The sequence below is a fragment of the Paractinoplanes maris genome (genome assembly GCF_023544465.1).
Lineage (GTDB): Bacteria > Actinomycetota > Actinomycetes > Mycobacteriales > Micromonosporaceae > Actinoplanes > Actinoplanes maris.
The window spans coordinates 1-113,302 of the sequence record NZ_JALPVL010000020.1 but is presented as its reverse complement, the minus strand read 5'-3'; the positions used below and the strand labels follow the sequence as shown (position 1 = coordinate 113,302).

Below are 113,302 nucleotides of genomic sequence, written 5' to 3'. Positions count from 1 at the left end.
ACATCCGTATGACAAGGCCGATATGGACCTCATTCACCTCCGGCTTCCTATGCTGATCCCCATGTATCGACGTGTAGCGATCTCCGCTGTCGCGCTCCTCGCCCTCACGATCACCCTCGTGCGGGCTCCCTCCAGCTCGGCCGCGGCCACGCTGACGGTCGCCCAGGCGATCAGCGGCCAGAGCGGCACGGGCACGGTCCGCGGCTACGTCGTGGGCGAGCCGACCGCCACCTCCACGGTCCGGACCAGCACCTTCACCGGCGACACGGCGATCGCCCTGGCCGACAGCAGCGGCGAGACGGCCACCGGCCGGATGCTCTACGTGCAGGTGACCAGCTCGTACCGGTCGTCGTTCGGGCTGCGCACCAACCCCGGCCTGCTCGGCGACCCGATCACCGTCACCGGCACGCTGACCGCCTACTTCACCCATCCGGGCCTCAAGTCGCCGACCGCGATGACGGCCGGGGGCACGACGCCGCCGACCACCGTGCCCACCACGCCACCGCCGTCGTCCGACTACTACGCGGCCGCGGCCGGCAAGAGCGGTGAGCAGCTCAAGACCGCGCTGCACACGATCATCTCGCGGGGCGTGACCACCCTGTCGTACGACGCGGTGTGGAACGCGCTGAAGGCCACCGACCAGGATCCGTCGAACTCGGCCAACGTCATCCTGCTGTACTCGGGCACGAGCCGGTCCAAGACGCTCAACGGCGGCAACAGCGGCAACTGGAACCGCGAGCACGTCTGGGCCAAGTCGCACGGCGACTTCGGCACCAGCGCTGGCCCCGGCACCGACCTGCACCACCTGCGTCCCGAGGACGTGGGGGTCAACTCACTGCGCGACAACAAGGACTTCGACAACGGCGGCTCGGCGGTGGCGAGCGCGCCCGGCAACTTCACCGACGGTGACTCGTGGGAGCCGCGCAACGCCGTCAAGGGCGACGTGGCCCGCATGATCTTCTACATGGCGGTCCGGTACGAGGGCGGCGACTCCTGGCCCGACCTCGAGGTCGACAACGCCACCGGCAGCGGCACGGCTCCGCGCATCGGCCGGGTCTCGGCGCTGCTGCAGTGGAGTGCCCAGGACCCGCCGGACGCCTTCGAGCGCAACCGCAACCAGGTCATCTACGCGAGCTACCAGCACAACCGCAACCCGTTCATCGACCACCCCGAATGGGCGTCATCGGTCTTCGGCTGAGGTCCCGTCCCGGGCGGGTTTGTCGTCATCCCGCCCGGGTGAGGCGCGGGCGCCGCGGTGCGCGGACCATCACCGGCGTCCGCCCATCCGATTCGCCCCGTTGGGGGAAACATGTCCGATGACAATTACCTCCGCCCGTTCCGGCTCGACATCCCGGACGAGAAGATCGACGATCTGCACCGCCGGGTCGCGGCGACCCGCTGGCCCGGCCGCGAGCTGGTGCCCGACCGCTCCCAGGGCGTGCAGCTGGAGACGGTTCAGGAGCTGGCCCGCTTCTGGACCGACGACCACGACTGGCGCGCGTTCGAGACCCGGCTCAACGCCCTGCCACAGTTCACGATCGAGATCGACGGCGTCGACATCCACTACCTCCACGTGCGGTCGCGGCACGAGGGCGCCCTCCCGCTGATCATGACGCACGGCTGGCCGGGCTCGGTCGTCGAGCTGCTCGGCGCGGTCGGCCCGCTCACCGACCCGGCCCGGGCCGAGGATGCGTTCCACCTGGTCATCCCGTCGCTGCCCGGCTACGGTCTCTCGGCCACGCCGACCGAGCTGGGCTGGGAGAACGGCCGCATCGCCCGCGCGTGGGGCGAGCTGATGAGCCGCCTGGGGTATTCGCGCTACGTCGCCCAGGGTGGCGATGTCGGAGCCGCGGTCACCGACGCGATGGGCCGGCTGGCTCCCGACGGCTTGCTGGGCATCCACGTCAACCTGCTGGCCGGGGCGATCGGCATCAAGGACAAGCTGCCCGCGCAGTCCGGGCCGGAGCGGGTGGCGCACGACAAGCTGGCCGCGTTCACCACCGACGGCTTCGGCTACTTCCTGGAGCAGTCGACCCGGCCGCAGACGATCGGCTACTCGCTGCTGGACTCCCCGGTCGGATTGGCCGCGTGGATGCTCGACCACGACACCGACAGCTACTACAAGATGGCCGGGGCCTTCGTCGACAAGCAGCCGAGTGGCGGGCTCACCCGCGAGAGCATCGTCGACAACATCACGCTGTACTGGCTGACCGGCACCGGGGCCTCGGCCGCCCGCTGGTATTGGGAGTTCGGCCGCTTCCTGGCCGCGGCCGGCGCCTCCGGCCACGCTCCCCCACCGGTGCGGGTGCCGGTGGCCTTCACGACCTTCCCCGACGAGATCTGGGCCGCGCCCCGCAGCTGGGTCGAGTCGGTCTATCCCGGCCTGGCCTACTTCAACGAGGCCGACCGGGGCGGGCACTTCGCGGCCTGGGAGGAGCCGGAGCTGTTCGCCCAGGAGGTGCGGGCCGCCTTCCGCCCGCTGAGGGCGTGAGCCGGCAACTCACTCCCCGGCTGGGCCGCTCGTGCCGTTGATGAGTTGCCCCTGGCGGTGCAGGTGGCGTTCCAGCGCGGCGTGGTAGTCCGCGGCGAATCGGGTCAGCTCGTCGATGTCGCGCACGGCGTCCGCCTGCCCGGCGGCCAGGTCGGCGGCGGACTCGTCCTGGTGGCGGTGCGACTTCTGGTCGATGGCGTCGACCGTGCGCCGGGCGTCGTCGAGCGTGCGGCCGGCCCGCTCGTGGGCCTCGTCGAGCAGCTGCCGGGACTTCTCCTGGGCCTCGCGCACATAGGTGTCGGCGGTTCGCTGCACCGTCGCCAGGACCGGCCCCATCGGCACCTCGTCGCGAACCGGTTTCGGGGTGGCGGCGCTCCGGTGGGCCTCGTCGAGCTGACGGCGGGTGAGACCGGCGTTGCGCCGGGCCCGGTCGCAGGCCTGCTGGGCGCGGTGGAGCTCGGCGGTCGCCGCGGACAGCTCGGCTGCGGTCGGGCCGAGCGGGATGATCGCCGTTTCCATCGGCTGCGCGGCGCCGATGTTGCTGCGCAGCGCCTCGTTCTCCTCCAGCAGCCGGATCATCTCGTGGGTGACGTCGTCCAGGAGCATGTCGACGTCGTCCTCGTCGTAGCCACGCCGGCCGAGAGAGGCCTTCCCGAACTCTGTGTTGTGGATGTCGGCTGGTGTCAGGCGCATCGTGCTCCTCGGGTCGCCCTGGTGGGCGCGATCGGACGGTCTGCGGTCGGGGCCCGGCTGCCGCCCGTCGTCGCTGGGCGAAGTGCTGGAGCAAGCCCACTGTACGCGCCGTGCGCAGCACCCGCCGCCGACCGACGGGCCGTGCTGGACCCGTTACTGGTGGTGTATCAGCTCGTCCAGTCGATCTGCGGGGAGGGGTAGAAGCCGACACCGCGGGCGGTCCAGCGGGGGCCGTAGGCGCCGAGCCTGGTCCGGAACGACTCCCAGTCGCGGGACGGGGACCAGCCGAGCTCGGCGATCGCGGCCAGGCGCGGGAACGCCATGAACTCGATGTCCTCGATGCTGCGCAACGTCTCGGACCACAGCGGGGCCTCGACGCCCAGGACGGCGCTCTCCGGCACACCGGTCACGTGGGTGCCGGGGTCCCAGTCGTACGCGGTCCGGACCTCGATGTAGCCCGCCCAGCTCAACCCCAGCCGGGTCGACGGGTCGTACTTCATGTCGAGATAGGTGAGGTTGGCCGGTGACATGATCACCTTGGTGCCGGCCGCGACGGCGGCGGCCAGGGTCGGGTTGGTCGTGCTGCTGCTCCAGTTCTGGGCCACCGCCGTGTGACTGGCCGGCGCCTTGGTGATCTCGTTCCACCCGTACGCCTGCTTGCCGTACTTGGCGACCAGCGGGATGACCCGCTGCTGGAAAGCGATGTAGTCGGCCTCGCTGGTGGCGTGGGCCTCGTCGCCGCCGATGTGGAGGAACGGCCCCGGGGTCAGCGCGGCCAGCTCCCGGATGACGTCCTCGACGAAGCGGTAGGTGGTCTCCTGACCGATGCACAGCGAGCTGTAGCCCACCGCCGTGTCGGTGCGGGGCGGCGGCGCGACCCCGTCACAGGTCAGCTCGGGATAGGCCACCTGCGCGGCGTTGACGTGACCGGGCATGTCGATCTCGGGCACGATCGTCACGTACCGCGCGGCCGCGTAGCGCACCAGCTCGCGGTAGTCGGCCTTGGTCAGGAAGCCGCCGCCCACGCCGTCGACCCCGGTGCCGGACGCGCCGCCGACACTGGTCAGCCGGGGCCACGAGTCGATCTGGATCCGCCAGCCCTGGTCGTCCGAGAGATGCAGGTGCAGATAGTTGACCTTGAACTGGCTGATCTCGTCGATGTAGCGCTTGACCTCGGCCGGCGTGTGGAAGTGGCGGGCCAGGTCGAGGAAGGCGCCGCGATAGGCGAACCGCGGCTGGTCGGCGATCTCGCCGCCGGCGACCGTGAAGGGCGCGCGCAGCGGCAACAGCTGGCGCAGCGTCTGCACGCCGTTGAAGAGCCCGGCGTTGCCACCCGATCGGATCGTGATGCCCGACCGCGAGACGCTCAGCCGGTAGCCCTCCGGAGCGGTGCGCCCGGCCGCGAGCGTGATCGCCGGGGCGTGGGCCGGAGCGTGCCGGACGATGGCCGGACGATGGCCGGTGGCGGTGTGCACCGCCTCGGCCAGCCGGTCGGCCACGGCGCGCGCGGACTGCGGGGCCTCGATGACCGTACGGGCGGTGAGCCGGAAGGCCGACCCGTGCGCCCGGACCTCGACCGGCGCCGGGATCACACTTCCCAGCGCGACGGCCGGCGGCGCCGCAGCGGCCTGGGCCGACGCCGCGGAGACGAGACTGAGCGTCAACGCACAGGCGAGAATGGCAGCAAGTCGAGTCCGCATCACCCGACCGTACATACGCGGTCATCGATTTGTGAAGAAGGTTTCGGGAACCCGCCCGAGGCTCGGCGGTGTCGAGGAGACATGAGAACCGTCGTGGCCGGGGCTGTGGCTCTGGCGCTGCTGGCCGGCTGCACCGCATCGAATGAGACGCCGCCCGCCCCCTGCGGGTCACCGGTGCGCACCGACGCCCTTCCCGAGTGGGCCCGGGCCGGCTTCAGCGGTGACGGCGCCGGCGTCCCGCACGTTCTCGGGGCCAACGGCGACCTCCTCGCCGTGGTTTTCGGCTCGCCCCTGAGCAGCCCGCCCTCACCGGGCCGCAACAACAAGATCCTGTGGGTCTCCCGCCAACCGGTCGACGGCGACCCGCTCGTCATCACCGCGAAGCTCGACGGCACCGGGGACCAGGCCGAACAGCAGATTGCCGGTGGCCCCGGTCCCTCCATCGTCGATCTCCCCCGACCCGGGTGCTGGCGTCTCGATCTGACCTGGTCCGGGTTCACCGACAGCATGGATCTCGTCTACCAGGCCGGCTGAGGCCCCCGTTTATCCGGCCCCCGATCGGGAATGCACCACGGTCGTGACGGACGACCGAGAACATCAGCGGAATCTGGTCGTCATCGGCGGTTCCGCCGGTGCGATCGAGGTGCTGCAGGGCATCGTGGGCGACCTGCCCGCCGATCTGCCCGCGGCCGTTCTCATCGTCATCCACACCGCGGCCCACGACTCCAGCGGCCTCGTCCGCGTACTCGACCGCTGCGGTCCGCTGCCGGTGACCGTCGCCGAGCATGAGGCGCCGCTGATGCCCGGCAACATCTACGTCGCCGTGCCCGGCCGTCATCTGCTCGTCCGGGCCGGGAAGATGCTGGTCAGCGGCGCGCCGAAGCAGAACCGCGCCCGGCCCTCGGTCGACGCGTTGTTCCGTAGCGCCGCGCGCTGGCGCGGGCCGCGCACCGTCGCCGTTCAGCTCTCCGGCAGCATGGACGACGGCGCGGTCGGCCTGGCCGCTGTGGAAGCGGCCGGCGGCGCCTGCATCGTGCAGGATCCCGCCGACGCCCTGCACCCGAGCATGCCGCGGGCCGCCCTGGCCGTCGTCCCGCACGCCGAAATGCTGCCGGCCAAAAGCATCGCGTTCGGCATCCAGGCGCTCGTGTCCGAGAGAGTCGAGTCGATCTCGTTCACGCCGGACGCCGATCTCGTCAAGGAGACCGACATGGCCGAGAACTACCCCCAGCACATCGATCCCGAGAGCCAGCCCGGCAAACCGGCCGGCCTGAGCTGCCCCGACTGCACGGGTGGCATGAACGTCGTCGAGACGGGCGGAGTGGTGCACTACACGTGCCACATCGGGCACATCTGGTCGCTGCAGAGCCTGCTGGCGGCCCAGCAGGACAAGGTCGAGGAAGCACTGTGGACGGCGCTGAGCATCCTGGACGAGCAGGCGGCGGTCTACGAGACCTTGGCCCAGCGGCAGAGCGGCGACTTCCCCGGCATCGCGGAGCACCATCAACGGGCCGCGGCCACCGAGATCCGCAAGGCCGCCGAAGTGATCCGCAAGCACTTCCCCGACATCGTGCTCGACCGTTGAGCCTTAGCCAGCGTTCAGTGTGGAAAGTGGCGATGGCCCTGAAACCACGCGAAACGCCAGCGGCAAAACACCATTAACCCTCCCTTAAAGGCTTATCAGCGATGCGCAGATAGCACCAAGCCGACGGCCTGGACAGGAATGAAGGTTGCTGACAGCCGGGTCACGACAGACGATGTCCCCTAGGGGAGGTCGCTATGTCAGTGAGCTCGGACACCGCGAAGCACGACCAGGTGGTCTACTACCCCGGTCCTGCCATCGTCGTCACCAACGTCAACATCCTGACCCCCGAGGGCCGCTATCGGGTCCGTGACCTGACGCTCGTGGACGTGCGGTATTTCCGCAATCCACGACGGATGGAACTGACCGCGTGGCATGAGGGCCGCCGCACGATCCTGTACACCTCGCACAGCCGGCGTGTCTTCGAACAGGTCCGGCGAGCCGTGGTGCGCGCCGTCGAGGTCAACCGCCGGCCGGCGCCCTGAGCTCAGCCGGTGCGCATCCCGTCGCGGATCGACCGGATCAGCTGCAGGGCCCGGTCGCCCGTCCGCCCGTAGTCGAGCAGGTCCTGGAAGAGAGCGGAGTGCCGCTCGGTCGAGGCGCGGTCGTCCAGAAGGGAGTCGGCGCCGGCCGCGCCCTCGACGAACAGGACCTCGGCGTGACTGTTGCCGGCGAATCGCAGAAGCTCGAACGAGCCGCCGATCCCCGAGTGCCGCTCCAGGTCGCTCGGAGTCACGCCGAACGTGAACTTGTTGCCGTCCTCGGCCAGTGTCAGCAGGTGGTCGAGCTGGCGGGCCATGACGTCGCGCCCGCCGATCGGGCGCCGGAGCACCGACTCGTCGATCACCGCGATCACCCGTGGACCGTCCGGGCCGTCCAGCCGCTCGAAAAGCGCCTGCTGCCGGTCCATCCGCAGATCGACGCGAGCCTGCACCGGCTCGTCGTTCGGATCGGCCCGCAGCGTGAGCGCGGTGACCGCACGCGCATAGTCCTTGATCTGCAATAGGCCGGGAATGAAGAGCACTTGCCAGGTCTGAATGACCGAGGCCTCGTTCTCGAATGCCACGAAGCTGGCATAGGCGCCGGTCAGGCGATATTGGCTGTACCACTGGCGCGACCGCGACGTGCGCGCCAAGCGTGACAATTCCAATACGACGTGCTCGTCATTCACGCCGTAATGGCCCAGCAACGCGCGAACCTCCAAGGGCTGGATCGTCACATCGCCCTTTTCAATTCTGGTCAGCTTGGAGACGGACCAGTCCATCGTCCGGGCCACCTCGGCCACGGACTTGCGCGCATCATCACGTAAGGCACGGAGGCGTTGCGCGACGCTTGCGCGCGCCACCTTCGGCCCGAGCGCCGTGGCGGGCACGCCCGACTGATCCGATGCCTCCGGCACGCTCCACACCACCCTCCGAGGGCTTCAATCTGCATTTTGCAGGTGGCCGAACCCAAGCCGCCAAACCCTACCGCATCACGGGAATGACGTGCCATCCTCACTGCCGCCGACGGCCATTCAGGGCATCCGAATGCCTCAATCTCAGGTACTGTCAGTGATTGGTCAGCTCCGATGTGGTGGTTTGGCCACCGACGCAGCCGGGCCGCGCCGCTGCGCCGAATCGCTGCCCATGTGACGTGACCTTTCGGCTCCATGGGCCATTGTTCCGTTTGCAGGAGGCACCGTGAACGACCCGACCGAGCCTGGATGGCACACGAGCAGAAGAAGCGCCGGTGGCAACTGCGTGGAGATCAAGAAGGAGGGTGACCAGGTCCTGATGCGCGATTCCAAGGACCGCTCCGGCCCCGTTCTCGCCTTCGATCTCGAGGCGTTCCGCGGGCTCGTCGCCGACCTGAAAGAAGATCAGCTCTCCCCGGACGGGGAGCCGGCCCCCGTCAAACGTTGATGAGCTTGGCCATCAGCGTGCGCGCGTCCTCACCCGTGGCGGCGACACTCATCAGCCGCCCGACCATCTCCCGGTAGAGGGCGACCCGGTCGGGGTCGCCCTCCAGGACGCTGTCACCCTCGGCCCCCTCGAAGAAGACCAGGCTGTCGTCCGCCAGGTCGTGCACCTCGAACGGCCCGGCGAGACCCTCGTGCTGGCCGTGCTCCAGCGGGATCACGCCGATGTGGACCGTCGGCTTGCGGGAGAGCTCGATGAGGTGCTCGATCTGCCGGCGCTTGACCGGCCCGGCGACCCCGCGCCGCAACACCGACTCGTCGAGCACGACGTGCACCTGCGGCGCGGCGTCGCTCTCGAGCCGCTCCAGGAACGCGGCGTGGCGCGCCCTGCGGACCTCCACGCGCCCCACGACCTCGGCATCCGTGGCCGGCAGGCCGGAGAAGCCGCAGATCACTTCCTGGGCATAGTCCGGCTCCTGCAGCGGGCCCGGGACAAAAAGGGGCGAATTGGCGAAGATCTCTCGCGCGTCGTTCTCCACTTCACGAAGCCGCCGGAAAGCGACCGAGTTCGGGACGTCGAAGATCTTGGCCATGCCTGCCTCTCCCATCTGGGGATGCTAACGCCTGGGTGCGAACCGCAATCTGCAAAACGCTACTTTATCAATGCAGATGGAGATAACCCGGTTCACGCGTCAACTGTACAGGAGACAAGGCCCGATCCGGTACGGGCCCGGACTGTCCGGCGGACCCGTACCGGAAGAAGACCTAGGCCTTGGGCGGCGTGACCTTGACCGTCATCACCGGGACCACGCCGGCGATCTGGGTCTTCACCTCGAGCTTGACGCCGGCCCCGGCCACCTTGACCGAGTTCTGCGGGTTGGCCGCGTTCCAGTAGGCCAGCGGGTCGGAGTCGTCGAAGACCGGCTTGGCCGGCTGCCGCGGCAGCGAGACGGCGGTGCCGTTGCGGTGGAACGTCACCGGGTCGGTCTTCTGCAGGCCGAACGTGGCGTCGAAGGGCTGGCGCCGGTTACCGAGCAGGACACCGTCCGGGAAGACGATCGGCGCCGGGCGGGCGTCGACCGGCAGGGTCAGACCGGTGCCGGGGTGGCGGCTGGTGTTGTTGTTACCGGCGGCCGGGTTGACATACCAGACGAGCAGACCGTCCTGGTACGGGAATCGCTCCGCCCAGTCCGGCCGGGTGTCCTGCCAGCCCCAGTTGTACGGCCCGGTCTTGAGCACCTCGTCGTAACCGGTGTAGCTACGGTATTCGGCGGCGTAGTAGGAGCCGTCGGCCAGCGGCACCACGACAGCCTCGGGCAGCAGATCACTCTGTCCGTTGGCGGCCGATCCCAGTGTCACGTACTTGCTCTTGCCGGGATCGACGGTCACGAAGTTCGACCAGCCGAGGAAGATCTTCTCCCACGCGCCCATGTAGCCGGGCGTCGAGCCGATCGTGGGGGCGCCGCGGTTCAGCCAGGAACCGCCGGACATCAGGGTCCAGAAGCCGGTGCCGTTGTCGCCGCCGGCCGTGTCGTACAGGTCGGGCAGGCCCAGGTCGTGCCCGTACTCGTGGGCGAAGACGCCGAGGCCGCCGTTCTCCGGCTCGGTCGTGTAGTCGCCGATCCAGAAGCCGGTGTCGCCGATCGGCACTCCCCCGGCCAGGTTGCCGTCGGGTCCGGTGCTGCCCTCGTCGTCGGCGAACGCGTACCAGCGGTGCGACCAGATCGCGTCCTCACCCTGCGCGCCGCCGCCGGCCTCCTCGCCCTCACCGGCGTGGATGGCCTGGAAGTGGTCGATGTAGCCGTCCGGCTCGTTGAAGTCGCCGTCCTTGTCGTGGTCGTCGCGGTCCCAGACGTCGAACGTCTTGAGGTACGCCTTGATCTGCTCCGGCGTCTTGCCCGCCGCGACCTGCGACTGGTACCAGGAGGCGGCGCTGTCCTTGATGTAGTTCCAGTAGCCGTCCTCCTCGGCGATCTCGTTGCTGCCGTACCGCGCCTCGTTGAACGGCAGCTGCACCCAGTCGGCGACGTCGCCGCCGACCGTGTAGCGGCCGCCCGACTGCTTGTAGTAGAAGTTCGCCATCGACTCCTTGTTCTTGGCGAACAGCAGCTCCTTGTAGTAAGCGGGACTGAAGTCCGACCGCCAGATCGTCGTGTTGTCGTTCGTCCGCTCGGGGGCGGCGATCTTGTTGTGCTGCGGGCCCGGTGTGCCGCCGGCCGCCGGGTAGGTGGCGTCGCCGAACTCGACCAGGAAGGTGAGCACCGGGTCGGTCTTGGTCTCCTTCTTGCGGTACTCGACGAACTTGCCCTGGCCGAGCTTGATCACCTCGGAACCCGTACGCTTCTCGCTCTTCACCGTGCCGGCGATGAGCTTGGCCAGCGCCTCGGTGCGCTCGGCTTCCCGCTGCTCACCGAGCGGGTGGGGCAGGTTGTCCTCGCCGAGCGACGCGGTTGGTTCCGTGTCGGCCGAGCGGGTCGCGACGTCGCCGGGTGCGGCGCTCGCGGGCATGGCCGCGAGACCGGTCACCAGCGCGAACGCGGAGACGGCGGCCAGCACGACGGTGCTCTGTTTCCTCAAGGGGTGTGCTCCTCTGCAGAGATGTCTCGCTGATCTCATACCTTTCTATGTATCGATGCAAGACCTCACGCTGTGGCACCCGGTACCTACTGTGGGTCGTCCACTCAGTACTGAGAGGGGTGTCGATGCGGTTCCGGCAGTTGCTGCGTTCGCTCCTGAGCGGGGACGTCCTGCTCCGGCTGGCCGCGGTCGCCCTGGCCACGGCGATTCTGGGCCGCGCCCTGCTGTCCGGATCACCCGGCTGGCAGGCGGTCGCGCTCGTGCTGAGCGGGACGGCCGTGCTGTGGGGGGTGCTCTGGACCGTCGAGCGGATGCGCACGCTGATGTCCGATCCGGTGGCCGAACCCGAGCCCGAACCGGAGCCGGAAACGGAACCGGAGCTCTCGGCGCCGCGATCCCGCCTGGCCGAGTTCCTGACCGTGAGCTCCCGGCCCGGGCAGGTGGCCGCGCTCGCCCTGCTGGTGCTGATCGTGCACGCCGCGATCACCGGCTACGTCGGGGTCGGCACCATCGTGGTCGCGATCGGGCTGGCCGTGGTGACCGTGCTGCTCACCGCCGACCTCAAGCTGGTCGGCTTACTGGGCGGCATCGCCGTGGTCTTCGCGCTGGCCACCGTCGTGATCGCCGACATCTTCGCGGGCAGTTCCGAGGCGCGGGCACTGGGCATCTCGGTCGCCGCCATCGTGCTGCCCATCGTGATCTCCGACAAGCTGGTCGGCGTGGTCAAGGGGCCGGATCTGAAACCCGCGCACCACGCCGTGCTGGCCGTGCTGACCCTGTTCCTCAGCTTCCTCGGTTGGACCCGCGACGAGTGGCTGCCCGGCGTGGTCAACAACTGCTACACGCTGCCCACCTCGACCGGGATCACGACGCTGCGGGCCACCGCGGACGGCCGCTGCTACGGCCTGATCGACAGCGCCGACGCGGGTGTGTTCGCCGCGTCGGCCTTCGGCAAGGACCCGATCACCACCGAGCTGCAGCGCCGCATCCTCGACACCAACGAGCCGCTGAAGCCGGGCGACCTGACCGTCGTGTGGCTGGGCGCGCTCTCCTGCGAGCCGCTGAAGGGCGACCCGGCGAAGTGCGCCGACGGCCGCGACTATCCCTCCGAGCGCGATCAGCTGCGCGCCTTCCTGTACGCCCAGTCGCACATCGGCGCGACCACGAAGCACCGGGTGCACGTGGTGGTCGCCGACGCCGGGCAGGACGTGGCGCACGCCGACGACGTCGCCTCGATGATCGTCAAGCGCCGGCCCGCGCTGGGCGACCGGGTGGTCGTGATCGGCGGTGGCGACAGCCGCGACGTCACCCAGCGCGCGATCAACCGCCTGCTCGGGGCCGGCATCCCGGTCATCGCCCCCAACCTGCTGGCCGACCTGGGCGCACCGGGCGAGAAGTTCGTCGACAAGCCCGGCTATCTGCAGCTCGCGCCGTGGAACATGGACTACGCGGCGGACGCGGCGAAACGGCTGGCCCACGCCTATCCGGACGGCTACCGGCTGGACATCTACCAGCAGCCCAACCCGACCGACCAGTACACGACGTCACTGGTCAACGACCTGCTGGCGGCGGTCAAGGCCAAGCCTGGCTCGACCGCCCGGCACGTGCCCGCGCTGGACCGGATCGACGACTCCATCTGTGAGTCCGACCGGGGCAAGCCGCCGGCGGTGGTGTATTTCGCCGACCGGTGGACCCGCTTCTCGGAGTTCGTGCAGCGGATCAACGACGTCTGCGGACACTCCCGGCCCCGGCTGGTGATCGCCGACGTGTCGGTGAGCCGCTTCATGGCGAACTACCAGCTGAGGGCGGTCAGCAACGCGGACTGGGCGGTCAACTACAACGTCGGCGGCCCCGGCTGCGCCGATCTCACCGAGCAGGCGTACGGGACTCTGACCCGGCAGATCGAGAAGTTCGGCGACCTCGTCGAGCTCAAGGGACCGTTCGCCTGCGCCGACCGCGCGGACAACATCTCCGACGGGCAGCTGCCCAACGCGTGCCCGCTCGACGCCGCGGCCAAGCTGACCAGCCAGCCCTGCGACGCGAACGACCTCGGCACCTATCTGATCCCGGCCTGGGACGCGGTGCTGCTGGCCGACGCCCTGCTGCCCGCCCGGCCCGGCCCGGGCGACTACCTGAGGAACCTGAGCCTGCCGGAGTTCACCCTCTCGACCGGCAAGGTGGCCCGAGTGGTACGCGGCGACCTGCACCGGCCGACCATCGACGTCCGCATGTGGCACGGCAAACCGCTCAACGACCCGCGCACCATCTGGGAGCTGCCGACCACCGAGCTCCGGCTCCCCGACGACCCGAAGCCCGGCAGCCGGCCCAGCACGCCGACCGACTGAGCTCCGACGGCTGACCTTGCGGGGCTGTTCAGCGGGGAGGGTTGCTCCCTGGACTCCCGGAATGAGCGGCTTCGTGCCTCATCCGGCGCGCCGCTACGACTACATCCTCGCCCCCGACGTGGCCGCCGCCATCACCTCGGGCCGGCACGGATGGGCCGTCCGCGCTCACGGTCCGAGGTCGCCGCCTTTTTCGACCGCCTCGAACCGGTCACGCCGGGCGTCGTCCCGCTCCCCGAGTGGCGCGACGAGACCGAGGCCTCGCCACGCCCTCCGGCCGACGAGGTGTCGATGTACGCCGGCGTCGCCCGTAAGCGCTAATCCACCACCTCCAGGGCCGGGCGGTCCCAGTCGGCCAGGTCGGCGGCGGCCCGGTAGGTCGAGCGCAGGAACTCGGTGAGGACCGCATCGGGGTCAGCGGCGTCGGCGACTGTCTCGTAAGGCAGCACACACTCCTGCAGCGCTTTGTCGTAGAACGCGGACGTGCGCTCGGCATAACCGGGCGGCTCCGGGTAGGCGTACGCGTAGAAGGCGCCCTCCGCCCCGCCCCCGGGCCAGAATCCGAAGCTGGCGAGCTCGTGCGAATAGCCCTCCCGCATCACCCAGGGCGGGCAGTTGGGCGCGCCGCCCGGGTGCGGCGGGGCGATCCGGCCGGAGAACCGGGTGTAGGCCAGATCCATCGCGCCCCAGAAGAAGTGGACCGGGCTGGCCTTGCCGACGAACTCGGAGCGGAACCGGCCCAGCACCCGCTCAGCCTGCAACAGCTGACGCCAGAACTGTTGTGCCGCCTGGCCGTCGTACGTCTTGTGCTCGTGGTCGTCGGCGAACGGGATCGCGGACTCGACCTCGTTGGGCACCGGGTGGATCGCCGGCTCGAGACCGAGTGCGGCCAGCGCCTCCAACGTCTCGGCGTAGAAGGTGGCCACGGATTTGGGTTCGAGGGTGATGTCGCGGGAGCCGCCGTCGCTGGTGCGCAGGTGCAGCTGGTGCTCGAGGAAGTCGAACTCGATGTCGAACACACCGCCGCCGTGCGGCACAGCGGAAGTGCTCAGACCGCGCGCGGTGGGATAGAGCGTGACGTGCCACCAGTGGTTGACCGCCGGCGCATACGCCATGCGCACCTTGCCGACGATCTGCGTCCACATGTGCAAGGTGTCGCGCGTGTCGGCCCAGTCGGCCACACGCAGCCGGGGCCACGGATGGGTGATCGCGTTGTCCATCGCTCAAGACTGCCAGGCCCGGGCGCCGAGCGGGCAGACCTGTGGACAGCGAAAAGGTGACGTGCGGGGCCTGTGGACAACGCCCACCCCGCTCCTGGAACAAGTCATAAGGTTCGCCTGCCCCGGGAGGGAGGGGGTTAGGGATGGCCGGGAGGGAGGGGGTCAGGGATGGCCGGGAGGGAGGGGGTCAGGGATGGCCGGGAGGGAAGGGATTAGGGATGGCGGGTCAGCGGGACGTGGCGGCTGGATCGGCCGGCGGTGCGGGTGCGGGTGGGTGGTTGCGTTCCAGGGCGGCGCCCTCGACATCGACGTCGGGCAGGATGCGGTCGAGCCAGCCGGGGATCCACCAGGCCGAGCGGCCGAGCAGGTGCATCACCGCGGGGATCAGCAGCATGCGGACGAGGAAGGCGTCGGCCAGCACGCCGAACGCCAGGCCGAAGCCGAGCGATCGGATGATCGCGGAATTGGAGAAGATGAAGCCGCCGAACACCGAGATCATGATGATGGCCGCGGCGATGACCACCGTGCGGCCCGCGCGGACGCCCTGGCGGACGGCTACCCGGGGCGAGGCGCCGTGGGCGTACGCCTCGCGCATGCCCGACACCAGGAAGAGCTGGTAGTCCATGGCCAGCCCGAACAGGATGCCGATCAGGATGGTCGGCAGGAAGCTGAGCACCGGGCCGGGGTCGTGCACGCCGAAGACCGCGCCCAGCCAGCCCCACTGGAAGATCGCGGTCAGCCCGCCGAACGTGGCGAACAGCGACAGGATGAAGCCGAGCGTCGCGGTGACCGGCACCAGGATCGACCGGAAGACGAAGATCATGATGATCAGCGAGAGCCCGACGACCAGCCCGAGATAACCGGGCAACGCGTCCGACAACTGCTCCGAGATGTCGATGTTGCCGCTGGCGCTGCCGGCCACGCCCAGCGTCACGTCGCCGTCGCCGCCGAGCGGGGACAGCGCCCGCAGATCCCGGACGAGTTGTTCCGTCGACGAACTGGACGGGCCCTGGGCCGGGACGACCTGGAAGGCCAGCAGCGTCCCGTCCGACGACTGCCCGATCGGCGCGACGGCGGTGACGTCGTTCTGCTTCAGCAGCGCGCCGCCGATCCGGACCTGCTCGGCGATCAGCCGGTCCTCGGTGATCGGGGCGGGCAGGCCGGCCACGACGAGCAGCGGCCCGTTGACGCCCGCACCGAACTTCTCCTCGATCAGCGTGTACGCCTGGTACTGGGTCGAGTCCTCGGCCTCGGACGAGCCGTCGGGCAGCCCCAGCCGCATCGACAGGGCCGGGATGGCGATGATCACCAGCGCGGCCAGTCCGGCGATCACGGTGATGATCGCGCGCCCCGTGCCCATGGGCTGGGCCGAGGACTGGGCGTGCCGCGTGTGCCCGAGGGCTGCCCGCGCCCGGCGGCTGAGGATCCGCGGGCCGAGCAGCGACAGCAGCGCCGGCGTCAGGGTGATCGCGATGATCACCGCCACGGCGACGCAGATCGCCCCGACCGTGCCCATCAGGCCGAGGAACCCGATGCCGGTGACGTTCAGGGCCAGCAGCGCGACCAGCACGGTCGATCCGGCGAAGACGACCGCGTTGCCGGAGGTGCCGTTGGCCAGGCCGATCGACTCGTGCAGCTGCACACCGTCGAGCAACTGGCGGCGGTGCCGGTTGAGGATGAACAGGCAGTAGTCGATGCCGACCGCGAGCCCGAGCATCACGCCCAGCACCGGCGTGATCGAGAGCATGTCGACGACGCCGGACAGCGCCAGCGACGCGGTGACGCCGATGCCGACGCCGGCCAGCGCGCTGACGATGGGCAGCGCGGCCGCGATGAGGGTGCCGAGCATGACCATCAGCGTGATCCCGGCGATGATCACGCCGACGACCTCGCCCACGCCCAGGATCTCGGGGACGCTCTGGGTGATCTCGTTGGAGAAGTCGACCTCGACGCCGGCGGGCACACCCGCGCTGACGTGGTCGACGACGCCTTGCTTGGTCTCGGGGGTGACGTCGAGCTGCGCCGCGGTGAAGACGACGGGTGCGATGGCGGTGGTGTTGTCGCGCGACACCGTACGGATCTCGGACGACATCGCCAGCAGCTGTGCCGACAGGTCGAGCTGGGTGCTCTGCGCGTCCAGCTCGGCCTTCCTGGTGTCGAGCGCCTGCTGCTGGGCCGCGCGCTGGGCGGCCGGCTGGGTGGCGAGCTGCTGCTGCGCCTGCTCGATCTGCGTCCGGCCGGAGGCCAGCTGCCGCCGGCCGGCTTCCAGCTTCGCGGTCTGCTCGGTGAGCTGCTGCTGGGTCGCGAACGGGTCATTGGTGGCGGCCACGCCGTCGAGCTGCTTGGTTGTCTCGAGCAGGCGGCCGATCGCCGTCCGCTGCCCGGCCGTGAAGGCCGACCCGCCGCTGGTGTGGAAGACCAGCGAGCCGGTGCCGCCGCTGGCGCTCGGGAACTTCCCGGCCAGCTGGTCGGTGACCTTCGCGGTGGCGGTGCCGGGGATGGTCACCTGCGACGACAGGGCAGCACCGAACGCGAAGTAGGCGCCGACGGACAGCCCCAGCACCACGATCCAGGCGATGACCACGGTCCAGGCCCGCCGGGCGCAGGCGCGGCCCAGGCGGTAGAGCAGCTCAGCCATGGTTCCGTTCTTTCCGGTAGCCGGATCGGATGGTTTCGATGAGCCGGTCGAGCAGCTCGTCCCACAGGGCGCGGGCCGGGCCGTCGGTGGCGGCGCCGGTGGCCGCCAGCCAGTGCTGGGCGATCACTTCGGTGCCGTGCATGAGCGAGCTGACCAGCAGTTCGGCCTCGAGGGGGTCACGATCGGCGTTGCGCTCGGCCAGCTCGCGGGCGAGGTCGGCCGTCGTCCGGGAGAACGTGGCCTGAAAGATCTGCTGGGGCCGCGGGTCGTCGGCGCTGAAGCCGCCCAGGGCCTGCCAGAGGAACGCGATGGTGCTGGGCACGTCGGTCGCCCGCAGCGCCGCCGACACGGCCTCGAACATCGAGGTGCGGTCGCCCGGCCCGATCGGTGTGGCCGACACCAGCTCGCGGAAGTTGTCGATGACCGCGCCCAGCATCTCGGTGCAGGCCGTGGTGACCACGTCGTCGATCGAGGCGAAGTGGTTGAAGATCGTGCGCCGGGAGACGTCGGCCCGGGCGGCGAGCTGATCGACGCTGAACCGCGCCGGGCCGCCCTCGTCGATGAGCGCCCGGGCCGCGTCGAGGATCGCCCGCCGGTGCCGGGCCTTGAGCGCCGCCCGCCGATCGGGCTGATCAATGTTGATCACCACAGTAGTTACACTAAATGCACCGTTGCACTTAGTGCAAACTGTCAGTCGCGCACCGCATCGCCCGAGCGGATCAGCGCCCACACGATCTTGCCGGCGAGCAGCGGGGTGGCACCCCAGTGCGTGGCCGTCGCGGCCACGATCCGCAGGCCGCGGCCCGACCCCGGGCGCATGACCGTGCTGCTCACGGCCGGCCGCTCGGGGCATCGAGGCATGTCGGTACTGCCGTCCTGGACGGCGATGCGCAGGTAGCGGCCGGTGTGCACCACGGTCAGGTCGAACTCGGACCTCGCGTGCACGATCGCGTTGGCCACCAGCTCGTTGGCGACCAGCCGGGCCGGGCCGTACAGCTCCCCCGCGCCCCAGGTCAGGCAGGCCTCGCCGGTCACGGTGCGGGCGATGGCGGCACTGCCCGGGTCGGGCAGCAGGTGCCGGCGCACCCAGCGGGGCACGTTCGCGTGCACGGCGATCATCGCGTGCGACCGGTCCTCGTACAGCGCCACATAGGTGCGGAAAGTTTCCAGGCCTTCCCGTACGCCGGGAGCAGCCGCACACAGCAGCACGGGCACACCCCAGTGCAGCTGGGCGTCGTGCGTGATGGTCGCGAACACGCTCAGCACCGCGTCGTCGTCGTGGCCGAGCCCGGCCAGGTCCACGATCACGGCCGGCGGGCACTCGGCGGCGGCCTTGGCGATCGCCGTGCCGACCTCGGGAACAGTGCCGGGCGACAGTGCGCCGTCGAGGCGTACGGTCGTGACCCCGCTGTCCAGATTCCGGTCGATCACAGTCTTCAGCATTCGCAGCCCTCTGCTCGCACCCTCCCTGCCGATAGCGCCATTCACGTAACGCCCGCGCCCCATCCCGGCGCAATCCCTGGTCGTACGCCTATCGCCCGTTAGGCGGATGCTCCGCGCACCAGGAAACGCTGGACGGCGGCGGTCCAGTTCGCGCGCGCCTCGTCGTTCTCCGCGGGGCCGGGCAGGCCGATCTGAGTGGCCACGATGGAGGCGGTGCCGTGGGGCTTGGGTTCGCTGGTGACAACGACGGAGGAGCCGTCGGCGACCTTGGCCCGCCAGGTGATCCGCCGGTCGGTTCCGCTGACTTTCGGATCACCGACGATCAAGGCCGACACGAACGCGTCCTCCCGCGCGAACAGCGTCCAGGCGTCCATGAGTTCCCGCATGCCGAGCTTCGTCGCCTTGCTGACACTCATCTGGAACGTGCCGTCGGGGCGCTGGCCGGGGATGCGCCGCCCGATGAACTGCTCGTAGGCGACGGTCACGGCCTGGGTCCACCAGCCCAGCGGCTCGACGCCGGCACCCTCGAGCTCGTAATACACCTTGAGCGCGATCTGCTTGTGGTCGAGATCCCGGGCGCCGATGCCGTCCATGAACGCCAGCCACTCGTCCCACGACCGCTTCGTCGCCCGCTCGACCGGCTTGATGCGCGAGTTCGCCGTCATGGCCGCCACCTTAACTTTCACCGGCGGTTCACGGGTGACGCCGGCATCACCCCATAGAGTCATTGCCGTCGATGAATGACGGGAGAAGACGGATGACTCGCCGAGTTCTCAGCCTGATCGCCGCGATCAGCGCCATGCTGGTGTTCGCCCCGGCCGCGGCGCAGGCGGACGGCCACCACGGGGTGCGGCCGCTGGCCCGCGCGCACGCCCACAACGACTACGAGCACGAGCGTCCGCTGGCCGACGCCCTGGCCCACGGATTCACCAGTGTGGAGGCCGACATCTATCTGGTCGACGGGCAACTGCTCGTCGCCCACGATCCTCAGGACGTGGTTCCCGGCCGGACGCTGCAGAGCCTCTACCTGGATCCGCTGGTGCGCCGGGTGCGGGCCAACCACGGCCACGTCTACCGCCACAGCCCGATCTCGCTGCAACTGCTGGTCGACATCAAGAACACCGGCGCCGCGACCTACACCGAGCTCGACCGGGTGCTCCGGCACTATCGGCGCATTCTCACGACGTACGCCGGGGGAAGGGTTTTCCGCGACGCGGTGACGGTGGTGATCAGCGGTGACCGGCCGCGCGACCTGATGGCCGCGCAGAAGGTGCGGTACGCCTTCTACGACGGCCGCGCCGCCGACCTCAACTCGGGTGCGCCCGCGTCGTTCATCCCGCTGATCAGCGACAACTGGACCACCCTGTTCACCTGGCAGGGGGTGGGCCCGTTCCCGTCCGCCGAACGCGCCAAGCTGCACAAGTTCGTCCAGGACGCGCACCGGAACAACCAGCGGGTCCGCTTCTGGGCCACCCCGGACACCGCCGGCCCGGAACGCGACGCGCTCTGGCAGGAGCTGGTCGCCGCCGACGTGGACCACATCAACACCGACGACCTGGCCGGCCTGGAAGCGTTCCTGCGCGGCCGTTCCCCGGTCCGAGCCGCCGCCTGACGACCCGCACGGCAATACCCGGTTGTCGGCCGGGCGGCGAAGTGCCAGATTCACGGTGTGGACACGAGCGGGCGATCCGATGACCTTGTTCTGTGACGTCGAACTGGCGGCGCGCCTCGAGCGTCTCGAAGCGGACCTCATCGCCCGCGGCAGCGACGCCGCCCGCCGCCGCGGCGCCGACCCCCGCGGGTTCGCCCGGCCCCTGTGCGGCGGGGTGGCGAGCTTCGCCGACGCGGACTCGCCGCTCAACAAGGTGGCCGGGCTGGGCTTCGGCGGCGTTCCGGCGGCGGCCGACCTCGCCGTGATGGAGCGTGCCTTCGCGGTGTGCGGCAGCCCGGTCCAGGCGGAGGTGTCCACTCTCGCCGACCCGGCGATCGGTGAGCTGCTGACCGGGCGCGGCTATCGGCTCGTGTCGTTCGAGAACGTGCTCGGTTGCCGGCTCGCGCCCGTGACCGGGACCGTTTCCGGGGTCGAGGTACGCCGCACCACGGCGGACGAGTTCGACGCGTGGCTGGAGCTCGTCGCCGACGCGTTCGCCGTGGCCGACACCCAGGGCGTCGCCTCGCACGAGGAGTTTCCCCGCGCCGCGGTGCTCAACGCCATGCGGGACATGGCCGCGGCCGGCCTGCGCCACTACCTCGCGACGCGGGACGGGGTCCCGGCCGGCGGCGCCAGCATGCACGTGGTGGACGGCGTGGCCCAGCTGACCGGCGCGGCGACCCGCCCCGAGCACCGCCGCCGCGGCGTCCAGTCGGCGCTGCTGTCGGCCCGGCTGGCCGACGCGGCCGACGAGGGCTGCGACCTCGCCGTCGTCACCACCCAGCCCGGCTCCCGGTCCCAGCACAACGTGCAGAGGCAAGGGTTCGACCTGCTCTACACGCGGGCCGTCCTGGTCAAGGCGGTGCCCGCCTGACGTGGTGGACCGGCCTGCGGGTTACCCCGGCGGGCCGAATGTGAGAAAGCCCCGGCGAGGCGGGCTTCTCATCAGTTCCTGACAACCCGTCACCAGACTTCCGGCTACTCCGCGAACGCGGAGCCGGAGGTGGTGGATGTGACGACGCAACGACAACGGACCGCCAGCAGGCGCGTACTTCTGTCGCTCGGCGGTCTTGCCCTGCTGAGTGCCTGTGCCAAGCCGCAGCCGGACCCGTCCGGGCCACCGGCCACGGTCGCGGCGCCTTCCTCGGCCCCACCCCTGCCGCCGTCGGCGTCACCGTCGCCGACCGGTCTGCCGCGCATCCCGGTGCAGAAGAAGCCGCGGTACGTCGTGCCGGCACAAGGCGGCACCAAGGTCGTCGCGCTCACCTTCGACGACGGCCCCCATCCGGCGTACACCCCGCAGGTGCTCAAGATCCTGCGGAAACACCACGTCAAGGCCACCTTCTTCGTGATCGGGCAGAGTGCGGCGGCGCACCCCGACCTGGTACGCGCCATCGTCGACGACGGGCACGCGGTCGGCACGCACACCTGGTCGCACGCGAACCTCCGGCATCTGCCCGCCGGCCGCGTGCGCACCGAGGTGGGCCGGGCGGTGGACACCGTCGCCGCGACGACCGGCCGGATCCCGGGCCTCTTCCGGGCCCCGTACGGGAATTGGTCGCCCACGGTCTTCCAGGTGTGCGCCGCCCTCGGGCAGACGTCGATCGCCTGGGACGTCGACCCGCGCGACTGGGAGAACCCCGGCGCGAGCCGGATCCGCTCGAAGGTGCTCGACCAGGTCGGCAACCGGTCGATCGTGCTCGCCCACGACGGTGGCGGAGATCGCTCCCAGACGGTGAGCGCACTGCGCGGTTTCCTGCCCATACTGATCGACAGCGGCTACCGGTTCGTGGGGGTGTGAGCATGCCCGAACGTCGTCCTCTGTGGCGCCGCCCGCGGTTGATCCTGGCCGTGGTCCTCGCCGTGCTCGTCACCGGATCGGCGGCCGCCGTGGCCGGGACGCGGCTGCTCGCCGGCCGGTACGAGGGTGCGGTCGAACGCGCCGACCTGCTGCCGCCCGCGCCGACCCGGTCCGCCGGTGGGCCGACCGAGCCGCCCAAGGTCCGCGGGCCGATGAACCTGCTGCTCATCGGCTCGGACAGCCGCACGAAGGGTGCACCGGGCGACGGGCGCAGCGACGTCGTCATCCTGATCCACCTGCCCGCGTCGACCCGCCGGGCGTACGTGATCTCGATCCCGCGCGACACCTATCTCCCGATCGCCACGGCCGACGGCGAGCGCGGCGACCGCAACAAAGTCAACGCGGCCTATGCGTGGGGCGGGGCGCCCCGGCTCGTGCAGACGATCAACCGGTTCGGCGGGATCACCATCGACTGGCCGGTCATCGTGGACTTCGCCGGCATCCGCAAGCTCACCGATCTGGTCGGCGGCGTCGACGTGGTGATCGACAAGGCGACCGTCGACTCCTACCGTTTCCTGCCCGCCGGCAGTCCGTACCCGTCGGCGCCGTGCACCGACCCGCAGGGCCGGTCGCGCCGCTGCGTCGCCTTCCCGGCCGGGAAGGTGCACCTCGACGGCAAGCTCGCCGAGTTCTACGTCCGCCAGCGCCGGGGCCTGCCCCACGACGACATCGACCGGTCCGCGCGGCACCAGCAGTACCTGCGGGCGCTGGCCGACAAGATCGCCGAGCAGAACCTGCTCACCGACCCGCAGGGCTTGGACAAGCTGGTCCGCACCGCGGCCGGCATGCTCACCGTCGACCGGCGCATGCCGGTGCAACGGCTCGCGTTCACGCTGCGCCACCTGCGGTCGAAGGACCTGACGTTCGTGACGCTGCCCATCGCCGAGAACCGGGACGTGCCCGGGGTCGGCGCGGTGATGGTGCCCGACGCGGAGCGCTGCCGGGAACTGTTCGCCGCGCTGCGCGGTGGACGGCTCGATCAGTACATGCGGGACCACCCGCCGAACGACGTGCGGCACGGCCGCTGAGGGGCACTCAATACGTGGCGCGGCCGCCGCTGATGTCGTAGACAGCACCGGTGGAGAAGCTGACCCGGTCGGAGGTGAGCCAGGCGATCAGTTCGGCCACCTCCTCCGGGCGGCCGGTCCGCTTCATTGGGATCAGGCCGGTGATGTGGGCCAGGGCGGCGGGGTCGGTGGCGGCGTTCATCGGGGTGTCGATCACGGCGGGGGCGACGGCGTTGACCAGGACACCGCTGGTGGCCAGCTCCTTGCCGAGGGACTTGGTCAGGGCTATCACCGCGGCCTTGGAGGCCGAGTAGGGGCTCATCTGAGGGTTGCCGTCCTTGCCGGCGATGCTGGCCAGGTTGACCACCCGGCCCCAGCCCTGGGCGCGCATGTGCGGGACGAAGGCCTGGCACGTGTTGAACGTGCCGCGGACGTTGACGGCGAAGACCCTGTCCCACTCCGGCGGCGGGATCTCCCACAGCGGCGCGTTCGGGCCGACGATGCCGGCCGAGTTAACCAGGATGTCGACCGGGCCGGCCTGGGCCGCGGCCGCCCGGACGGCCGCCGCGTCGGACACGTCGGCCCGCAGGTCGGCCCCCTCGGCGACATCGAGCGTGAGGACGGTGAGGCCCTCCGCGCGCAGGCGGGTGGCGGCCGCGGCGCCGAGCCCGCTCAGACCGCCGGTGATCAACGCCGTACGGGAAGAAGTCACGACCTCATTTGATCGCGACTCCGCAGACCACGTCGAGGGGCCGGCCGGACGAGTGCCATTGCGGGGCCGAGGTCACGCCGGGCTCGACCAGCCTCAGCCCGTCGAAGAATCGGGCGAATCCGGCGTGACCGCGCAACACGTACGGCGGGTTGGCCTGTTCGTTCCAGATCGTCTCGGCCTCGGCGTGCTCGATGCTGTGGGAGCCGTCGAGAGCGATGAAATAGCTTCCGGGGGCGAGCGCTTCGACATAGGCGCGCACCATCTCGGCGGCGGCGTCGTCGTCGGTCACGTGACCCAGCAGGCCGGACATGATCAGAGCGACCGGCCGGCCGAAGTCCAGGGTGCCGGACGCCTGAGCCAGCACCGCCTCGACATCGCGCCCGTCCGCCTGGACGAAAGCGGTCCGTCCTTCGGCCGTGCTGGTGAGCAGGGCCTGAGCGTGTGCCATGACGAGCGGGTCGTTGTCGACGTAGACGATGTGTGACTCGGGCGCGACGCGCTGGGCCACCTCGTGCGTGTTGTCGGCGGTGGGCAGGCCGGCGCCGACATCCAGGAACTGGCGGATGCCGGCCTCACTCGCCTGGGTGACGGCTCGTACGAGAAAGGCACGGGACGCCCGCGCGTTGTCGGCGATGTCGGGGAACGCCTCGCGGATCTGGTCGCCGACCTGGCGATCCACCGCGAAATTGTCGGTGCCGCCGAGCCAGTAGTTCCAGATACGCGCCGTTTGCGGGACGCCGGTGTCGAGTTCATCCATATTTCCATTGTGGACCGGTGGGACAGTGCGGGGGAACGGGCGATACAGTGCCGCTGTGGATCACACCAGCGCAGCCTCGGCGGGCCTGGACCCGACCGTGCCCCACCCGGCCCGGCGTTACAACTACTGGCTCGGCGGCAAGGACAACTTCGCCGCCGACCGGGCCTCCGGCGACGAGCTGCAGAAGCTCTTCCCCAAGGTGCGGCTGGGCGCGCTGGCCAACCGGGCGCTGCTGCAGCGGGCCACCCGCTTCCTGGCCGCCGAGGCGGGCATCCGGCAGTTCCTCGACATCGGCACCGGCCTGCCCACCGCCGACAACACGCACGAGGTGGCCCAGCGCGTCGCGCCGGAGGCCCGCATCGTCTACGTCGACAACGACCCGCTGGTCATGGTGCACGCCCGGGCCCTGCTCAACAGCAGTCCCCAGGGGCAGACGGCCTACATCGAGGCCGATCTCCACCGGCCCGGCGACATCCTGGGCAATCCCGCGCTGCGCGAGACCCTCGACTTCGACCAGCCGATCGGGCTGATGCTGATCGCCGTGCTGCACTTCATCCACGGCAACGGCGCGGCCCAGCCGATCGTGCGCGAGTTGCTCGACGCCCTGCCCGCGGGCAGTTACCTGGTGGCCACGCACGCCACCTCCGACTTCGGCACCCCCGAGCAGCAGGCGCTCTATCAGCAGCTCATCGCGCAGGGCAAGCCCGACGTGTGGACCCGTCCCCAGGCCGAGTTCGCCGAGCTGTTCGAGGGCCTCGAGCTGGTCGAGCCGGGCGTCGTGCCGGCCAGCGAGTGGCGGCCCGAGCCGGGCGCGGAGATCCCGGCCCGCTCGGACATCAACATCTGGACGGCGGTCGGCCGCAAGCCCTGATCACCAGGCGACGGGGCCGTTGTCGTCGAAGTAGCCGCCGGTCGGGCCGTCCGCGGGCAGGGTGGCCAGGTGGATCGCGATCGCCGCGCCCTCGGTGGCGGTGCGGTGCCCGCTGAAGTGGTTGAGGTCGGTCGCGACGAATCCGGGACAGCCCATGTTGATCAGGATGCCGGTGTCGCGCAGCTCCTTGGCGTACTGCACGGTGACCGCGTTCAGGAAGGTCTTGGACGGCGCGTACGCGGCGGAGATCGGCCCGGTCTCGTCGGTGCCCCGGCTCTGCAGGGTCAGCGAGCCCACGCTGCTCGACATGTTGACGATCCGCGGCGCGGGTGAGCGGCGCAGCAGCGGCAGCATCGCGTTGGTGACCCGGATGACGCCGAGCACGTTGGTGTCGATCACCGTGCGGACCATCGCCGGGTCGACCAGGGTGGGCTCCTGCGGCCTCCCGCCGGTGATCGCGGCGTTGTTGACCAGCACGTCCAGCCGGCCGCGGTCGGCCAGCAGGGCCGCGGCGGCGGTGACGCTCGCGTCGTCGGTCACGTCCAGCGGTACGCCGAACGCGTCCACCCCGTCGGCCCGCAGTTTCTCGACGGCCGCGTCCCGCCGTTGCCGGTCGCGGGCGCCGACGCCGACGGCCCAGCCCCGCGCGCCCAGCCCGGCCGCGATCTCGTACCCGATGCCCTTGTTCGCGCCGGTGACCAGCGCGGTTGTCACGTCACTCATGAATCGATCCTGTCCGCGGCGGCGGATCGGACCAACACCGTTTGAGTCCGCGGCGATACCGTAGGGGTATGGAAACGCGGGAGCTGCGCTATTTCGTCGCGGTCGCCGAGGAACTGCACTTCGGGCGGGCGGCGCAACGGCTCGGCATGGCCCAGCCGCCGTTGTCCCGCGCGATCGGCCAGCTCGAGCGCCGCCTCGGCGTGGAGCTGCTGCGGCGCACCAGCCGCTCGGTGACGCTGACCGAGGCGGGCGCGGTGCTGCTGCGCGAGGGCCGGGTGGCGCTCGACGCGGTGGCGGCGGCCGAGCGGCGTACGAGACGGGTGTCGCAGACCCCGGGCCTGGTGCTCGTGTCGAAGGCGGGCGCCACCGGCGAGCTGCTGCCCAAGCTGCTGGACGCCTACGCCGCCGAACCGGGTGCGGTCACCGTCGACGTCGTGCTGTGCCCCGCCGGCCAGCAGGAGGCTCAGCTGCGCGACGGCCGGGCCGACGTGGCGCTGCTGCACAAGCCGTTCGACTCGACGACCGGACTCGACCTGGAGGAGCTGGGCACCGAGGGGCAGGTGCTGGTGATGCCGGCCGGGCATGAGCTGAGCACCCGGCCGGGCCTGCGGATGTCGGATCTGGCCGAGATCCCGCTGGCGCGCTGGCCGCACCGCGACGGCTCCTACCCGGCCGGGCCGGGGCCCGAGGTGCACGATGCCGTGCAGCTGCTTCAGCTGGTCGCGCTGGGCCGGGCCCTGACCGTGCTGCCCGAGTCGGTCCGGGCCACCCTGCACGAGGGCCTCACCACCGTGCCCGTGCTCGACGCTCCCCTGGTCACGACGGTGATCGCCTGGCCGCCGCACAGCCGTTCGCGGGCGCTGGCCGGCCTGGTCGCCGTGGCGACGCGTCTTTAGGCCCCGCCCAGGGCGTCCCGGACCACCGGGAAGAGATCCCCCCAGCACTCGACGATCTTGCCGTCGGCGAACCGGTACATGACCAGCTCCTGGGTGGTGATCCTCCGGCCGGTAGCGGCGATGCCGCTGAAGGTCCCGGTGTGCGTGCCTTGACCGATCAGTCGCACGGCGATCGTGTCGCCCTCGACGACCCGGTGCCGCCACTCCCAGCGGTAGTCGGGGAAGGCCGTGCAGACAGCCTTGACCCCGTCGATGTAGGCGGCCAGCCCGTCGACCGGCCCGGACCCGGTCACCTGCTCGGAGACGAACTCGCCGAGGTCCTCGTAGCGGTGCTGGTTGCAGCAGTCGAGGTAGCGCTCGTACAGGGCGATCAGGTCGGCGCGTTCAGGAGCCATCAACCCATGATCACACGCAGGGTTGGCCCACGACGGCAGTGGGCATGGTCGGAGGATGAGGGATCGACTTCTCCGTATGCCGGCCTGGGGCCGCGGTGTCCTGGCCGGAGTGCTCTTCGGCGGCTGCATGGCCGGATGGTCGCGCCTGTCGTCGGATCCGGCGCCCTGGGGGGTGTCGGCGGTGATCGGTCTGCTCGCCGGGGTGGCGTTCGGCCTCATCATGGGCGTGCTGATGGCGCAGGAAGAACGACGGCTGTCCCAGGTCGGCGGCCGGCCGCTCGATGAGGATCAACGCCTGGCCGTACGCCGTGCTCTGGTCCACGGGCATCGGCCGGAGGACCCGCTGGTGCGCGAGGCGGCCGTCAACCTGGCCCGCAGCCAGTTCCGGCGCGCCAACAGCCCGCTCGCCGTGGTGGGGCTGGTGGTCGTCGCCGGTGGCCTGGCCGCCTGGCTGGCCCTGACCGGCGAGCCGCTGTGGTGGCTCGGCGTGGCGTTCTGGATCGGCTTGGGCGCCGTCATGCTCCGGGCCCAGCACCGCGCCCGGCAACGGGCCCACCGACTGCTGCGAGCGGCCGGCAGCGTGCCGGCTTAGTCATTGCGCATCATGATGTCGATCAGGACGAGGAGGCGCTGCGCTGGTGTGTGCGCCGGAAGCGGCAGCGGCAAGTCGACCGCCGGCTGAACGAAGGGCAGGGCCACCTGCAGGGAGAAATGTTTCGGACTGATCCTCGTGCCCAGCTGTCTGCTCCACTCGGCCGCGGCCCGCTCGAGCTCCGCCAGGACGGCGTCGACCCGCGCGCCGTCGTTGGCCCCGACGTGCGCGGCCAGACCCTTCATGCCCTTGCGGAACGCCTTGACCTCGGGCTGCGTCCGTAGCCAGGCGATCGTCCGGCCCAGGCTCCAGCCGCGGCGTGCGGCCTCGCGGCACACGTAACGGGCCAGCGCCGGCACGGGCAGCACCGGTTGCGCCCCGCCGAGCCAGCGCTGCCTGCGGTCCAGGTACGCGCCTCGCACGCGCTCGTCGAAGATGTCGAAGATCGTGCGGGCGTAGCCGTAGTCACCCCGCTGAGACGATCTGGCGTAGCAGATCATCGTCGTTCAGCTGCCGGGCGACCTCGCTCCAGTCGCTCGACGGGAGCACCTCGATGCCCACCTCGAACGCGTGGTCGCGATCCACGTGGAAGCCCAGCAGGTCGGCGGTCTCCGGCGTCCAGTCGATCTCCTCGACCAGGGTCAGCGCTCGGCGGTAGGTCAGCTCGACGTCGACTGGGTCGCGGTTGACATAGCGGACGCTGTCCCCCAGGTCCTCCATCGACAGGAATTCGTGCAGGTGTTGCCGGATGTGCCACGGCAACCGGCCGGGACGCAAGGCCAGCGGTGACGCGGCCGGGTCCCCGATCGAGGGAGCGTCGAGCAGCACATGGTCGAACAGGACGAGCGCCTCGATCGCGCCGGTGTCCAGCCGGCGCCCGTCATGCGGGAAGTCGAACGAGTCGAGCCGGAGGTGCAGCAGCGTGCTGGTGTCGATCAGAACCGAGTCCAGCTCATGCATCCCCGGCACCTCCACAGTGTCGGGAGCATTGTAGGACCGGGATGCCGGACCATCGATATGGTGGGCCGGGTGACCACTGCGGCGGAGCCCTTGCGCGAGCTGTATCCGGCGATCGAGCCGTACGCGACTCACCGGATCGACGTGGGCGGCGGGCATCGCCTGTATGTGGAGGAGGCCGGGAATCCGGCCGGCATTCCGGTGGTCTTCGTGCACGGCGGGCCGGGCAGCGGGCTGGCCCCGGTCATGCGGCGCTTCTTCGACCCGGGGCGGTATCGGGTGATCCTGCCCGAGCAGCGGGGCGCGGGGCGCAGCACCCCGCGAGGTGAGTTGCGGGACAACACCACGTGGCACCTCGTCGAGGACCTGGAATCGATCCGGGAGCGCCTCGGGGTGCCGGCCTGGCTCGTTTTCGGCGGCTCGTGGGGGTCCACGCTCGGACTCGCCTATGCCCAGAACCATCCGGCCCGGGTGACGGGACTGATCCTGCGGGGCATCTATCTGGTCCGCCGCAGCGAGCGGGACTGGATCTATCAGAGCGGCCTGCACCACCTGCAACCCGAGGAGTGGGAACGCTTCATCGACCCGATTCCCGCCGCCGAGCGTGACGACATCCTCGCGGCGTACCACCGCCGGCTGACCGGTGAGGACCTCGAGGCCGCCCGGCGTTGCGCCGACGCGTGGATGCGCTGGGAGGCGGTCAATTCCTCACTGACGCCCGATCCGGGACTGATCGCCACCCTGACCGCCGACGACACGGTCCTGCCGGCGGCTCGCATCCTGGCCCACTACGTCGTCAACGGCGGGTTCTTCACCTCGGAGACCCAGCTGCTCGATGGGGTGGACCGCATCCGGCACCTGCCCGCCACCATCATCCAGGGGCGTTACGACCTGTGCTGCCCGCCGGTGACCGCCTGGGATCTCGCGCGCCGCTGGCCCGAAGCCTTGCTGCACATGGTCGCCGGCGCCGGTCACTCCTCCCTCGAGCCGGGCATCACCGACCAGCTGATCCGCAGCACGGACCGCTTCGCCGACCTCCTCCGCGAGCCCGCGCCGACGTAGGCACCCGGCGTCAGGTGAGCTGGGCCAGCCACTGACCGATCGGCCGGGCCACGTCGGCGGGGGCGCGGCGGGCCCACGAGAAGTGGTTCACGTCGCCGGACACCCGCACCTGCAGCCGGGCGGCGTCGGCGGCCCGCTTGGCCAGCAGGGCCACCGCGCGCGGGTTGATCAGATCGTCGCCGTCGATACCGAGCATCAACCGGGGCGTGCTCAGCCGGGACAGCGCGGTCTCGTAGTCGAACGGGTCCCGGTGCAGGCGGAACCGGCCGTGGCTGGCTTCGTACGCCCAGTCGCGCATCACCGTGCTGGGCTGCCGGCCGGCGAACCCGAGCCGGTGGCCGGGCCAGTAGCCGAGGACACCGGTGACGGCTCGTACCACCCGGATCCCGAGGTAGCGCTGAACCCGGCGCCGGGTCCCGAACTCGGCGCTGCACCAGCTCGTGCCGGTGGCCACGGTGACGATCGCGTCCGGCGAGACCGTGCCCGCGGCCGCCGACAGCAGGGCCAGCGCACCGCCCATGCTGTGCCCGACCAGCACCACCCGGGGTGCGCGGCGAACCTCGGGAAGGTCGAAGATCGCGGGCAGGTCCCGGCGGATCATGTCGCTGTATCCGAACCGGCCCCGCCGGATGCCGGTGATCGGGCTCAGCGGCTGGCCGCGGTGCTCGACACCGACGACCTGATGCCCGTCGCCGGTCCAGACGTCGAACAGGTGGGTGTAGTAGGACAGCGGCACGCCCAGGGCGGGCAGGAAGACCATGGTGGCCGGACGCTCCGGGTCCGCCACCGGCTTGCAGATCTCGTATCCGATGCGGTGGCCGTCGCCGGCCACGACCGATCCCCGAACCCAGCTCACCCGTGGCCCCCCTTGATCACCTGGGGGCAGCGTAGGGCGCCGCGGGCGGCGGCGGCAACGTCAGGGATGGCAGCAGGCTCGCCCCGGTCATGCCCAGGCCGATCAGCCAGACGTCGGCCGACACCACGATGACGATCTCGGCCGCGAACGACCAGCGGTGGTGGCCGCGGATCTCGGCCAGCCGGGTCAGGAAGGCCGCCGCTGACTGACGACGACCAGCGCCACGAGCACCACCGCGGCCCGGGACGCCGGTCGCCACCTGGTCACCCGGGACAGAACGGCCACGCCCTACCGATCGGACGATTCACGGAGCCGCTGAGTCACCTTTCAGATGATCCGATCATCCAGATGATGTGAGTATCCTAATCGCATGAGAGTGTCCCGCGGGCAACAACAGGCGCGCACCCGCACGGCCGTCCTGGTGGCGGCGCGGGCCGAGTTCGCCGAGCACGGCTACGCCGAGGCCAAGATCAACCGGATCGCCGAGCGGGCCGAGCTCACCCGCGGAGCGGTCTACTCCAACTTCACCGGCAAAAGGGCGCTCTATCTGGCCGTCCTGCTCGCCGCCGCCCAGCCGGCGCCCGATCGGCCCGGCCTGACCGATCAGCCCGACCTGCCTGATCAGCCCGGCCTGACCGATCAGTCCGACCTGCCCGACGCGGTCGAGGCCTTCGCCCGTCTCCGGCTCGACCGGCTGCCGATGGCCACCGGTGCCGCGTCGGCCGGGCGACTCGCGGCGCGCTCGCTGACCGGCGTCTTCGACGACGAACGCGGCCGCGCGGCGCTGGCCCAGATCACCCGGCTCGAGGCGCTGCTGCTTTCTCACGCGCTCGGGCGGGGCCGCCGGTCGGCCGAGCTGATCCTCACGATGCTGCACGGCGCGGCCACGCTGGCCGAGACCGCGCCCGGCTTCGGTGACCCCTTCGACGTGGCGCGGGCCTGCCGACATCTGGCCGGGCTCGACCTCCCGGACACCGGCGACCCGCCCCACCTCCCGTTCGTGCCGGCCGCCCGCCCGGTCCGCGAGCCGTGGCATCCGCCGGGCGAGATGACCGACGAGCTCAGCGGCCGCCCGGTCACCATCGGTGACGGCATCGTCGTCGCTCTGGGCACCGGCCGTCTCGGCGCGGCCGAGGAAGCGGCCCGGCTCGGCGAGGACGTCACGGTGGCCCTGGTCAGCGACGACCCGGCCGAGACCGGCGCCCTGGTCCGGCTGCGCGTCACCGACCTGACCGCGAGCCTGCGCCGGGTGTTCGGGCCGGCGATCCGCCCGTCGCTGCGCCTTGTCCTCGACGACCAGGGCACGCTGGCCTCCGCCATCGGTGCCGCCACCACCTTCGAGACCGAGACTTCCGTACGGGTGAGAGGCGGCGAAGTGGTGAGCCGAGCCGACGGCCGAGGGGCCACCTACGCGGTGGCGACCGCCGGGGACGAGCGATGAGCGAGGTGCTGCACACGCTGCGGTGCATGGGATTCGCCGAGCTGTCCCGGATCGCCGACGCGGCCGCGCTGACCGGGGCCGAGACCGAGTCGGAGCTGATCGACCTGGCCGTCGACGGACTGGTGACCCGGCAGATGGGCGCCTGGGGGCCGACCGACGCGGGCCGGGCCGAGGACACGCGACGGACCGCGGCCGAGCTCGACGCGGCCGGCGCCCGGGGTGCGGTCGACGCCGCGTACGGAAAGTTCCTGACCCTCAATCCCGAACTGCTGGACCTGTGCTCGGCGTGGCAACTGCGGCCGGTCGACGGCGTGCCGGTGCCCAACGATCACCACGACACCGCGTACGACGCCCGGGTCCTGTCTTTGTTCGGCGAGCTCGACCAGCGCGCCGAGGTCGTCTGTGCGCACCTGGCGGCGGCGCTGCCCCGCTTCGCGCGCTATCGGGAACGGCTGGGCGCGGCGCTCGACCGGGCCCGCGCCGGGGCGCTGGAGGAACTCGCCGACAGTCTCACGTCCTATCACGTCGTGTGGTTTCAGCTGCACGAGGACCTGCTCGTCACGCTCGGCCGGCCCCGCGGATGATCCTCCCGCTCGCCCCCTCGGTGCACGAACCCGCGGACGTGCTCGGCGGCAAGGCACACGGGCTGATCACGATGATGCGGCTCGGACTGCCGGTGCCGGCCGGCTTCGTCGTCGCAGTGCCCGCCGGCGCCGCGTTCCTGCGCGACGGAACCATGCCGTCCGGGCTCGAGGCGGCCCGCGACGCGCTCGGCGCCGAAGCGGTGTCGGTGCGATCGGGCGCCGCGGTCTCGATGCCCGGCATGATGAGCACGCTGCTGGACGTCCGCGGGCCGATCACCACCGCCGTGAGCGACGTCTTCGCGTCGTGGAACACGCCGCGCGCCCGCATCTACCGCGTGCTGCACGACATCCCGCACGACCTCGGCACCGCCGTCGTCATCCAGCGCATGGTGTACGGCGAACGCGGCGGCAGCGGGGTCGCGTTCAGCCGCGATCCCACCACGGGCGCCCCGCAGCCCTACGGCGACGTCCTGTTCGGACACCGCGGCGACACCGTCGTCTCCGGACGGACGGCCACACTGCCTGTGACGGCCTTGAAGGAGCGCGAACCCACGGCGTGGGAAGCCCTGGTCGCCGCACTCGCCGTGCTGGAGGCGCACTACCGCGACGCCTGCCACGTCGAGTTCACGGTCGAGGCGGGCCGGCTGTGGCTGCTGCAGGTGCGTCCCGGCGGGCTCACCGCGCGCGCGGCCGTCCGGGTGGCCGTGGACCTGGCCGACGAAGGGCTCATCGACCGCCGCGAAGCAGTCCGCCGCATCTCCCCGCACCGCCTGCGCGCCGCCGCCACCCCGCGGATGCTCGGCGGCGACATCGTGGCCCGCGGCCGCGGCGCCTCCCCCGGCGTGGCCACCGGCCGGGTCGCCCGCACCGCCGACCGCGCGGTCCGGATGGCCGCCGACGGACCGGTGATCCTGGTCCGGCCCGAAACCTCACCGTCGGACCTGCACGGGTTGGCCGCGGCGACCGGCATCCTGACCGCGCGCGGCGGCCTGGCCAGTCACGCCGCCGTGGTCGCCCGATCCCTGGGCCGGCCGGCCGTCGTCGGCGCGGCCGACCTGCTTGGCCCAGCAAACCTGCTCAGGGCGGCCGACGTGCGCGACCCAGCCGACCTGCTCGGCGCGGCCGACGTGCGCGGCGCGGCCGACGTGCGCGGCGCGGCCGACGTGCGCGGCGCGGCCGACGTGCGCGGCGCGGCCGACGTGCGCGGCGCGGCCGACCTGCTTGGCCCGGCCGCGCCGCGCGAAGGCACGCTGATCACCATCGACGGCAGCAGCGGCGAGGTGGCGCTGGGCAATCCGGGGCTCACCCCCGCGGTGGCCGACACGCACTTGCACCGCCTGCTCGGGTGGGCCGACGACATTTCGGGCGACCGCTCACCGCGTACGGGAGAGGAACGCCTCACCGCGGCCCGGGAGAAGCTCTGACGCCCGCCCGGGCGAAGCTCTAACGGCGTGCCAGACGGCGCTCGCCGGCCGTGCCTGCCTGGTAGGGCAGCTTGTAGTGGGCGAAGAGGGCCGGCTCGTCCGTGGCCGCCAGTTCGCCGTCGAGGTCGATCGTCGGCGCGTCACCGATCAGCTTCTTGTCGTAGCGCACGCGCACGGCGTTGGGCAGCACGGTGGCCCCGTCCAACGGCACGAATGCGAGCTTGTGCCGGCCGATCATGCCGACCTTCACCGTGGCGAAGGCGGGCTGGTCGGTCGCCGTGTCGACGTAGACCGCCTCGAGCTCGCCGATCTTGTTGCCGTCGGGGTCGATGACTTTCTCGGTGCGCCAGTCGCGCAGGTTCTCAGCGGGGAACATGCACGTCAGGTGCCCTGCTTCGGGCCCCGCGAAACAGCCGTCAGGCGAACACGATCCGGGCCGCGAGACCCCCGCCGGCCGGGCTGGCGAAGCAGAGATCAGCGCCCTGCGCCCGCACGATGCGCTGGGTCACGGCCAGCCCCAGACCCATGCCGGGCGTCTCGTTGTCGCGGGCCCGGGCGCCGCGGAAGAACGGCGTGCCCAGCATGCTCAGCTCGTCGGAGGTCAGGCCCGGCCCCGAGTCCCGGATCTCCAGCACCGGTCCGGGCCCCTCGGTGATCGACACGACCACCGGCTCGCCGGGCGCGCTGAAGCCGAGGGCGTTGCTCAGCAGATGGCCGATCGCGACCTCGAGCAGGGCCGGGTCGGCGTGCACCGGCACCGGGCGGTCCGGCCGGCGCAGCTCGATCCGGGACCCGGCCGGGCCCAGACCGGCCGCCACCGCGGTGGTCAGGCAGGCCAGATCGACCGTGCGGCGGTCACCGACCGGCTCGTTGGTGTGCTGGTGGACGGCCCGCACCAGGGTGTCGACGGTGCGGCAGAGCCGACTGGCGTTGCGGCCGATGGCGTCCAACTGCCGGGCGTACGCCGCCGGGAGCGCCCCGGGGATGCTGGTGAGCAGCTCGACGTAGCCCTGGATGGCGGTCAGCGGCGTACGGAACTCGTGCGAGACCGTGGCCAGCAGGTCGTCGCGGCCGGAGAGCTCGTAGGGCGACCGATTGTCCAGCAGGTGCCGCAGCCCGGTCTCGGAGTCGACTCGGCGGGCCAGGCGCTCGAGGTAACGGCGGGTGGTGTCGGCGTCGATCCGGCGCTGCCCGTTGTCGAAGACGCAGAGCGCGCCGACGATGTGCCCGTCGTGGCGCAGCGGGGCGGCGGCGATGAAGTTGACGTGCGCGGCCCCGGCGACCAGCGGGTGGCCGGCCAGGCGCGGGTCGTGCGAGGCGTCATCGGTGACCAGGACGTCGTTGCGTCCGGCGACGATGTCGCACACAGAGCGTGACGTGGGGACGTCGACCGCCATCGGCATGCCCAGCGTGGCCGCGAAGTGGGCATGGGCCTCGTCGGCGACCTTGAGCGCGACCATGGGCGCCTGGCAGACGTCGGCCACCAGTTCGAGGACCTCGGGCACGTCCGCGACCGCGGCTCGGTAGTTGCCCGCCGCGAGGTGACGCGGCTCGATGCTCAACGACACCATTTTTCTCTCCCCCCGGGACGACGCGCTGATGACCTGACAGCGCAGATCATCGGCATCGGCGACCCGGAGGTGCGTGCCTCCCGCGGTGCAGAGCGGGAGCGAACACACGCCTTTAGGGCATCCTAGGAGGCTAGGATTTGAGGGAGGCGGCGGTGTGCAAGATGTGGCGGCACAGCAGATCGGCGGCCCGGTCGGCTTCGCGGGCCAGGGCAGCCTCCTCGATCGCCCGGTGCTCGGCGTCGGCGTCCCGGGCGGGGTCGGCCGCGAGTGACCAGCGGCGGGCCAGCTCGCCGGCGGTCCACAACCGGTCGAACGTCTCCAGGACCACGTCATTGCCGCACCCCTCGAGCAGCGTGCGGTGAAACCGGCGGTGCGCCTCGGCCCACGCGTCGCTGACCCAGGTGTCCCCCGGGCGCTCGAAGAAGGGCGTGCCGGCGAGGCGGTGGTGGGACGCGCGTACGGCCGCCTCCCATTCCAGATCACCGCGAGCCACCGCCAGGCGCAGCGCGGCCGGCTCCATCAGCGAGCGCGCCTCGGCGATCTGCTGCCACCGCTCGGCCCCGGTGGCCGGCACGGCGAAGCCCCGCTTGGGCAGCCGGTCGGCCAGGCCCTCCCCCACCAGCCGCAGCAACGCCTCGCGGGCAACCGCCAGACTCACGCCGTGCCGGGTGGCCAGCTCTTGAGGCTTCAACGCCTGGCACGGGGGGAACTGGCCCTCCAGCACGGCGGCCCGCAGTGAGGCGTACACCCTCTCCGAAGCTGTCATGGTGATCACCCTACCGAAAATAATCGATTATCTGTAGGTTGATCGATCGTAAGCATCGAAGTAAACGCGAGTACCGGCGACATCGCCATCGCGACATCGCTGGTACCGCCGAAGGAGAGACCATGAACGACCCGTTCGCGCGCCTGCCCGAGGTGCCCACCTTCACCGTCACCAGCACGACCCTCAAGGACGGTGACCCGCTTCCGCCCGCACAGATGTCGGGATTGTTCGGCGTGCCCGGCGGCCAGGACGCCTCGCCGCAGCTGAGCTGGAGCGGCGCCCCCGAGGGCACCAAGAGCTACGCGGTCACCGTCTACGACCCCGATGCCCCCACCGGTTCCGGCTTCTGGCACTGGGCCGTCGCCGACATCCCGGCCGGCGTGACCTCGCTGCCCGAGGGTGCGGGCGACGACACCGGTTCGGGTCTGCCCGAGCCCGCCTACCAGATGCCCAACGACGCCCGCGGTTCGCGCTTCATCGGCGGCGCCCCGCCGGCCGGCCACGGACAGCACCGTTACTTCATCACCGTGCACGCGCTCGACGTCGAGACCATCGGCGTACCGGCCGACGGCACCCCGGCCTACCTCGGTTTCACCATGGCCGGCCACATCCTGGCCCGCGCCACCATCGTCGCGACCGCGGAGACCCCGGCCGCCTGACCACCCGGCTCGCCGGGGCTCACCCCCGGCGAGCCGGCAGAACGGCTTCGTGCCGTCAGCCGGACCCGGCACCCGCCGGGCCACCTTTCCTGGACGCCGACACATGTGCAGCCTCAAGCGCTACATTGCCCAAGGTGTTGACCGTGCTCATCGCGCCTGGAGCGAGTCATGACGATCAAGAAAGCCGGCAAGTTCTGGCGCGGCGACAACCTCGGTGATCTCGTCACCTACATCCAGAAGCACCAGGCCGGCGGCTACCCGGTCCAGCACGCCAGAGAAGTCACCTGCAGCCGGTGCCGGCAAGGCACCTTCCGGATCCTCGTCGACGACGAGGAAGGCTGCGCACTGGCGATCTGCCTCAACTGCCGGACCGAGACGCCCGTCGCCGACAGCGCCGACCACCTCGAAGAGGCCGACCTCGGCGAGTGCGCATGTCCCTGCGGCGGCGAGACCTTCAGCGCGGCCGTCGGCTTCGCCATGACGGCCGGCGACGAGGTCCGCTGGATCAGCCTGGGCCTACGCTGCCTCACCGACGGTGTTCTCGGCGTCTACACCGACTGGAAGATCGATTACGCCCCCACAGCTCATCTGCTGACCACCTCCTGACCAGAGAAACTCGCACAAACAGGAGCGTCCTGGTCTCACCGTGGGTATCCAACGGCCATGGCGAAGTACGAGGTCAACGACAGAGCCGTGAAACACGCCGCCCGTCTCATCGCGTCGCGCCAGTATGTGCTGGACAGTGACTGGGGCAGCGTCCAGCCGCGCGCCGCCGACGAGAACGCGTGCCTGGAGAAGCACTCCTGGGACGAGTACGCCGAGTGGCACCTGGGCTTGACCGACGGCGCCACCGACGAGACCAAGGCCCGGTACGCCTTCGTCTACGGCGACCTGCGCCGGGTGCACCGCAGTGGCCTCATCGCCTGCGTCTACCGAGCCTCGGAGTGGCGCCACAAAGGCATCGAACTGGCCGCCCACAACCTCCTCCAGGAACTCGACGCGGCGGCCGGCATCACGGCATGAAGTCGCGGACGAGGGCGGCGGCCTCGTCGGCGCACGTGTCGAGCAGGAAGTGGCCGCCGTCGAGCACGTGTACTGACGCGGTCGGGACGTCGGCGCGGTAGGCATCGGCCTCGGAGAGCTGGAACGAGGCGTCGTATCGGCCCCAGAGCACCAGCAGGCGGGGTTGGTGGGTGCGCAGCCACGTCTGCCAGGCCGGGTAGGACTCGACGTTGGTGCGGTAGTCCCAGAACAGGTCTGTCTGCAGGTCGGCCTGGCCTTGGCGGCCGAGGAAGGCGTACTCGTCGGTCCACAGATCCGGGTCGTAACGGTCGATCGCCGGGTCGGTGCCGAGGTGGCGCAGTCTGGTCGCTTCGAGCGACAGAAAGTTGTCGCGCAGCGCCGCCTCGTGCGTCGCACGGTCGGCCCAGAACGCCCGCCGCGGCGCCCACAGTGGACCGAGACCGCTGTCGTGGGCCACGGCGTTCTGGATGATCAGGCCTTCCACGGGGGCGGGGCGGGCCAGCGCCATCCGGAAGCCGACCGGCCCGCCGTAGTCCTGCAGGTAGAGCGTGTACCGGTCGAGCCCGAGCGCGTCCGTGAACCCCAGCATCACCTCGGCCAGGTGGTCGAAGGTGTATGGCGGCGCCACCCCGCTGTGGCCGAAGCCCGGGTAGTCGGGCGCGATCAGCCGCCACCGGTCGGTCAGCCGGGACAGCAGGGGCTCGTACATCCGCGACGATGACGGGAAGCCGTGCAGCAACAGCAGCACCGGTGCGGCCGGCGGGCCGGCCTCGCGGTAGAAGATGTCGAGGCCGGCCACCGTCACCGTGCGGTAGGACGTCACCGGGGCAGGGCCTGCAGGGCCGCCACGAAGATCTCGGAGAAGGTGGGGAAGGGCTGGATGACGTCGCGCAGCACGTCGAGGGGGATGCGGGCGCGGATCGCCAGGGTGGCCTGTTGCAGCCACTCGCCGGCCTCCGGGCCCAGGGCGTACGCCCCGACGAGCACCTCGCCGTCGCTGAGCAGCGTGAGGAAGCCGGGCGAGTCGGCGTAGGCCCGGGAGTAGGTCTCCATCTTGGCGACCTGGTTGATCGGGGCGGTGCCGGTGAACCGCGCCTCGGTCGCGCCCACCGCCGCCGCCTGCGGGTCGGTGAAGACCGCTCGGGGCACCGCCCGGTAGTCGGCCTCGCGCGGCCGGCCCAGGATGTTGTCGCCGGCCACCTCGCCCTGGTATTTGCCGACGTGGGTGAACATGTGCAGGCCGGTCGCGTCGCCGATCGCCCACAGCCGGTCGGCCACCCGCAGCCGGCTGTCGACCGGGATGCCGTGGCCGGTCACGCTCACGCCGACGGTCTCCAGGCCGATGTCGTGCACCCGCGGCCGCCGGCCGGTGGCCACGAGCAGCCGGTCGCCGCGCAGCTCCCGCCCGTCGTCCAGGGTCAGCACGTAGTCGTCGCCGTCGCGCCGGGCCCCGACCGCTGTCGGGCCGAGCACCAGCTCGACGCCGTCGCGGCGCAGCATCTCACCGAGCGCCTCGCCCAGCGGGGCGGGCTCCCGCGGCAGCACCCGGTCGCCGTGTGCGGTCAGCACGACCTCGCCGCCCAGACGCCGTACGGCCTGGGCCATCTCGACGCCGACCGGCCCGGCCCCGAGCACGATGAGCCGCCGGGGCACCTCGCGCATGCCGGTGACCTCGCGGTTGGTCCACACGCCGTCGAGCTCACCCAGCCCCGGGATCGGCGGGATGACCGGCGCGGCGCCGTTGGCCAGCACGACGTGATCGGCGGTGTGCCGGACGCCGTCCACCTCGACCACGCCCGGACCGGCCAGCCGACCGGTGCCGCGCAGCAGCGCGATCCCGGTGTCCTGCAACCATTTCTGCTGCCCGGCGTCCGAGTAGTCCGACACCATGAAGTCCCGCCAGGCCAGGGCCCGCTTCACGTCCACCTCGGCCGTCGACTCGGCCTCCCGGGCGGCGTTGACCGCTTCACCGGGCCGCAGCAGCGTCTTCGACGGGATGCAGGCCCAGTAGGAGCACTCCCCGCCGACGAGTTCCCGCTCGACCACGGCCACCCGCAGCCCACCCGCCGCGAGATACCCGGCGCAGTGTTCTCCGGGCGATCCACCTCCGACGACGATCACGTCGTAGTCGTTGCTCATCAGTAGCCTCCTGTTGGTGATGACACTGCGCCGGTCGCTGGAAGTGGTCGGGCCGCGGCCCGCGGACGATGTGTGGGACCGGTATGCCCGGCCCGAGCGGTGGCCGGAGTGGTCGCCGCAGATCCGGGCGGTCGATTATCCCGAGGCGGTGCTGCGCGCCGGCGTCTCCGGGACCGTGCGCGGGCCGCTGGGCTTCCCCGTGCGGTTCCGCGTCCTGACGGTGACGCCGCCCCGGGCCTGGAGCTGGGTGGTATCGGCGGCCGGCGTACGGCTGACGCTGTGGCACACGGTCGAGGCTACCGAGCGCGGAACCCGGACGCTGCTGGCCATCGAGGGCTTCGCCCCCGCTGTCCTGCTCTATCTGCCCGCGGCCCGGATCGCCCTGGGCAAGCTGGTCAGCGGGTGAGCTGCTGGCCGCCGTCGACGTCGTAGACCGAGCCGGTCAGGGCGGTGTTGGTCATCAGGTGCAGGATGAGCGCGGCCACGTCGTCGGGGCCGATGACCCGGTGGACGGGCAGGCTGTCGCGCAGATCCTGGCGGCGCGCCTCCAGACCGTCGCCGAGCAGGCGGGCCGACAACTCCGTGTCGACGAAGCCGGCGGCGACCGCGTTGACCCGTACGGGTCCGATCTCCAGCGCCGCGTTGGCCACGAGGGCCGAGGTCGCGGCGGTGGCGATCGCGGCGATGCTGATGCCGGCGGCGGCGTGCCGGGCGCCGGTGCCGCTGATGAAGGTCAGTGAGCCGCCGGGGCGCACCCGGGTCGCGCATTCCCGGACGATCCGCAGGCCGCCGACCAGGTGCTGCTCGAAGAACGCGCCGGCCTGACCGAGGTCCATCTCGGCGATCGGGGCGTAGAACGGGCCGCTGCCGCTGACCAGCACGTGGTCGACCGGTGCCGGCAGGCCGGCGAAGAACCGGGTCACCGCGCCGGCGTCACCGAGATCGAGGGCCACCGCCGTGGCGCCCAGTTCCTCCCGTACGGCATCGAGCCGGACCGGATCGCGGCCGGTGACGATGACGTCGGCGTCGGCCTCGTGCGCCAGCCGGGCCGTCGCCCGGCCGATTCCGGAGGTGCCGCCGAGGACGACGACGATGTTTCCCTTCATGGTCAGTTCCCTTTCACTGGTACGGCGCAGGCGTGCACCCGCGGGGCCGGGGCCGGGTGGGGTGCGGTGACCCGGCGGCTCGGGACGAGCAGGGCGGTGAGCACGGCCGCGGCGAACGTCACGCCGGCCAGCACGACCATGGCGAAGCGGTAGCGGTCGGCCAGCGGGCCGGCGAAGTCGGCGGCCCCGCTCACGCCCAGCAGCAGCGGGACGAGCGCGATCAGCACCACCCCGCCGACCCGGGACGCGGCGTCGTTGATGGCCGACGCCTCGCCCAGATCACCGTCGGGCACCGCGGCCAGCACCCCGGCGGTGAGCGGCGCGACGGCCAGCCCGAGCCCGAGACCCCAGAGGATCGCCCCGGGCAGGATGGCCTGGGCGTACGGCTGGCCGGGGGTCGCCGCCGCCAGCCAGAGGAACCCGATCGCCACCAGGAGGATGCCGATGGCCATCGGCCAGCGGGTGCCGATCCGGGCCACCAGGGCGCCGGCCAGCGGCGAGACGACCAGGAAGACGGCCGACTCGGGGATCAGCGCCGCCCCCGCCTCGGTGGCGCTGTACCCCAGGCGCAGCTGGCAGAGCAGCACGACCAGGTACGAGGCGGCCGAGATGGCGCCGTAGAACAGCACCGTGGCCACGTTGATCGCATCGAACGGCCGCGACGTGAACAGCGACAGGCGCAGCATCGGCCGGCGCAGCCGCCGCTCGACGACCACCAGCGCGACCAGGCAGGCCACCCCCAGCACCGCGGCCGGCCACGACGCAGCGGTGAGCGCGTAGATCAGCCCGCTCAGCCCGAGCGACGCCAGCAGCGCGCCGGCCACGTCGACCGACAGCGGCCGCCGCTGCTCGTGGTCGGCCGGCACCCGCAGCAGCACCAGCAGCGCGGCCCCGATCAGCGGCAGGTTGACCAGGAACACCCAGCGCCACGACGCGTGGTCGACCAGCCAGCCGCCGCCGTACGGGCCGAGCGTGGTGCCCAGGGTCGAGATGCCGGCCCAGATGCCGATGCCGCGCGCCCGGTCCGGGGCCCGCAGCGAGCCGTTGAGCAGGGCCAGGCTGCTCGGCACGACCAGCGCCCCGCCCGCCCCCTGCACGAGCCGGGCGGCGATCAGGGCGGCCGGATTGGGCGCCACGGCGCAGGCGATCGAGGCAAGCAGCATCACCAGCAGCCCGGCGATCAGCACCCGTTTGCGCCCGAAGTGGTCGGCCAGTGCCCCGGCCAGCAGCAGCAGCGAGGCGACGGTGATCAGATAGCCGGTCAGGACCCACTGGAGCTCGCTCACGGTGGCCGGCAGGTCCCGGCCGATCGCCGGAACGGCGACATTGATCATGTACGCGTCGACGAAGCCGACCATCGACGCGAGCACCGTCGCGGTGACCAGCGCGACGCCGGCCGGCGAGCGCAGCGCCACCGGACCCCGGCTGTCGGCGAGCTTGACTGTCATGGCTGTCAGCCTCGTCCCCCGGCGCCCTGGTTCGCGCCCGTGCCATGCCCTGGTGCCCGGGCGACCAGTGTGTCTCCCTGGCGCGACCCGGGGGTCCTGGGCGGCAGTCTCAAAGGGGTCGGACCCACTCGTACGGATCAGGAGCGCAATCATGGACATGAAGCTCGAAGTCGTTGTGGTTCCCGTGTCGGATACCGGCCGGGCCAAGGAGTTCTACACCGGGCTGGGCTGGCGGCTGGACGCCGAGTTCGCCGACGGCCACGGCTTCCAGGTCGTTCAGGTGACCCCACCGGGCTCCCCCGCCTCGGTCATCTTCGGCACCGGGGTGACCGAGCAGGAGCCGGGCACCGCGCGCGGCCTGCACCTGGTCGTCAGCGACATCGACGCCGCCCGTGACGAGCTCAAGCGGGGCGGCGCCGACCCCAGCGAGGTGTTCCACGACGCCGGCGGGGTCTTCCACCACGGCGGCACCGACGCCCGGATGCCCGGCCCCGCCCCGGACCACGGCAGCTACGGCTCGTTCCTGTCGTTCAGCGACCCGGACGGCAACGGCTGGCTGCTCCAGGAGGTCACCACTCGCCTGCCCGGCCGGGTCGACCCGAGCACCACCGTGTTCGCCACCACCGCCGACCTGGCCGCCGCCCTGCGCCGGGCCGCCGCCGCCCACGGCGAGCACGAGAAGCGCACCGGCGCCGCGGACCCGGACTGGCCCGACTGGTACGCCGACTACATGGTCAAGGAGCAGTCCGGGGCCGAGCTGCCGCTCTGAGGTGCCCGTACGGGGCGCGGGTGCACCCATCGAGCCGGATCCGGCGATCTCCACGGTGCCCAGTTTCCCGGCCGACGTGAGCCCGCCGGACGCGGCGGACTCCTCGGTGACTCACGGGTACGCGTATGCGCAGTTCAGAACGTCTTCATGCGGTTGACCGGGCCGACGGGAGATCTCTAAGGTCGGCGCTTGTGAAAACCATTGTCATTTCCATGACGGCGGCGCTGGTGGTGCTGTCCGGCTGTGCGACTGTCGCCGCTTCGCCGGCGCCCTCCGCGTCCGCGGCCGTCACCGTGGAGAACTGCGGCCGTCAGGTGACCGTTCCGGCGCCACCGTCGCGCGCCATCACCATGGAGCAGAACGCCACCGAGATTCTGCTGAGCCTGGGCCTCGGCGACCGGATGGCCGGCACCAGCTACCAGACCGATACCGTTTCCCCCGAGTTGAAGAGCGCCTACGACGCCGTGCCGGTGCTGGCCAAGCTCTATCCGTCCCGGGAGAAGGTGCTCGAGACCCGGCCGGACTTCGTGTACTCGACCTTCGCGTCGGCGTACGCCCCGGACGCCGCGGGACCGCGCGCCGGGCTGGGTGAGCTCGGCATCCCGGCGTACCTGTCGCGCTTCGCCTGCGAGACCTCGCCGGCCGACTTCGGCTTCGACGGGCTCTTCGCCGAGATCGAGCAGGTGGCCACGCTCTTCGGGGTGCGCGAGCGCGGTGCCGAACTGGTGGCCGGGCAGCGGGCGAAGCTGGCCGGCCTGCGGAAGCACGAGGGCACGTCCCTGCTCTGGTACTACTCGGGCACCAGCACACCGTACGTCGCCGGGCCGGGTGGCGTGCCGGCGGCGATCAGCTCGGAGCTGGGACTGCGCAACGTGTACGAGGACGCGGGCCAGACGTGGCCGGCGGGCAGCTGGGAGCAGATCGCCGCCCGCAACCCGGCCTGGATCGTGGTCGCCGACCTCACGCGCGGCGGCGACGGGGACAGCGCCCGGTCCAAGGTGGACTTCCTCCGCTCGAATCCGGTCACGGCGAAGCTGGACGCGGTCAAGGCCGGGCGGTTCATCACCGTGCCGGGGTCGTCGCTGGATCCGTCGGTGCGCAGCGTCGGCGCCCTCACGACGGTGAGCGAGGGCCTGCGATGACACAGCGGTTGCTAAGCCTGTGGGACGAGCAGCAGAGTGCGTACGTCGCCCACCGCGAGAACCGTTTCACCGCCGTACTCGACGTCCTGTCGCTCGGCTCGGACGACCCGCACGTGCTGGACCTCGCCTGCGGTCCGGGTGCGCTGACCCAGCGTGTGCTGGCCGCTTTACCGCGGGCCACGGTCACCGCCGTCGACTACGACCCGGTTCTGCTCGGCGTGGCGCGGGGTGCGCTTCTTCCGTACGGCGATCGCGTGCGCATCGTGGAGGCGGACCTCATCTCGGCCGGCTGGCCGTCGCTGATCGGGCCCGGCCCGGTCGACGCCGTGGTCAGCTCGACCGCGCTGCACTGGCTCTCCCCCGATCAGCTGCTCGCCGTCTATCAGGACGCCGCGGCCCTGCTCCGCCCGGGCGGCGTGCTGATGAACGCGGACCACCTGCGTTTCGACAACCGGTCCCCCACCCTGCTCGATCTGTCGAACCGGCACGACGAGCGCACCCAGCGGAACGGCTTCGCGGCCGGGGCCCTCGACTACACCGCCTGGTACGACGAGGCCGGCCGCGACCCCTCACTGGCCGCCCTGCTGCCCGAGCGCGAGAAACGGTTCGCCGACCGTCCGCCGCAGCCGCTCGCCCCGCTCGATTTCCACCTGGCGGCGTTGCGCACAGCCGGTTTCGCCGAGACCGGGACCATCTGGCAGTACCTCGACGACTACGTCGTCTTCGCGCGCCGATGAAAGCTGTCGTGACGGCCGCGGTGCTCCTCGCGAGCATCGCGGCCGCGGTGACCATCGGCGTGGCCGACCTGTCGGCCGTCGAGGTGCTGCGGACGGTGGCGGCCCACGCCGGCCTGCCCGTGACCCCGTTGCCACCACTGGCCGACAGCATCGTGTGGGACCTGCGGATGCCCCGCGTCCTGCTCGCCGCCCTGGTCGGCGGTGGCCTGGCCGTCTGCGGGGCGGTGCTGCAGGCGCTGACCCGCAACCCGCTGGCCGACCCCTACCTGCTCGGCATCTCGGCCGGAGCGTCGACCGGCGCGGTGGGCGTTCTCGTCCTCGGCCTGGGCGCCGGAACCGTGGCGCTGTCGGCCGGCGCCTTCGCCGGCAGCGTGGCCGCGTTCGGCGTCGCGCTGCTGCTGGCCGGGAGCCGGTGGACCCAACCGGCCCGCATCCTGCTGGCCGGCGTGGCCACCGCCCAGCTGTTCGGCGCGCTCACCAGCCTGACGATGGTCGCCGCGGCGAGCCCCGACAGCACCCGCAGCACGTTGTTCTGGCTGCTCGGCTCGCTGACCGCGGCGTCGTGGCCGTCGGTCGCCCTGTGCACGGTCACGGGCGCCGTGGTGCTGCTCGTTTGCTGGGCCTCGGCACCGGCCCTGGACGCGTTCTCATTCGGCGCCGACGTAGCCCAGTCGCTCGGTTTCTCGCCGTCACGGGTGCGTGCCGCGCTCTTCGCCGCGACCGCTCTGCTGGCCGCCGTGCTGGTCGCGTCGAGCGGCGCCATCGGCTTCGTCGGCCTGACCGTGCCCCATCTCGTACGTCGCCTGACCGGCTCCCGGCACCGCACGCTGCTGCCGGTGTGCGCCCTGGCCGGCGCCACCCTGCTCGTCTGGGCCGACACCCTGGCCCGCACCGCTTTCGCCCCGCACGAGCTCCCGGTCGGCGTAGTCACCGCCCTGCTCGGCGTCCCGGTATTCGCGTGGCTGTTCCGCCGGCCCACCGGCGCAGCCGCGCTCCCGACCCGACGCCAAGCCGCGAAGCCCACCCCCGCCCGACGCCCCCGTCAACCAGTCTGATCTTGCCGACGGCGCTTCGGCGGCCATCCCTAACCCCCTCCCTCCCGGGGCAGGGGCGGACCATACGCGATCGGGCTGAAAGCGCGGCCGGTTGTCCACATCAGCGGGCTGTCCACAGGTCCCGTAGCGAGAAGGAGCCGATCCGGTGAGGATCGAAGCACGAGACATCGGGCGGCGCCTGCGGGACGTCACCCTGCTGGCCGAGGTGACCCTCCACGCGCCGAGCGGCAGCACAGTGGGCCTGCTCGGCCCCAACGGCTCCGGCAAGTCGACGCTGCTGCGCCTCCTGGCCGGGCTCGACCGTCCCGACGACGGCCGGGTGCTGCTCGACGGCGTCGACCGGGCGTCGCTGCCGCGCCGGGCGGTGGCCCGGCACGTCGCCGTGGTCTCGCAACACACACCCGACGACGCCGACCTGACCGTCGGCGATGTCGTCCTGCTGGGCCGCATCCCGCACCGCGCACGGCTGGCGCCCGTGACCGCCGGCGACCTGGCCCGGACAGCAGCCGCGCTGGCTCGCGCCGGGCTGGCCGGCTGGGAGCACCGCGCGTGGCCCTCGCTCTCCGGCGGCGAACGGCAAAGGGTGGCGATCGCCCGCGCGCTGGTCCAGGAGCCGGACGTCCTGCTGCTCGACGAGCCGACCAACCACCTCGACATCCACCACCGCTTCGCGCTGCTGGAAGACCTCTCGCGCAGCTCGGTCACCGTCGTCGCCGCCCTGCACGATCTGGATCTCGCCGCCCAGTACTGCGACGAGACAGTCCTCATGGACCACGGCCGGGTGGTGGCGTGCGGGCCTCCGTCCGCGGTCCTGACCGAGGAGCGCATCGAACGCGTCTTCGGCGTGGCCGCCGAGGTGGGTTCGGATCGTTACGGCCGGCACCGGGTCTCGCTGCGGGCGGCTCCGGCAGAGGGACCGTGAACACGACTCGGCCGGCGCGGGGTGAGCCGCGCCGGCCGATGAGGTGATGCCGTCGGTTCCGGCCGACACGACGTGAGTCGCGCGGGCCGAGTGGGTGCCGCTAACGGCCGCCGTTACCGCCCGCGTTGCCACCGTTGCCGCCCGCGTTGCCGCCGTTCTCCGGCGGGAAGCCGGTGCCGGGTCCGTTGATCGGCGGGGTGCCGGTGCCCGGGTTGTTGGGGTCGGTGCCGGGCGGGCAGACCGTGCCGTTCAGGATGCAGCCGCCGCCGTCGTTGGTGGGCGGCGGGGGCAGCGGGTCGAGGCCGTTGCCCTTCTTGCTCGGGTCGCCGACCTTCACGTCCGGCGGGAACTCGGTCTTCTCGGCGTCCATGGCCTTGTTGGCCAGGTCCATGAAGACCTTCCAGGTGTCACCCGGGGTGGAGCCGCCGGTCATGCCCTTCTTGGTGCCGGGCTTGTAGATCGGCATCAGCTGCATCCGGTCCTTGACCTTTTTCTCGCGGCCGATCCAGACCGTCGCGGCCAGCTGCTTGGTGCCGCCGACCCACCAGGCGTCACCGTTGTCGCCGCTCTTGCCGTCCTTGTACTCCCAGGTGCCGGACTTGCCGATGGCGTCGTAGCCGCTGCGCAGGTCCTGGCCGTTCTTGCCGGGGATCTTCTGCAGCACGTGGTCGATGGCGGCCACCACGTTGGGGTCGAAGACCGGCGTGGCTCGGATGCGCTCGGTGTGGAACGACTTGAACTTGCCGGTCTTCTCGTCGCGCTTCTGCACCGACTTGACGAAGTGCGCTTTGTTGTAGAGCCCGTCGTTGGCCAGCGTGGCCACGCCGTTCGCGTGGTCGAGCGCGGTGATCGCGTACTGCCCGTACCCGATCTCGTTGCCGTACTGCCGCAGCTCGCTCTCCTTGCTCTTGCCGAGGTCGACCCGGGCGCCGATCTTGGTCGGGCTGGAGATGTACTGGATGCCGGCCTTGTGGGCGGCCTCGGCCACCTTGTCGGGTCCGAGCGCGGCGGCGAGGTGATAGAAGGGGAAGTTGTACGACTGGACGGTCGCCTCGTCGAGCGGGCAGCGGCGCTTGTCACAGCTGAGCTTGGTGCGGCTGGAGTTGTTGATCGCGTCGCCGCCGACCTTCTTGGCCTCGGAGTCCCAGGTGGTGTCGAACCCGTACCCGTTGCTCAGCGCGGCCAGCAGTGTGTAGATCTTGAACGACGAGCCCGGCGGCCGGCCGCCACCGATGAAGCCGCCCGTGTCGTTGTAGTTGGGACCCGCGTAGTCCCAGCCCACCCGGTCACCGTCCGGGCCGCCGTAATAGGCCAGCACGTGCCCGTTGGCCGGGTCGATGGCGACCAGCGCGGTCTTGTACGAGGCGTCGAGCTTGCGCAGCGGCGACTTGCCGCTGGTGCGCATGGCCGCGGTCTCGGCCGCCTTCTGCACGGCCGGGTTGATCGTGGTGGTGATCCGCAGACCACCCTTCTGCTGGTCGGCGTCGCTGATGCCGATGGCCCGCAGCTCCTGCTTCACGTACTTGACGATCTTGCCGCTCGGCTGGTCGCTGCCGCAGGAGGTACGGCAGGTGTTCGGGTCGAACTTGGCGACCTTGGGGTACGCGGTGGGCAGCTGCTTGATCCAGCCCTTCTCCAGCATGTTGTTCAGCGTGTACCGCCAGCGGATCTCGGCGTCCTTCTTGTTGTTCTGCGGGTCGTAGCCCGGGTACGTCGCGGACGGCTCGGGCTGCTTGATCACCGACGCGATGACGGCGGCCTCGGAGGCGGTGATCGCGCCCTTCTGACCGGGCTGGGTCAGCGACGAGCGGCTGTTGCCGAAATACGCCTTGACGGCCGCCTCGATGCCGTTGGCCCCACGGCCGAAATACACCGAGTTGAGGTAGCGCCCGAGGATCTCCTCCTTGGAGTAGTGATCCTCCATCTTGCGGGCGATCACCGCCTCGCGCAGCTTGCGGTTGTAGCTGATCTCCTTGAGCTCGGCGGCGTGCCGGGCGTACTGCTGGGTGATCGTCGAGGCGCCCTGCTGGTCACCGCCGGTGAAGTTGTTCCACGCGGCGCGGGCGATGCCCTTCATGTCGATGCCGTGGTGGCTGTAGAAGTTCTTGTCCTCGGCGGCCATCACAGCCTGACCGATGAGCGGGTTGATGCCCTGATACGGCACCAGCGACCGGTTCGAGTTGCCGATCGTGGCCACGACCGTCTTGTTGTCGGACGCGAAGATCTGGCTGACCTGGTCCTCGGTCTTGGGCTCGGTGAACTGCACGTCGTCGAAGAAGTAGGCGCCGCCGACCACGCCCGCGCCGAGCAGGATCACCAGGACGGCGGCGGCGACGGTGAGCAGGTTGGTGCGGCGGCGCTTCTTGGCCGCCTTGACCGCGTCCTTGCCGCGCTTGGCCGGCGCGCCGTCGGGGGCGCCCGGGGCGCCGGGGGGCGGCGAGGGGCGGACCGCGGCCCGGGCGACGGCGGCCGAGGCGCCCACCCGGGCGGCGCCGGCCGAAGCCCGCGCTCCCACCGAAGCAGAGCCCACTGAAGCAGAGCCCACTGAAGCAGAACCGACGGAGGCCCGGCCGCCGGCCGCGGCGGAGCCCACCGAGGCGGAACCGACCGAGGCTCGCCCACCGGCCGCCGGAGCAGGAGGCACGGGGGCGGAGCCGGCACCGGGCACACGGGCCCGGGCGCTCGCTGACTGCGGATCGCCGTAGGGGTTCATCTATCCTCGTCGTCGCCGGAGTGGATCTCCTATTTACACGACACCGCCAAGACCGGACAACGCGTCCGGCGGCGCCGGGTACTGGTGATGCCGAGTTCCGGCAAGCATGATAGAGGTCTTCAGCCCAAATCTGGGAGCGCACATTCTCCAGGTCCGTGTTGACCTGCGGATTCGACCTTCCCCGAGGCCCGAGGACTCAACGAGACGCCTCTCCGGCCGAAGTGATCCGCGACACCGCACGCACACTTCCGACGGAGAACCAGGTGATCGCCGAACCTCGTACGAGCCCGGGCCGGCCCAGCCCCGCCCCAGCGTCCACGGGTGCCGCCGCGCGGCAGCAGGCCGGTGGGCTGGGCGACCGATATCGGGCCGCCCCGGCGCCGTCCCGGCCGTTCGGCACCCCGGTCTACCCCACGCAGCGCCGGGAACCCCAGATCCTGCCCCCGCCGGCGCAGCGCCCGCCCGGCCTCATGGCGATCATCGTCGTCACGCTCGTCCTCGGCTTCGTGGGCCTGATCCCGACGGTGCTGCGGGCCGGCGACAGAGCCCGCCCTAGGTGCGGCGGAGGACCGACACGACCTTGCCCAGCACCGTGGCCCGGTCACCGTCGATGTTCTCGTACGCCGGGTTGCGCGGCTCGAGAACGACGTGGCCGGCCCGGCGGCGGTAGACCTTGACGGTCGCCTCGTCGTCGATCATGGCGGCCACGATGTCGCCGTTGTAGGCCTCGGGCTGCTGCTTGACCACGACGATGTCGCCGTCGCAGATCGCCGCGTCGATCATCGAGTCGCCGCGCACGCGCAGCCCGAAGAGGCTGCCCCGGCCGACCAGGTCGCGGGGCAGCGCGAGCGTCTCGTCGGAGTTCTGCTCGGCCAGGATGGGCGTGCCCGCGGCGATGTCGCCGAGCACCGGCACGCCCACCGTGGCCGGCTCGCTGCGCTGCCGCTGCTCGGGGAGCAGGAACATCCGTACGTCGATGGGCCTGGTCGCCCGGCCCCGGCGCAGGAAGCCGGCCTCCTCGAGCGCGCGCAGATGCCGCCCGACCGAGGAGGTCGAGGCCAGCCCGAGCGCGTCCGCGAGCTCCCGGGTCGACGGCGAGTATCCGTACCGCTGCGCCCAGCCCTGGATGACGGTGAGGATCTGGCGCTGCCGCTCGGTCAGCCGCGACGTGTCGTAGTAGTCCTCATCGGTCAGCACCCCAGGATCTTGCCAGTGCGGCGGTCACCGGGCCGGGAGGCGCGCCGCAGTGCCGCCTCCCCGAGCCCGCCCAGCACGATCGGGATGCGCCGGGCCGGTTTCGGGTTGAAGCGCGCCGGGGCGATCAGATAGCGCCCGTTGTCGAAGGCCACCGGATCGGGCGCCCAGACCGCCTCGGCCACATCGAGGAACTCGTCGAGGGCCGCGCCGCGCTCGGTCAGCGGCCGGGCCCCCGCCGCCTCGAACTCGTCGGCCGACCAGCCGGCCCCGAGCCCCGCGATGACCCGCCCGCCACTGGCCGCGTCCAGCGCGGCCAGGCTTTTGGCCAGCCGCACCGGCAGATACAGCCCCGGCACGAGGACGCCGGTCCCCGCCCCGCTCGCGATGCCGGTGCGGCGTCGGCGATGCTGTGCGCGTGGAGTACGTGTCCCGAGTGCCGCGACCGCCGCTGGACGGGCTGATCGACGACCTCTACTACCTGGAGGGGACGCCGCCGTACGCCCGGCTGACGCTGCCGGCCAGCCCGGCGGCGCTGCTCATCGTCAACCTCGGGGCGCCGTTCCGCATCCGCGCCGGCACCGGCACCGAGACGGCCGAGTACGCCGACGGCTGCGCGATCACCACGCCCACCCGCGCGTTCACCTTCGGCTACCCGCCGGAGACCCGGTCGGTCGGCGTGCACTTCAAGCCGTGGGGGCCGGCGCTGTTCCTGCCGATGCCCGCGGCCGAGCTGTGTGACCGGCCGGTGACGGTGGAGCAGGTCTGGGGCCGGCCCGCCGTTGCTGAGCTGCGAGACCGGCTGGCCACGGCGGGCGGACCGCACGAGATGCTGACGCTGCTCGAGCAGGAGCTGATGCGACGGCTGCGCGAGACCCCCGGCCTGGGGCTGGTCCGGGACACGAGCCGGGTCATCGCGGCGACCGGCGGGGCGGTGACGATCGGCGACCTGAGCGTGACCACCGGGGTCAGCAGCACCCATCTCACCCAGCGCTTCAAGGAGCTCATCGGCGTCACCCCGAAACGGCTGGCCCGCTCCTACCGCTTCGCCGCCACCGTGCTGACGATCAACCCGGCCGCACCGATCGACTGGGCCGGCCTGGCCGGTGACGCCGGCTACTTCGACCAGGCCCACTTCGGTCACGAGTTCCGGGAGTTCACCGGGCTCACGCCGACCCGCTACCTCGAAGTCCGGCGGCAGTTCCAGCGCGACCATCCCGGCCACGTGCTGGACGGCTGGCCGCTACCGGCGGATTGATTTCTTACAAGAACGACAGCTCACGAAACGCTAATTTGAGGGCGCGCATCCCCCAGGCAGAGGAGAGTTCCGTGGGCAAGGTGGTCATGTACGCCTCGGTGTCGGTGGACGGTTTCGTCGCGGACGAGAATGACCAGCCCGGCCCGTTGTTCGATTGGCTGACCAGCGGCGACGTCCCGTTGGACGAAAGCGGCGTGTTGACGGTGTCGCAGAGGTCGTACGACTACGTCCGGCCGTACTGGGACGCCATCGGGGTGACGATCGCCGGGCGCCACGTCTTCGACATGACGGACGGCTGGGACGGCAAGCCCCCGAGCGGGATCGACCATGTGGTCGTCGTGACCCACCGGCCGGCACCCGAGGGCTGGGACCCGGAGGCGCCGTTCCACTTCGTCGACAGCGTCGAGGCCGCCGTGGCCAAGGCGCAGGAGCTTGCCGGTGACCGCATCGTCGAGGTCGCCGCCGGTGACGTCGGGGGCCAGGCGCTTGCCGCGGGCCTCGTCGACGAGGTGCGCATGGACGTAGTGCCCGTCGTGCTCGGCTCCGGCAAGCGCTACTTCGGGTCGGTCCACGCCCAGCACCTCCTGGCAGATCCCGACGTGATCCAGGGCAACCGGGTGCTCCACCTTCGCTATCAGGTGCGCCGTTGACCGACCCAAGCCGGCGGGCCAGGCTCCTATGAAGTCACAACGCCACGTCCGGTGAGTGCACGAGCACCTCCCGACCGAGGCCGACAAATCCGCTGAAGGACCCGAAGTCAGTCAGTCGTTGGGTCAGACCCCGGCGGGAGGTGCTCATCAACATCATCTCTGTCAGTCGTCGGTGTTCCTCGTCAGGACCTCGAAGCCGTATCGAGCACGACATCCTCCTACACGCAAAGGCTCTGGACGTCGCTCCGAGAGCCGTTCGGTTGGCGCTGTCCGAGTTGCCCGCCGCCGCTCCGGCGTCCATGACCATAATGCGGTCGTGGACCTGGACTCAGCAGGTGACGAGGCCGGCCACACCCCCGGTGGGCGCCATGCGACTGTGGGACTGGCTGCCCAACCGCCCGTTCGAACTGGTCGTCACCGGTCCGAGGTCGCCCTCGCCGCAGGCACCCATCTGCGCGGGGGAAATGGCGCAATGTCCGCTCACGCGAAATTGAGACGGCTTACGACGAAATAGGGGGCCGTGCCATCGCCACCCGAGAATCGCTACCCTGCGAGATCAGACCGGCGATTCGTTGCACCCGACGCCTGCGAAACGGCGAATTGTTGCGTCATGCCCGGGCCCGGCAGTACTCATATGAAGCTTGCTGCACCGATCCACCCACGAAAGATGACAGCGGGCCAGGCAAATCACAGGTTCGGCCTTCGATCACCACCGAGCCCGCACGTCGAGCAATCGGCGAACCGTTGCGTGCCACAGCTCGGCTTGAACTCGAGCGGCATCCATGATCAGGGCATCCATGCAATCCGCCGCTTCGGAGCGTAACCTTCCTGGTAGAGCAATTCGCCATTTGCGACAAGCCACGTCGCGTGAATGCGGCATTCCTCCTCCTGCATTCAAGTTTCTCTCCACCCCTGCGGCTTGCCAGCGGACCAGGGCAGTCACCTACGGTATTGGGTAGCACCGAGCGGCCGATCACTCAGCCGCGCAACGTCGACCAGACGCGCGATACCGGCCGGAATTGAAGAACGGCATCCGTGGTCAGACGGATGCCGTTCCCGATACCTGACCCGCGACCGCTAGTCGGAGGGTGGTCCCCCGTGACCGTAGCGAACCAGATTGTTTCGTCCAACGCGCAACCGATGAGTGAAGCGCACCCGAGAAACCGCCGTCCGACGTGACTTCTCATGACCCGGTGCCAAGTCCCGAGGCCCGCCCGGCACCCACCAGGAAACGCGTTCGAAGCGGATCACCTCAGTCATCGAGCGCGTGGTCGGCACGCGGGCTTGTCCTGGTGATTGAAGGAATGCTGGCCGGCATCGGTGGTGTATTCGTCGCGACAGCCTCCCCCGTTGTCACGGCGATGGCAGCCGGCGCCGCGCTGGTGCTCGCGCTCACGATTGTCATGACGCACCGGTGAATGTGTCAGTCGTCGGCGTTCTTGGCCAGGACCTTGAAGGCCGTGTCGAGCTGGACATCCCACTCGGTGTTGTCGGCCGCCCGGACCTCGACCTCGTAGGCGACGCCCTGGTCGTCGCTCGCCTCGACGTCGAGGACGGTGCCGCCGGCGACGGCCTCCAGGGCCGCCTTTTCGGCTGACGCCCGCTGGGTCTCGCTCACCGCGGGGTCGGCCGCGGTGTCGGGGGTCTCGGCCTGCTGGGTCAGAACCTTCAGATCCTTGTCGAGGACGACGTCGACCTCGGAACCGTCGGGCTTGCGGACCTCGACCTCGTAGGCCTCGCCCTGGTCGTCGCTCGCCTCGACGTCGAGGACGGTGCCGCCGCCGACCGCCTGGACCGCGGCGTTGCCCACCCGGTCGCGGTCGCCGGCTGACACGTCGGGGTCGGCATTGGCCGCGGTGGCCCAGACACCGCCGCCGACGGCGAGGGCGGCGAAGGCGGCGGTGGTGACGATGACGCGCTTGCTGCGCAGCTTGGCGATGTTCATGGGCACATCTTGCGGGGCGGTCCCTGAAGCCTGGCTGAACGCGGTCGTCAGCGCGGGAGCCGGACGGTGAAACGCGCGCCACCCAGCGCCGACGCGGTCACCGCGACGGTGCCGCCGTGGGCGGTGACGATCTCCTTGACGATGGCCAGGCCGAGCCCGCTGCCCCCGGCGTCGCGGGCCCGGGCCTCGTCGAGGCGGACGAACCGGTCGAAGACCCGCTCGCGCTGATCGGCCGGGATGCCGGGGCCGTCGTCGTCCACGGTCAGCTCCACGAAGTCGCCGCTCTCGCGAACACCGACGGCCAGCGCCCCGGTGGCGTGCCGGGCGGCGTTGTCGGTGAGGTTGCGGACCACCTGCGCGAGGGCGGACGCGTCGCCGCGGATCCGGCCGGCGCCCACCCCCGTGGTGTCGACAGCCAATCCCGTACGGCCTATGCGCCGCGCCTCGGCCAGGGCGAGGTCGTCGAGGTCGACCTCGTGGCGGGCGTGCCCGCCCCCGCCGTCGTCGGCCCGGGTGAGCAGCAGCAACTGGTCGACCAGCCGTTGCAGGCGGGCCGACTCCTCGAGCACCGTCTCGGCCAGCTCACCCTCGGGCAGGGCGCCCGGGTGGGCCTGGGCGACCTCGGCCACCTGGCGGATGCTGGCCACCGGGGAGCGCAGCTCGTGCGAGGCGTCGGCCACGAACTCCCGCTGCCGGTCGCGGGACTCCTGAAGCCGGGTCAGCATCTGGTTCATCGTGCGGGCCAGCCGGCCGATCTCGTCGCGGGAGGCCGGCTCGGGCACCCGGCGGTCGAGCTGATCGCCGGTGATCTCCTCCACCCCGCGCCGGATGCGCTCGACCGGGGCCAGCGCGCCCGACACGACGATCCACGTCGTGGTCCCGACCAGCGCCACCAGCAGGGGAAGGCCGAGCAGGAGCGGGTTGATCAGGGCGGCGGTGGAGTCGTCGACATCCTCCAGGGAGACGGCGACCGAGACGCGGTAGTCGCCCTCCTCGTCGGTGACCACCAGGTAGGGATGGTCGCCCCCGGGCAGCCGCACGTCGCCGGACGGCCTGGTGGGCAACGGCACCGCCGAACGGGCCACCGTGCCGTCGGGCGCGGTCACCTGCCACAGCAGATCGTCGAGGTCGTCGTCGTCCTCGGCCGGCTCGGGGGCCGGCAGGCCGGTCGTCACGGCCTGGCTCAGCAGGGCCGAGGCACGCTGCTCGGCGGTCGTCTCGAGGCCGTCGTGCAGCGAGCCGCGGACCAGGACCACCAGGGCCACCGAGCCGGCGAGCAGGGCGACCGCCACGACCAGGACGGCCACCGCGGTCGTGCGCAGCCGGACGTCAGCCACCGTCGCTCGCCAGCCGGTAGCCGGCGCCGCGCAGCGTCTGGATCGCGGTGCGCCCGTAGGGCCGGTCGACCTTGTTGCGCAGGTGGCGGATGTAGACCTCGACGATGTTGGGGTCGCCGTCGAAGTCGTTGTCCCACACCGCGTCGAGGATCTGCCGCTTGGAGAGCACGTCGCCCGGGTGCCGGCTCAGGAAGGCCAGCAGCGAGAACTCGCGGGTGGTCAGCTCCACCTCGGCGTCACCGCGCCAGACCCGCCGCGCCGCCGGGTCGAGCCGCAGGTCACCCACGACCAGCTCGGTCGGGCGCTCCCGGGCGCCGCGCCGGCTGACCGCGCGCAGCCGGGCCACCAGCACCGGGAACGAGCATGGCTTGGTCAGATAGTCGTCGGCGCCGGTGTCGAGCCCCTCCACCTGATCCCACTCGCCGTCCTTGGCGGTGAGCATGAGGATCGGCGTCCAGTCGTGCTCCGCGCGCAGCGTCGCGCACACCTGATAGCCGTTGAGGCCGGGCAGCATCAGGTCGAGCACGATCGCGTCGTACGTGTTCTCACGGGCCAGCCACAACCCGTCCACCCCGTTGTGAGCCACGTCGACGGCGAAGCCCTCGGCCTGAAGCCCTATCCGCAGCGACCGGGCCAGCCTCTGCTCGTCGTCGACGACGAGTACACGCATGGCGTCATCCTGCCGCACTCAGGCTGAAGGCACGCTGAAGGCCCCGGCCCACCGCGCGGCGACCTCGTGCGGCGGCAGCGGGCGGCCGAACAGATATCCCTGGCCGTACTGGTAGCCCAGCGACCGGATCAGCTCGCGCTGCTCGTCGGTCTCGATGCCCTCGGCGACCGACGAGAAGTCGAGCGCGGTGGCCATCTGGCTGACCGCGGTGGCCACGGCCGCCTGCCGGCCGACGGTGGTGATCGACTCGACGAACGAGCGGTCCAGCTTGAGGGTGGTCACCGGGACGGTCAGCAGCAGGCCCAGGGACGACGCGGCCGTGCCGAAGTCGTCCAGGGCGAGCCGCAGACCGAGGGCCCGCAGGCCGAGCAGCGCCGCGGCCGACTCCTCGTCGTCGAGCACCGCCGTCTCGGTCACCTCGATGCTGAGCAGGGCCGGCGGCAGGCCGGTCTCGCGCAGCACTTCGGCCACCTCGGCGACGAAGCCGGGGCTGCGCAGCTGGCGGCCGGCGACGTTCACGCCGACGGTCAGGTCGCCGGCCCCCGGGAAGTCGGCGCGCCACCGGGCCGCCTGCCGGCACGCCTCGCGCAGGGCCCACGCGCCGATCGGCACGATGTGCCCGGAGCGCTCGGCGAGCGGGATGAACTCGACCGGGGAGACCAGGCCGCGGGTCGGGTGGTTCCACCGGATCAGTGCCTCGACGCCGGTCATCCGCAGGTCGTCGAGCGCCACGATCGGCTGGTAGACCAGCGTGAACTCCTCGGCCTCGACGGCACCGCCGAGGTCCCGGACGATCTCGGCGTCGGCCGCCGTGCGGGCGCCCATCTCGTCGCTGAAGCAGACCGACATGCCCTTGCCGCGCCGCTTGGCCTCGTACATCGCGATGTCGGCGTTGCTCAGCAGGGTGGCCGGCTCGTCGCCGGGCCGGGCCCAGGCCACGCCGATGCTGGCCCGGGTCGAGCCGTCCAGCCGGGCCTGCAGGTCGTCGGCGATCAGGCGGGCGTCGTCGGGCGAGGTGTGCGGCAGCAGGATGGTGAACTCGTCGCCGCCGAGCCGGGCGACCAGGTCGTCGGCCCGGACCGTGGCCCGCAGCCGCTCGGCCACCTCGACCAGCAGGGCGTCGCCGGCGGCGTGACCCATCGTGTCGTTGACCGTCTTGAAGTCGTCGAGGTCGATGAGCAGGACGGCCGGCGAGTCGGCGGCGTCCAGCCGGAGCTTGAGCTCCTCGCTGAAGCGGGCCCGGTTGGCCAGCCCGGTGAGGCTGTCGGTCGACGCCTGCTCGCTGAGCAGAGCCTCCCGGTCGGTGAGGTGCTCGAGCGTGACGTCGAGCCGGCGGATCAGCCGCACGTTGTCCTGGAAGGCGAGCAGCTGGCGCAGGGCGACCAGGACGGTGATCACCACGACACCGGCGGTGGCGCCCCAGAAGCGGGTCGACACGTCCGCCGGCAGGACCAGGAGGAAGACCGCGAAGGTCACGGCGATCATCCCGTACGGGAGAAGGCTGTAAGGCTTGCGGCGGGTGCCCGTCATCGGCCCGTCGGCGCGGACCACGAACTCCTGGATCCGCGGCCCGACCGCGATCAGCAGCGACGGCATGAGCAGGACCATGAAGACGTAGAAGCGGTCCTGGAGCTGGAACGGGCCGGGCAGGAAAGCGGCCAGACCCTGGACGACCGGGGCGGCCACCATCGGCCAGGCGGCGACCCGGGCCATCGGCGGCCGGGGCACCAGGGCCGCCTTGGTCGCCGCGAACGCGCCCACCACGACCAGCGCGGCGGTGATGCTGGCGGTGACCCGGTCGGCCGGCGCGGTGGCCGGGTAAACGGCGAAACACCAGGCCATCACGCCGCCGCCGACCAGCACGGTGGTCGCGTCGAGCCAGAAGACCAGCCGCTCGCGGGCCGAGCGGAGCCCGTGCGGGAACAGCAGGCAGGCCAGGACGTTGCTGGACATCCCGACGATGAAGAAGGCCGACTGGACCGTGCCGCCGCTGGTCGACGCGCCGGCCGGGAGGAGCAGGGTCTGCCCGGCCTGGAAGCCGTCGCCGAGGGTGAAGGCCGACCCGGCGAAGGCGATCGCCGTCCAGAACCGCCGGTAGTGCGGCACGAGCGCCCGCAGCCGCCAGGCGCCGTAGGCCAGGGCCGCGTCCATGGGGACCTGCGCGCACCAGAAAACCTGCGACTGCCGGATCTGGTCGCCCTCGAACAGCGCGAACAGCGCGAAGGCGGTGATGGTCACCGCCATCAGCGCCATCAGCACCGGATCCCGCCGCAGGCCCCTCAACATTCCTCCCCAGATAGCTCTCTCGACCTACGAAGGTCGGCCGGAATCGGGTCCGGATGAGGAGAACGGCGCTGTGAGCTGGACACGAGAAGGGCCACGATCAGCAGATGATCGTGGCCCCGCGGGCAGTGCGGCTCAGGACTTGAAGGCGTCCTTGACGTTCTCGACGCCCTGCTTGAGCTTCGACTTGCTCTGGTCGGTCTTGCCCTCGGCCTCGAGGCTCTCGTCGTCGGTCGCCTTGCCGACGCCCTCCTTGACCTTGCCGCCGAGCTCTTCGGACTTGTTGTCGACCTTGTCGTCGAAAGCCATGGTGCCCTCCTCAGGAGATGCTTACGACCGGACAACTACCCCCGGACGGGCACCGCAACCCCTCAGGCGTAGTCGAGCATGCGGCGACGGCGGGAGTCGTCGTCGCGCAGGGGGCAGGTGTCGCAGCGGCTCTCGGCCGGCGGGCCGGGCTCCAGGGTGCTGCGGTAATAGAGGCAACAGGTGGTGCGGACCTGGTGGAGGCGGTCGGCGACCGGGAAGGGGCGGGCGCGGCCGAAGCGTACGGGGGTGTGCCGGGCCAGGGCGTCGAGCAGGCGCTGGGCGCGCGCCCAGGCCGCCCCGGGATCGCGACCGGCGAGCTGGGCCACCCACAGCGCGGTGGCGGTGACGTCGTCGGCGGCCAGGCCCCACAGGTTGCGCAGGCCGAACGGGGCCCGGGTGCGCACGGCGTCGAACAGCGGGGTCAGGGTCGCCGCCACCCGGGACGCCCACCAGTCGTCGAGCGCGTCCGGGCCCGGCAGCACCAGGCTGCTGGGATGGGCCGCGGCGGGGTCGCCCGCCAGCACGGCGATCGTCTCGGTGAGCACGGCCCGGGCCTCGAACTCGCCGTTGCCGGCGGGCCGCACCGCGAGGTTGGCCAGGGACGGATCGGGGCACCGGGCGTCGAGCACCAGCGAGCCCACGGACGGGCTGTTCACGGCGGCGGCCAGGCCGGAACCGAGGGTGCTGCCGGCGACGTTGCGACCGCCGTGCTCGGCGACCAGCAAGGCCAGCCAGCGGTCGAGGCGGCCGTCGGCTTCCGCCGTCTCCAGCCGTACGAAATCGGGACCCGGATCGACCGTGAAGCCCGCGTAGTCATCGAGCGCGGTCAGCCGGGATGCGGTCTCGGCGACCGGCGTGCGCTCCATCCGGTAAGGCTAGCCTAACCGTCCCCGGCCCCTCTCTGAGGAAGCGCTTCCCGGGTCAAGCCGCACATGGCGAACATTTATGGCTGTCAATAGTGAGAGAGCGCTTCCCGACGGTCGATACTGCGGGCCATCCCCATCCCTGGAGAAGGGAACAGCACATGCGCAAGTTGTTCGCGGTGACCCTCATCGCCGCCGCAACCGTCCTCGTCGCCCCCTCCCCGGCCGGCGCCGCCTCAGCCACGGTGCAGGCCGAGGCGTACGCGGCTCAATCAGGAACCCAGGTGGAAGCCACCGCCGACAGCGGGGGCGGCCAGAACGTCGCCTACCTCGCCGAGGGCGACTGGCTCCGCTACGACGGCGTCAACCTGACCGGCGTCACCACCGTCTCGGCCCGGGTCGCGTCGGCCGTCGGCATCGGCCGCATCGAGCTGCGCACCGGCTCGGCGACCGGCCCGCTGCTCACCCAGTTCGCCATCACCTCGACCGGCGGCTGGCAGGCGTGGTCCACGCTGACCGCCACCGCCGCCAGCCACCCGGCCGGCGCCCAGACCGTCTTCGCGGTGCTGCGCAACAGCACCGGCGGCGACTTCGTCAACCTCAACTGGTTCTCGTTCGGCGACGGGGCCCCGCCCGCCGGCGGCGACGGCTGGATCCCGGTCGACGCCGCCGCCTGGAACGCCCAGCTCGCCGAGTTCCGCGCGTTGACCCCCCGGCCCGTGCCGGCCGGCTCGGTGCGCGTACCCGAATTCAACGCGACCTGCGCCTACAGCCACTCGCACCCGGACGACCCGATCATCTTCCCGGGCCTGCCGGGCGCCTCACACATGCACACGTTCCTCGGCAACACCGGCACCAACGCCTACACGACGACGCGCACCCTGCTGGCCAACGCCGGCACGACCTGCCGCCCCGCGCCCGACCTGTCGGCCTACTGGATCCCCACCCTCTATCAGGGCGACCGGGCCATCGAGCCCAAGGACGTGGTCGTCTACTACGGCTCGCGCCTGACCGACCCGGCGGCGACGGTGCCCTTCCCCCAGGGCTTCCGGATGATCGCCGGCGACGCCAAGCTGCAGACCCCGACACCCGCCGGCTCGGTCAACGCGTTCTACTGCGCCGGCCCCGGCGGGGAGATCGGCCGCAGCGCCGACGGTAACTGGCCGATCTGCGCACCGACCGCCGTCCTGATGTTCCACCTGGTCTTCCAGGACTGCTGGGACGGTCGCAACCTGGACAGCCCGACCCACAAGGCGCACGTGGCCTACAGCTACGACGGCACCTGCAAGGGCGACTACCCGGTGGCCATCCCGAACCTGTCGTTCCTGATCTCCTACCCCACGAGCGGTGCGGCGTCGGGCTACCGGCTGGCGTCGGGGCTGCCGTCCTCCATGCACGGGGACGCCTTCATGGCCTGGGACAACCGAGCCCTGGGCGAACGGGTGAAGAACTGCCTCGTACAGAAAGCAAAGTGCAACACCAACGGCGACTTCTAGCCTGCCGAGTCGTGCGATCGGCCGTCGCCGGCAGGCTCAGCCTGCCGGCGACGACCGCGACCGTCATCGGGTCAGGCGACCGCTTCCACGGTCGCTGACGGCGGGCTGAAGCCGCCGACATTGCGGGCCACGACCCGGAAGCCCATCCGCACGCCCGGAACGAACGTCGTGGTCAGCGACGTCGTCCCCGGATCCAGCGGAGCGGAGCGGACTGCCTGCGCCGCGGTCTGCCCGGCGGAGATGTTCCAGTGATCGACGAAGTAGTAGACGCGGTTGGACGGGTAGGTGGCCTCGTTCCAGTTGACCCTGATCTGGCCGTTACCCAGGCGGGTGGCAGCCACACCCAGGAGCTGGCCGGGCGGTTGGACAGTCACCTTGCGCTGGACGATGTTGGAGCCGGGGGCCTCACCGCCGCCACCCGTGCCGAACGGGATGACACGCCACTCGAAGGTGTGGCCTTGTGTGTCGCCGTCCACGACCGGGATGTCGGTCATGGATGTGCCGGACTGCCACAGTTCCGGGCGCTTCCACCCGCTGCCGGTGGTCACGTCACGCGACTCCACCCAGTACCAGATGTCCCGGCCGTAGCTGCTCCAGTTCAACCAGACGGTGCCGTCGGGATTGGCGGTGGCGCTGAGGGTGGTGGGCTGGTTCAGCAATGGGCAGCCGCCGTCCTCCTTCTGCGGGGAGGCCCAGCCGTCGTACCAGCTGTTGTCGTTGGCCAGCGTCTCCATCGCGGGCACCTGGTCCGGCGGTGGGGAGGGCGAAGCGGCCAACGCGTCGAACCGGCCCAGCGGCACGGTGAGGAACCGTGGGCGGTAGATCGAGCCGTCATGCTCGGCCAGGCTTCGGCAGCCGACGCTGACCGCTGAGGTGTTGACGTTGTAGGAGACGACCACCTTGCCCGGCGCGCCCAGACCGGGGTGCATGCGGGCCTCGTAGTAGAACTTGTAGTCGTTGCCCGGCCCGCGAGTCCCTTCCGGAGGGGTGTAGAGGGTGACCCGCCAGTCGGTGAACAGCCACGGCTGGCCGGCCGGATGTCCCACGATGCGTCCGCCGTTCACGCTCGGCTCGTGCTGCACCAGCCAGTAGCGGCCGTTGAGGAAGGCGACACTGAAACCGTTCTCGACGTGCATGGAGGAGATCGGCGCCGCGCTGCTCTGATCACCCTCCCGCGACCAGACGTTGGATCCGATGGAGAACTGCCAGCGATCCGGGTTGGCGAGGTTGCCCAGCTCGGTCCGGGCCAGGTAGGGCTTGCGGTTGTTGTTCGCGTCGACGACGCCGGCGCCGTAGATGTAGACAAGGGATCCCGACCGGACGAGTGCGACACCCCAGTTGATCGGATGAGTGCCGTACGTGTACTTGGGCGGGATGATCGTCGGTTTCTTGGTGAAGACCTTCCCATCGCCGTCGAGCAGACTGATCGGAACCGTGACGACCGCACTGTGCGTGTCGGTCCACCAGGGCGGTTGCGGCTCGTTCCGGTAGAGGAACTTCACCACGTCCGACCCGACGACCATCGCGTCCCCCGGCCAGTAGTACGCCGTCGAGCCGGGCTCGGTGAAAGGTGTGTTGGCGTAGCGCTCCCAGAACGAGATGTCGTCCCGGCGCTCCTTGCACGTATTGCCGCCGGTGATCGTCCGCAGACTGGTTCCGCTCTGGACGACGATCGAATTGCGCAGGCTGCTGCGGTAGAAGCCGGCCCGCTCGGACGGCTTGTTGAGATACGTGTCGGCGAAGAACCACGCGCGTTTACCGCTCGGCAGTGGCACCGACTGGGTGGCGTCGGCACCGCTCCATTCGGAGCAGTCAGCGTTGTTGCCGTAGGTGTTGAACATGTCGTTCAGTGCCGAGTTGGTTGTGGTCCGCAGAGCGGGAATGAACAACAGCCGGTCCGGCGCGCCCTTCTCGTCCTCGACGGTGTTCTTGAGGCTCGTGTCGACGAGGGCGGTATGCACCTGGGCGGCGGTGGCGGTCGGGTTCGACTGCAGATACAGCGCGGCCGCGCCGGCGACGTGCGGTGTCGCCATCGACGTACCGCTCTTCGTCATGTCACCCGTGTCGGCGTTGTGTACCGCCGATCTGATCCCGACACCGGGAGCGAACAGGTCGATGCACGGACCCCAGTTCGTCTCGGGATCCCGGCGGTCGTCCTGGTCGATCGAGCCGACCGTGACCACGGCCGGCCGCCAGCCGGGCGAAAGGTCGCAGGCGTCGCGGTTCTCGTTGCCGGCGGCGGCCACGAAGACCACGTTGCGCTGCCGGATGAGATTGTCGACCGCGGCATCCGTGCCCAGGCTACGGCCGCCTTCCTCGATGCTGTAGTTGACCACTCCCGGTGTGCCCGCCGGGTGATTGGCCGCCGCCCAGTCGACGGCGGCGATGGTGTCATCAGAGGTGCCCTCGCCTTCGCAGTCGAACACGCGGATCGCGACGACGGTCGCTTCCTTCGCGACGCCGAAATTGTGTCCGGCCGCTGTGCCCGCGACGTGCGTGCCGTGCCCGTGGCAATCCTGCGGGTCGTTGTCGTTGTCGACGAAGTCACGCCCGGCGACGGCTCGGCCACCGAAGTCCGAGTGGGTGCGGCGGACACCGGTGTCGATCACATAGATGCGTACACCGTGACCGGTCGCCGGATATCGGAAATGGCCGTCGCCCAGCTGTGACAGCTGGTCGATCCGATCCAGACCCCAGGGCAGCAGCCGGCCGGTCTGGTCTCCGGCGACATGCCCGACCGTTACCGGCTCGATGTGAGCGACATCGGCGTCCTGGCGAAGGTCGGCGAGCGCGGCCGCCGGCAGAGTGGCGGAGAAGCCGTTGAGTGCGGCTGAATACTGCCGCCGGACAACCGCGCCCCGGGATCGGGCCAGGCCGACCAGATCGGCCCGGGCGGCCGCGGGCGCGCTTTTCTCGAGCACTACGACATATCGATCCTTGACCACCTCGGCTCCGACCGGCACCGCAGTCAGGGGCGCGAGCTCGTCGCCGGGCGTGGCCTGCGCCGCAGTCCCGGTCACCAGCACCACCGTCATCGCCGCCGCTACCGCGGCGGACACCCGGATGCCCATCAGCAGATCCGGCGCTCGATGTTCGAACCGCGCGGGATCAGATAGATGCACCAGGGTCTGCTCGGGTAGTCGTCCACCCAGACCTCGAACTTCGCCGTGTTCACGCCGACGACGTTGGTCGTCCGATACAGCGTCTGGCCCGTGGTCAGCTGCTGGTGACCGTTCTCCCGTCCGGTGTTGGTGTACATGTACGCGAGGATCGTGTTGGTGCCGCCGCCGGGCGGGTTCCAGATCCGGTTCTCCTTGAGCGTCCAGGCGTTCCCCGCGGGCGCGTCGTCCCAGGTGATGCAGGCGCGGGCGAAGATGTCCGGGCCGCCCGGCTGTGGGCCGTCCGGGCCGTACAGGTTGACGCAGGTGGTGCTCGTCGCCGCGAACGCCGGGACGGCCGGCGCCCCGAGCACGGCGAGGATGCCGACGACGACGGCGCAGATGTGCTTCCGCATAACAGACCTCCGGTGTGGTGAGCTGTCACGAACGCCGGAACCGTAGAGCGGCGCCGCATATTTGCCGCACATTCACTGCCCGAAACCAGACAGCCGACCCGCCCCATGGACCGATACCCTTCGATGGCTCGGTGCCATGACCGGGGGGTGGCGCGATGTTCGTCGGAGTGCTGGGTCCGGTGCAGGTCTACGACGACGGCGAGCCGGTGCCGATCGGCTCGCGCAAACACCGCCTGCTGCTGGCCGTGCTGGCCGGCCGGGCCGGGCGCACGGTCGCCACGGCGGAACTGATCGACGTCCTGTGGCAGGGGCGCCCGCCCGCGTCGGCCGGCGCGAACCTCCGGTCGTACATCCATGCTCTGCGCATTCTGCTCGGCGCCGAGGCGATCGCGGGGCACGGCCGGCCCGGTTATGCGCTGACCGTGCCGGTCGACGCCGAGCGGTTCGTGCGGCTGGCCCGCGAGGGCGCCCGGGAGATCGCCGACGCCGGAGCGGACACCGCCCGCCGCTCGCTGCACGAGGCGCTCGGACTGTGGCGCGGCGCGGCCTTCGAAGACCTCGCCGACCTACCCGCCCTGCAGGCGTACGCGGCCGAACTGGAGGAGCTCCGGCTGGCCACGCTCGAACGGCGGATCGAGGCCGACCTGGCCGCCGGAGCGACGACGGGCCTGGTGGCTGAGGTGCGGAGTCTGATCGCCCGGCATCCGTACCGGGAGTCACTCCACGCCCATCTCATGGTGGCGCTGCAGGCCGGTGGCCGTCAGGCCGACGCGCTCGCCGCCTACCGCGCGGCCCGCAACACGTTGAGCCGCGATCTCGGTATCGAGCCCGGCGATCGGCTGCGACAGCTCGAGCAGGCGATCCTGCGCGGCGAGCGGATCAGCCCGGGCACTGCCGCCGTCGTCCCGGACGAGCTGCCGCTGCAGGGCAGATTCGCCGGCCGCGTGGAGGCGCTGGCCCAGCTCGACGAGGCGGCCGGCGCGGCTCCGGTCGTCGCGGTCGTCGGCCCGGGCGGCATCGGCAAGACCGCCCTGGCCGTGCATTGGGCGCACCGGGCGGCGGCCACGTTCCCGGGCGGGCGGCTTTTCGTCGATCTGCGCGGGTTCCACTCGGCCGGGCCGCTGGCACCGGGCGAGGCGCTGGCTCGCATCCTTCGTACGCTGGGAGTGGCGCCGGACCGGGTGCCGTCCGATCTGGATGAGGCAGCGGCTCTGTATCGCTCGGTGTTGTCCGGCCGGCGGGTGCTCCTGGTGCTCGACAACGCATCCTCGGCCGATCACGTCCGCCCACTTCTTCCGGCCGGGCGCGGCTGCCTGGCGCTGGTCACGAGCCGGCATAGCCTGAGCGGACTGGTCGCGCGCGAGGGAGCCGAGCTCCTCGAGCTGCACGCCCTGCCATCGGCGGACGGGGTGGCGCTGATCGCCGCCGTTTGCACGCCCGCACGGGTGGACGCCGAGCCGGAGGCCGCCGAGGACCTGGTCCGGGCGTGTGGCGGCCTGCCCCTGGCCCTGCGCATCGCCGCGGCCAACCTGGCTGGGCAGCCGTCGCGCTCGATCGCCTCCTTCGTGGCCGAGCTGGGCGACGGCCGGCGGTTGGACCGACTGGCCAATGCGGGCGACGAGGACCGCTCGGTCCGGGCCACGTTCGACCTCTCCTACCGGGCACTGCAACCGGGGCCGCAACGTCTCTTCGCGCTGATCGGCCTGCTGCCCGGGACTGATCTCGACGTCGGCACCGCGGCCGCGTTGGCCGGCCGGCCCGTCGCCGAGGTCGCCCGGCATCTGGACCGATTGACCGGAGCGCATCTGCTGGAACGTCCGGCGCCCGGCCGCTGGGCGCCGCACGACCTGGTCCGCGAATACGCCCGGGAGCGGTCCGTCGCCTTCGACGGCCGGGCCGCCCTACGACGGTTGTTGCAGCACTACCGGCAGCGAGCCGGCTCGGCGGCTCAGGTGCTCCACCCGCAGCTGCTGCGGCTCGAGCCCGCCGAGCCGGCCGAGCCCCGGCCCGACCGGGCGGAGGCGCTGGCCTGGCTCGGTCGTGAGTTCGACAACTTGCTCGCCGCCGCTACCGGACCCGACGATCAAGCCTGGCGGCTGGCCGACATCCTCCGCGGATACTGCTTCTATCAACTCAAGACCACGCAGTGGTGGGCCCTCGTGGAGGCGGGCTCGGCCGCCGCCACCCGGGCCGGCGACGAGCGCGCGCAGGCTGCCATGGCCACCAGCCGTGGCCACTGCCGCTTCGTCGCGGGTGACTACCGGGCGGCGCTGACACACTTCAGCGACGCGCTCACGCTGAGCCACCGCTGCGGATGGGCCGAGTCGCAGGCGGCGGTCCTGGGCAATCTCGCCGCCGCCCACGGCATGCTCGGCGACCTGGACCGCGCGGCCGGCCACCAACGGCAGGCGCTCGCCATCAACCGGCGGATCGGCTGGCGGCCGGGCGAGATCGTGACGCTGGGCAACCTGGGGATCACCTCCTCCTGGCGCGGCGACCTGGCCGGTGCCGAGGACTATTACCTGGCGGCGATCCGGATGTGCGAGCAGGACGGCGCCGCGGCGGCCCAGGCGGCGCTGCTGGCCCAGTTCGTCGAGGTACTCACCCTGACCGGCCGTCACGCCGAAGCCCTCCGCCGCGCGCGGGAAGGTCTCGAGCTCGTCCGGGAATCAGGCCGGATGAACGCCGAGGTGCACCTTCTGCTGCGCCGGGCGATCCTGCACGCCCGCACCGGCCGGCCGGCGGAGGCGCTGGACGACGCCTCGCGGGCGCTGGACCTGGTCGAGCCGACGGGAGACCGGCTGCTGGCCGGGGCGGTGCACACCGCGTACGGGTCGGCGTGCGCCCGCCTGGGCCGCCCGGCCGAGGCCGTGACCCACCATCTCGCGGCGATCCGCCTGGTCACCGAGGTCGGCGGCCGCGGCTTCGCGGCCGAAGCGCTCGTGACGTACGCCGAGGACACCGCCCGTGGACAACCGGCGGTCGCCCGCAAGGCGGCCCGGCAGGCGCTGGTGCTGGCCCGCCGGGGCGGCTACCGGGTGGTGGAGGGCCGCGCCCACGCCGTCCTGGCCGCGTTCGGCCGGACAGCCCATACGCGCGCCGCGCGGGATCTGGCCGCCACGACCGGCTGGCGTCAGCAGTCAGCCAGGATCTCGAGCAGAGCAGCCGTGGCGGGTGGATCCGACGGCTCGCCCTACGTCCATGAAACCGCCGATCAGTCGGGGCGGAAGACTGTGACCAGCACTCGCAGGATGAGGACGGCCGAGACGACCAGTAGGCCATAGCCCAGGAGTGGGAACAGGGCGACACCGTTGCTGACCTGCGGGCCGCCGTCGGTGCCCAATAGGAAGGTGGCCATCAGGCCCGCGGTGGCGCCGATCACGGTGAGCAACGCCTGGTGGAGCAGGCCGGTCACCAACCGGCGGTCCTGGTCGTCGGCGAAGAGGCGGACATTGAAGCGCAGGCGGCCGTGTTCGACGGCGTCGCCGATGCGGTCTATGCGGCGTGGGAGGCCGCGCAGCATCGGCAGGATGGTGCTCAGCTCCTGTTCCAGGGCGTCTCGCAGGTTGCCGGGGGTGAGGGTGTCGGCTATCCGGCGGCCCGCCGAGGCCCGGGCCTGGCCGACCAGATCGAACGAGGGGTGGACCAGCGCGAGCGTGCCCTCGAGCGTGGTGACGGCCCGGAACACCGCCGCGACCGACGCCGGCACGCCGAGGCCGTGGGCGGTGAAGGTGTTCAGCAGGGCGGTGACCGCGGTGACGCCGACGGTGCTGCCGGGGGCCGCGTACCGCACGATCAGTGCGCCGACCACCCTCTGGAGTTCTCGTTCGTCCACGTCGTCGGGGCGGTCGAGCAGTTGCAGCAGCGAGTCGGTGACCGCCACCGAGTCGCCTCGGCCGATCGCCAGCAGCAGCCGGCCGATCGCGGTGCGGGTCACCGCGTCGATGCGGCCCACCGAGCCCAGGTCGAGCATGCCCAGCGAACCGTCGTCGTTCAGCAGCAGGTTGCCGGGGTGCAGGTCGACGTGGAAGAGGCCGTGCACCAGGATCTGGTCGAGCATGCTGTCGAGCAGGCCGGAGGCGACCTCGGCCCGCCGTTCGCCGGCCAGGCGGGCGAGGACGGGGGCGGCCGCGCCGAGCGGGGTGCCGGGCAGGCGGTCCATCACCAGGACACGTTCGGAGCTCATTCCCGGGTACGCGACGGGCACCCGCACCCCCCGCTCGGGTGAACCGGCCAGCGCCGCGGCCATGGCCTGCAGGTTGTCGCGCTCGACGGTGAAGTCGAGTTCCTCGCGCAGGGCCTCGGCGAATCCGGTCGCGAGACCCCGTACGCCGAAGGCCCGTCCCCAGGCCGTCCGGCCCTCGAGCGTGTCGCCCAGCCGGAGCAGGATGTCCAGGTCGCGCTCCACGATCCGGGTGATGCCCGGGCGCTGCACTTTCACGACGACCTCGGTGCCGTCGAGCAGCCGGGCCGGGTGCACCTGGGCCACCGACGCGGCGGCCAGCGGCTCCCGGTCGATCTCGCGGAAGACCTCGTCGACCGGGCGGCCGAGTTCGGCGGTCAGGACCGCCTCGATCTCGGGCCACGGTACGGGGGTGGCTTTGTCCTGCAGCGCGGTCAGCTCGTCGGCGAACTCCGCGGGCAGCAGGTCGCGCCGGGTGGACAGCAGCTGACCGATCTTGACGAAGGTCACGCCGCCCTCGTCCAGGGCGGCCCGCAACGAGCGGGCCAGCCGCCGCCGGGCTGCGGCCGAGGTCGGGCCCGGCTGCGACCGGCCGCGCAGGAACCGGCCGAGGCCGTGCCGCAACGCGATCCGGACGATCGTCGAGTAGCGCCGGGTGCGCTCCACCCGGCGGCGGACGCCCTTCCAGGCCTCCATCGGGCCGGGCAGCGAACCGGTCGGCAGGAGCACCTCGAGGACGACCAGCGCGGCCATGGCGAGCAGCGCGGCCACGACCAGCGACGCCGCGCCCAGCAGGAAGGCCTCGCCGCCGCCGACCGCGGCCGGGTCGGCCGGTGCGAACGCCGACAGGATCGGCGCCGTCGCGAGCATGGCCAGCACGGCGGCCAGCAGGGCGCGGACCAGCCCGACCCGGACGCCGAGCAGTCGCCGGATGATCGCGGCGAACGTCAGCACCGTCAGGACGACGATGGGGACGAACAGCAATATCGAGAGGGCTCGCTCCACGAGGAGCGACGATATCGTCACTGTCGTGGACGGCGTGGTCCCGTTCGCCCCGGGGCGGCGGCAACCCGACCACACTGACCGGGCCGCGGGACGGCCCGTAAGCCACGGTTCGAGGGTGGAGGAAACGATGGAGCTGTCGCTCGACCAGGTCCGATCGTGGCGTGTGCGGCGGCAGCTTCTCGATCGCCCGGAGGGGGCGTCGGCCGCGCGGATCGTCGGGCGGCTGTGTGGCGTTCAGGCTCAGGTGGCCTCGGCCGCCGAGCAGGCCATCGCCGTGCGCCGGCCGTCGCCGGTGACCGGTGAGGCCGCGAAAGCCCTGGAAAGCCGCGAGCTGGTCAAGGTGTGGGCGATGCGCGGCACGTTGCACCTGCTTCCGGCGGGCGACGCGGCCGATTACCTGAGCCTGATGGCCGCCGCCCGGACGTGGGAGAAGGGCTCCTGGCAGAAGACGTTCGCCACGGCCGGCCAACTGGCGGCGATCACCGAAGCCGCCCGCGAGGCCCTGCACGGCACCGTCCTCACCCGGGAGGAGCTCGCCGCCCGGATCGTGCGGCACACCGGCGACGACTCGCCGGCCGAGCTGCTCGGTTCGGGCTGGGGCGCCGTGCTCAAGCCGCTGGCCTGGCAGGGCTACCTGTGCCACGGCCCGGGTGACGGCACCCGGGTCACCTTCACCAGCCCGGAGACGTGGCTCGACGGCTGGACCGGCCTGCCCGACCCCGACGAGGCGGCCGAGCGCGTCATCCCGGCCTACCTCGGCACCTACGGCCCGGCCACGATGGACACCTTCGACCAGTGGCTGATCCGCGGCGCGTCCAGGAAGGCATCACTGCGGAGGTGGTTCGGCTCGGGCACGCTGACCGAGGTGACCGTCGACGGCAGGGCGGCGTACGCCCGTACGGCCGATCTGGACGACCTCGCCGCCGCCGAACCGCTGCCCGGGGTCCGGCTGTTGCCGGCTTTCGACCAGTTCGTGCTCGGGCCCGGCACCAGGAACGAGGAGATCATCGCCCCGCACCGCCGGGCTCTGATCAGCCGGGCCGCCGGCTGGATCGCGCCCGTGGTCGTGAGCAACGGCCAGGTCGCCGGCACGTGGGAGTCCGGCGACGACGGCTTCACCGTCACCCTGTTCCCCGAGGCGGGCGCCGTCTCCCGCCACGATCTGGCCACCGAGACCGACCGGATGGCGGCGATCGTCGGCGTCCGGTCCGATCTGACGATCAGAACCACCCTGTGACGTAAGCGACTGTTTACTTATCGGCTCGGCGGCCGATAATAAGTCAGCAGGCGTTTACTTCTATCGGTTGGAACCACCATGACGCAAACCATCGAAAAGGCCGAGAGCAAGGGCACGGGTGGCTCGCTGCTCGTGCTCTATCTGGCACTGGGCGGCCTGGCCTTCGCGGTGCTCCAGTCGCTGGTCTCGCCGGCCCTGTCGACCATCGGGCACGAGCTCGAGGTGTCGACCAGCGACGTCAGCTGGGTCGTCACGGCGTACCTGTTGTCGGCCTCGGTCCTGACCCCGATCCTCGGGCGCCTGGGTGACATGCGGGGCAAGCGCAAGGTCCTGATCGGTGTGCTGGCCATCCTCGCGGTGGGCACCGTCGTCGCCGCGCTGGCGCCCAACCTGGCCGTGCTGATCGTCGGGCGCGTGCTGCAGGGTGCGGCCGGTGCGATCCTGCCGCTGTCGATCGGCATGGTCCGCGACGAGCTGCCGCGCGAGCGGGTCGCCACCACCGTCGGCCTGATCTCGGCGATCTTCGGGGTCGGCGCCGGCATCGGCATCGTGGCCGCCGGTCCGATCGTCGAGCACCTCTCCTGGCACTGGCTGTTCTGGCTGCCGCTGGTCCTCGTGGTCATCGCCCTGCTGGGCGCGATCTTCGGCATGAAGGAGTCGGCCGTCCGCACGCCGGGCAAGCTCGACGTGCTCGGCGCGACCATCCTGTCGGTGTCACTGGTGGCGCTGCTGCTGTCGATCAGCAAGGGCCAGGCCTGGGGCTGGGGTGACGGCAAGACCATCGGGCTGCTCGCCCTGGGCGTCGTCGGCCTCGTCGGGTTCGTCCTCACCGAGCTGCGGGTCAAGGAGCCGCTGATCGACATGCGGCTGATGAAGATCCGCGGTGTGTGGGCCACCGACCTGGTCGCGCTGATCCTCGGCTTCGCCATGTTCGGCACCTTCCTGCTGGTGCCGACGCTGCTCCAGCTGCCCGCGGTCACCGGCTACGGCTTCGGCAAGTCGGTCTCGCAGGCCGGGCTCTTCCTGCTGCCGACCGTCGTCATGATGGTCGTGTTCGGCCCGCTGGCCGGCATCCTCAACCGCAAGTACGGCCCGAAGCTGCCGATGTTCCTCGGCGCGGTCTTCGTCGTCGCCGCGTTCGCGCTGCCCGCCCTGGCCCACGGCCAGATCTGGCAGGTCCTCGCGTCCGGCGTCCTGACCGGTGCCGGCATCGGCTTCGCCTTCGCGGCCATGTCCAACGCCATCATCGAGGCCGTCCCGGCCGCGCAGACCGGCGAGGCCACCAGCGTCAACACCATCGCCCGGACGATCGGCAGCAGCATCGGCACCGCGGTCGTGGCCGCCGTCATCACCTCCAACACCACCCCGCAGGGGCTGCCCACCGACGCCGCCTTCACCAACGGCTTCTGGGTCTGCGCCGGCGTGGCCGTGCTGGCCGTCGTGGCCGCGCTCGCCCTGCCCCGGGCCCACCGGCGCCACGAGGAGGCCGTCGCCGAGGGTGTGGACGACCTCCCGCCCGAGCCCGACGAGATCCACCTGCTGCACCGCTCGAACGCCTGACATGGTGAGCGTCCCGGATCGTCCGGGGCCGCGCCGGCCCCGCGACGCCGCCCAGACCCGGCAGGATCTGCTCGACGTCGCGCGCAACCGGTTCGCCCGCAACGGCTACGCGGCCACCACGGTCCGGGACCTCGCCGACGAGGCCGGCGTCAACGTCGCCCTCATCAACCGGTATTTCACGTCGAAGGAAGGCCTGTTCAAAGCCTGCCTGAGCAGTGTCGCCTCGGACGTGCGCCAAGAGGCGAGCCCGGCCGGGCCGGACGAGATCGCGGCCCGGCTCGCCCGCCGGCTCGCGGGCTCGGATCACGACAGCCGGCAACGGGACGCCCTCCTGCTGCTGATCCGGACGTCCGGTGACGAGCGGATCGACGAGCTGCGGCGGTCCGTCCTGCGGTCCCTGAGCGAGAAGCTGGCCCGTACGGCCTCGGACGACGCTCTGCTGCGCGCCCAGATCGTGCTGGCGGCCGCGGTGGGCATCAGCCTGCTGCGGTCGCCGCTCGAGCTCCAGCCGATCGCGTCGGCCGGTGAGGACGCCCTCGCGGAGCCGCTGGCCGACCTGATCGCCGCGCTCATGGGCTGACAGCCCGGTGCGGTCGGCGTAGACCACCGTCTGCACCCGGTCGCGCAGGGCCAGCTCGGTCAGGATCCTCGACACGTACGTCTTGACGGTCTCGGGCCCGATGACCAGCTCTCACGGGGAACCCAGGAAGGCGACGGTGTGCCGCAGCAGCTCGGCCGAGTCGGTGAACCAGAGCGCGTCGGTGCCCGGCATGGTTTGCAGCCGGGCGTCGGGCAGGTGCGCGGCCAGGTAGGACGCGTGGCCGGCGTCGACGTTGAGACAGTTGCGGCGGTGCAGCACGAGCGTCGGCGCGGTGACCTGGCGCAGGCGGTGACGCAGGTCGGTGCCGGTGGCCACCGTCCGGACGGCCAGGGCGACCGCCGGGCTCGCGGCGCGCCGGCCGAGGCGGTTCCACCAGCGGCGGAAATCCTCGTCGGCGGCGACACTGGGCGCGGCCTGGGCGACGGAGTCGACGCCGTGGGCCGGGTCCCGGGGCGAGACGGTGTCCCGGATCAGCGTCTCGGTCGTCTCGCGGCCCAGACCGTACGGATAGCCGGGGCCCCGCGTGTAGCGGGCGTAACACTGCGCCAGCACCAGCGAGCGCACCCGCCCGGGGTGGCGCGCGGCGAACTCCAGCGCGACCAGCCCGGTGTCGAAGTTGGCGAACAGGTCGGCCCGCTCCAGGCCGAGCGTGTCGAGGACCCGGCCCACATCAGCGACCCACTGATCAAGCGGCTCCCGCTCCGGTTGGAGCGGGTCGGAGAGGCCGATCCCGCGCCGGTCGAGGCACACCACGGCCGCGTGCTCAGCGAGCGTCCGCAGCGCGGCGCGGGCGTACGGGCCGTCGAGCAGGCCGTCGATGGTGATCATCGCGGGGTTGAGCACGACCAGGGTGCGGCCGTGATCGGACAGCCGGGCGTAGGCAGTCGAGCCGTCGTGGCCGGTCGCGTAGCGGATCGTCATCGCCTCCGGGGCGGCCGGGAGCGGCCGCAGCGCCTCGGCCTGGGCCTCGCGCAACGCGGACGACGGGTCGAGACCGACCTCGACGAGCGCGGCCCGGGCGGTGGCCGCGGCCCGCAGCGCCTCGGCCGGGCGGCCGGCCCGGTGCAACGCGCGCACGTAGAGCACCCACAGCGGCTCGTCCAGCGGGTCGGCGGCGGTCAGCTGGGCCAGCTCGGCCAGGGCCGAGGACGGGTCGTGGCCGGCCGCGACGCACCCGAGGTGCTCCTGCACGAGTTGGCGCCGCTCCCGGCGCCAGCCCTCGCGCAGGGCCTCGGCGCCGATCGACTCGGGCAGCTCGGGGTCGCCGCGCCACAGCTCGCGGGCCTCGGCCAGGACGGCGGCGGCGCGGTCGGGCCGGCCGTCGGCCAGCAGGCGGCGGGCGCGGGTGCGGGCGGCGGCGACCAGGCCGACGTCGGTGTGCTCGGCGGCCAGCGCGAGGCGGTAGCCGGCCCGGCCGACCCGCTCGATGCCGGCGCCGGGCTGGGCTGCGCGCAGGGCCGCCCGTACGCGGGAAAGGTGGGACCGCACTGTCTTCACCGACGACGGCGGTGGATCGTCCCAGAGCAGCCCGGCCAGCTCCTCGAGCGTGACCGCGGCCGGCGCGCGGACGGTCAGGATGCTCAGCAGCTCGCGAGCCTTGCGCTCGAGCCGTGGCGCGTCACCGCCCGGAGGATGGACCCCGGCCGTCCCCAGCACCCGCACGACCATGGGCTCAATCTAGGACCACATCGGAACCACATCCACAGTGCAGCGGACCGGTCCTAGCTTCGCCGCATGACAATGTTCAAGCCCGGTGATCCGGGCTACGACGAGCACCGGCTCGGCTGGAACCGGAGCTTCGCGTCGCACCCGGCGCTGATCGCCGTGGCCGCGACCACCGACGACATACCGATCGCGGTCCGCACCGCCCGGGAGCACGACCTGCCGCTCGCGGTGCAGGCGACCGGCCACGGCCTGGTCTCCCCCACCGACGGCGCCCTGCTGCTCAAGACGACCGCGCTGACCAGCGTCGAGATCGACCCCCGGCGGCGGGTGGCCCGGGTCGGACCGGGGGCGGTGTGGGCCGACGTCAACCGCGCGGCCGCCCGATACGGCCTGGCCGGGCTCGCGGGTCGCTGCCGGTCGGTCGGGGTGACCGGCTACACGCTCGGTGGCGGCCAGTCGTGGCTGTCACGGACGTACGGGTTCGCGGCCGACAGCGTGGTCAGCGCCGACGTGGTCACGGCGGAGGGGGTCGCGCTGACCGCGAGCGCGGAACAGCATCCCGATCTGTTCTGGGCGCTGCGGGGCGGGGGCGGCAACTTCGGCGTGGTCACGTCGCTGGAATTCCGCCTCCACCCGGTGGCCCGGGTGTTCAGCGGCATGTCGTTCTATCCGATCGAGCGCGCGTTCGACGTGCTCGCCGTGTACCGGGAATGGGCCCTCGACGAGCCCGAGGCGATGAACACGGCGATCCTGCTGATCCGCCCGCCCGGCGGCCGGCGCGTCCTGGCCATCCGGGCGTTCCACCACGGCGACGAGGGCCGGCGGGTTCTCGGGCCGCTGCTGGAGGCGGCCGGGCCGCCGCTGGCCGACGCGTTCGCCATGCGCTCGTTCCCGGACGCGAGTGACGCCACCAACGGCCCCGACGCGCCGCCGATGCCGAACCGTCAGGAGGTCGAGCTGTTCCACGAACTGCCCGACGACGTGCTGTCCGCGGTCGTCGAGGCGGGCGCGCCCGACTCGCCGCTCGCGTTCGTCGAGGTGCGGCACTGGGGTGGCGCGATGGCCCGTCCCGCGCCCGGCGCCGGCCCGGCCGGGCACCGCGACGTGTCCTTCTCGGTCATGGCGGTCGCTCCCGGCCCGGCCGACTCGACGCTCGACCGTCTCGTGGGGCGGCTGCGTCCGCACGCGACCGGCGGTTCCTTCCTCACCCTGCTGACCGATCCGGCCCGGACCCGTACGGCGTTCACGGCGCCCAACCACGCCCGGCTGACCACCGTCAAACGCACCTGGGACCCGACCAACTTCTTCCGCACCGGCCACAACATCTCCCCGGAGGCATCATCATGACCCGCATCCTGGTCACCGGCGCCCGCGGTGCCGTCGGCACCCACGTGGTCCGCGAACTGACCCACGCCGCCACCGTCCGCACCTGGTCTCACGACGCCGGACCGCTGCGGCAGGCGATGGACGGCATCGATCGCGTCTACCTGTGCGCGGCCGACGGCCCCGGCAAGGTCCACGCCGAGACCGCCATCATCGACGCGGCGGCCGAGCAAGGCGTCGAGCGGATCGTGAAGCTCTCCGCACTGCACGCCGACCCGGCCTCGCCGCTGCCCGCCCACCGCTGGCACGGCGAGATCGAAGCCCACCTGCGCCGCTCCGGCGTACCGGCCGTGATCCTGCGGCCCGCGTTCTTCATGACCAACCTGCTGATGGTCGCCGAAAGCGTGGCCCGGACCGGCACCTTGCACGCCCCCACCGACGGGCGCCGGACCGCGATGATCGACATCCGCGACGTGGCCGCCGTCGCCGCCGTCACCCTGCTCGACGAGGGCCACGCGGGCCGGTCCTACGACCTCACCGGCCCCGCCGCCGTGACGTTCACCGAGGTGGCGGCGGCACTCACCGAGGCGACCGGCTTTCCCGTACGCTTCGCCGACCTCACCGAGGAGCAGGCCCGCCCCCGCTTCGAGAACGCCGGCCTCCCCGACTGGCTGGCCACCCAGCTGTCCGGCGTCTTCGCGCTGATCCGAGCCGGTGGCTTCGAGCACACGACCGGTCACGTCGAGGCCCTCACCGGCCGCCCGGCCCGCGACATCACCGGTTTCGCCCAGGACTTCGTCTCCGCCTTCACTCCGGCCCGCGTGGCTCTGTGAGATCAGCGTTTCCGGCGCTCTACATATGATCGGTGGGGCCGGTGCCCCTCTTCATGATCCGTCCGGCTCGCTCTTCGACTTCTCCGTAGCGGGCCGGGCATGGTGCTGGTGCCTCAACCCACGTCTCGGTCGCGTCGGCCGGCGACCATTGTGCCGCCCTGCGCCGCGCGTGCCTGGTGCTGAGCATCCGCGACGGCATGAGTGTCAACCACTCGCTCACTGCGGGATGTTGTGAGAAGCCGGGTGTGAGCCAGGTCGCCGGCGGCGGCGTGGTTCGATACACGGCACCATGCGCGTCTCTGTCGTTGCCGCCGTCGCGGTCCTTGCCCTGGCCGGTGCGGCGCTCCCGCTGCGCGAGACCGCGGCTCAGCCGCTGCCGCCGGCCGAGAAACCGGGCGAGCAGTTCCTGCGGCACGGGCCCGGCGCGCCCGTCATGGTGGTCGCCCACCGCGGCTACTGGCGCGGAGCCCCGGAGAACTCGCTCGACGCGGTCACCCAGGCCGTCGCCCACGGGGCTCAGGTCGTCGAGATCGACATCCGGCGGACCCGGGACGGCGAGCTGGTGCTCATGCACGACGACAGCGTCGACCGCACCACCGACGGCCGGGGACGGATCGCCGACCTCACGCTGGCCGAGGTCAAGGCGCTGCGGCTGCGGGCCGGGCTCGGCGGCAAGTACGCGCCGCTCACCGGGGCGACCGTGCCCACGCTGCGCGAGGCCCTGCAGGCCGTCCGGGACAGCGGTGCCCTGGTCAACCTGGATCGCGGGTGGCCCTACCGCGACCAGATCTACGACCTGCTGATCGAGCTCGGCCAGCTGCACCAGGGCATCTTCAAGAGCGGCGCGCCGATCCCCGAGGTCACCGCGTTCCTCGACCGTGACCCCGGCATCCGCTACAACCACGTGGTCGGCGACGCCAACGCGGGCGACATCGGCGCCTTCCCGGGCCGGCCACCGCAGGCGTACGAGTTGGTCTTCGATCGTCTGACCGACGCGCAGATCCAGCCGGCCGCGGTGGCCCGGGCGCAGGCGACGAGCCGGGTCTGGGTGAGCACCATGTGGTACGGGATGGCCGCCGGCTACACCGACGAGGCGTCGCTGCGGGACCCGGCTCTGGGCTGGGGACCGCTGGTCGAACGGCACGGCGCCGACATGATCCAGACCGACGACCAGGACGAACTGATCGGCTGGCTGCGCGCGCGGTCGCACGGGCGGCCGTGGCCGCAGCTTCCCGACGGGACCGTACGGGTTCAGGCCGAGGACTACTCCCCCGCGGGCAAGGGTTTCGGCTACCACGACCTCGACGACGTCAACCGTGGTGGTGCCGCCCGCCCGTTCGAGGGGGTCGATGTCGGGGACACCGCCGGGGCGATCGTGGTCGGCTGGATCCGCCGCGGCGAGTGGATCCGCTACGACGTCACCGTGCCGCGCACCGGCGACTACCGCATCACGGCCCGGGTCGCGTCGCCGTACCGCCCGGCCGGCCGCTTCACCCTCGACTTCGACGGCACCGCGAGCACCCCGCCGGTGGATGTCGTGACCACCACCTCGCACTACGCCTTCACCTCGCAGGTGGTCGCCGAATCCTGGCGCCTGACCGAGGGCGCGCACACCGTCACCTTCCGGGTCGACACCAAGGCGTACCAGAACTTCAACCTCGATTATCTGGAGCTCACCCACCTCGATTGACCGACGCGGCCCGGGCGGGTCACGTCAGGGGCTGACCGAGCAGCTTGCGCCGGGCGAGGCCCAGGCCGCGCTCGCAGCCGGCGGCGATCCGGCCGGGGTCGACGGCCAATTCCAGGAGGAGGCCGGCCGCGAAGACGTCACCGGCCCCCGTCGCGTCGACGATGTCGGCCTCGGCCAGCGGCACGTGCGGGACGAACCCGCCGTCGCCGCCCCGGAACCACTGCGCGCCGGTGGGCTGCTTGACCACCAGGACGGCGGCGTCGGCCGGGGCCAGTTCCCGCAGCTCCCGCCGGTTGACGATCAGGTAGTCGCTGAGCGCGAGGATGCCGTCGACCTGCGCGCTGCGGTTGGCACACCACACGTGGCCCGGATCGAACGAGATGCGGGTCCGCGGGTTGAGACGCTTCGCCGCGGTCAGCACGGCGAGCAGGCGGCCGGCGCTGCGATCGTCGAGGAACGAGGTGACATGGATCAGCCGGGCCCGGGAAAGATAGGCGGCAACCTGCTCGGACTCCCGGTCCAGATAGTCGGGGAAGCCCTCGTTGGCGCCGGCGTGAGTCACCAGCGTGCGGTCGCCGCCACGCATGACCGAGACGCAGATCCCGCACAGCCGTTCGTCGTCCCGCAGGACGAACCGCCGATCGATCCCGGACGAGTCGAGCTCCCGCAGCGCCGACAACCGATCACCAGGGACCCGCCCGGCAACACCGACAAACCCGAGACGCAGCCCATGCCCGGCCCGAGCCATGGCCGAGATCGTGGTGAACGCCGACCCGCCCAGCGCGATCCGGCTCGCCGCCGGATCAAGACCGGCAACCACCGCCGTGATCGTCGCCGCGTCGACGCCGAGCTCGGTCCCCCACTCCAGGCCCGGCACGAGGTGCTCGATCCCCGCCCCGGAGGCACCAGCCAGGTAGTCCACGTTGATCGCCCCAACCCCGACAACATCAAGGCGCTCCGCACATCCCGGCATCTCAGGCACCGCCTCCATTTCAGGCACCGCCTCCTCCATCCCAGGCACCGCCTCCTCCATCCCAGGCACCGCCTCCTCCATCTCGGGCACCGCCTCTGCATCTCGGGCACCACCCTCTCCGGAGATCGGCTTCCCCCGCATAATCGCCGCATGGCCAAACTGCGTGTTGCGCTCGTCGTGCTCGCGTTGATTGTGGTCGCGCTCTGGCTGCTGCAGCGGCGGTTGATCTACTTCCCGGACCGGTCGGCACCCCCGCCCGCCGCCGGGGCCGAGCAGGTCACGCTGCACACCAGCGACGGCCTGGACCTGGGCGCATGGTTGTTCAGACCCCCATCCCGTACGCCGGACCTGCGCACCGCCGTGCTGGTGACCCCGGGCAACGCCGGCAACCGGCAGGGCCGCACGGCGCTGGCCAGGGCCCTCACTGAGCAGGGTTTCACCGTCCTGCTGGTCGACTACCGCGGCTACGGTGGCAACCCCGGCCGGCCGAGCGAGCAAGGACTGGCCCGTGACGCCGACGCCGCACAGGCGTACCTGGCCGACGAGTTCACCCGGTTGATCTACTACGGCGAAAGCCTGGGCGCGGCCGTGGCCACCGGGCTCGCGACCAGACACCCACCGGCCGCCCTGATCCTGCGTTCCCCATTCAGCTCACTGGCCGACGCGGGCCGCGCACATTACCCGTTCCTGCCGGTCCGGCTGCTCCTGCGCGACCGCTTCCCCGTCCGCGACCAGATCAAGACGATCACCGCCCCCACGCTGGTGGTCTACGGCACCGCCGACACAGTGGTCCCACCCGGCCAGAGCAAAGCCGTAGCCGACAATGCTCCCGGACTCATCCAGTCATTAGCCATCGAAGGCGCCGGCCACAACGACGACTACAGCACCGCGATCGCCGCCCTGATCACCCAAGTCCTGCCCTGACCAGCATGGCGGCCCCCCGCCGTATCTCGGCCGCCGCAGAGCGCAACGCGCGGCCGTCAGTTGCCCAGCTCTGATCAGGCGAAGCTTGTTGTGGCGAGGGCAGCGGCCACGAGCAGGCCCAGGCCGTTGGTGGCCCAGTGCAGGGCGGCGGCCGCCAGCAGGCTTCCGCTGCGCCGGCGTAGCTCACACAGCAGGACGCCGGCCAGCGCGGTGAAAGCGACAGCGCCCACCACGGCGAGGATCCGACCGGCCGACCCGGAGCCGAAGACCGAGCCGACAGCCGCATTGGCCTGGTTGAGGCGCAGCGACGGCAAAATGTGCCACAGCCCGAACAGGACCGAGGAGGTGACGCTGGCCCAGACGGCGCCACGATGGCGATTGATCAACCCCAGCAGCACGCCGCGGAAGGCGATCTCCTCGAGCAGCACGGTACCCAGCGGCACAACGATGAACGCGGTCATCAAGGCGGCGCTGGGGTGCAGGTGGTAGCGGACGTCGTGGAACGCGGGCCTGGTCAGCGGAAGCGCCACGCCGATCGCGTAGACGACCGCGACCGCCAGGATGGCGCCGATCGCATATTTGAGGCCGGGCACGAACGTACGCCGGGAAAGACCCAGATCGTGCCAGCTCAAGCCGGACCGGCGAGCCAGGAGCACGAGCAGCCCTGCGACAAGAGGGCCGGCCACCAGCCCGGTGTGGTCAGGGCCGAACTTGTCCGCCACATTCACCGCGGCGAGGATCATTACGACGGCCCCGAGAAGAAGAAACAGCCGACGACGGGACTGGGGCTTCCCCACAGCTGACCCGCGCTCAACCACAGAGGGCTGGCGCACGACCGCAGCCGGTTGGCGCTCGACCGCACGGGGCAGGGACTCGGCCGCGCGGGGCTGGGGCTGAGCCGGAGAGGGCTGGGGCTGAGCGGCGGGAGACTGGCGCTTGGCGAAAATCGAAGGCATGACCCGGCGAAGCGTACCCGCGCCGAGCCGCTTCATACGCCGGCGGGAAACTCTTGGAGACCGAGCACACGTAGCAGGTCGAACCGCTCCCGGGTCGCGTCGTCGGCCGGCGTCAGGACCAGCAACAACTGGCCCAGATCGGGTGTGACCAGGGTTTCGCAGTCCATCAAAAGCGGCCCGACCCGCGAATTCACGAAGGTCTTGCGGTCGAACCGGCGGACCGCCACCTCGTGCTCGGCCCAGAGCCGGCGGAAGTCGGCGCTCTCGGCGGACAGCTTTGCGACCAGGCGGGTGATCGTCGGGTCGTTGTGGCGGCGCCCGGCCACCGCGCGCAGGTCGGCCACGATCACCCGGGAGTGGCGCTCCTCGTCCTCCGACGGGTGGACGGCCCGGGCGACGGGGTCGGTGAACCACCGATATGCGTGGTAACGCCGATCACCCTCGAGACCGGTCTGATCACCGGAGAGCAGCACGGCACCCCGGCTCTGGGCCAGCGTCTCCCCCAGATCCGAAAGCACGAGGGCCGGAGTGTCACCGAGCAGGTCGAGCATGCGCAGCAGGCCGGCCCGGGCCAGCCGGGCCGTGCCGTCGGCCGGTGGCGGCTGGTGACCGGCCAGGTGGAACAGGTGATCGCGCTCGTCGTCCGACAACCGCAAAGCCCGCGAGAGGGCCCCCAGCAGCTGGATGGACGGCTGAGTGCTGCGGCCCTGCTCAAGACGGACGACGTAGTCGACGGACATGCCGGCGAGCATCGCCACCTCTTCGCGGCGCAACCCGGCCGTCCGGCGGCGGGGCCCGTCGGAGAGACCCACGTCGGCCGGGTGAACCGCCTGGCGGCGGCGGCGCAGGAAGTCGGCGAGCTGGTCTCGTTGCATGCGTTCATGCTGCCCCGGCGCGAACGGCGCTGCCAGGGACTCCCGATCCCACGATGCACGGTCCGCTCCCACCCGGCCCGCCGAGGGAGCAGAGTCGATGCAGAAGATGAACGAAGGAGCACACGATGCAGACAATCACCCTGGGCCGGACCGGCCCGACCGTGAGCAAGCTGGGCCTGGGCGCGATGGGCATGTCGAACGGCACCTACGGTTCCACCGACCGGGCCGAGGCCATCGCCACCGTGCACGCCGCCCTGGACGCGGGCGTCACGCTGATCGACACGGGCGACTTCTACGGCATGGGCGACAACGAGCTGCTGCTGGCCGAGGCTCTGCGCGGCCGTCCTCGCGAGAGCTATGTGCTGAGCGTCAAGTTCGGCGGCATGCGGGGTCCCGACCTGTCCTGGGGCGGGGCGGACACCCGCCCCGAGGCGGTGCGCAACTTCCTGGCCTATTCGCTGACCCGGCTCGGCACCGACTACATCGACATCTACCGTCCCGCGCGGCTCGACCCAGCCGTGCCGATCGAGGACACGGTCGGTGCCATCAAAGAGATGATCGACGCCGGCTTCGTCCGTCACGTCGGCCTCTCCGAGGTCGGCCCCGAGACGATCCGGCGGGCGCACGCCGTGCACCCGATCGCCGATCTTCAGATCGAATACTCTTTGATCTCCCGCGCCATCGAGGCCGAGGTGCTGCCCACGCTGCGCGAGCTGGGCATCGGCCTGACCGCCTACGGCGTTCTGAGCCGCGGCCTGATCTCGGGCCACTGGGGCACCGACCGCGGCACCTCTCCCGGTGACTTCCGTGGCTTCAGCCCCCGCTTCTCCGGCGACAACCTCGACCACAACCTGTCCCTGGTCGAGGCACTCCGCCGTGTGGCCGACGCGAAGGGCCACACGGTCGCCCAGATCGCGATCGCCTGGGTGGCAGTTCAGGGCAACGACATCGTTCCCCTGGTCGGTGCCCGCACCCGCACCCGTCTGGCCGAGGCCCTGCCCGCCCTCGACGTCACCCTGACCGCCGACGACCTGGCCGAGATCGAAAAAGCCATCCCCGCCGGCGCCGCCAAGGGCGACCGCTACCCCACCGCCATGATGTCCCACCTCGGCGCCGGCAACTGACGCCCGCATCCCGGCGCAGCCGCCCAAGCGCTGCGCCGGGGCGCGGTCAACCGGGCGGGCGCGGTCAGCCGGGCGGGCGCGGTCAACCGGGCGGGCGCGGTCAGCCGAGCGGGCGCGGTCAGCCGGGCGGGCGCGGTCAGCCGGGCGGGCGCGGTCAGCCGGGCGGGCACAGTCAGCCGGGCGGCGGTGTGCAGGCCGGGCAGGCGGCGGGGCTAGCGCGCCGGGTGGCGGTCGGCGGCGGCGTAGGAGGCGGCGGCGGTCAGTGCTGAGACGGTCAGGACTGCGGGCCAAGGGCCGATGCGTTTGGCCAAGGGGTGGGAGAGGCCGAAGGCTCCTACATAAGTGGCTGCCAGCGCGGTGGTTACGGCCGGGGTTGTGCGGCGGGACCACTCGCGAGTGGCCAGGGCGCCGCCTGCCGCCAGGACTGCGCCGCCGAGGGGGCGGATTCCTGTGCGACGGGCCAGCTGCCAGCCTGCGATCAAGGAGCCTGCGGTGATCGCCGCGGTCGGGATGCGCATGGGCCGGAGCCTACTCGGCTACGGCCACGGGGCTGCCCTCATCGGGCTTCAGCCGCACGCGGGCGTGCCCGTCGCGGCTGACCGAGCCGACCGAGCCGACCGAGCCGATCGAGCCGGCCAAGCTGACCGAGCCGACCAAGCTGAACGAGCCGCTCGCCATGGTGGCGCGTTCCGGCTTTCGGCACGATTGTCGGGCGGCTTCGTCGGTGTCGCAACCGGTATGCAACCGGCCGAGTGGTCAACCGGGACCCGGCGCGCCCGATTCTCGCTGGAGCGGGAGGTTCCCGCTTCGACGAGGAGGCCGATGTGACGTCGCGTGCGCCCCGCCTCCTGACCGTGCTCCTGGCGGTCATGCTGGCTGCCCTGTCCGGGTACGCCGTCGTGGCGAACTGGCAGCAGGCGGAGCTCGTCCGTGATGTCGCGGCGGCGGGCACCGACACTGACGCGTACCAGAAGGCGGCCTTCGAGCTCACCACCGAGATGTCGATGCTTCAGGGCGCCATGCTCGAGCGAGACGGTGAGGAGCGCAATCAACTGCTGGGAGCCAACCAGCGGGCCGGGGACGCGATGACCCGGATGGCCGCCATCGATCAGGACCACCACGAGGCGGCCGCCGACCTGGCCCAGCGTCACCGCGCTCTGCACATGGTGGTCGTCGGCTTCCTGGGCCAGATCGACCACGGTGACGACAGCGCGGCGATGGTGACGCTGGAGGAGGTCATCGAACCCGAATACACGGCGATGATGAGCGACCTGCTCAACGAGCAGAACCACCACCTCGCCGACTACGAGCAGCAGCAGGCCGACTCGCTGCGGGACTCCCGCGGCTCGGTCGTCACCGTCCTCGTCGTCTTCGTCCTCGGCTTGATCGTGCTGGCCGGGTTCGGGTTCTCCCGCCGGGCCCACCGGCGCCAAGTGGAGGCGATGGCCGCCACCGACCGGCTGACCGGCCTGCACAACCGCGCCGCGTTCGTCGAGCACGCCGCCCGGGCGTTGCCGGACAACCCGACCGTGCTGGTGATCAACGTTGACGGCTTCCGGGACGTCAACGAGCAGCTCGGGCACCGCATCGGCGACCTGCTGCTGGTCGAGGCCGGCCGGCGCCTGGCCTCGCTGGTGCGCGGCGACGACGTGGTGGCCCGGCTCGGCGGTGACGAGTTCGCCGTCCTGCTGACCGACCGCGACCCGCGGATCGGCGAGACGATCGCGGTCCGGCTGACCGAGGCGTTCGAGACCTCGTTCGTGCTCGACGAGGTCACCGTCGACCTCGAAGTCAGCGTGGGCGCGGCCACCGCCGCCGCGGGCGAGGACGTGATCACCGTGCTGCGGCACGCCGACGCGGCCATGCACGAGGCCAAGCAGCAGCGGGCCGGCTTCCACCGCTTCCAGGGCGAGGACCGCCAGGACGCGGCCGCCCGGCTGTCGCTGCTGGGCGAGCTGCGCCGGGCCCTGGACGACCCCGATCAGCTGACCCTGCACTACCAGCCCAAGATCGCGGTCGGCTCCGGTGAGCTGGTCGGCGTCGAGGCGCTGGCCCGCTGGCACCACCCGGCCCGGGGCCCGATCTCGCCGGCCGAGTTCATCCCGGTCCTCGAGGTCACCAACCTCATGCACCGCTTCACCGAGCAGGTGCTGACCATGGCACTGCGGCAGGCCCGGGCCTGGCTCGACGCCGGCCACCGGGTGCCGATCGCGGTGAACGTGTCGGCCCGAAGCCTGCTCGACCCGCAGTTCCCCGGCCGGGTGGCCGCGCTGCTGGCCGAGAGCGGCGTCCCCGGCGACCTGCTGTCTGTCGAGGTGACCGAGTACGCCCTGATGAGCGACCCGGACACCGCGATCGCGGCGCTGCACCACCTGGCCGAGGCCGGCGTCAAGGCGTCGATCGACGACTACGGCACCGGCTACTCGTCCATGACCTACCTCAAGGTTCTGCCGATCGCCGAGCTGAAGATCGACCGCTCCTTCGTCCTGGACCTGGCCGACAGCGCCAGCAGCCGGGCCCTGGTCGCCTCGACCGTCGAGCTGGGACACCGCCTGGGCCTGACCGTCGTCGCGGAGGGCGTCGAGGACGAGGCCGCCGTGCAAGCCCTGCGCGAGATCGGCTGCGACACCGCCCAGGGCTACCACTTCGCCAAGCCCCTGCCGGCCGACGCCCTGACCGCCCGCCTCGAGCAGGCCCTGCAGACGACCTGACCGTCTGTACCCGGCCGCCGTAAGCAAGCGGACGCGCCAAGCCGGACGCGCGCCAAGCCCGGCGGGGGGAGCAAGCCGGGCGGAAGCAAGCCCCGCGGGAGCAAGCCGGGCGGGAGCAAGCCGGGCGGGAGCAAGCCGGGCGGGAGCGAGAACGCGCCGGCCGGCGCTACCTGAGCAGCGAGCACCGTCGCTGGTCAGGGCTTCGGCCAGCGCTCCGCGAACTCGTCGGCGACCTGGGGCCAGATCAGCCGGAGGCCGTCCTCGACCGAGTCGATGTCGCCGGCCAACGAGCCGGTGACGACGAAGTCATGGGGGATCACCCGCCCGGCCCGATCTTCGCGCCCCGCGGGATCCGGGAAGCGCAGGGCCACCTTGTCGCCGACGTGGCGGCACACTTCGAGGTCGTCCTCGACCTGGGAGAAGACGGCCTCGTATTCCGGGAGCGGATCCGTGAATCCCCCGTCGCGCAGGAATCGGAAACCCCAGCTGTGCCCGCGGGTGGCCCAGATCAGGCTCATCGACGGCTCCGCAGGAAGATCTCATCCTCTTCGCCTTTGACCAGGTCGAGCCGGAAGCCGGTCAGCGTGGCGGCCAGGTTTTCGCCCTTGGCCAGCGCCTCGGCGTTCATCTTCCGGAGTTTGTCGCCCGCCAGCCGGGCTGCCTCCAGCACAGCGTCGGAGCTGAACAGGTTGGCCAGCTGACCCAGGCGGCCGGGCAACCGGTTCTTCGTGCGCGCGAGCAGCGCGGCGGCCACCACTCCGGCACTGCCCACCAGGGTCTCGGCGACCTTCCCCGGGATCTGCATCGTCTGGTTCCATCGGACGTGCCGCTCGAAGGGCAGGATCGCGGCCAGCGGCAGGATCAGCTCCAGACCGACGCGCTCGGACACCTCGATCTTTCCCGGTTCGAATTTCGCCGACGAGAACAGGACAAAATCCTCGCCCACCGACAACGCGTCGCCGGCCTCGACCAGACGGGCCAGCGCCTCGCGCAATTCGTCCATTTCCTCGCCGACCTTGCCGACCAGCAGGTCCCGGAATTTGTAGACGTCCATGTCCGGCATCAAGTCGGCCTTGGACAGCGCCATTATCCAGATGCGCGGGAAGGTGACGAGCGGCTTGCCGTCCTCGAGCAGATCGTCCTTGAGCAACAGCATCGTGGTGCGGAAACTCGTCAGCAGCGACTTGAGATATCTCTCCTCCTCGCCGGCATTGTCGAGCAACCGTTGGGCGTCGACCAGCAGGAAGGCGACGTCGGAACCCAGCAGGGATTTGAACGTGTCGATTCGGCGCTGAGCCTCCTCGGGCCCGCTGACCTCGTTGCCGAACCATTCCCCCGGGTAGTCGTGCCAGACCAGGCGCAGCGCGTCGAAAGGCCGGGCCTTGGCCGCGTCGTCGGAGGAGTCCTTCAGCTTCACCGAGAAGGAATAGGCCGTGGCGGCGAACTTGGTCCCCGCGGGCGGTCGCGCCGAATCCCTCATACCGAGGTAGTTCTGATGCAATCGGCGACCCTGGCCGATGTCGTCGGGCAGAACATCGAACAACTGCTTCCGCAGATATTGCGGCTCCTGCGTTGCTCCGTAGAACGAGGAGAGCAGCACGGTCTTGCCACTGCCCGACTCGCCGAACATGGCAATGTGCTGCTCGTGCACCCTGTCCGATGGCATGGCGAGATCGTACGTGAGCGCGGAATCCCCCCTCCACAGACGCCGAGCGACAACGCCACACCCCCGAGCCCGCCTGGTACGAGGCCGCCGCGCAGCCGGACGGCGGCGGCTCGACGCGGGCAGCCCGGCGATCAGCCGGGTCACCGTGCTCAGCTGAGCGGGAACACCGACTGGGCCCAGGGCGGCCGGGCCGACGGCTGGATCGAGGTGACCCACTTGACCCACCAGAAGCCGCGGCGGCCCGGGGCCACGATCCGGGCCGGGTAGCCGTAACCGTCGGTCAGCGGGCTGCCGCCGATCGCGGTGACCAGCCAGACGTCGTCGAGTGTGCCGGGGCCGAACCAGCGGGTGTAGCCGGTGGCGGAGCGCACTTCGAGGCTGCGCCAGCCGTCGCCGGGCACGCCGGCCGCGTCGAGGAGCGCGCTCAGGCGTACGCCGTCGAACTGCTGACTGCTGAACCAGCCGCTCGTGCAGTCGAGGACGGCGGTGAACCGCTCATGCGGCAGCGCTAGGACCGCCGCCAGGTCGAAGCCGGCCGCGCCGACCCGGATGCTCCAATCGGCCTGGTCGATGCGCTGGATGCCGTCGTCGAACCACGACGTGACCAGCAGCCGGTCCTGCGGCACCGACCCGCTGAAGCGCCGGTCGGTCGCACCCCAGGCATCCCAGGCCGCGGTGCTCACGGCCGCGCCCGCGCCGAGCACCCCCAGCCGCAGCAGCGCCCGCCGATCGACGTCGGTCCGCCGGGGCCGCACGTAGTGCCCGGCGAAATGCAGCGCCACCGCGAGCAGCGCCCCGATCGCCGCCCCCACATGGATCTGCATGAGCGTCAAGAACCCGACGTCCTCCACCGTGCCCGTCGAGTGCAGCAGCCCACTGCCGATCGTGACCAGCACGAACACCAGCAGCGCGATCGACAGGGCCTTCTTCCCGGTCCCCCGCCGCGGATTCCCCAGCCCCCGCTTGATGACGACGTATTTCCACGGCGCCACCAGCAGGATCGCCAGCGCCGCCCCGGCGTGCAGCTGAATGAGGTCGAGCGGCCAGTCGACCCCGATCGTGTTGGCCGCCGTCCCGGTGACCACCCCGGCCGCCACGAGCAGCCCGAGCACGAGGTCGACCCGCCGCCCCGCCTGCCGCGCCCGAAAGCTCACCCGCATGGCCGAACGCTAACCCGCACTCGGCCACAGAGCGAATGCCGGCGAAGGCTTTAGACGGCGGCGGGCTTGCGCTTTAGGGCGCCGATCAGCAGGGGCCACATCGCGCTGTGGTCGCCGTAGACCCGGGATGCGGTGTCGATGTCGGACAGCCAGGCGTCGCGCTTGGTCTCGGTGGTCAGCCCCTGGGCGATCGCCAGCGGGGCGATGCTCCGGAATGTCGCGGCCAGCATCCCGGCCGAGTCGGCCATCGTGCCCAGGCGGCCGGTCACGTCCGTGCCGTCGGGAGCGCCGATCCCGGCCTCGGCGAACAGGGCCGGCAGCCGGGCCCCCAGCCCCACGTCACGGCCGGCCGCCGCGTAGGCCCCCAAGAAGACCCGGCGCCACTCGTCCACCAGCGAGGACGGCGGATAGCCGTCGACGGCCCGCATGTCGTAGTCCTGCACCACGAGCATCCCGCCCGGCGCGACCCACCGCCACATCCGCCGCAGCACCGCGGCCGGGTCGCCCACGTGCAACAGGATCAACCGGCCGTAGACGAGCTCGAACCCGCCGGCCGGGACCGCGTCGTCGTCCTTCTCGACGTCGGCCGCCACGAACGTGCCGCGCACCGCGGCCCCCAGCGACGCGTCGACGTCGATCCCGGTCACCACGCCGCCGCGCGCGGTCATCAGGTCCATCGCCGCGCCGGTGCCGCAGCCCACGTCGAGACACCGGTCGCCCGGCGACAGCCCGGCCCGGTCGAGCAGCCGCCCGGTGGCCGGCGCCCACACCTCGGCCTGGCGCCGCAGTCGCTCGTACTCCTCGGCGGTCCGCCCCATCACGTAGTCGCTCATCGCCGTCCCTCTCACTGTCGGGCATGTGCCCTCAGGCTGGCCCCGGACGGACCGCGGGAGCATCGTGGAGGCGCTACCGAGAATTGCCGAGGTGCCGGGTGTACGGGCGTGAGAGCGAACTGGCCGAGCTGACCGCCGGCATCCTCGCGGCCCTGAACGGGTCCGGCCGGGTGCTGGTGATCCAGGGTGTGGCCGGTATCGGCAAGACCACGCTGGCCGACACCGCACTGGCCCGGCTGGACCAGGCCGGGTGGGGCCGGACCGTGCTTCGCGCCCGCGGCAACCCTCTCGACCGGGACTTCCCGTTCGGGGTGGCGCGGCAGGCGTTCGCGCCGTTGCAGGCCGCGCCCGGCTGGCGGCAGCTGTGCCGGGGGCCGGCCGCCCTGGCCGGCCGCGTGCTGACCAGCGGTGACCCGCCGCCCGCGAGCACCCCCGACGCGATGTACGCGGCCACGCACGGCCTGTTCTGCCTGACCACCGCCGTGGCCGCGCGGCAGGCGGCCGTCCTGTTCGTCGACGACGCGCACTGGGCCGACCTTCCGTCGCAGCGCTGGCTGGCCGGGGTGGCCCGGCGGGTCGGCGAGCTGCCGCTGGCGCTGGTCCTGACCGTCCGCACCGGGGAACCGCTCCTCGGCGACCTGCTGGCCGGCACCGTGCTCGAGCTCGGCCCGCTCGACGAGACGACGTCGCGAGCCTTGATCCGTGCGCGGTTCCCGGCCGCGACATCCCGGTTCGCCGCGGCCTGCCACGTCGCCAGCGGCGGCAACCCGTTCCTGCTCACCCACACGGACGGCCAGCCCACCACACACAGCCAGCCCGCCACAGACAGCCAGCACGTGACGCACCAGAGGGCCACGCCGGAGGAGCCGTCGGCGAGAGGATCGCGGGAAGTCGCCCGGTGGCTGACGTTGCGGCTGGAGCGGATGCCGGCCGGCTGTGCCGCGCTGGCCACCGCCGTGGCCGTTCTGGGCACCACCACGAGGCTGAGCGACGCCGCGCGGCTGGCCGGCCTGCCGCTCGACCGGGCCGCCGCCTGTGCCGACGCGCTGCGCATCGCCGGGCTGCTCGCGCCCGCCGAGTGGGCCCCGGCCAACCCGATGATCGCGACCGCCCTGCTGCAGAATCTCGGCCCCGCCGAGCGGGCCGTCCGGCACGCCCGGGCGGCCGACCTGCTCGCGGCCCGCGGCGGTGACCCGGAGCGGACGGCGGTGCACCTGCTGCGCTCCGAGCCGGCCGGCCGCCCCGAGGTCGCGGACCTTCTCCGGACGGCCGCCGCGCGAGCCACCGGCCGCGGCGCGCCCGAGATCGCCGCCACCTATCTGAGCCGGGCCCTCGAGGAACCGCCGGCCGACGACGCTCCGATCCGCCTCGAGCTGGCGCTGGCGCTGGCCGCCGGCCGCCGGGAGGGTGCCACCGTGCTGGCCCACGAGGCAGTGGCCCGGATCGCCGATCCCGCCGCCCGCGCCGAGGCCGCTCTGCGCTGCGGCCGCGCCCTGACGATCAGTGCCCACGGGGCGGCCGCGATCGCCGTGTTCCGGCTGGCTCCCGACGACTCACCGGCGGTGCCCGCGGCCACCCGGGCCCGGCTCGACGCCGAGATCGCCGGGGCGGCCGGCATGGACAGCCGCACGATGCCGCTCAACCGCGAGTTCGCCGCCCGCAGCCGCGCGGCCCCTCCCCCGCTGCCGCTGTGGCGGGTGATCGAGGCGATGACCGACACGTTCGACGGGCGGCCCGCCCGGCACAACCTGGCCCACCTGCGGGCGTTGCTCGACGACGGGACCCTGACCGCCGAGCACGACTCGATCCTGCCGACGGTCGCCGGTCTCACGCTGATCGCCAACGGGGACCTCGGCGCCGCGCGGGCGATGAGCGAGGCCGTGGCCCGCGAAGCCGGTCCGCGCGGCTGGCTGAGCACCGTCGCGCACGGCCGGTTCCTGCGCTCGCTGGCCGTACTGCCCGCCGGGCTGGTCTCGGAGGCGGTGGCCGACGCGCGGGCCGCGGCCGACTTCAAGCTGAGCTGCGACACCCCGCCCGGAGGCCTGCTCTTCGCGCTCTGCCCGCTGCTCGACGCCCTGGTCGAGGCCGACCGGCTGACCGACGCGGAAGCGTTGCTGCGCACCAGCTTCCCGGGCGAGCCGCCCCCGCACGCGCTGAGCAGCCCGCTCTTCCTGCAGAGCCGCGGCCGGCTGCGGTGGGCGCGCAACCGCCCGGCCGACGCGATCACCGACCTTCGGGCGGCCGGCGAGATGTGGCGTGAGCTGGGCGTACGGCATCCGGCTTGGGCGACGTGGCGGGCCGACCTGGTGGCGCCGATGCTGGCCGTGGGTGAGCAGCCCGGCGACCTGGCCGCCGAGCATCTCGCGCTGGCCGAGGCGGCCGAGGCTCCCGGCCCGCTCAGCACCGCCCTGCGGGTGGCCGCCTCGACCGCCCCGCGCGATCAGCGGTTGTCCCTCGTGGAGCAGGCGGTCAAGATCTCCGACGGCTCTCCGGATCGGCTCGCTCACGCGTACGCGCTGGTCGCTCTGGGCAGTGCCCTGCGCCGGGCCGGCCGGCGCGAGGCGGCTCGAGACCCCTTGCGTACGGCGTTGAACCTGACCGCCACGGGCGGAGCTCACCGGCTGGCCGCGCTGGCCACCGCCGAGCTGCACGCGACCGGCGCCCGCCCCCGCCGGGCGGCCCTGCGCGGCCCCGAGTCCCTGACCACGGCCGAGCACCAGATCGCCGGCCTGGCCGCCACCGGCCTGACCAACCGCGAGATCGCCACCCGCCTGACCCTGAGCCGCCGCACCGTCGAGACCCACCTGGCCCACGCCTACGCCAAACTCGCCATCGCGTCCCGCCGCGACTTGGACGCGGCCCTGCGCACGCACCGGTAGCAACCGCGCCCGGACGTCAGAAGACCAGCAGGGCCTCGTTGGTCAGGAAGAGTGGGATCGCCCGCGCGGGCTGCGGCACCGCGTAGTGGAAGCCCATTCCCTGGCGGTAGCCGAGGTCGTGCAGCATCACCGCCTGCGGCGCGCCCTCGACGGCCTTGGCCACCGCGGTGATGCCCAGCTCGCCCGCGAGCTTGGCGATCGTCCGGGCCACGGCGGCCTGCCGGGGCGACGTGATGATCTGCTCGGTGATCGAGCCGTGCAGCTTGATGACGTCGATGGGCGCGGTGGCCAGTGCCCGCAGCGAGCCCGGGCCGGTGCCGAAGTCGTCCAGCGACACCCGGACGCCGGACTCCCGGACCGCCTTGAGCGTCCGCACCACCGGGTCCTCGGCCAGCGCGTCCTCGGTCACCTCGATGATCAGCCGCTGGGGATCGGTGACCGTGCGCGCCACCTCGTCGGCGAAGCCCGGCTCGCGCAGTTGATGAGCCGAGACATTGACGTACGTATCGGGCCAGTCCGCCTCCTGCTGACGGCAGGCCTCGGCCAGCATCCACCGGCCGAGCGGCACGATGAGCCCGCTACGCTCGGCGATCGGGATGAAATCGCCCGGCATGATCGGCCCGCGGACCGGGTGCTGCCAGCGCGCCAGCGCCTCGACCGCGACCAGGGTGCCCTCGCCGAGGCGGACGATCGGCTGATAGACCAGTTCGAGCTGGCCGCCGGCGACCGCGTCGTGCAGACCTTCGAGCAGGGCCGCCTGGTCGAGGTAGCGGACCTTCATACCCGACTCGTAGTGCACCGGGCGGCCGCTGCCCCGCGCCTTGGCGGTCCGCACCGCCATCTCGGCCTTGCGCAGCAGGTCGGCTCCGGAGTCGCCGGGGGCGCCGTGCGCGACGCCCACGGCCGCGCGCACCGAGACCGGCCGCCCGCCCGCGTCGACCGGGCTCGCGAGCGCGGCGCCGACCCGTTCGGCCAGCCCTTGCAGCTCGGGCACGGACACGCCCGGCGCGACCACCGCGTACTGGTCGCCGCCGAGCCGGCCCACCCGGCCGGCGTCGCCGACGGTGGTGGTCAGCACGTGGGCCACGCCGGCGAGGATGCGGTCACCGGTCTCGTAGCCGAGCACGTCGTTCACGCCGGCGAAGTCGTCGAGGTCGACGACGAGCACCCCGGGCGGGTCACCACGCTGGAACCCGGATACGGCCTCCTCGAGGCGGCGCAGGAGCGCCGCCCGGGTCGCCACCCCGGTGAGCTGGTCGGTGTCGATGCCGGTCACACGAACCCGATCGGCACCGCCCGGCCGGTACTTAGGCGTCGGCCGGGCGGGGGTGCGGGGCCGTGGTCAGGCCAGGCCAGGCTGGCCGAAAACTCACCTCGGCCCGGCCGCTGCCGATTGCCAGGCTGTGAACCTACGGCGCAGGCTGAACCCGGACCCCGTGCTGGCCGGGCTGGCCGCCTTCAGCCTCGCGCTCGTCTGGTGGTTCCTCGCCGGCCCCGGTGGTGCGACCGTCTCGTGGGCGGTGCAGACCGGCCTCGACGTCACCATCGCGGTCTGCTCATGGTGGCTGGCCCAGCAGAACGCCGGCCACCGGCACGCCCGCCGCTTCTGGCTGGCCGTGGCGGCCACCGGGGTGAGCTGCGCGCTCGGCGACGGCTTCCAGACCGTCCTGGCCGTCCTGGACGACCGGGCCGGTCACCAGCCGCACCCGGTGCAGACCGGCTTCGTCGTGCTGGGCATGGTGATCGCCGTGCTCGCGATGCTGTTCCACCCGCTGGGCGGCTCGGGACGGCAGCGGCTACGGCTGTGGCTGGACGCGGCCACCGTGCTGGCCGGTGTCGCCGTCTTCCTGTGGTATTTCCTGCTGGCCGGGGCGGTGACCCACGGCAACCGGGCCGAGCTGGTCGGCGCCGGGGCCACCTCGGCGGTCATGCTGCTGATCACGTTCAGTCTGCTGAAGCTCCTGCTCAGCGGAACCGCGCCCTTCGCCCGCCTGCCCGGCATCGTGGCCAGCGTCGCCGTGGCCGGCACGGCGGTGGCCGCCTCGACCGTGACGCTGGTGACCGGCACCGCCGACCCCGGCGTCATCTACGTCTCCCAGCTGCTGCCGTGCCTGCTCATGCCGGTCGGCATGCGCCTGCAGACCCTGCACATGCGCCGCGCCGCGGCCCTGGCCACCGAACCCGCCCGGCGGCGGTCGAGCCGGCTGCCGTACGTGGCCGTCGTCGCCGTGCAGCTGCTGCTGCTCGGCGCCCTGGTCGGGCACAGCGGCGACCTGCGGATCTGGGGTGTCGCGGTGGGCGCGGTGGCGATCACCGCCCTGGTGCTGTCGCGGCAGACGGCGGCCTTCACCGACAACGAGCGCCTGCTGGCCGAACTCGACAGCCGGATGACCGAGGTGCGCGAACTGCACGACGAACTGCGCCACCGGGCCACCCACGACGCGCTCACCGGCCTGGCCAACCGCAGCCTGCTCGAACAGCGCCTGGCCGAGCTGCCGCCCGGCGACCCGGTGAGCGTGCTGCTGATCGACCTCGACGGCTTCAAACCGGTCAACGACTCGTACGGCCACCACGCCGGAGACCAGGTGCTGATCGCCGTGGCCGAGCGGCTGGCCGGGTGGACACCGGCCGACGGGCTGGCCGTGCGGCTCGGCGGCGACGAGTTCGCCGTCCTGCTGCCCGGCCCGGCCGCCACCGAGGGTCTCGCCACGATGCTGGAAGCGCCGATCATGCTGCCCGGCACGGCCGACGTCGCCGTCGGCGCCAGCGTCGGCGTGGCCACCGGCTCGCCCGCGGACGCCAGCCACCTGCTGCGCGAGGCCGACGCGGCGATGTACCGGACCAAGGCCGAGCGCAAGCGGTCGCTGAGCTTCTCGATCTGACCGGCGGCGAGGCGGGGATTTCAGCCTTTCGGAGGGGCCGCGAAGGCCGATCTTGCCGGTAACTTCGGGGCAGTGTTCCTCTCCGTGCTGGGCCCGCTGCGCGCCACCGTCCGGGGCGCGGCGGCCGACCTCGGTGGACCGCGGCAGCGGGCCGTGCTCGCACGTCTCGCTGTCGCGGGCGGAGACGTCGTCTCGGCCGACCGGCTCGTCGACGACCTGTGGGGCGACGCCGACGTGCCGGCCAAGGCACTCGCCACCCTGCAGGTGCACATCTCCCACCTGCGCCGCGCGCTCGAACCCGGCCGGGCCCCGCGCACCCCGGCCACCGTGCTGGTCAGCGCGCCCCCGGGGTACGCGCTGCGGCTGCCCCCGGAGGGGGTCGACGCGTGGCACTTCGACGCCCTGGTGCGCCGCGCGGCCACGGCGGGGCCGGCCGACCAGGTGCGGCTGCTCACCGAGGCCCTCGACTGCTGGCAGGGCGACGCGTACGCCGAAGTGGCCGGCGAACCGTGGGCCGTGCCCGAGGTGGCCCGCCTGACCGAGCTGCGCCTGCTGGCCGTCGAGTCCCGGGCCGAGGCCCAGCTCGCGCTCGGCCGCTCGGCGGTGGTGGTCGCCGAGCTGGAACGCCACCTGCACGACAATCCGGGCCGCGAGTCCGCCGTACGCCTGCTCGCGCTCGCCCTCTATCGCGGCGGCCGCCAGGGCGAGGCCCTGGCCGTGCTGCGCCGGACCCGCGACCACCTGGCCGACGAGCTGGGCGTCGATCCCGGCCCGGTGCTGCGCGCGCTGGAGACGGCGATCCTGGCCCAGGCCCCGGCCCTCGACGCACCCGCCACCACCACCTCGATCGCGGCGCCGGCCACCTGGGGCCGCGAGACCGAGCTGGCCACCATCGCCGCCGCCGCGGACGAGGCGGCCCGGCACGGGGCCCGGATCGTGCTGGTCGGCGGGGAGGCCGGCGCGGGCAAGACCACACTGGCCGAGGCGGCCCTGGCCGGACTGGTCGAAGCCGGCTGGCACGGCCGGCGCGGGCGCTGCCCCGAGGTCGACGGCGCCCCGCCCGGCTGGGCCTGGTCCGAGGCCCTCGGCTCGACTCCGAGCGGGGCCCTCGGCTCGGCGCCGGCGGGGGCTTTCGGCTCGGCGCCGGCGGGGGCTGTCGGCTCGGCGCCGGCGGGGGCTTTCGGCTCGGCGCCGGGATGGGCAGGCCCCGCCAACCCGTTCGAGCTGGGCCGGTCGATCGCCGCCGCGCTCGATACCGGGCGCACGGCGGTGCTGCTGGACGACGTGCACCGCGCCGACGACCTGACCCTGCAGCTCCTGCGCCAGGTCGTGGCCCAGCAGGCCGGGCGGCCGCTGCTGGTGCTGGTCACCTATCGCAGCACCGACCGCGGTGACGAGCTCGACGCGACGATCGGCGCGCTGGTCGGCGCCACCGCGGCCCATCTCGAGCTGCGCGGTCTGCCGCCCGCCGCGGTGACCGAGCTGGCCCGCCGGCACGGTCTGGCCGAGGCCGGCCCGGAACTGCTGGCCATGGTGGCCGAGCGCACCAACGGCAACCCGCTCTTCGTCCGCGAGCTGGCCCGCCTGATCGCCGCCGAGGGCGCGGGCGTGGCCGGGTCGGGGATCCCGGCCGGGGTGCGGGAGGTGCTGCGTCGTCGCATCGCCCGGCTGCCCGACGCGGCCGCGACGACGCTGCGGCAGATCGCCGTGCTCGGGCGCGAGGCCGACCTGGACGTGCTGGCCGAGGTGGCCGGGCGCGACCCGGACGACCTGGTCGACCTGCTCGAGGCGGCGGTGCTGGCCGGGCTGCTCGACGAGCCCGCGCCCGGGCAGGTGCGGTTCACCCACGCGCTGGTCCGCGACACGCTCTACGAGGACACTCCCCTGCTGCGCCGAGCGCGGTTGCACACCCGGGCTCTGCAAGCGCTCGACGGGCACGCGGACGCGGCGACGCTGGCCCGGCACGCGGCGGCCGCGGCGGGCCCGGCCACGGCGCAACAAGCCATTCCGTACGCGGTGGCCGCCGCCCACGCCGCCGAGCGAGCCGGGTCGTGGCGCGAGGCGGCGGTCGAATGGCGGCAGGCACTGCGGCTGCGGCAGCTGGCTGGGACCCGGGTCACCGGCTCGGCGGCCGGGCTGCTGGCCCCGGCCGTGACCGCGCACGCCCGGGCCGGCGACATCGTGCGGGCGCGGACCATCTATCTGGACGCGCTGGCCACCCACGACGACGCCGCGCTGCTGGTCGCCTGGGACGCGCCGCTGATCTGGACGACGCGCGACGGGCGCGAGCCGTCACCGGCGGCGGTCGGCGCCCTTCGCCGGCGGCTCGCCGACAAGCCGGCCGACGAGCTTCGCGTACGGCTTCTACTGGCGCTGTTCCGCGAGCTGGAGGGCTTCGACGAGGCCGCCGCCCAGCGGATCAGCGCCGAGGCCCTGACGGTGGCCCGGGGCACCGCTGACGCCCGGTTGCTGTGTGCGGCGCTCAACGTCCGGGCGTACGCCGCTCTGGGCCCCGACCTGCGCGACCAGCGACGCCCGGTGGCCGAGGAATACCTGGCCGTGGCGGCCGGGGCGGGCGAGATCGATCACGAGGCGGTGGCGCACTGGCTGCTGTTCCTCGACTCGGCCGCCCACACCGACCTGGACCGGGCCCGGGCCGAGATGGACCTGGCGGTGGCCCGCTCCACCACCGGCCAGCTCGGCAGCCTGCTGGCGGTGGTCGGCATCTTCACGGCCCTGCTCGAGCTGCTGGCCGGCCGGGTCGACGAGGCCGTGCGGCGCTACGAGGAGGTGAGCCGCCGCCTGGCCGAACAGGGCGACCTCAGCGGGGCCGCCATGGCCACGGTGGGCCGGATCGGGGCGGCGGTGAGCCGCGGCGACTTCGCCCCGCTGCGCGACGAGATGGTGGCGATCGAGGCCGCGTACCCGGGACGGGTGACCGACCCATTGGTGCTCGCGCTGCTGGATACGGGCGATGCCGCGGGCGCCCGGCGGGTGTGGGAAGGTCGCCGGCCGATCGACCGCAACTACTACTGGCTGGGCTACACGACGTTGCGGGCGCACGCGGCGGCCCGGCTCGGCGACGCGGAGACGGGCGCTTCGCTGGCCGCCGACCTCCTGCCGTTCGCCGGGCGGATCGCCGGCCTCGACTCGGGCACACTCTATGCCGGCCCGGTCGACGCGGCCCTGCACGCCCTGACCGGCGACCCCGCGTACGCGAAATCAGCGCAAGCCCTCATCGAGCGCCTCGGAACACCAGGCTCTCGCGGCGCCTGAACGGCAACGGCAACAGTTTGATCATGATGGCGACCGGAATACCGCCCGCCCGCCGGGCCTCGGCCAGCTCGTCGGCCGTGCTGACCGCGAGCACCCGGGGCACCTCGAAGCTCATCTTCGCGCCCCGCTTCCGAATCGCCCCTTCGACCCGGTTCCACTCGTCGTCGGAGACGTACTGCTTGATCAGCGGCACGATCATGCGCTCCTCGTCCCCGATGTGCTCGTGCAAGGTGTCGCGCAGATCAGCCAGGTCGGCGGCGAGTTCGGCCGAGACGGTACGACCGGCCTTCAGAGCGGCCGCCCCGGACCGGACGCGGGCCAGCTTGGGGTCGAGCACCGCGTGGTCGTCGGTGAGCTCGGTGAGGTCGACGTGCGCCCCCGCCGCCCGCTCCAGCACCGGCCAGAGCACCTCGTCCTCGGCGCTGTGGTGGTGGTGAATGCTGTCGCAGAAATCGGTCAGGTAGTCGGCGATGGCCGCCGCCCGCTTGGGCTCGAGCCGGGTCCCGCCGGCCACGAGCCGCTCGGTCAGCCCGGCCAGCCGGTCGAGGTCCCGAAGCATGGCGCGGTGGGCCAGCAACAGCCCGGTGGGTTCGTTGTTCATGACGCTACGGTGCGCGCCCCCACCTGCGGCCGGCCTAAGGCCGGCTTAACGCCCCGGCCACCGTGCCTTCGGTCCGCGCTCATCAGCCGATCCGGGTGACCGTCCGCCCGGTCGGACGCCGCCCGGCGCGGATCTTCCACAAAGGACTGGCGTTGCGCCGGATGGGTCCGGCGGGCCGCCACCGCGATAGTCCGCCCATGGTCACGAATCAATGTCCCACGGCTGACTGGAGCCCGGTCGCGTCGGCCGAGTCGAACACCCAGTTGGCCGCGGTGCTGGCCGGTTTTGTCTTCGCCGGTCTGGTCATGCTGCTGAGCGAGCGCCGGCCCGGGCCCACCCGGGTGCGAACCATCGGACTCTTCTGCGCGGCCTTCATCGTGCTCGGACTGGCCAGCTACCTGTTCGGTCTCGTCACGGGCGACACGGACCCAGCCGCGTGCAAGCGCGCCTGGACCGAGACAGTCGTCGCCAGTGGGCTGCTGGGTCTGGGAGCCGTGGCCATGGTGAGCGGTATCGCCTGGCTCCTGGCGGCCTACCTGGTCGCCACGCCGGAGGGTGGCGACGGGGGCACCTCCGGGCTGGCGCTGGACCGTCTCGGCCAAGTGGTGGCCGTCATCCTGTACGGCGTCATCGCGGTGGTCGCCACCTTGATGGCTGTGACGGTCTACGGATACGTGCGTGCCTGGTACGCCACTCCGTCCGGATGGATCACCGGATCGCTGATCGCCTACACCCCCGTCCTGCTCGTCGTTCTGATCACTTGGCGGCGTCTTCGGCCGCCCCGTGACGGCGAATCGGAGCGCTCCATCGACGCCATGTTCGTGGGCACCCTCACCGCCGTCGGCTACGCCGTGGTCGGGTCGGTCTTCACCGGAGTGGTCGCATCGACTCACATCTCCTACTGGGAGAAGCCTTCCGCGGGCTGGTTGGTGGTCACGGCCTTGCTGGCGTTGCTGGTGCCGGCGCCGACTCTCGTGTCCCTGGCGTATGCCGTGCCGTCGCTCACCCGCGGATCCCAGCGCGACCGACCGCCGGCCTCCTCCGAGCCGGCCGGGCCCGCGGCAGGGGTGTCGACTCCGACGGCGCCCGGCACCGACGACTGACGGAAATCGGCGCTCAACTGCTGAATCGTTGTGGGCTGACCGCAGGAGCGGGATCGCCGCGATGGGCGCTGCGGGCCGGGGCTGTTCGACGTCCGGTCCGGCTGGAGCGGCTGATCGCGGGGTTGCCCGGGCGGTATCGGCAGGGTCGAGGAACAGCGGCCCGGGCTGTACGGTGCGCGGATGTCAGCCGAGGAGCCGGGCGCGCCGGTGAACGAGTACTTCGATCAGTGGTATGCGGACATGATCGCGTCACCGGAGCGGGACGCCATCATCGGGCGGGCCATGGGGCTGCCGCCGGAGATGCGGGACGGGGGCGCCCTGTCCTGGGCGGGGGTGGCCGAACTGGTCGCGGAGCTGCGCCTGCCGGCGGGCGGCCTGGTGCTCGACATCGCCTGCGGGCGGGGCGGGTACGGCATCGAGGTCGCCCGGCGGGCCGGCACGCGTCTGATCGGGGTGGACTTCTCGGCTGTGGCGGTGGAGCGGGCCCGGGTGAACGGTGCGCGGCAGTTGCCCGCCGGGCGGTCGGAGTTCCGGGTGGGGACCCTGGTCGCGTCCGGGTTGCCCGCGGCGGCTGCGGACGGGCTGATGTGTGTGGACGCGGTGCAGTTCGCCGAGCCGCCGATCGCCGCCCTGCTCGAGTTCCGGCGGCTGCTGGCGCCCGGCGGCCGGCTCGCCGTGACCTGCTGGGAGGCGGTGGATCCGTCGGATGACGGGGTTCCGGCGCGCATCCGGGCGGTGAACCTGCGGCGGGACCTGCCGGGGGCCGGCTTCGTCGACGTGGAGGTGCACGAGAAGCCCGCGTGGCGCCAGGCCGAGCGGACGTTGTGGGAGGAGGCGGTCGCGGCGGACGGCTCCGACCCGGCGGTGCGGTCGCTGCAGGAGGAGGGGCGCCGCTCACTGGAGACGTTCGACTCGCTGCGGCGCGTGTTCGCCACGGCCACGGCACCAGGCTGACCGCTGCCGCATCCCGCCGACCCGCGCCGCACCACGCCAACCAGCCGGTGCCGCGGTGACCGCCGATGCGACGGACTGACGGCCGCCGCAACGGGCTGACGGGCGCTGCCGGTCAGTGGCGGGATCGGTGCAGGCGGCGCAGGGCCAGAGCCAGTTGGAGGCGCAGGCGGCCCCGCGGGTCGCGGACGTCCCAGCCCAGGACGGGGATGGCGTGGGCCAGGCGGTCCTGCAGCGTGGAGTGGTGGACGCGCAGCGCGGTGGCGGCGGCGCGCAGGCTTGCGGTCTCGGCCACCGCGTCGAGCGTGGTGAGCATCCACGGGGTGGTCGCGGCGGCGCGCTCGAGCGCCCGCACGTCGGGGATCGGCTCGGAGCCGGGGGTCACGGCGGTGGCCAGCAGGGCGAGGCCGCCGAGGTCGTCGGCGTGCACGATGCGGCGGCCCGGGTCCTGCTCGGTGCCCTCGGCGGTGAAGCGCAGCGCGATCCGGGCGGCGGCCCAGGACTCCGGCAACGAGGCCACCGGGCCGGTCGGACCGATGCCGGCTCGGGTGGCGGGTGGCGGCCCGGCCGACTCGGGGAGCAGGACGGCCGTGCCGTCGTCGAGGGCGATGGCTCGTACGCGATCGGTGGGCTTGTGACCCAGGCGGGCGGCCGCTTGCAGGCGGAGCGGTTCGGCCGCGGTCGCGTCGATCACCAGCTCGGACAGTGCCGGGTCGGCCTGCCGGCGGGTGCGGTCGAGGATCGCTTTGGCGGCGGCCGAGGCTCGTTCCAGCACCATTGCCTCGACCGGGCCGGGCGGGCCGGGGCGCTCCAGCCAGAGGGTGGCGCCGCCGACCGGAGCGGACATCCACGCCGGGTCCGGCTCGCCGGCCGGGGAGGAGGCGCCGTCGGGCTGGACCCGCACCTGGATGCGGTGCGGATCGTCGGTCAGACGGGCGGGGCAGCCGGCCAGGACGGCCGCCCCGCGCACGATCGTCTGAAGGCCGGCGCGGGCCTCGGTCAGGCGGTCGAAATAAGCGATGACGCGCAGCGCGGCCCCGGCGTCGGGGTCCAACGCGGCGAGGCGGACGGCCAGGTCCTTCACCGTCCCATCCTCCCTCGCCCGGCGAGCGATCGGACAGAGCCGGGCGGCCCCACGCAGTTGACCGGGTAGTTCTCAGGCGCCGAGCAGCCTCTTCAGCCAGCGGACCCGGGCCGCCCGGGCCTCCACCGAGATGGCGGCCTGCGGCACCATCAGGTCGAAGCCGTGGAAACCACCGGGCCACACGTGCAGCTCGGCCTGGCCGCCGGCCTGCCAGATGCGGCTCGCGTAGGCCACGTCCTCGTCGCGGAACGTCTCGGCCGAGCCGACGTCGATGAACGCGGGAGGCAGGTTCGACAGGTCGGTGGCTCGCGCCGGAGCGGCGTACGGGGAAACCTCGGAGCCACCGCGGGCGGCGCCCAGCAGGGCGGTCCAGCCCGTGTCGTTGGCGGTGCGGTCCCACACGCCCCGCCCGGCCATCTGGATCGCCGACGGGGTGTCGTTGCGGTCGTCGATCATCGGGCAGAGCAGCATCTGCCCGAACAGCGCCGGACCGCCCCGATCGCGGGCCAGCAGCGCCACCCCGGCGGCCAGCCCACCCCCGGCGCTGGCCCCGGCGATGACGATCCGCTCCGGATCGATGCCCAGCTCGGCCGCGTGCTCGAAGGTCCAGACCAGCCCGGCGTAACAGTCCTCGACCGGCGCCGGGTGCGGGTGTTCCGGCGCGAGCCGGTACTCCACCGACACGATCACCGACGGCACCTCGGCCGCCCAGTCCTGCATCGCCTCGATGCCGGTCCGGTTGTTGCCGATCACCATGCCGCCGCCGTGCGTGTGATAGATCCCCGGCAGCGCCGTGTTGTGCCCCGTCGGCGTCAGGATCAGCAGTTCCACGTCGGGGTCGCCGGCCGGCCCGGGAACGCCGCGCCGCACCACGGTGAAGGCGCCGTCGCGGGCCAGTTCCTCGTCGCTGACGTCGGCCAGCACACTGCCGGCCCGCATCGGCTCGATCATCTCCGCCGTCAGCGCCGACGGCAGCTGCTCCCCGATGACGGCGAGGGCCGCACCGAGTTCAGGATCGAACGGCGGAGGCGGCCCGACGGTGCCCCTGGTCTCAGGCAGAACGCTCGTCACGAGAACCCCCTTGTTACGAGAAAGTTTCCGCCAGTCTGTGACCCACACCACCACAAAGACGAGCGCCACACGGCGGAACTTCCCCGCCATCCGGCGGTCCGCGGTCGGCGTAGGGTCGCGGGTATGCCGACGGTCACCACCAGCGACGGGGTTCGCCTCCACTATGTCGATGAGGGGGACGGCACGCCGGTGGTGCTGGTGGCCGGGTTCTGTGCGCCGTTGGAGAGCTGGGAACTGCAGCGGGCGGCGCTCGTCGCCTACTACGACTTGTTCGACGCCGGCATCCCGGACACGGGCCGGGGGCTGCGGGGCAGTCGGCTGGGCGGCCTCACCCGGGTCGCCGAGGTTCTGGGCGGCCCGCCCGTGTTCGCCGATCCCCGTACGCCGGAAAGGCGCACCCTCCTGCAGAATCACGCCGAGGCGGACTGGCGTGACGTGGTCGCCCGGATGGAGGTGCCCAGCCTCTTCATCGCCGCGCGCGACAGCCAGCTCTGGCCGTGTGAGCATGCTTCGGTGGCGAACTCTCGGGCCACCGTGGTCGTGCTCGACGATTGCGGGCACGCGGCCAACCTCGACCAGCCCGAGCGCACCAACGAGGCGATCTTGGGATTCTTGACATGACACAGCTTGACGTGAAGCAGCACCTCGACGGGCTCGACGTCATCGACGACCCCGACGTTCTCGAGAGCCTCAGCCACGACGACGCCGAGTGGGCGCCCTACGGCCGGGCGGTCGGGGCGGTCCGTCCGCGCACGACCGATGACGTACGCCGGGTGGTCGCGGCCTGTGCCCGGGCCGGTGTGCCGATCGTGCCGCGCGGGGCCGGCACCGGGCTGTCCGGCGGAGCCAACGCCGTGGACGGGGCGATGGTGCTCGACCTGTCGAGGATGAACCGGATCGTCGAGATCGACGCCGAGAACATGACGGCCACCGTGCAGCCGGGCGTCATCAACAACGACCTCAAGGCGGCCGTGGCCGAGCACGGGCTCTGGTATCCGCCCGACCCGGCCAGCGCGCCCTGGTCGACGATCGGCGGCAACGTGGCCACCAACGCCGGTGGGTTGTGCTGCCTCAAGTACGGCGTGACCCGCGACTACGTCCTCGGCCTGGAGGCCGTCGTCGGTGGTCCGGCCGGTGACTACGGCACGGTCGTGCGGCTCGGCCGGCGTACGACCAAAGGGGTGAGCGGATACGACCTGGCCGGCCTGTTCACCGGCTCGGAGGGGACGTTCGGCGTCATCACCGAGATCACGCTGCGCCTGCGCCCGGCCCGGCGCGAGGCCCCCCGTACGGTGGTCGGGGCCTTCTCCAGCGTCGTGGCCGCCGGCGAGGCCGTCGCCGCGATCACCCGGGCCGGGTTGCTGCCCGCCGCCCTCGAGTTGCTCGACCGCACCTGCCTGCGGGCGGTCGAGGAGTGGAAGCACCTGGGTCTGGAGGCGGACGCCGCGGCGCTGCTGCTCGCCCAGCTCGACATGCCCGGCGCAGCCGGCGACGAGGAAGCCACCGCGGTGGCCGAGGTGTTCCGGGCGGCCGGCGCGATGTGGGCCGAGCAGTCCACCGACGAGGTCGAGGCCGAGGCGCTGTTCGCGGCCCGGCGGCTGGCCTACCCGGCGCTGGAGCGGCTCAGCCCGGTGCTCACCGAGGACGTCTGTGTACCGCGCTCCCGCGTACCGGAAATGCTCGCGGCGATCGAAGCGATCGCCGCCCGGCACGGCGCGACCATCGCCACGATCGCGCACGCCGGCGACGGCAACCTGCACCCGCTGATCCTGGCCCCGACTGGCGACGACGAGGCCCGCCGGGCGGCCCAGGCGGCCTTCGAGGACATGTTGAGCGCGGCGATCGCGATGGGCGGCACGGTGACCGGCGAGCACGGTGTCGGTCTGCTCAAGCGCGAGGGCATGCGCCAGGAACTGTCGGCCGGGGTGCTGGCCATGCAGGTCGCGGTGAAACGGACGCTCGACCCGCTCAACCTGTTCAACCCCGGCAAAGTGATCGGCTGACCCGTGCTCAGTCTGCTGCTCGCGGTCGCGGTCGGCGTCGCCGTGCTCGTCTGCACGAGCCTGGCCCGCCAGTTCCGGATGGCCCCGCCGGCCCTGCTCCTGCTGGCCGGGGTGCTGCTCGGCTTCCTGCCCGCCCTGCGCGCGGCGCACCTGCCGCCCGAGGCGGTGCTGCTGCTCTTCCTGCCGGTGCTGCTCTACTGGGAGAGCTTCTCGACGTCGCTGCGCGAGATCCGCTCCAACCTCCGCGTGATCGTTCTGCTCAGCACCGTGCTGGTCGCCGCCACCGCGGCCGCCGCGGCGGTGGCCGCCCACGCGCTGGGCATGCCGTGGGGCCCGGCCTGGGTGCTCGGTGCCGCGGTGGCCCCGACCGACGCCACCGCCGTCGGCGTGCTGGGCCGGTCGCTCCCCCGCCGCTTCGCCACCACGCTGCGCGCCGAGAGTCTCGTCAACGACGGCACGGCGCTGGTCATCTACGCGTTGGCCGTCGGCGTGACGGTCGGCGAGGAGCACGTCGGGCTGGCCGGGGTGTCCGGCATGTTCGCCCTGGCCTATCTGGGCGGCATCGTGATGGGGGCCGCCGTCGCGTGGGTCAGCGTGGCGTTGCGCAAACGTCTGCGGGACCCGTTCCAGCACAACATCCTGGCCCTGGCGACACCGTTGGCGGCCTATCTGATCGCGGAGGAGATCGAGGCCTCCGGCGTGCTGGCCGTCGTGGTCAGCGGCCTGTGGGTGAGCCGGGCGGCGCCCCGCCTGTTCAGCGCCGAGGCCCGGCAGTACGTCGGCACGGTCATGGGGTTCCTGACCGCGCTGGCCAACGCGGCCCTGTTCGTGCTGGTCGGGCTCGAAGTGCAGTCGGCCGTGCGCGACCTGAGCACCATCGGCCTGGCCCAGGCGCTGGTGGCTGTCGTCGCCGTCTCGGCCGCGGTCATCGGTGTCCGCTTCGCCTGGATGTTCACCAGCCCGTACCTGATCCGCATGGTCGACCGCCGGCCGGTGCAGCGCACGAGACGGGTCGGGGCCAAACCCCGTACGGTCATGGCCGCCGCCGGATTCCGGGGCGCGGTCTCGCTGGCCGCGGCACTGGCCGTCCCGCACTCGCTGGAGGACCGTGACCTGGTGGTCTTCGTGACGGCCGGCGTGATCGCGGTGACCCTGCTGGTGCAGGCGCCGCTGATGCCCCGGATCGTCCGCTGGGCCGGCCTGCACGACGACGGCAGCGCCGACCGGGAGCGCCGTCTGGCCGAGACCACCGCGACCGAGGAGGCGCTGGCCGCGCTGCCCGAGCTGGCCGACCGGGTGGGCGCGAGCCCCGAGCTGACCGGCCAGGTCCGCGAGCAGTTCGAGCAGCGGCTGAGCCTGCTGCGGGGCGACGAGCCGGACGACGGCGAGGACACCCGCCGCCGGATCCAGGAGGACCGCGAGCTGCGGCTGGCCGCCCTGGCCCACAAGCACGACACCGTGGTCCGCCTGCGCGACGAGGGCACGATCGACGACGAGGTGATGCAGGAGATCCTCACCAACCTCGACTTCGAGGAGGTCCAGCTCCGCAACCACAGCTTCGGCGATCACTCCGACCGCTGACCGCGCGGGCGATCAGCGTCACGATGGAGCTCTCCGAAGTGGACGCGAACGGCAGCCGGAGCTCGGGCGGCGCGGGGTCGGCTTCGTAACCGGCAGGCACGCGGTGGTCGGTCAGTTCATGATGGCGTCGCGGCGGGCCAGGACTGCCTCGCGGACGGCCCGGGGCGCGGTGGCCGGGTCACCCGCCTGGTAGGGCGGCTGCGGCTGGTATTCGTGGGCCAGCTGGATGCTCTGGGCGACGAAGTCCCCGGCGATGCGGCCGGCCAGGCCGAAGGCCAGGTCGATTCCGGCCGAGACGCCGGCCGCGGTGACGTATTTGCCGTCGAACACGACTCGGCCGGCCGTGGGGACCGCGCCGAGCGGGGCGAGGTCGTCGTGGCGCAGCCAGTGGGTGGTGGCCCGCCGGCCGGTCAGCAGGCCGGCCGCGGCCAGCAGCAGGGAGCCGGTGCAGACCGAGGCGGTCCAGGTGCTGTGCCGGTCCACCGTCCGCAGCCACTGCTGGACCGGGCCGTCGTGCATGTGGGCGTTCTGGCCCGGGCCACCGGGGACGAGGACCACGTCCGGAGCGGGCACGTCGGCGAGCGCCGCATCGGCGTGCAGGCGCAGAGTGCCGACCTCGTTGCCGACCGGGCCGGGGCGTTCGGCGACGAAGGTGACGTGCGCTCCCGGCAGGTGGCTGAGCACGTCGTAGGGGCCGACCACGTCGAGGGCGGTGAAGCGGTCGAAGAGCAGGATGGCGATCTGCATCAGGTCCTCCGGAAGAGAGACAACGACGGGTCAGAAACGACGCCGGTATTCGGTGGGTGGGACGCCCAGGACGCGGACGAACGCGCGCCGCATCGCCTCGCTCGTGCCGTACCCGCATCGGACCGCGATCCGGTCGATGGTGTCCTGGCTGTCCTCCAGCAGGCGACGGGCGGATTCCAGGCGTACAGCGTCGACGTACCGGCCCGGCGTCTCCCCTACCTCGGCGGTGAACGCCCGGGAGAACTGCCGCGGCGACAGACTGGCCCGCTCGGCGAGCGCCGGGACGCGCAGGTCGGCGTGCGGGTTCTCGGCGATCCACCCCTGCACCTCGCGCAGTCCGGACCGGTCGGCGAGCTGGGCCGAGAGCTGGGTGCTGAACTGTGTCTGACCGGCCGGGCGGCGCAGGAACATGACCAGGTGCCGGGCGATGGTCAGAGCGACCTCGCGGCCGAGGTCCTCCTCGACCAGCGCGAGCGCGAGGTCGATGCCGGCGGTCACGCCGGCCGAGGTGGCGATCGGCCCGTCCCGGACGAAGATCGGCTCGGGGTCGACCAGCACGTCCGGATACCGCCGGGCCAGCGTGCCGCAGACCCGCCAGTGAGTGGTGGCCCGGCGCCCGGCCAGCAGCCCGGCCTCGGCCAGCAGGAACGCCCCGGTGCAGACCGACACGACCCGCCGCACCTCTGACGCGTGGGCCCGCAGCCATCGCACGATCGCCGGATCGAGGTCGCGGGTGCCCTCCCCGCCCGGCACGACCACCGTGTCCGGCGCCGGTACGCCGGCCAGATCCGCGTCGGGCACCAGCGTGAGACCGCTCGACGTGCGCACGGCCGTGCCGCCCGGGCCGGCTGTCATCACCCGGTACTGCGCTCCGGCCCCCGCGAACACCTCCAGCGGCCCGGTCACGTCGAGACTCTGCACACCCGGGAACATCAGGATCAGGACAGGACGACCGCTCATGCCGACCAGCCTGCGGCCTCACCGCGACGGCAGCAACGTCGTTGATCCCACCTTTCCGGCCACGGAGGCGATCAGGAAAAGATCAGGGCGCGGCCGCCGGGGGGATGGCTGTCGCGCCCTGAAGTCCGTCAACCGGTCACCAGATGCGCGTGGTGGCCTCACCGGAGGTGAGTGTCGCGATCGGACCGGCCGGGAACTCGCCCGACTTCTTGGCCGCACCCAGCAGGTCGGCGTCCATCACGGCCGGCGTCCCGTCGCGCTCCTCGAACTCGGCGTCGGCGAAGCGGACCCGCTCGAGGTCGCGCCCCGACACCGGCCCCAGCCGCACCCCGTCGAACTCGGCCGGCAGCGTGGTGGTCAGGTGGACGGTGTCGCCGTCGTCGGTCACCGCGACCGACCCCGATCCCACGACCACCGGGGCGGTCTCGCCGTCGAACGGGCGGGCCCCCGCCGCGTAGACGTTGGCCCGGGTCCAGACCGCCTGCTCCACGGTGAGGTAGCGCTGGTGGTCACCCGGCGGCTGGGCCTCGATGCGCGCCCGGTAGTCGTCGAACGAGACCGGGAAGCCGTCGTAGGACGAGGTCCCGGTCAGCGCCGGCGCCTTGCCCTCGGCCTCCGTGCCGTACGCCGCGGCCGGGTCTCCCCCGACGAAGAGGTTGCCGATCCAGCGGTCGTCGCCCGCCCGGATGTAGGCGTAGCCGGCCACCTGCGTGCTGTGCGGCCGGTGGTACGGCGTGGCCCGGTCCATCACGGCCTCTACGCGCACCGTGCCCGCGATCAGGTTGCTGACGAACGCGCCACCCTGGCTGAACAGCTCGATCGCCGCCGGCGAGGCGAAGACGTTGTGCTCCACCAGGTACGGGCCGTGGCTGACCTCGATGAAGATGTCGCGGCTGTTGTGGTAGAGGACGTTCCGGCTGATCCGGGTGCCCTGGGTCTGCCAGTCGAGCCACACGCCGAGCGAGCAGTCGTGGATGCGGTTGTGCCGGATCTCCACGTCGATCGCCGCGTGCAGCTTGATGCCGCCGATCTCGTAGCCGTAGAACTCCCGCTTCAGCGCGATGTTGTAGATGTGGTTGTCCTCGATGGTGGAGAACACGCAACCGAGGTGGCCGACGATGCCGTTCTGCCCGCAGTCGTAGATGGTGTTGCGCCGGATCACGTGCGAGCCGATGTGCTCCTTGTCCCAGCCGATCTGCCGCGCGGTGAACACCGACTCGAGCTGGTATTGGTACCCCGGCTTGTCGCCGCGCTCGGTCGCGTAGTTGTGGCCGGTGGAGGCTTCCTTGCCGATCGAGATGGCCGAGCACTTCGCGTCGTGGATGACGTTGTCCTCGATGATCCAGCCCTTGGACCAGTTCGGCCCGATCAGAGCGGGCTGGTCGGCCGTCGGCGGCGTCCACGGGCAGGCCGCCTGGGCCAGTTCGAAACCGCGGACGGTGATGTAGTCCAGGTGCGGCACGACCGGGTGGAAGACCGAGCGGCGGACGTTGATCTCGACCAGTTCGGCGTTGGGGTCGGCGCCCTGGAAGTTCGCCCAGATCGTCGTCGACTCCTCGTCGACGGCGGCGAACCAGACGAGCTGGGTCTGGTCGGGGTTGCGGACCTGGGCGGTGGTCCGGGTCCAGTTGTCGACGATTTCCGTACGCTTCTCAGGGGCGTCCACCGAGGACCGGGAGTCCACCTCGTAGAAGCTGAGCCCGTTCAGGTAGACGTCGCCGAGGTGCTTGCGGGCTGCCTTCTCGGGATACACGATCCAGTCGCCGGCCACCTCCTCGGCGTACGGGTTGAAGTCGCCGAACAGCGTGTTGGGAACCGTCGCCTTCCACACCGTGCCGCCGTCGTTCTCCCAGCCGGTGACCCGCTCCGAGCCTTTGATGACAACGTGCTCGCCCGCGGCCGCCTGATAGGTGATGCGGCGGGTGTCGCTGAGGCCGCCGCGGCGGGGCTTGACCCATTCGCGGTACTCGCCCCCGTGGACGATCACGGTGTCGCCGGCCGACGCGACCGTGGCCGCACGGTTGATCGTACGGAAAGGTTGGCCGGCCGATCCGGATGCGGTGTCGGAACCACTGGTGGCCACGTGGTACTCGAAGGTCATCGCTGAATGCCTTTCTATTTACCGAATCCGGCGGTGAGACCGCTGAGCAGTTGCCGGCGGCCGATGGCGTAGAGCAGGACGATCGGGACGGTGGTCAGCACGACCGAGGCCGCGATGGCCGGGATGTTGACCCCGAACTGGCCTTGGAAGGCGGCCAGGGCGAGCGGGATGGTGCGCTGCTCGGGGCTCTGGGTCAGCACCAGGGGCAGCAGGAAGCCGTTCCAGATGCCCAGTCCGTTGTAGATGACCACGGTGACCAGGGCCGGCCGGGTCAGCGGGAAGGCCAGGCGCCACAGTGTGCCCCACTCGGTGGCGCCGTCCATCCGCATCGACTCGAACAGTTCCTTCGGGACGTCGCGGATGAAGTTCGAGAGGACCAGCACGCTCAGCGGGATGGCGAAGGCGATCGAGGGCAGGATGATCGCCAGCAGGGTGTCGTACATCTTGAGCCGGATGATGATCAGGTAGACCGGGATGATCACCGCTTGCAGCGGGATGGCCAGGCCGAGCAGGAACAACCCGTTCATCGCCCGCAGCCAGCGGCTGTGGGTGCCCCGGACGATCGCGTAGGCGGCCATGAAGCTGATCAGGGTGGCCGGGATGACCGCGCCGAGGGTGACCACCGCACTGTTGAGGAAGTAGCGGATGAAGTCGTTGTCGATGACCGTCTTGTAGTTCTCGAAGGTCAGATCGGTCGCCGGCGCGAGGGGGTTGGTGATGAAGTAGTTGGCCTGCGTCTTGAAGCTGGTGATCACGATCCAGTAGAGCGGGAGCATCACCACCAGCAGCCACAGCCAGCC

At 71.8% G+C, this 113,302-nt stretch carries 103 protein-coding genes and 1 pseudogene; 49 read left to right on the top strand and 55 right to left on the bottom strand.

What is annotated here, in order from left to right:
* The first annotated feature begins 61 nt into the window (after positions 1-61).
* Both NAG42_RS42935 and NAG42_RS42930 read left to right on the top strand, forming a co-directional pair.
* Positions 62-1,198 (top strand): endonuclease, encoded by a 1,137-nt coding sequence (locus NAG42_RS42935; RefSeq protein WP_250038303.1) that lies wholly within the window; start codon positions 62-64, stop codon positions 1,196-1,198.
* A gap of 111 nt (positions 1,199-1,309) precedes the next feature.
* Complete coding sequence (locus NAG42_RS42930) at positions 1,310-2,491, top strand: epoxide hydrolase family protein (RefSeq protein WP_250038302.1); 1,182 nt, start codon at positions 1,310-1,312, stop codon at positions 2,489-2,491.
* A 9-nt stretch (positions 2,492-2,500) separates the two neighbouring features.
* On the opposite strand, the gene NAG42_RS42925 is transcribed toward NAG42_RS42930, so the two are convergent.
* A complete protein-coding gene (locus NAG42_RS42925; RefSeq protein WP_250038301.1) occupies positions 2,501-3,184 on the bottom strand; it encodes a DivIVA domain-containing protein in 684 nt (227 codons plus the stop codon).
* A 167-nt stretch (positions 3,185-3,351) separates the two neighbouring features.
* Positions 3,352-4,884: a beta-N-acetylhexosaminidase gene (locus NAG42_RS42920; protein WP_250038300.1), complete on the bottom strand. Its 1,533-nt coding sequence runs from the start codon at positions 4,882-4,884 to the stop codon at positions 3,352-3,354.
* 81 nt (positions 4,885-4,965) lie between these two features.
* On the opposite strand from NAG42_RS42920, the gene NAG42_RS42915 reads away from it, so the two are divergent.
* The 3 genes from NAG42_RS42915 (at position 4,966) to NAG42_RS42905 (ending at position 6,951) form a co-directional block, all read left to right on the top strand.
* Complete coding sequence (locus NAG42_RS42915) at positions 4,966-5,418, top strand: hypothetical protein (RefSeq protein WP_250038299.1); 453 nt, start codon at positions 4,966-4,968, stop codon at positions 5,416-5,418.
* A gap of 43 nt (positions 5,419-5,461) precedes the next feature.
* Positions 5,462-6,469: a chemotaxis protein CheB gene (locus NAG42_RS42910; RefSeq protein ID WP_250038298.1), complete on the top strand. Its 1,008-nt coding sequence runs from the start codon at positions 5,462-5,464 to the stop codon at positions 6,467-6,469.
* A gap of 194 nt (positions 6,470-6,663) precedes the next feature.
* On the top strand, positions 6,664-6,951 hold the full coding sequence (locus NAG42_RS42905; RefSeq protein ID WP_250038297.1) for a DUF6232 family protein: 288 nt from the start codon (positions 6,664-6,666) through the stop codon (positions 6,949-6,951).
* A gap of 2 nt (positions 6,952-6,953) precedes the next feature.
* Here the strand turns inward: NAG42_RS42905 and NAG42_RS42900 are convergent, their stop codons facing one another.
* Entirely contained in the window at positions 6,954-7,865 is a 912-nt protein-coding gene (locus NAG42_RS42900; RefSeq protein WP_250038296.1) for a helix-turn-helix domain-containing protein, read from the bottom strand.
* A 283-nt stretch (positions 7,866-8,148) separates the two neighbouring features.
* Here NAG42_RS42900 and NAG42_RS42895 point away from each other — a divergent pair, with 283 nt between their 5' ends.
* A complete protein-coding gene (locus tag NAG42_RS42895; RefSeq protein ID WP_308201258.1) occupies positions 8,149-8,370 on the top strand; it encodes a DUF397 domain-containing protein in 222 nt (73 codons plus the stop codon).
* On the opposite strand, the gene NAG42_RS42890 is transcribed toward NAG42_RS42895, so the two are convergent.
* Both NAG42_RS42890 and NAG42_RS42885 read right to left on the bottom strand, forming a co-directional pair.
* Entirely contained in the window at positions 8,360-8,974 is a 615-nt protein-coding gene (locus NAG42_RS42890) for a DUF5753 domain-containing protein (RefSeq protein WP_250038295.1), read from the bottom strand. The genes NAG42_RS42895 and NAG42_RS42890 overlap by 11 nt on opposite strands.
* A 157-nt stretch (positions 8,975-9,131) precedes the next feature.
* The gene (locus NAG42_RS42885; protein ID WP_250038294.1) at positions 9,132-10,943 is read right to left on the bottom strand and encodes an immune inhibitor A domain-containing protein; all 1,812 of its coding nucleotides are present in this window, start codon (positions 10,941-10,943) and stop codon (positions 9,132-9,134) included.
* A 125-nt stretch (positions 10,944-11,068) separates the two neighbouring features.
* Here NAG42_RS42885 and NAG42_RS42880 point away from each other — a divergent pair, with 125 nt between their 5' ends.
* A complete protein-coding gene (locus NAG42_RS42880; protein ID WP_250038293.1) occupies positions 11,069-13,288 on the top strand; it encodes a hypothetical protein in 2,220 nt (739 codons plus the stop codon).
* A gap of 150 nt (positions 13,289-13,438) precedes the next feature.
* Positions 13,439-13,606 carry an SAM-dependent methyltransferase gene (locus NAG42_RS42875; protein ID WP_250038292.1) on the top strand — a complete coding sequence of 56 codons (168 nt, stop codon included), beginning with the start codon at positions 13,439-13,441 and terminating at the stop codon, positions 13,604-13,606.
* On the opposite strand, the gene NAG42_RS42870 is transcribed toward NAG42_RS42875, so the two are convergent.
* From NAG42_RS42870 to NAG42_RS42850, 5 genes are all read right to left on the bottom strand, one after another.
* Positions 13,603-14,505, bottom strand: coding sequence for a DUF5996 family protein (locus tag NAG42_RS42870; protein ID WP_250038291.1), 903 nt, complete (start codon positions 14,503-14,505; stop codon positions 13,603-13,605). The genes NAG42_RS42875 and NAG42_RS42870 overlap by 4 nt on opposite strands.
* A 226-nt stretch (positions 14,506-14,731) precedes the next feature.
* Entirely contained in the window at positions 14,732-17,143 is a 2,412-nt protein-coding gene (locus NAG42_RS42865) for an MMPL family transporter (protein ID WP_250038290.1), read from the bottom strand.
* Positions 17,136-17,792 (bottom strand): TetR/AcrR family transcriptional regulator, encoded by a 657-nt coding sequence (locus NAG42_RS42860; RefSeq protein WP_250038289.1) that lies wholly within the window; start codon positions 17,790-17,792, stop codon positions 17,136-17,138. Before NAG42_RS42860 ends, NAG42_RS42865 begins: the two co-directional genes overlap by 8 nt.
* A gap of 41 nt (positions 17,793-17,833) precedes the next feature.
* Complete coding sequence (locus NAG42_RS42855) at positions 17,834-18,586, bottom strand: STAS domain-containing protein (protein WP_250038288.1); 753 nt, start codon at positions 18,584-18,586, stop codon at positions 17,834-17,836.
* A gap of 98 nt (positions 18,587-18,684) precedes the next feature.
* Positions 18,685-19,251 carry a hypothetical protein gene (locus NAG42_RS42850; protein WP_250038287.1) on the bottom strand — a complete coding sequence of 189 codons (567 nt, stop codon included), beginning with the start codon at positions 19,249-19,251 and terminating at the stop codon, positions 18,685-18,687.
* A 92-nt stretch (positions 19,252-19,343) separates the two neighbouring features.
* Between NAG42_RS42850 and NAG42_RS42845 the strand changes: the two genes are divergently transcribed.
* The 4 genes from NAG42_RS42845 (at position 19,344) to NAG42_RS42830 (ending at position 23,126) form a co-directional block, all read left to right on the top strand.
* A complete protein-coding gene (locus NAG42_RS42845) occupies positions 19,344-20,198 on the top strand; it encodes a phosphatidylinositol-specific phospholipase C/glycerophosphodiester phosphodiesterase family protein (RefSeq protein WP_250038286.1) in 855 nt (284 codons plus the stop codon).
* Positions 20,199-20,277: 79 nt separating this feature from the next.
* The gene (locus NAG42_RS42840) at positions 20,278-21,111 is read left to right on the top strand and encodes a GNAT family N-acetyltransferase (RefSeq protein ID WP_250038285.1); all 834 of its coding nucleotides are present in this window, start codon (positions 20,278-20,280) and stop codon (positions 21,109-21,111) included.
* 138 nt (positions 21,112-21,249) lie between these two features.
* Complete coding sequence (locus NAG42_RS42835; RefSeq protein ID WP_250038284.1) at positions 21,250-22,038, top strand: polysaccharide deacetylase family protein; 789 nt, start codon at positions 21,250-21,252, stop codon at positions 22,036-22,038.
* Between the two features lie 2 nt (positions 22,039-22,040).
* Entirely contained in the window at positions 22,041-23,126 is a 1,086-nt protein-coding gene (locus NAG42_RS42830) for an LCP family protein (RefSeq protein ID WP_250038283.1), read from the top strand.
* A 7-nt stretch (positions 23,127-23,133) separates the two neighbouring features.
* On the opposite strand, the gene NAG42_RS42825 is transcribed toward NAG42_RS42830, so the two are convergent.
* Positions 23,134-23,817 carry an SDR family oxidoreductase gene (locus NAG42_RS42825; RefSeq protein WP_250038282.1) on the bottom strand — a complete coding sequence of 228 codons (684 nt, stop codon included), beginning with the start codon at positions 23,815-23,817 and terminating at the stop codon, positions 23,134-23,136.
* A 4-nt stretch (positions 23,818-23,821) separates the two neighbouring features.
* On the bottom strand, positions 23,822-24,574 hold the full coding sequence (locus tag NAG42_RS42820) for an SAM-dependent methyltransferase (protein WP_250038281.1): 753 nt from the start codon (positions 24,572-24,574) through the stop codon (positions 23,822-23,824).
* 55 nt (positions 24,575-24,629) lie between these two features.
* On the opposite strand from NAG42_RS42820, the gene NAG42_RS42815 reads away from it, so the two are divergent.
* Positions 24,630-25,445, top strand: coding sequence for an SAM-dependent methyltransferase (locus NAG42_RS42815; RefSeq protein ID WP_250038280.1), 816 nt, complete (start codon positions 24,630-24,632; stop codon positions 25,443-25,445).
* Here the strand turns inward: NAG42_RS42815 and NAG42_RS42810 are convergent, their stop codons facing one another.
* Positions 25,446-26,168 (bottom strand): SDR family NAD(P)-dependent oxidoreductase, encoded by a 723-nt coding sequence (locus tag NAG42_RS42810; protein ID WP_250038279.1) that lies wholly within the window; start codon positions 26,166-26,168, stop codon positions 25,446-25,448. It abuts the gene before it with no gap.
* A gap of 68 nt (positions 26,169-26,236) precedes the next feature.
* Here NAG42_RS42810 and NAG42_RS42805 point away from each other — a divergent pair, with 68 nt between their 5' ends.
* Positions 26,237-27,064 (top strand): LysR family transcriptional regulator, encoded by an 828-nt coding sequence (locus NAG42_RS42805; RefSeq protein ID WP_250038278.1) that lies wholly within the window; start codon positions 26,237-26,239, stop codon positions 27,062-27,064.
* On the opposite strand, the gene NAG42_RS42800 is transcribed toward NAG42_RS42805, so the two are convergent.
* Positions 27,061-27,459 carry an ester cyclase gene (locus NAG42_RS42800; RefSeq protein WP_250038277.1) on the bottom strand — a complete coding sequence of 133 codons (399 nt, stop codon included), beginning with the start codon at positions 27,457-27,459 and terminating at the stop codon, positions 27,061-27,063. The two genes, NAG42_RS42805 and NAG42_RS42800, sit on opposite strands and share 4 nt — an antisense overlap.
* Positions 27,460-27,514: 55 nt before the next feature.
* On the opposite strand from NAG42_RS42800, the gene NAG42_RS42795 reads away from it, so the two are divergent.
* Entirely contained in the window at positions 27,515-28,051 is a 537-nt protein-coding gene (locus NAG42_RS42795; protein WP_250038276.1) for a hypothetical protein, read from the top strand.
* On the opposite strand, the gene NAG42_RS42790 is transcribed toward NAG42_RS42795, so the two are convergent.
* Positions 28,048-28,551 carry a hypothetical protein gene (locus NAG42_RS42790; protein ID WP_250038275.1) on the bottom strand — a complete coding sequence of 168 codons (504 nt, stop codon included), beginning with the start codon at positions 28,549-28,551 and terminating at the stop codon, positions 28,048-28,050. The two genes, NAG42_RS42795 and NAG42_RS42790, sit on opposite strands and share 4 nt — an antisense overlap.
* Positions 28,517-29,011: a hypothetical protein gene (locus NAG42_RS42785; RefSeq protein WP_250038274.1), complete on the bottom strand. Its 495-nt coding sequence runs from the start codon at positions 29,009-29,011 to the stop codon at positions 28,517-28,519. Before NAG42_RS42785 ends, NAG42_RS42790 begins: the two co-directional genes overlap by 35 nt.
* A 69-nt stretch (positions 29,012-29,080) precedes the next feature.
* Here NAG42_RS42785 and pip point away from each other — a divergent pair, with 69 nt between their 5' ends.
* Positions 29,081-30,070, top strand: coding sequence for a prolyl aminopeptidase (gene pip, locus NAG42_RS42780; RefSeq protein WP_250038273.1), 990 nt, complete (start codon positions 29,081-29,083; stop codon positions 30,068-30,070).
* A gap of 10 nt (positions 30,071-30,080) precedes the next feature.
* On the opposite strand, the gene NAG42_RS42775 is transcribed toward pip, so the two are convergent.
* Both NAG42_RS42775 and NAG42_RS42770 read right to left on the bottom strand, forming a co-directional pair.
* A complete protein-coding gene (locus tag NAG42_RS42775; protein WP_250038272.1) occupies positions 30,081-30,926 on the bottom strand; it encodes an alpha/beta fold hydrolase in 846 nt (281 codons plus the stop codon).
* Positions 30,927-30,942: 16 nt separating this feature from the next.
* A complete protein-coding gene (locus NAG42_RS42770) occupies positions 30,943-31,185 on the bottom strand; it encodes a hypothetical protein (protein WP_250038271.1) in 243 nt (80 codons plus the stop codon).
* 111 nt (positions 31,186-31,296) lie between these two features.
* On the opposite strand from NAG42_RS42770, the gene NAG42_RS42765 reads away from it, so the two are divergent.
* The 3 genes from NAG42_RS42765 to NAG42_RS42755 are packed head-to-tail and all read left to right on the top strand — an operon-like array spanning position 31,297 to position 34,375.
* On the top strand, positions 31,297-32,367 hold the full coding sequence (locus NAG42_RS42765) for a TetR family transcriptional regulator (RefSeq protein ID WP_250038270.1): 1,071 nt from the start codon (positions 31,297-31,299) through the stop codon (positions 32,365-32,367).
* Positions 32,364-32,951 (top strand): transcriptional regulator, encoded by a 588-nt coding sequence (locus NAG42_RS42760; protein WP_250038269.1) that lies wholly within the window; start codon positions 32,364-32,366, stop codon positions 32,949-32,951. Before NAG42_RS42765 ends, NAG42_RS42760 begins: the two co-directional genes overlap by 4 nt.
* Entirely contained in the window at positions 32,948-34,375 is a 1,428-nt protein-coding gene (locus tag NAG42_RS42755) for a PEP/pyruvate-binding domain-containing protein (RefSeq protein WP_250038268.1), read from the top strand. Before NAG42_RS42760 ends, NAG42_RS42755 begins: the two co-directional genes overlap by 4 nt.
* 19 nt (positions 34,376-34,394) lie before the next feature.
* Here NAG42_RS42755 and NAG42_RS42750 read toward each other — a convergent pair whose 3' ends face one another.
* The 3 genes from NAG42_RS42750 to NAG42_RS42740 form a co-directional block, all read right to left on the bottom strand.
* Positions 34,395-34,751 (bottom strand): PRC-barrel domain-containing protein, encoded by a 357-nt coding sequence (locus NAG42_RS42750; protein WP_250038267.1) that lies wholly within the window; start codon positions 34,749-34,751, stop codon positions 34,395-34,397.
* A gap of 40 nt (positions 34,752-34,791) precedes the next feature.
* Complete coding sequence (locus NAG42_RS42745) at positions 34,792-35,946, bottom strand: GAF domain-containing sensor histidine kinase (protein WP_250038266.1); 1,155 nt, start codon at positions 35,944-35,946, stop codon at positions 34,792-34,794.
* A gap of 130 nt (positions 35,947-36,076) precedes the next feature.
* Positions 36,077-36,712 carry a GntR family transcriptional regulator gene (locus NAG42_RS42740; RefSeq protein WP_250038265.1) on the bottom strand — a complete coding sequence of 212 codons (636 nt, stop codon included), beginning with the start codon at positions 36,710-36,712 and terminating at the stop codon, positions 36,077-36,079.
* 122 nt (positions 36,713-36,834) lie between these two features.
* On the opposite strand from NAG42_RS42740, the gene NAG42_RS42735 reads away from it, so the two are divergent.
* From NAG42_RS42735 to NAG42_RS42725, 3 genes are all read left to right on the top strand, one after another.
* A complete protein-coding gene (locus NAG42_RS42735; protein WP_250038264.1) occupies positions 36,835-37,371 on the top strand; it encodes a YbhB/YbcL family Raf kinase inhibitor-like protein in 537 nt (178 codons plus the stop codon).
* Positions 37,372-37,539: 168 nt separating this feature from the next.
* Positions 37,540-37,977 (top strand): hypothetical protein, encoded by a 438-nt coding sequence (locus NAG42_RS42730; RefSeq protein WP_250038263.1) that lies wholly within the window; start codon positions 37,540-37,542, stop codon positions 37,975-37,977.
* Positions 37,978-38,034: 57 nt separating this feature from the next.
* Entirely contained in the window at positions 38,035-38,394 is a 360-nt protein-coding gene (locus NAG42_RS42725) for a hypothetical protein (protein WP_250038262.1), read from the top strand.
* Here the strand turns inward: NAG42_RS42725 and NAG42_RS42720 are convergent.
* Positions 38,384-39,217, bottom strand: a complete 834-nt coding sequence (locus NAG42_RS42720) for an alpha/beta fold hydrolase (protein ID WP_250038261.1) — start codon at positions 39,215-39,217, stop codon at positions 38,384-38,386. The genes NAG42_RS42725 and NAG42_RS42720 overlap by 11 nt on opposite strands.
* Positions 39,214-40,533 carry a dihydrolipoyl dehydrogenase family protein gene (locus NAG42_RS42715; RefSeq protein ID WP_250038260.1) on the bottom strand — a complete coding sequence of 440 codons (1,320 nt, stop codon included), beginning with the start codon at positions 40,531-40,533 and terminating at the stop codon, positions 39,214-39,216. The genes NAG42_RS42720 and NAG42_RS42715 overlap by 4 nt, the downstream gene beginning before the upstream one ends.
* A 19-nt stretch (positions 40,534-40,552) precedes the next feature.
* Here NAG42_RS42715 and NAG42_RS42710 point away from each other — a divergent pair, with 19 nt between their 5' ends.
* On the top strand, positions 40,553-40,939 hold the full coding sequence (locus tag NAG42_RS42710; RefSeq protein ID WP_250038319.1) for an SRPBCC family protein: 387 nt from the start codon (positions 40,553-40,555) through the stop codon (positions 40,937-40,939).
* On the opposite strand, the gene NAG42_RS42705 is transcribed toward NAG42_RS42710, so the two are convergent.
* Both NAG42_RS42705 and NAG42_RS42700 read right to left on the bottom strand, forming a co-directional pair.
* Positions 40,929-41,639: an SDR family oxidoreductase gene (locus NAG42_RS42705; protein WP_250038259.1), complete on the bottom strand. Its 711-nt coding sequence runs from the start codon at positions 41,637-41,639 to the stop codon at positions 40,929-40,931. The two genes, NAG42_RS42710 and NAG42_RS42705, sit on opposite strands and share 11 nt — an antisense overlap.
* 2 nt (positions 41,640-41,641) lie before the next feature.
* Positions 41,642-43,087 carry an MFS transporter gene (locus tag NAG42_RS42700; RefSeq protein WP_250038258.1) on the bottom strand — a complete coding sequence of 482 codons (1,446 nt, stop codon included), beginning with the start codon at positions 43,085-43,087 and terminating at the stop codon, positions 41,642-41,644.
* A 157-nt stretch (positions 43,088-43,244) separates the two neighbouring features.
* Between NAG42_RS42700 and NAG42_RS42695 the strand changes: the two genes are divergently transcribed.
* The 5 genes from NAG42_RS42695 (at position 43,245) to NAG42_RS42675 (ending at position 47,712) form a co-directional block, all read left to right on the top strand.
* Positions 43,245-43,856, top strand: a complete 612-nt coding sequence (locus NAG42_RS42695) for a VOC family protein (RefSeq protein WP_250038257.1) — start codon at positions 43,245-43,247, stop codon at positions 43,854-43,856.
* 212 nt (positions 43,857-44,068) lie between these two features.
* A complete protein-coding gene (locus NAG42_RS42690) occupies positions 44,069-44,998 on the top strand; it encodes an ABC transporter substrate-binding protein (protein ID WP_250038256.1) in 930 nt (309 codons plus the stop codon).
* Positions 44,995-45,735, top strand: a complete 741-nt coding sequence (locus tag NAG42_RS42685; RefSeq protein WP_250038255.1) for a class I SAM-dependent methyltransferase — start codon at positions 44,995-44,997, stop codon at positions 45,733-45,735. The genes NAG42_RS42690 and NAG42_RS42685 overlap by 4 nt, the downstream gene beginning before the upstream one ends.
* A gap of 8 nt (positions 45,736-45,743) precedes the next feature.
* A complete protein-coding gene (locus NAG42_RS42680) occupies positions 45,744-46,790 on the top strand; it encodes a FecCD family ABC transporter permease (protein ID WP_250038254.1) in 1,047 nt (348 codons plus the stop codon).
* Positions 46,791-46,935: 145 nt separating this feature from the next.
* Complete coding sequence (locus tag NAG42_RS42675) at positions 46,936-47,712, top strand: ABC transporter ATP-binding protein (protein WP_250038253.1); 777 nt, start codon at positions 46,936-46,938, stop codon at positions 47,710-47,712.
* A 100-nt stretch (positions 47,713-47,812) separates the two neighbouring features.
* On the opposite strand, the gene NAG42_RS42670 is transcribed toward NAG42_RS42675, so the two are convergent.
* The 3 genes from NAG42_RS42670 to NAG42_RS42660 all read right to left on the bottom strand — a co-directional run bounded on the left by NAG42_RS42670 (position 47,813) and on the right by NAG42_RS42660 (position 52,008).
* Positions 47,813-50,227, bottom strand: a complete 2,415-nt coding sequence (locus NAG42_RS42670) for a transglycosylase domain-containing protein (RefSeq protein ID WP_250038252.1) — start codon at positions 50,225-50,227, stop codon at positions 47,813-47,815.
* 750 nt (positions 50,228-50,977) lie between these two features.
* Positions 50,978-51,622, bottom strand: a complete 645-nt coding sequence (gene lexA, locus NAG42_RS42665; RefSeq protein ID WP_250038251.1) for a transcriptional repressor LexA — start codon at positions 51,620-51,622, stop codon at positions 50,978-50,980.
* A complete protein-coding gene (locus NAG42_RS42660; RefSeq protein ID WP_438872529.1) occupies positions 51,616-52,008 on the bottom strand; it encodes an LLM class flavin-dependent oxidoreductase in 393 nt (130 codons plus the stop codon). Before NAG42_RS42660 ends, lexA begins: the two co-directional genes overlap by 7 nt.
* Positions 52,009-52,037: 29 nt before the next feature.
* Between NAG42_RS42660 and NAG42_RS42655 the strand changes: the two genes are divergently transcribed.
* The gene (locus NAG42_RS42655) at positions 52,038-52,877 is read left to right on the top strand and encodes a helix-turn-helix domain-containing protein (RefSeq protein WP_250038249.1); all 840 of its coding nucleotides are present in this window, start codon (positions 52,038-52,040) and stop codon (positions 52,875-52,877) included.
* A gap of 71 nt (positions 52,878-52,948) precedes the next feature.
* Entirely contained in the window at positions 52,949-53,527 is a 579-nt protein-coding gene (locus NAG42_RS42650; RefSeq protein ID WP_250038248.1) for a dihydrofolate reductase family protein, read from the top strand.
* A 1,423-nt stretch (positions 53,528-54,950) separates the two neighbouring features.
* Here the strand turns inward: NAG42_RS42650 and NAG42_RS42645 are convergent.
* The 6 genes from NAG42_RS42645 to NAG42_RS42620 form a co-directional block, all read right to left on the bottom strand.
* Positions 54,951-55,472: a PepSY domain-containing protein gene (locus tag NAG42_RS42645; RefSeq protein ID WP_250038247.1), complete on the bottom strand. Its 522-nt coding sequence runs from the start codon at positions 55,470-55,472 to the stop codon at positions 54,951-54,953.
* A 47-nt stretch (positions 55,473-55,519) separates the two neighbouring features.
* Positions 55,520-56,809, bottom strand: coding sequence for a sensor histidine kinase (locus NAG42_RS42640; protein WP_250038246.1), 1,290 nt, complete (start codon positions 56,807-56,809; stop codon positions 55,520-55,522).
* Positions 56,802-57,479, bottom strand: a complete 678-nt coding sequence (locus NAG42_RS42635) for a response regulator transcription factor (RefSeq protein ID WP_250038245.1) — start codon at positions 57,477-57,479, stop codon at positions 56,802-56,804. Before NAG42_RS42635 ends, NAG42_RS42640 begins: the two co-directional genes overlap by 8 nt.
* An 18-nt stretch (positions 57,480-57,497) precedes the next feature.
* Complete coding sequence (locus tag NAG42_RS42630; protein WP_250038244.1) at positions 57,498-59,762, bottom strand: putative bifunctional diguanylate cyclase/phosphodiesterase; 2,265 nt, start codon at positions 59,760-59,762, stop codon at positions 57,498-57,500.
* Positions 59,763-59,897: 135 nt separating this feature from the next.
* Entirely contained in the window at positions 59,898-60,071 is a 174-nt protein-coding gene (locus NAG42_RS42625; protein ID WP_250006613.1) for a CsbD family protein, read from the bottom strand.
* A 62-nt stretch (positions 60,072-60,133) separates the two neighbouring features.
* Entirely contained in the window at positions 60,134-60,937 is an 804-nt protein-coding gene (locus NAG42_RS42620; protein ID WP_250038243.1) for a (2Fe-2S)-binding protein, read from the bottom strand.
* Between the two features lie 158 nt (positions 60,938-61,095).
* Between NAG42_RS42620 and NAG42_RS42615 the strand changes: the two genes are divergently transcribed.
* Complete coding sequence (locus tag NAG42_RS42615; protein ID WP_250038242.1) at positions 61,096-62,430, top strand: DUF1996 domain-containing protein; 1,335 nt, start codon at positions 61,096-61,098, stop codon at positions 62,428-62,430.
* A 71-nt stretch (positions 62,431-62,501) separates the two neighbouring features.
* Here the strand turns inward: NAG42_RS42615 and NAG42_RS42610 are convergent, their stop codons facing one another.
* On the bottom strand, positions 62,502-65,501 hold the full coding sequence (locus NAG42_RS42610; protein WP_250038241.1) for a DUF5005 domain-containing protein: 3,000 nt from the start codon (positions 65,499-65,501) through the stop codon (positions 62,502-62,504).
* On the bottom strand, positions 65,501-65,944 hold the full coding sequence (locus NAG42_RS42605) for a hypothetical protein (protein WP_250038240.1): 444 nt from the start codon (positions 65,942-65,944) through the stop codon (positions 65,501-65,503). The genes NAG42_RS42610 and NAG42_RS42605 overlap by 1 nt, the downstream gene beginning before the upstream one ends.
* 155 nt (positions 65,945-66,099) lie before the next feature.
* Between NAG42_RS42605 and NAG42_RS42600 the strand changes: the two genes are divergently transcribed.
* Complete coding sequence (locus NAG42_RS42600) at positions 66,100-69,228, top strand: AfsR/SARP family transcriptional regulator (RefSeq protein ID WP_250038239.1); 3,129 nt, start codon at positions 66,100-66,102, stop codon at positions 69,226-69,228.
* Here NAG42_RS42600 and NAG42_RS42595 read toward each other — a convergent pair.
* A complete protein-coding gene (locus NAG42_RS42595) occupies positions 69,159-71,132 on the bottom strand; it encodes an ABC1 kinase family protein (RefSeq protein ID WP_250038238.1) in 1,974 nt (657 codons plus the stop codon). The genes NAG42_RS42600 and NAG42_RS42595 overlap by 70 nt on opposite strands.
* 115 nt (positions 71,133-71,247) lie before the next feature.
* On the opposite strand from NAG42_RS42595, the gene NAG42_RS42590 reads away from it, so the two are divergent.
* The 3 genes from NAG42_RS42590 to NAG42_RS42580 all read left to right on the top strand — a co-directional run bounded on the left by NAG42_RS42590 (position 71,248) and on the right by NAG42_RS42580 (position 74,509).
* Entirely contained in the window at positions 71,248-72,369 is a 1,122-nt protein-coding gene (locus tag NAG42_RS42590; protein ID WP_250038237.1) for a winged helix DNA-binding domain-containing protein, read from the top strand.
* A gap of 78 nt (positions 72,370-72,447) precedes the next feature.
* On the top strand, positions 72,448-73,929 hold the full coding sequence (locus NAG42_RS42585) for an MFS transporter (RefSeq protein ID WP_250038236.1): 1,482 nt from the start codon (positions 72,448-72,450) through the stop codon (positions 73,927-73,929).
* Position 73,930: 1 nt separating this feature from the next.
* Positions 73,931-74,509, top strand: coding sequence for a TetR/AcrR family transcriptional regulator (locus tag NAG42_RS42580; RefSeq protein ID WP_250038235.1), 579 nt, complete (start codon positions 73,931-73,933; stop codon positions 74,507-74,509).
* Here the strand turns inward: NAG42_RS42580 and NAG42_RS42575 are convergent.
* Both NAG42_RS42575 and NAG42_RS42570 read right to left on the bottom strand, forming a co-directional pair.
* Positions 74,510-74,617: pseudogene (locus tag NAG42_RS42575) on the bottom strand (DNA-binding response regulator); the annotation flags it as partial.
* A gap of 3 nt (positions 74,618-74,620) precedes the next feature.
* The gene (locus NAG42_RS42570) at positions 74,621-76,198 is read right to left on the bottom strand and encodes a bifunctional AfsR/SARP family transcriptional regulator/alpha/beta hydrolase (RefSeq protein ID WP_284046703.1); all 1,578 of its coding nucleotides are present in this window, start codon (positions 76,196-76,198) and stop codon (positions 74,621-74,623) included.
* Between the two features lie 66 nt (positions 76,199-76,264).
* Between NAG42_RS42570 and NAG42_RS42560 the strand changes: the two genes are divergently transcribed.
* The 3 genes from NAG42_RS42560 to NAG42_RS42550 all read left to right on the top strand — a co-directional run bounded on the left by NAG42_RS42560 (position 76,265) and on the right by NAG42_RS42550 (position 80,041).
* The gene (locus NAG42_RS42560; protein ID WP_250038234.1) at positions 76,265-77,542 is read left to right on the top strand and encodes an FAD-binding oxidoreductase; all 1,278 of its coding nucleotides are present in this window, start codon (positions 76,265-76,267) and stop codon (positions 77,540-77,542) included.
* Positions 77,539-78,351, top strand: a complete 813-nt coding sequence (locus NAG42_RS42555) for an NmrA family NAD(P)-binding protein (RefSeq protein ID WP_250038233.1) — start codon at positions 77,539-77,541, stop codon at positions 78,349-78,351. The genes NAG42_RS42560 and NAG42_RS42555 overlap by 4 nt, the downstream gene beginning before the upstream one ends.
* A gap of 289 nt (positions 78,352-78,640) precedes the next feature.
* Complete coding sequence (locus tag NAG42_RS42550; RefSeq protein ID WP_250038232.1) at positions 78,641-80,041, top strand: glycerophosphodiester phosphodiesterase family protein; 1,401 nt, start codon at positions 78,641-78,643, stop codon at positions 80,039-80,041.
* 19 nt (positions 80,042-80,060) lie between these two features.
* Here the strand turns inward: NAG42_RS42550 and NAG42_RS42545 are convergent, their stop codons facing one another.
* Entirely contained in the window at positions 80,061-80,963 is a 903-nt protein-coding gene (locus NAG42_RS42545) for a carbohydrate kinase family protein (protein ID WP_250038231.1), read from the bottom strand.
* Between the two features lie 201 nt (positions 80,964-81,164).
* Between NAG42_RS42545 and NAG42_RS42540 the strand changes: the two genes are divergently transcribed.
* Positions 81,165-81,938 (top strand): alpha/beta hydrolase, encoded by a 774-nt coding sequence (locus tag NAG42_RS42540; RefSeq protein WP_250038230.1) that lies wholly within the window; start codon positions 81,165-81,167, stop codon positions 81,936-81,938.
* 74 nt (positions 81,939-82,012) lie between these two features.
* Here NAG42_RS42540 and NAG42_RS42535 read toward each other — a convergent pair whose 3' ends face one another.
* Positions 82,013-82,666 (bottom strand): CPBP family intramembrane glutamic endopeptidase, encoded by a 654-nt coding sequence (locus NAG42_RS42535; RefSeq protein ID WP_250038229.1) that lies wholly within the window; start codon positions 82,664-82,666, stop codon positions 82,013-82,015.
* Between the two features lie 260 nt (positions 82,667-82,926).
* Positions 82,927-83,769, bottom strand: coding sequence for a helix-turn-helix transcriptional regulator (locus NAG42_RS42530; RefSeq protein ID WP_250038228.1), 843 nt, complete (start codon positions 83,767-83,769; stop codon positions 82,927-82,929).
* 125 nt (positions 83,770-83,894) lie between these two features.
* Here NAG42_RS42530 and NAG42_RS42525 point away from each other — a divergent pair, with 125 nt between their 5' ends.
* Positions 83,895-84,893: an aldo/keto reductase gene (locus NAG42_RS42525; protein ID WP_250038227.1), complete on the top strand. Its 999-nt coding sequence runs from the start codon at positions 83,895-83,897 to the stop codon at positions 84,891-84,893.
* A 528-nt stretch (positions 84,894-85,421) separates the two neighbouring features.
* Here the strand turns inward: NAG42_RS42525 and NAG42_RS42520 are convergent.
* Positions 85,422-85,571, bottom strand: a complete 150-nt coding sequence (locus NAG42_RS42520) for a hypothetical protein (RefSeq protein WP_250038226.1) — start codon at positions 85,569-85,571, stop codon at positions 85,422-85,424.
* Between the two features lie 146 nt (positions 85,572-85,717).
* Here NAG42_RS42520 and NAG42_RS42515 point away from each other — a divergent pair, with 146 nt between their 5' ends.
* On the top strand, positions 85,718-87,604 hold the full coding sequence (locus NAG42_RS42515; RefSeq protein ID WP_250038225.1) for a putative bifunctional diguanylate cyclase/phosphodiesterase: 1,887 nt from the start codon (positions 85,718-85,720) through the stop codon (positions 87,602-87,604).
* A 194-nt stretch (positions 87,605-87,798) separates the two neighbouring features.
* Here NAG42_RS42515 and NAG42_RS42510 read toward each other — a convergent pair whose 3' ends face one another.
* From NAG42_RS42510 to NAG42_RS42495, 4 genes are all read right to left on the bottom strand, one after another.
* Positions 87,799-88,122, bottom strand: coding sequence for a hypothetical protein (locus tag NAG42_RS42510; protein WP_250038224.1), 324 nt, complete (start codon positions 88,120-88,122; stop codon positions 87,799-87,801).
* The gene (locus NAG42_RS42505; RefSeq protein WP_250038223.1) at positions 88,119-89,270 is read right to left on the bottom strand and encodes a hypothetical protein; all 1,152 of its coding nucleotides are present in this window, start codon (positions 89,268-89,270) and stop codon (positions 88,119-88,121) included. Before NAG42_RS42505 ends, NAG42_RS42510 begins: the two co-directional genes overlap by 4 nt.
* 149 nt (positions 89,271-89,419) lie before the next feature.
* Positions 89,420-90,430: a molybdopterin-dependent oxidoreductase gene (locus tag NAG42_RS42500; RefSeq protein WP_250038222.1), complete on the bottom strand. Its 1,011-nt coding sequence runs from the start codon at positions 90,428-90,430 to the stop codon at positions 89,420-89,422.
* A gap of 50 nt (positions 90,431-90,480) precedes the next feature.
* Positions 90,481-91,263, bottom strand: coding sequence for a class I SAM-dependent methyltransferase (locus NAG42_RS42495; protein WP_250038221.1), 783 nt, complete (start codon positions 91,261-91,263; stop codon positions 90,481-90,483).
* A 98-nt stretch (positions 91,264-91,361) separates the two neighbouring features.
* On the opposite strand from NAG42_RS42495, the gene NAG42_RS42490 reads away from it, so the two are divergent.
* The gene (locus NAG42_RS42490) at positions 91,362-94,142 is read left to right on the top strand and encodes an AAA family ATPase (RefSeq protein WP_250038220.1); all 2,781 of its coding nucleotides are present in this window, start codon (positions 91,362-91,364) and stop codon (positions 94,140-94,142) included.
* A 16-nt stretch (positions 94,143-94,158) separates the two neighbouring features.
* Here NAG42_RS42490 and NAG42_RS45265 read toward each other — a convergent pair whose 3' ends face one another.
* Positions 94,159-95,418: a putative bifunctional diguanylate cyclase/phosphodiesterase gene (locus NAG42_RS45265; RefSeq protein WP_250038219.1), complete on the bottom strand. Its 1,260-nt coding sequence runs from the start codon at positions 95,416-95,418 to the stop codon at positions 94,159-94,161.
* Between the two features lie 127 nt (positions 95,419-95,545).
* Between NAG42_RS45265 and NAG42_RS45260 the strand changes: the two genes are divergently transcribed.
* Both NAG42_RS45260 and NAG42_RS42475 read left to right on the top strand, forming a co-directional pair.
* Complete coding sequence (locus NAG42_RS45260; protein ID WP_250038218.1) at positions 95,546-97,024, top strand: diguanylate cyclase domain-containing protein; 1,479 nt, start codon at positions 95,546-95,548, stop codon at positions 97,022-97,024.
* Between the two features lie 72 nt (positions 97,025-97,096).
* Positions 97,097-100,300: an ATP-binding protein gene (locus NAG42_RS42475; protein ID WP_250038217.1), complete on the top strand. Its 3,204-nt coding sequence runs from the start codon at positions 97,097-97,099 to the stop codon at positions 100,298-100,300.
* On the opposite strand, the gene NAG42_RS42470 is transcribed toward NAG42_RS42475, so the two are convergent.
* Entirely contained in the window at positions 100,260-100,901 is a 642-nt protein-coding gene (locus tag NAG42_RS42470) for a hemerythrin domain-containing protein (RefSeq protein ID WP_250038216.1), read from the bottom strand. The genes NAG42_RS42475 and NAG42_RS42470 overlap by 41 nt on opposite strands.
* Before the next feature lie 197 nt (positions 100,902-101,098).
* Between NAG42_RS42470 and NAG42_RS42465 the strand changes: the two genes are divergently transcribed.
* On the top strand, positions 101,099-102,004 hold the full coding sequence (locus NAG42_RS42465) for a hypothetical protein (RefSeq protein WP_250038215.1): 906 nt from the start codon (positions 101,099-101,101) through the stop codon (positions 102,002-102,004).
* A 180-nt stretch (positions 102,005-102,184) separates the two neighbouring features.
* Positions 102,185-102,958, top strand: coding sequence for a class I SAM-dependent methyltransferase (locus tag NAG42_RS42460; RefSeq protein ID WP_250038214.1), 774 nt, complete (start codon positions 102,185-102,187; stop codon positions 102,956-102,958).
* A 112-nt stretch (positions 102,959-103,070) separates the two neighbouring features.
* On the opposite strand, the gene NAG42_RS42455 is transcribed toward NAG42_RS42460, so the two are convergent.
* Positions 103,071-104,039, bottom strand: coding sequence for a helix-turn-helix domain-containing protein (locus NAG42_RS42455; protein ID WP_250038213.1), 969 nt, complete (start codon positions 104,037-104,039; stop codon positions 103,071-103,073).
* Positions 104,040-104,111: 72 nt separating this feature from the next.
* Positions 104,112-105,110, bottom strand: coding sequence for an alpha/beta hydrolase (locus NAG42_RS42450; RefSeq protein WP_250038212.1), 999 nt, complete (start codon positions 105,108-105,110; stop codon positions 104,112-104,114).
* A gap of 123 nt (positions 105,111-105,233) precedes the next feature.
* Between NAG42_RS42450 and NAG42_RS42445 the strand changes: the two genes are divergently transcribed.
* Genes NAG42_RS42445 through NAG42_RS42435 form a run of 3 tightly spaced genes read left to right on the top strand, consistent with a single transcriptional unit; the run spans position 105,234 to position 108,694 of the window.
* Positions 105,234-105,731, top strand: coding sequence for an alpha/beta fold hydrolase (locus NAG42_RS42445; protein ID WP_250038211.1), 498 nt, complete (start codon positions 105,234-105,236; stop codon positions 105,729-105,731).
* Positions 105,728-107,113 carry an FAD-binding oxidoreductase gene (locus NAG42_RS42440; protein WP_250038210.1) on the top strand — a complete coding sequence of 462 codons (1,386 nt, stop codon included), beginning with the start codon at positions 105,728-105,730 and terminating at the stop codon, positions 107,111-107,113. Before NAG42_RS42445 ends, NAG42_RS42440 begins: the two co-directional genes overlap by 4 nt.
* 3 nt (positions 107,114-107,116) lie before the next feature.
* A complete protein-coding gene (locus NAG42_RS42435; RefSeq protein ID WP_250038209.1) occupies positions 107,117-108,694 on the top strand; it encodes a Na+/H+ antiporter in 1,578 nt (525 codons plus the stop codon).
* A 111-nt stretch (positions 108,695-108,805) separates the two neighbouring features.
* Here the strand turns inward: NAG42_RS42435 and NAG42_RS42430 are convergent, their stop codons facing one another.
* The 4 genes from NAG42_RS42430 to NAG42_RS42415 all read right to left on the bottom strand — a co-directional run.
* Positions 108,806-109,441 (bottom strand): DJ-1/PfpI family protein, encoded by a 636-nt coding sequence (locus NAG42_RS42430; protein ID WP_250038208.1) that lies wholly within the window; start codon positions 109,439-109,441, stop codon positions 108,806-108,808.
* A 30-nt stretch (positions 109,442-109,471) separates the two neighbouring features.
* Positions 109,472-110,401 (bottom strand): GlxA family transcriptional regulator, encoded by a 930-nt coding sequence (locus NAG42_RS42425; protein ID WP_250038207.1) that lies wholly within the window; start codon positions 110,399-110,401, stop codon positions 109,472-109,474.
* 136 nt (positions 110,402-110,537) lie between these two features.
* Positions 110,538-112,502, bottom strand: a complete 1,965-nt coding sequence (locus NAG42_RS42420) for a right-handed parallel beta-helix repeat-containing protein (RefSeq protein ID WP_250038206.1) — start codon at positions 112,500-112,502, stop codon at positions 110,538-110,540.
* Between the two features lie 14 nt (positions 112,503-112,516).
* Positions 112,517-113,302, bottom strand: a 786-nt coding sequence (locus NAG42_RS42415) for a carbohydrate ABC transporter permease (protein WP_250038205.1), incomplete at its 5' end; no start/stop codon positions are given.

Excerpts from the sequence above, each read along its gene's own strand:
- NAG42_RS42855 (WP_250038288.1), bottom strand. The coding sequence starts at position 18,586 with ATGCTGAAGACTGTGATCGACCGGAATCTGGACAGCGGGGTCACGACC.
- NAG42_RS42760 (WP_250038269.1), top strand. The coding sequence starts at position 32,364 with ATGAGCGAGGTGCTGCACACGCTGCGGTGCATGGGATTCGCCGAGCTG.
- NAG42_RS42865 (WP_250038290.1), bottom strand. The coding sequence starts at position 17,143 with ATGGCTGAGCTGCTCTACCGCCTGGGCCGCGCCTGCGCCCGGCGGGCC.
- NAG42_RS42800 (WP_250038277.1), bottom strand. The coding sequence starts at position 27,459 with ATGGCTCCTGAACGCGCCGACCTGATCGCCCTGTACGAGCGCTACCTC.
- NAG42_RS42930 (WP_250038302.1), top strand. The coding sequence starts at position 1,310 with ATGTCCGATGACAATTACCTCCGCCCGTTCCGGCTCGACATCCCGGAC.
- NAG42_RS42505 (WP_250038223.1), bottom strand. The coding sequence starts at position 89,270 with ATGCCATCGGACAGGGTGCACGAGCAGCACATTGCCATGTTCGGCGAG.
- NAG42_RS42500 (WP_250038222.1), bottom strand. The coding sequence starts at position 90,430 with ATGCGGGTGAGCTTTCGGGCGCGGCAGGCGGGGCGGCGGGTCGACCTC.
- NAG42_RS42420 (WP_250038206.1), bottom strand. The coding sequence starts at position 112,502 with ATGACCTTCGAGTACCACGTGGCCACCAGTGGTTCCGACACCGCATCC.
- NAG42_RS42600 (WP_250038239.1), top strand. The coding sequence starts at position 66,100 with ATGTTCGTCGGAGTGCTGGGTCCGGTGCAGGTCTACGACGACGGCGAG.
- NAG42_RS42620 (WP_250038243.1), bottom strand. The coding sequence starts at position 60,937 with ATGGAGCGCACGCCGGTCGCCGAGACCGCATCCCGGCTGACCGCGCTC.
- NAG42_RS42685 (WP_250038255.1), top strand. The coding sequence starts at position 44,995 with ATGACACAGCGGTTGCTAAGCCTGTGGGACGAGCAGCAGAGTGCGTAC.
- NAG42_RS42430 (WP_250038208.1), bottom strand. The coding sequence starts at position 109,441 with ATGCAGATCGCCATCCTGCTCTTCGACCGCTTCACCGCCCTCGACGTG.
- NAG42_RS42790 (WP_250038275.1), bottom strand. The coding sequence starts at position 28,551 with ATGATCTGCTACGCCAGATCGTCTCAGCGGGGTGACTACGGCTACGCC.
- NAG42_RS42585 (WP_250038236.1), top strand. The coding sequence starts at position 72,448 with ATGACGCAAACCATCGAAAAGGCCGAGAGCAAGGGCACGGGTGGCTCG.
- NAG42_RS42915 (WP_250038299.1), top strand. The coding sequence starts at position 4,966 with ATGAGAACCGTCGTGGCCGGGGCTGTGGCTCTGGCGCTGCTGGCCGGC.
- NAG42_RS42880 (WP_250038293.1), top strand. The coding sequence starts at position 11,069 with ATGCGGTTCCGGCAGTTGCTGCGTTCGCTCCTGAGCGGGGACGTCCTG.
- NAG42_RS42690 (WP_250038256.1), top strand. The coding sequence starts at position 44,069 with ATGACGGCGGCGCTGGTGGTGCTGTCCGGCTGTGCGACTGTCGCCGCT.
- NAG42_RS42870 (WP_250038291.1), bottom strand. The coding sequence starts at position 14,505 with ATGGACAACGCGATCACCCATCCGTGGCCCCGGCTGCGTGTGGCCGAC.
- NAG42_RS42785 (WP_250038274.1), bottom strand. The coding sequence starts at position 29,011 with ATGCATGAGCTGGACTCGGTTCTGATCGACACCAGCACGCTGCTGCAC.
- NAG42_RS42820 (WP_250038281.1), bottom strand. The coding sequence starts at position 24,574 with ATGGATGAACTCGACACCGGCGTCCCGCAAACGGCGCGTATCTGGAAC.
- NAG42_RS42730 (WP_250038263.1), top strand. The coding sequence starts at position 37,540 with ATGACGATCAAGAAAGCCGGCAAGTTCTGGCGCGGCGACAACCTCGGT.
- NAG42_RS42890 (WP_250038295.1), bottom strand. The coding sequence starts at position 8,974 with ATGGGAGAGGCAGGCATGGCCAAGATCTTCGACGTCCCGAACTCGGTC.
- NAG42_RS42925 (WP_250038301.1), bottom strand. The coding sequence starts at position 3,184 with ATGCGCCTGACACCAGCCGACATCCACAACACAGAGTTCGGGAAGGCC.
- NAG42_RS42635 (WP_250038245.1), bottom strand. The coding sequence starts at position 57,479 with ATGCGTGTACTCGTCGTCGACGACGAGCAGAGGCTGGCCCGGTCGCTG.
- NAG42_RS42830 (WP_250038283.1), top strand. The coding sequence starts at position 22,041 with ATGCCCGAACGTCGTCCTCTGTGGCGCCGCCCGCGGTTGATCCTGGCC.
- NAG42_RS42850 (WP_250038287.1), bottom strand. The coding sequence starts at position 19,251 with ATGACGGCGAACTCGCGCATCAAGCCGGTCGAGCGGGCGACGAAGCGG.
- NAG42_RS42525 (WP_250038227.1), top strand. The coding sequence starts at position 83,895 with ATGCAGACAATCACCCTGGGCCGGACCGGCCCGACCGTGAGCAAGCTG.
- NAG42_RS42540 (WP_250038230.1), top strand. The coding sequence starts at position 81,165 with ATGGCCAAACTGCGTGTTGCGCTCGTCGTGCTCGCGTTGATTGTGGTC.
- NAG42_RS42920 (WP_250038300.1), bottom strand. The coding sequence starts at position 4,884 with ATGCGGACTCGACTTGCTGCCATTCTCGCCTGTGCGTTGACGCTCAGT.
- NAG42_RS42645 (WP_250038247.1), bottom strand. The coding sequence starts at position 55,472 with ATGAACATCGCCAAGCTGCGCAGCAAGCGCGTCATCGTCACCACCGCC.
- NAG42_RS42625 (WP_250006613.1), bottom strand. The coding sequence starts at position 60,071 with ATGGCTTTCGACGACAAGGTCGACAACAAGTCCGAAGAGCTCGGCGGC.
- NAG42_RS42715 (WP_250038260.1), bottom strand. The coding sequence starts at position 40,533 with ATGAGCAACGACTACGACGTGATCGTCGTCGGAGGTGGATCGCCCGGA.
- NAG42_RS42610 (WP_250038241.1), bottom strand. The coding sequence starts at position 65,501 with ATGGGCATCCGGGTGTCCGCCGCGGTAGCGGCGGCGATGACGGTGGTG.
- NAG42_RS42745 (WP_250038266.1), bottom strand. The coding sequence starts at position 35,946 with ATGGTGTCGTTGAGCATCGAGCCGCGTCACCTCGCGGCGGGCAACTAC.
- NAG42_RS42425 (WP_250038207.1), bottom strand. The coding sequence starts at position 110,401 with ATGAGCGGTCGTCCTGTCCTGATCCTGATGTTCCCGGGTGTGCAGAGT.
- NAG42_RS42735 (WP_250038264.1), top strand. The coding sequence starts at position 36,835 with ATGAACGACCCGTTCGCGCGCCTGCCCGAGGTGCCCACCTTCACCGTC.
- NAG42_RS42555 (WP_250038233.1), top strand. The coding sequence starts at position 77,539 with ATGACCCGCATCCTGGTCACCGGCGCCCGCGGTGCCGTCGGCACCCAC.
- NAG42_RS42875 (WP_250038292.1), top strand. The coding sequence starts at position 13,439 with ATGGGCCGTCCGCGCTCACGGTCCGAGGTCGCCGCCTTTTTCGACCGC.
- NAG42_RS42740 (WP_250038265.1), bottom strand. The coding sequence starts at position 36,712 with ATGACAGCTTCGGAGAGGGTGTACGCCTCACTGCGGGCCGCCGTGCTG.
- NAG42_RS42750 (WP_250038267.1), bottom strand. The coding sequence starts at position 34,751 with ATGTTCCCCGCTGAGAACCTGCGCGACTGGCGCACCGAGAAAGTCATC.
- NAG42_RS42460 (WP_250038214.1), top strand. The coding sequence starts at position 102,185 with ATGTCAGCCGAGGAGCCGGGCGCGCCGGTGAACGAGTACTTCGATCAG.
- NAG42_RS42570 (WP_284046703.1), bottom strand. The coding sequence starts at position 76,198 with ATGGTCGTGCGGGTGCTGGGGACGGCCGGGGTCCATCCTCCGGGCGGT.
- NAG42_RS42560 (WP_250038234.1), top strand. The coding sequence starts at position 76,265 with ATGACAATGTTCAAGCCCGGTGATCCGGGCTACGACGAGCACCGGCTC.
- NAG42_RS42465 (WP_250038215.1), top strand. The coding sequence starts at position 101,099 with ATGGTCACGAATCAATGTCCCACGGCTGACTGGAGCCCGGTCGCGTCG.
- NAG42_RS42700 (WP_250038258.1), bottom strand. The coding sequence starts at position 43,087 with ATGACAGTCAAGCTCGCCGACAGCCGGGGTCCGGTGGCGCTGCGCTCG.
- NAG42_RS42470 (WP_250038216.1), bottom strand. The coding sequence starts at position 100,901 with ATGAACAACGAACCCACCGGGCTGTTGCTGGCCCACCGCGCCATGCTT.
- NAG42_RS42845 (WP_250038286.1), top strand. The coding sequence starts at position 19,344 with ATGACTCGCCGAGTTCTCAGCCTGATCGCCGCGATCAGCGCCATGCTG.
- NAG42_RS42440 (WP_250038210.1), top strand. The coding sequence starts at position 105,728 with ATGACACAGCTTGACGTGAAGCAGCACCTCGACGGGCTCGACGTCATC.
- NAG42_RS42935 (WP_250038303.1), top strand. The coding sequence starts at position 62 with ATGTATCGACGTGTAGCGATCTCCGCTGTCGCGCTCCTCGCCCTCACG.
- NAG42_RS42905 (WP_250038297.1), top strand. The coding sequence starts at position 6,664 with ATGTCAGTGAGCTCGGACACCGCGAAGCACGACCAGGTGGTCTACTAC.
- NAG42_RS42840 (WP_250038285.1), top strand. The coding sequence starts at position 20,278 with ATGACCTTGTTCTGTGACGTCGAACTGGCGGCGCGCCTCGAGCGTCTC.
- NAG42_RS42510 (WP_250038224.1), bottom strand. The coding sequence starts at position 88,122 with ATGAGCCTGATCTGGGCCACCCGCGGGCACAGCTGGGGTTTCCGATTC.
- NAG42_RS42710 (WP_250038319.1), top strand. The coding sequence starts at position 40,553 with ATGACACTGCGCCGGTCGCTGGAAGTGGTCGGGCCGCGGCCCGCGGAC.
- NAG42_RS42725 (WP_250038262.1), top strand. The coding sequence starts at position 38,035 with ATGGCGAAGTACGAGGTCAACGACAGAGCCGTGAAACACGCCGCCCGT.
- NAG42_RS42445 (WP_250038211.1), top strand. The coding sequence starts at position 105,234 with ATGCCGACGGTCACCACCAGCGACGGGGTTCGCCTCCACTATGTCGAT.
- NAG42_RS42580 (WP_250038235.1), top strand. The coding sequence starts at position 73,931 with ATGGTGAGCGTCCCGGATCGTCCGGGGCCGCGCCGGCCCCGCGACGCC.
- NAG42_RS42605 (WP_250038240.1), bottom strand. The coding sequence starts at position 65,944 with ATGCGGAAGCACATCTGCGCCGTCGTCGTCGGCATCCTCGCCGTGCTC.
- NAG42_RS42810 (WP_250038279.1), bottom strand. The coding sequence starts at position 26,168 with ATGAGTGACGTGACAACCGCGCTGGTCACCGGCGCGAACAAGGGCATC.
- NAG42_RS42705 (WP_250038259.1), bottom strand. The coding sequence starts at position 41,639 with ATGAAGGGAAACATCGTCGTCGTCCTCGGCGGCACCTCCGGAATCGGC.
- NAG42_RS42805 (WP_250038278.1), top strand. The coding sequence starts at position 26,237 with ATGGAAACGCGGGAGCTGCGCTATTTCGTCGCGGTCGCCGAGGAACTG.
- NAG42_RS42695 (WP_250038257.1), top strand. The coding sequence starts at position 43,245 with ATGAAGCTCGAAGTCGTTGTGGTTCCCGTGTCGGATACCGGCCGGGCC.
- NAG42_RS42615 (WP_250038242.1), top strand. The coding sequence starts at position 61,096 with ATGCGCAAGTTGTTCGCGGTGACCCTCATCGCCGCCGCAACCGTCCTC.
- NAG42_RS42765 (WP_250038270.1), top strand. The coding sequence starts at position 31,297 with ATGAGAGTGTCCCGCGGGCAACAACAGGCGCGCACCCGCACGGCCGTC.
- NAG42_RS42550 (WP_250038232.1), top strand. The coding sequence starts at position 78,641 with ATGCGCGTCTCTGTCGTTGCCGCCGTCGCGGTCCTTGCCCTGGCCGGT.
- NAG42_RS42795 (WP_250038276.1), top strand. The coding sequence starts at position 27,515 with ATGAGGGATCGACTTCTCCGTATGCCGGCCTGGGGCCGCGGTGTCCTG.
- NAG42_RS42530 (WP_250038228.1), bottom strand. The coding sequence starts at position 83,769 with ATGCAACGAGACCAGCTCGCCGACTTCCTGCGCCGCCGCCGCCAGGCG.
- NAG42_RS42495 (WP_250038221.1), bottom strand. The coding sequence starts at position 91,263 with ATGAGCGACTACGTGATGGGGCGGACCGCCGAGGAGTACGAGCGACTG.
- NAG42_RS42755 (WP_250038268.1), top strand. The coding sequence starts at position 32,948 with ATGATCCTCCCGCTCGCCCCCTCGGTGCACGAACCCGCGGACGTGCTC.
- NAG42_RS42520 (WP_250038226.1), bottom strand. The coding sequence starts at position 85,571 with ATGGCGAGCGGCTCGTTCAGCTTGGTCGGCTCGGTCAGCTTGGCCGGC.